Annotated in this window: 107 protein-coding genes (1 of these 107 running past the window's edge); 46 read left to right on the top strand and 61 right to left on the bottom strand. The window is 51.5% G+C overall.

Annotated elements, in window-relative coordinates; all coding sequences use genetic code 11:
* A protein-coding gene (gene asd / locus C3D30_RS17695) for an aspartate-semialdehyde dehydrogenase (protein WP_000799967.1) crosses the window boundary here: on the bottom strand, nucleotides 1-115 show its start. 989 nt of this gene lie to the left of the window's left edge; 115 of the gene's 1,104 nt are visible here — the first part of the coding sequence; it begins with the start codon at nucleotides 113-115; its stop codon lies beyond the left edge, outside the window.
* Nucleotides 116-307: 192 nt separating this feature from the next.
* Between asd and yhgN the strand changes: the two genes are divergently transcribed.
* Nucleotides 308-901, top strand: coding sequence for an NAAT family transporter YhgN (gene yhgN, locus C3D30_RS17690; protein WP_001002547.1), 594 nt, complete (start codon nucleotides 308-310; stop codon nucleotides 899-901).
* A 45-nt stretch (nucleotides 902-946) separates the two neighbouring features.
* Here yhgN and C3D30_RS17685 read toward each other — a convergent pair whose 3' ends face one another.
* From C3D30_RS17685 to C3D30_RS17655, 7 genes are all read right to left on the bottom strand, one after another.
* Complete coding sequence (locus tag C3D30_RS17685) at nucleotides 947-2,242, bottom strand: DNA-processing protein DprA (protein WP_010353673.1); 1,296 nt, start codon at nucleotides 2,240-2,242, stop codon at nucleotides 947-949.
* Entirely contained in the window at nucleotides 2,149-4,245 is a 2,097-nt protein-coding gene (locus tag C3D30_RS17680) for a RecQ family ATP-dependent DNA helicase (protein WP_105287198.1), read from the bottom strand. Before C3D30_RS17680 ends, C3D30_RS17685 begins: the two co-directional genes overlap by 94 nt.
* Before the next feature lie 140 nt (nucleotides 4,246-4,385).
* Nucleotides 4,386-5,726 carry a gluconate transporter gene (gene gntU / locus C3D30_RS17675; protein WP_000105942.1) on the bottom strand — a complete coding sequence of 447 codons (1,341 nt, stop codon included), beginning with the start codon at nucleotides 5,724-5,726 and terminating at the stop codon, nucleotides 4,386-4,388.
* 3 nt (nucleotides 5,727-5,729) lie between these two features.
* A complete protein-coding gene (gene gntK, locus C3D30_RS17670; protein WP_000108328.1) occupies nucleotides 5,730-6,257 on the bottom strand; it encodes a gluconokinase in 528 nt (175 codons plus the stop codon).
* A 138-nt stretch (nucleotides 6,258-6,395) separates the two neighbouring features.
* On the bottom strand, nucleotides 6,396-7,391 hold the full coding sequence (gene gntR / locus C3D30_RS17665) for a gluconate operon transcriptional repressor GntR (protein ID WP_000730250.1): 996 nt from the start codon (nucleotides 7,389-7,391) through the stop codon (nucleotides 6,396-6,398).
* Between the two features lie 93 nt (nucleotides 7,392-7,484).
* Nucleotides 7,485-8,180, bottom strand: coding sequence for a quercetin 2,3-dioxygenase (gene yhhW, locus C3D30_RS17660; RefSeq protein WP_000639809.1), 696 nt, complete (start codon nucleotides 8,178-8,180; stop codon nucleotides 7,485-7,487).
* Between the two features lie 122 nt (nucleotides 8,181-8,302).
* Entirely contained in the window at nucleotides 8,303-9,340 is a 1,038-nt protein-coding gene (locus C3D30_RS17655) for an oxidoreductase (protein ID WP_000996650.1), read from the bottom strand.
* Nucleotides 9,341-9,796: 456 nt separating this feature from the next.
* On the opposite strand from C3D30_RS17655, the gene yhhY reads away from it, so the two are divergent.
* Complete coding sequence (gene yhhY / locus C3D30_RS17645) at nucleotides 9,797-10,285, top strand: N-acetyltransferase (RefSeq protein ID WP_010349190.1); 489 nt, start codon at nucleotides 9,797-9,799, stop codon at nucleotides 10,283-10,285.
* Between the two features lie 60 nt (nucleotides 10,286-10,345).
* On the opposite strand, the gene ggt is transcribed toward yhhY, so the two are convergent.
* Nucleotides 10,346-12,082: a gamma-glutamyltransferase gene (gene ggt / locus C3D30_RS17640; protein ID WP_105287196.1), complete on the bottom strand. Its 1,737-nt coding sequence runs from the start codon at nucleotides 12,080-12,082 to the stop codon at nucleotides 10,346-10,348.
* A 120-nt stretch (nucleotides 12,083-12,202) separates the two neighbouring features.
* Between ggt and C3D30_RS17635 the strand changes: the two genes are divergently transcribed.
* Nucleotides 12,203-12,643: a DUF2756 family protein gene (locus C3D30_RS17635; protein ID WP_000826129.1), complete on the top strand. Its 441-nt coding sequence runs from the start codon at nucleotides 12,203-12,205 to the stop codon at nucleotides 12,641-12,643.
* On the opposite strand, the gene ugpQ is transcribed toward C3D30_RS17635, so the two are convergent.
* The 10 genes from ugpQ to livK form a co-directional block, all read right to left on the bottom strand.
* Nucleotides 12,630-13,373, bottom strand: coding sequence for a glycerophosphodiester phosphodiesterase (gene ugpQ / locus C3D30_RS17630; RefSeq protein ID WP_000073614.1), 744 nt, complete (start codon nucleotides 13,371-13,373; stop codon nucleotides 12,630-12,632). The genes C3D30_RS17635 and ugpQ overlap by 14 nt on opposite strands.
* A complete protein-coding gene (gene ugpC, locus C3D30_RS17625) occupies nucleotides 13,370-14,440 on the bottom strand; it encodes a sn-glycerol 3-phosphate ABC transporter ATP binding protein UgpC (RefSeq protein WP_000907811.1) in 1,071 nt (356 codons plus the stop codon). Before ugpC ends, ugpQ begins: the two co-directional genes overlap by 4 nt.
* 1 nt (nucleotide 14,441) lies before the next feature.
* Nucleotides 14,442-15,287, bottom strand: a complete 846-nt coding sequence (ugpE, locus tag C3D30_RS17620) for a sn-glycerol-3-phosphate ABC transporter permease UgpE (RefSeq protein WP_000572164.1) — start codon at nucleotides 15,285-15,287, stop codon at nucleotides 14,442-14,444.
* Nucleotides 15,284-16,171, bottom strand: coding sequence for a sn-glycerol-3-phosphate ABC transporter permease UgpA (gene ugpA, locus C3D30_RS17615; RefSeq protein WP_061363417.1), 888 nt, complete (start codon nucleotides 16,169-16,171; stop codon nucleotides 15,284-15,286). Before ugpA ends, ugpE begins: the two co-directional genes overlap by 4 nt.
* A gap of 175 nt (nucleotides 16,172-16,346) precedes the next feature.
* On the bottom strand, nucleotides 16,347-17,663 hold the full coding sequence (ugpB, locus tag C3D30_RS17610) for a sn-glycerol-3-phosphate ABC transporter substrate-binding protein UgpB (RefSeq protein ID WP_000803181.1): 1,317 nt from the start codon (nucleotides 17,661-17,663) through the stop codon (nucleotides 16,347-16,349).
* Between the two features lie 398 nt (nucleotides 17,664-18,061).
* The gene (livF, locus tag C3D30_RS17605) at nucleotides 18,062-18,775 is read right to left on the bottom strand and encodes a high-affinity branched-chain amino acid ABC transporter ATP-binding protein LivF (protein ID WP_000416895.1); all 714 of its coding nucleotides are present in this window, start codon (nucleotides 18,773-18,775) and stop codon (nucleotides 18,062-18,064) included.
* A gap of 1 nt (nucleotide 18,776) precedes the next feature.
* Complete coding sequence (gene livG, locus C3D30_RS17600) at nucleotides 18,777-19,544, bottom strand: high-affinity branched-chain amino acid ABC transporter ATP-binding protein LivG (RefSeq protein WP_001075510.1); 768 nt, start codon at nucleotides 19,542-19,544, stop codon at nucleotides 18,777-18,779.
* Nucleotides 19,541-20,818, bottom strand: coding sequence for a branched chain amino acid ABC transporter permease LivM (gene livM / locus C3D30_RS17595; protein ID WP_000803775.1), 1,278 nt, complete (start codon nucleotides 20,816-20,818; stop codon nucleotides 19,541-19,543). The genes livG and livM overlap by 4 nt, the downstream gene beginning before the upstream one ends.
* Nucleotides 20,815-21,741 (bottom strand): high-affinity branched-chain amino acid ABC transporter permease LivH, encoded by a 927-nt coding sequence (gene livH, locus C3D30_RS17590; protein ID WP_104693094.1) that lies wholly within the window; start codon nucleotides 21,739-21,741, stop codon nucleotides 20,815-20,817. The genes livM and livH overlap by 4 nt, the downstream gene beginning before the upstream one ends.
* A gap of 47 nt (nucleotides 21,742-21,788) precedes the next feature.
* On the bottom strand, nucleotides 21,789-22,898 hold the full coding sequence (livK, locus tag C3D30_RS17585; protein WP_105287195.1) for a high-affinity branched-chain amino acid ABC transporter substrate-binding protein LivK: 1,110 nt from the start codon (nucleotides 22,896-22,898) through the stop codon (nucleotides 21,789-21,791).
* Between the two features lie 423 nt (nucleotides 22,899-23,321).
* On the opposite strand from livK, the gene panM reads away from it, so the two are divergent.
* Nucleotides 23,322-23,705, top strand: coding sequence for an aspartate 1-decarboxylase autocleavage activator PanM (gene panM, locus C3D30_RS17580; protein WP_000778812.1), 384 nt, complete (start codon nucleotides 23,322-23,324; stop codon nucleotides 23,703-23,705).
* Here the strand turns inward: panM and C3D30_RS17575 are convergent.
* The 7 genes from C3D30_RS17575 to ftsY form a co-directional block, all read right to left on the bottom strand.
* A complete protein-coding gene (locus C3D30_RS17575; RefSeq protein ID WP_000344015.1) occupies nucleotides 23,702-24,214 on the bottom strand; it encodes a GNAT family N-acetyltransferase in 513 nt (170 codons plus the stop codon). The genes panM and C3D30_RS17575 overlap by 4 nt on opposite strands.
* Nucleotides 24,215-24,220: 6 nt before the next feature.
* Nucleotides 24,221-24,487, bottom strand: a complete 267-nt coding sequence (ataR, locus tag C3D30_RS17570; RefSeq protein ID WP_001277103.1) for a type II toxin-antitoxin system antitoxin AtaR — start codon at nucleotides 24,485-24,487, stop codon at nucleotides 24,221-24,223.
* A gap of 150 nt (nucleotides 24,488-24,637) precedes the next feature.
* Entirely contained in the window at nucleotides 24,638-25,741 is a 1,104-nt protein-coding gene (gene livJ / locus C3D30_RS17565) for a branched chain amino acid ABC transporter substrate-binding protein LivJ (protein ID WP_010350765.1), read from the bottom strand.
* A gap of 269 nt (nucleotides 25,742-26,010) precedes the next feature.
* Complete coding sequence (rpoH, locus tag C3D30_RS17560) at nucleotides 26,011-26,865, bottom strand: RNA polymerase sigma factor RpoH (RefSeq protein ID WP_000130220.1); 855 nt, start codon at nucleotides 26,863-26,865, stop codon at nucleotides 26,011-26,013.
* A gap of 244 nt (nucleotides 26,866-27,109) precedes the next feature.
* A complete protein-coding gene (gene ftsX / locus C3D30_RS17555; RefSeq protein ID WP_001042009.1) occupies nucleotides 27,110-28,168 on the bottom strand; it encodes a permease-like cell division protein FtsX in 1,059 nt (352 codons plus the stop codon).
* Nucleotides 28,161-28,829 (bottom strand): cell division ATP-binding protein FtsE, encoded by a 669-nt coding sequence (gene ftsE / locus C3D30_RS17550; RefSeq protein ID WP_000617723.1) that lies wholly within the window; start codon nucleotides 28,827-28,829, stop codon nucleotides 28,161-28,163. The genes ftsX and ftsE overlap by 8 nt, the downstream gene beginning before the upstream one ends.
* A 2-nt stretch (nucleotides 28,830-28,831) precedes the next feature.
* Entirely contained in the window at nucleotides 28,832-30,370 is a 1,539-nt protein-coding gene (gene ftsY / locus C3D30_RS17545; RefSeq protein WP_105287194.1) for a signal recognition particle-docking protein FtsY, read from the bottom strand.
* A gap of 149 nt (nucleotides 30,371-30,519) precedes the next feature.
* On the opposite strand from ftsY, the gene rsmD reads away from it, so the two are divergent.
* Nucleotides 30,520-31,116, top strand: a complete 597-nt coding sequence (gene rsmD / locus C3D30_RS17540; RefSeq protein ID WP_000743183.1) for a 16S rRNA (guanine(966)-N(2))-methyltransferase — start codon at nucleotides 30,520-30,522, stop codon at nucleotides 31,114-31,116.
* Nucleotides 31,106-31,375, top strand: a complete 270-nt coding sequence (locus tag C3D30_RS17535) for a DUF1145 family protein (RefSeq protein ID WP_105287193.1) — start codon at nucleotides 31,106-31,108, stop codon at nucleotides 31,373-31,375. Before rsmD ends, C3D30_RS17535 begins: the two co-directional genes overlap by 11 nt.
* A gap of 2 nt (nucleotides 31,376-31,377) precedes the next feature.
* Here C3D30_RS17535 and C3D30_RS17530 read toward each other — a convergent pair whose 3' ends face one another.
* Entirely contained in the window at nucleotides 31,378-31,737 is a 360-nt protein-coding gene (locus C3D30_RS17530) for a DUF2500 domain-containing protein (protein ID WP_105287192.1), read from the bottom strand.
* A gap of 141 nt (nucleotides 31,738-31,878) precedes the next feature.
* On the opposite strand from C3D30_RS17530, the gene C3D30_RS17525 reads away from it, so the two are divergent.
* Together C3D30_RS17525 and zntA are read left to right on the top strand one after the other, a co-directional pair.
* On the top strand, nucleotides 31,879-32,505 hold the full coding sequence (locus C3D30_RS17525; protein WP_105285322.1) for a lysoplasmalogenase: 627 nt from the start codon (nucleotides 31,879-31,881) through the stop codon (nucleotides 32,503-32,505).
* A 73-nt stretch (nucleotides 32,506-32,578) separates the two neighbouring features.
* Nucleotides 32,579-34,777 (top strand): Zn(II)/Cd(II)/Pb(II) translocating P-type ATPase ZntA, encoded by a 2,199-nt coding sequence (gene zntA, locus C3D30_RS17520; protein ID WP_105287191.1) that lies wholly within the window; start codon nucleotides 32,579-32,581, stop codon nucleotides 34,775-34,777.
* A gap of 32 nt (nucleotides 34,778-34,809) precedes the next feature.
* Here the strand turns inward: zntA and C3D30_RS17515 are convergent, their stop codons facing one another.
* Both C3D30_RS17515 and tusA read right to left on the bottom strand, forming a co-directional pair.
* Nucleotides 34,810-35,118 (bottom strand): hypothetical protein, encoded by a 309-nt coding sequence (locus C3D30_RS17515; protein WP_000385058.1) that lies wholly within the window; start codon nucleotides 35,116-35,118, stop codon nucleotides 34,810-34,812.
* Nucleotides 35,119-35,287: 169 nt separating this feature from the next.
* Nucleotides 35,288-35,533: a sulfurtransferase TusA gene (gene tusA / locus C3D30_RS17505; RefSeq protein WP_000130621.1), complete on the bottom strand. Its 246-nt coding sequence runs from the start codon at nucleotides 35,531-35,533 to the stop codon at nucleotides 35,288-35,290.
* 221 nt (nucleotides 35,534-35,754) lie between these two features.
* Here tusA and C3D30_RS17500 point away from each other — a divergent pair, with 221 nt between their 5' ends.
* A complete protein-coding gene (locus C3D30_RS17500; protein ID WP_105287189.1) occupies nucleotides 35,755-36,420 on the top strand; it encodes a 7-cyano-7-deazaguanine/7-aminomethyl-7-deazaguanine transporter in 666 nt (221 codons plus the stop codon).
* Between the two features lie 72 nt (nucleotides 36,421-36,492).
* Nucleotides 36,493-37,050 (top strand): phage sensitivity protein DcrB, encoded by a 558-nt coding sequence (dcrB, locus tag C3D30_RS17495; protein WP_001245301.1) that lies wholly within the window; start codon nucleotides 36,493-36,495, stop codon nucleotides 37,048-37,050.
* Nucleotides 37,051-37,053: 3 nt separating this feature from the next.
* Here the strand turns inward: dcrB and C3D30_RS17490 are convergent, their stop codons facing one another.
* Complete coding sequence (locus tag C3D30_RS17490) at nucleotides 37,054-38,292, bottom strand: MFS transporter (RefSeq protein WP_105287188.1); 1,239 nt, start codon at nucleotides 38,290-38,292, stop codon at nucleotides 37,054-37,056.
* 98 nt (nucleotides 38,293-38,390) lie between these two features.
* On the opposite strand from C3D30_RS17490, the gene C3D30_RS17485 reads away from it, so the two are divergent.
* The 8 genes from C3D30_RS17485 (at nucleotide 38,391) to nikR (ending at nucleotide 45,515) form a co-directional block, all read left to right on the top strand.
* A complete protein-coding gene (locus C3D30_RS17485) occupies nucleotides 38,391-39,440 on the top strand; it encodes an AI-2E family transporter (RefSeq protein WP_010350607.1) in 1,050 nt (349 codons plus the stop codon).
* A gap of 54 nt (nucleotides 39,441-39,494) precedes the next feature.
* Nucleotides 39,495-40,082, top strand: a complete 588-nt coding sequence (gene acpT / locus C3D30_RS17480; protein ID WP_016158903.1) for a 4'-phosphopantetheinyl transferase AcpT — start codon at nucleotides 39,495-39,497, stop codon at nucleotides 40,080-40,082.
* Between the two features lie 110 nt (nucleotides 40,083-40,192).
* On the top strand, nucleotides 40,193-41,767 hold the full coding sequence (gene nikA / locus C3D30_RS17475; RefSeq protein ID WP_105287187.1) for a nickel ABC transporter substrate-binding protein: 1,575 nt from the start codon (nucleotides 40,193-40,195) through the stop codon (nucleotides 41,765-41,767).
* Entirely contained in the window at nucleotides 41,767-42,711 is a 945-nt protein-coding gene (nikB, locus tag C3D30_RS17470) for a nickel ABC transporter permease subunit NikB (RefSeq protein ID WP_000947068.1), read from the top strand. Before nikA ends, nikB begins: the two co-directional genes overlap by 1 nt.
* On the top strand, nucleotides 42,708-43,541 hold the full coding sequence (nikC, locus tag C3D30_RS17465; protein ID WP_001008963.1) for a nickel ABC transporter permease subunit NikC: 834 nt from the start codon (nucleotides 42,708-42,710) through the stop codon (nucleotides 43,539-43,541). The genes nikB and nikC overlap by 4 nt, the downstream gene beginning before the upstream one ends.
* Nucleotides 43,541-44,305, top strand: a complete 765-nt coding sequence (gene nikD, locus C3D30_RS17460; protein WP_105287186.1) for a nickel import ATP-binding protein NikD — start codon at nucleotides 43,541-43,543, stop codon at nucleotides 44,303-44,305. The genes nikC and nikD overlap by 1 nt, the downstream gene beginning before the upstream one ends.
* On the top strand, nucleotides 44,302-45,108 hold the full coding sequence (nikE, locus tag C3D30_RS17455) for a nickel import ATP-binding protein NikE (RefSeq protein WP_105287185.1): 807 nt from the start codon (nucleotides 44,302-44,304) through the stop codon (nucleotides 45,106-45,108). Before nikD ends, nikE begins: the two co-directional genes overlap by 4 nt.
* A 5-nt stretch (nucleotides 45,109-45,113) precedes the next feature.
* Nucleotides 45,114-45,515, top strand: a complete 402-nt coding sequence (gene nikR, locus C3D30_RS17450) for a nickel-responsive transcriptional regulator NikR (protein WP_001190062.1) — start codon at nucleotides 45,114-45,116, stop codon at nucleotides 45,513-45,515.
* Between the two features lie 8 nt (nucleotides 45,516-45,523).
* Here nikR and C3D30_RS17445 read toward each other — a convergent pair whose 3' ends face one another.
* From C3D30_RS17445 to C3D30_RS20665, 4 genes are all read right to left on the bottom strand, one after another.
* A complete protein-coding gene (locus tag C3D30_RS17445; RefSeq protein ID WP_010350603.1) occupies nucleotides 45,524-46,648 on the bottom strand; it encodes an ABC transporter permease in 1,125 nt (374 codons plus the stop codon).
* On the bottom strand, nucleotides 46,648-49,383 hold the full coding sequence (gene rbbA, locus C3D30_RS17440) for a ribosome-associated ATPase/putative transporter RbbA (RefSeq protein ID WP_105287184.1): 2,736 nt from the start codon (nucleotides 49,381-49,383) through the stop codon (nucleotides 46,648-46,650). The genes C3D30_RS17445 and rbbA overlap by 1 nt, the downstream gene beginning before the upstream one ends.
* Nucleotides 49,380-50,447 carry an HlyD family secretion protein gene (locus tag C3D30_RS17435; RefSeq protein WP_016158898.1) on the bottom strand — a complete coding sequence of 356 codons (1,068 nt, stop codon included), beginning with the start codon at nucleotides 50,445-50,447 and terminating at the stop codon, nucleotides 49,380-49,382. Before C3D30_RS17435 ends, rbbA begins: the two co-directional genes overlap by 4 nt.
* Before the next feature lie 62 nt (nucleotides 50,448-50,509).
* Nucleotides 50,510-50,623, bottom strand: coding sequence for a hypothetical protein (locus C3D30_RS20665; protein WP_212976463.1), 114 nt, complete (start codon nucleotides 50,621-50,623; stop codon nucleotides 50,510-50,512).
* 495 nt (nucleotides 50,624-51,118) lie between these two features.
* On the opposite strand from C3D30_RS20665, the gene C3D30_RS17430 reads away from it, so the two are divergent.
* The gene (locus C3D30_RS17430; protein ID WP_016231547.1) at nucleotides 51,119-52,171 is read left to right on the top strand and encodes a DUF2776 family protein; all 1,053 of its coding nucleotides are present in this window, start codon (nucleotides 51,119-51,121) and stop codon (nucleotides 52,169-52,171) included.
* A gap of 42 nt (nucleotides 52,172-52,213) precedes the next feature.
* On the opposite strand, the gene C3D30_RS17425 is transcribed toward C3D30_RS17430, so the two are convergent.
* Entirely contained in the window at nucleotides 52,214-52,510 is a 297-nt protein-coding gene (locus C3D30_RS17425) for an ArsR/SmtB family transcription factor (protein WP_000418114.1), read from the bottom strand.
* A 105-nt stretch (nucleotides 52,511-52,615) separates the two neighbouring features.
* On the opposite strand from C3D30_RS17425, the gene C3D30_RS17420 reads away from it, so the two are divergent.
* A complete protein-coding gene (locus C3D30_RS17420; RefSeq protein WP_000464436.1) occupies nucleotides 52,616-53,614 on the top strand; it encodes a permease in 999 nt (332 codons plus the stop codon).
* A 104-nt stretch (nucleotides 53,615-53,718) separates the two neighbouring features.
* Here C3D30_RS17420 and C3D30_RS17415 read toward each other — a convergent pair whose 3' ends face one another.
* From C3D30_RS17415 to C3D30_RS17395, 5 genes are all read right to left on the bottom strand, one after another.
* Complete coding sequence (locus tag C3D30_RS17415; RefSeq protein ID WP_105287183.1) at nucleotides 53,719-54,816, bottom strand: alkene reductase; 1,098 nt, start codon at nucleotides 54,814-54,816, stop codon at nucleotides 53,719-53,721.
* Between the two features lie 18 nt (nucleotides 54,817-54,834).
* Entirely contained in the window at nucleotides 54,835-55,047 is a 213-nt protein-coding gene (locus tag C3D30_RS17410) for a YdgH/BhsA/McbA family protein (protein WP_000848792.1), read from the bottom strand.
* 157 nt (nucleotides 55,048-55,204) lie between these two features.
* Entirely contained in the window at nucleotides 55,205-55,621 is a 417-nt protein-coding gene (locus C3D30_RS17405) for an SRPBCC family protein (RefSeq protein ID WP_001140838.1), read from the bottom strand.
* Between the two features lie 25 nt (nucleotides 55,622-55,646).
* Nucleotides 55,647-56,444: an SDR family NAD(P)-dependent oxidoreductase gene (locus C3D30_RS17400; RefSeq protein WP_123058535.1), complete on the bottom strand. Its 798-nt coding sequence runs from the start codon at nucleotides 56,442-56,444 to the stop codon at nucleotides 55,647-55,649.
* A gap of 19 nt (nucleotides 56,445-56,463) precedes the next feature.
* A complete protein-coding gene (locus tag C3D30_RS17395; RefSeq protein ID WP_000023622.1) occupies nucleotides 56,464-57,474 on the bottom strand; it encodes an aldo/keto reductase in 1,011 nt (336 codons plus the stop codon).
* 132 nt (nucleotides 57,475-57,606) lie between these two features.
* Between C3D30_RS17395 and C3D30_RS17390 the strand changes: the two genes are divergently transcribed.
* Nucleotides 57,607-58,494 carry a LysR substrate-binding domain-containing protein gene (locus C3D30_RS17390; RefSeq protein ID WP_000566329.1) on the top strand — a complete coding sequence of 296 codons (888 nt, stop codon included), beginning with the start codon at nucleotides 57,607-57,609 and terminating at the stop codon, nucleotides 58,492-58,494.
* Between the two features lie 67 nt (nucleotides 58,495-58,561).
* On the opposite strand, the gene C3D30_RS17385 is transcribed toward C3D30_RS17390, so the two are convergent.
* Complete coding sequence (locus C3D30_RS17385; protein ID WP_105287181.1) at nucleotides 58,562-59,761, bottom strand: BaiN/RdsA family NAD(P)/FAD-dependent oxidoreductase; 1,200 nt, start codon at nucleotides 59,759-59,761, stop codon at nucleotides 58,562-58,564.
* Nucleotides 59,762-59,991: 230 nt separating this feature from the next.
* Between C3D30_RS17385 and pitA the strand changes: the two genes are divergently transcribed.
* Nucleotides 59,992-61,491 carry an inorganic phosphate transporter PitA gene (pitA, locus tag C3D30_RS17380; RefSeq protein ID WP_000902772.1) on the top strand — a complete coding sequence of 500 codons (1,500 nt, stop codon included), beginning with the start codon at nucleotides 59,992-59,994 and terminating at the stop codon, nucleotides 61,489-61,491.
* Between the two features lie 67 nt (nucleotides 61,492-61,558).
* Here pitA and uspB read toward each other — a convergent pair whose 3' ends face one another.
* Nucleotides 61,559-61,894 carry a universal stress protein UspB gene (uspB, locus tag C3D30_RS17375; RefSeq protein WP_000626187.1) on the bottom strand — a complete coding sequence of 112 codons (336 nt, stop codon included), beginning with the start codon at nucleotides 61,892-61,894 and terminating at the stop codon, nucleotides 61,559-61,561.
* 390 nt (nucleotides 61,895-62,284) lie between these two features.
* Here uspB and uspA point away from each other — a divergent pair, with 390 nt between their 5' ends.
* Entirely contained in the window at nucleotides 62,285-62,719 is a 435-nt protein-coding gene (gene uspA / locus C3D30_RS17370) for a universal stress protein UspA (RefSeq protein ID WP_000323571.1), read from the top strand.
* Between the two features lie 299 nt (nucleotides 62,720-63,018).
* Complete coding sequence (dtpB, locus tag C3D30_RS17360) at nucleotides 63,019-64,488, top strand: dipeptide/tripeptide permease DtpB (RefSeq protein WP_016158891.1); 1,470 nt, start codon at nucleotides 63,019-63,021, stop codon at nucleotides 64,486-64,488.
* Between the two features lie 46 nt (nucleotides 64,489-64,534).
* Here dtpB and rsmJ read toward each other — a convergent pair whose 3' ends face one another.
* Together rsmJ and prlC are read right to left on the bottom strand one after the other, a co-directional pair.
* Nucleotides 64,535-65,287 (bottom strand): 16S rRNA (guanine(1516)-N(2))-methyltransferase RsmJ, encoded by a 753-nt coding sequence (rsmJ, locus tag C3D30_RS17355; RefSeq protein WP_000686600.1) that lies wholly within the window; start codon nucleotides 65,285-65,287, stop codon nucleotides 64,535-64,537.
* Nucleotides 65,288-65,294: 7 nt separating this feature from the next.
* Nucleotides 65,295-67,337: an oligopeptidase A gene (gene prlC / locus C3D30_RS17350; protein ID WP_000184160.1), complete on the bottom strand. Its 2,043-nt coding sequence runs from the start codon at nucleotides 67,335-67,337 to the stop codon at nucleotides 65,295-65,297.
* A gap of 262 nt (nucleotides 67,338-67,599) precedes the next feature.
* Between prlC and rlmJ the strand changes: the two genes are divergently transcribed.
* Both rlmJ and gorA read left to right on the top strand, forming a co-directional pair.
* Nucleotides 67,600-68,442 (top strand): 23S rRNA (adenine(2030)-N(6))-methyltransferase, encoded by an 843-nt coding sequence (rlmJ, locus tag C3D30_RS17345; protein ID WP_010349921.1) that lies wholly within the window; start codon nucleotides 67,600-67,602, stop codon nucleotides 68,440-68,442.
* Between the two features lie 71 nt (nucleotides 68,443-68,513).
* Complete coding sequence (gorA, locus tag C3D30_RS17340) at nucleotides 68,514-69,866, top strand: glutathione-disulfide reductase (protein ID WP_000160820.1); 1,353 nt, start codon at nucleotides 68,514-68,516, stop codon at nucleotides 69,864-69,866.
* 53 nt (nucleotides 69,867-69,919) lie between these two features.
* Here the strand turns inward: gorA and dinQ are convergent, their stop codons facing one another.
* Nucleotides 69,920-70,003: a damage-inducible type I toxin DinQ gene (gene dinQ / locus C3D30_RS17335; RefSeq protein ID WP_001295215.1), complete on the bottom strand. Its 84-nt coding sequence runs from the start codon at nucleotides 70,001-70,003 to the stop codon at nucleotides 69,920-69,922.
* 741 nt (nucleotides 70,004-70,744) lie between these two features.
* On the opposite strand from dinQ, the gene arsR reads away from it, so the two are divergent.
* From arsR to C3D30_RS17300, 5 genes are all read left to right on the top strand, one after another.
* The gene (gene arsR / locus C3D30_RS17325) at nucleotides 70,745-71,098 is read left to right on the top strand and encodes an As(III)-sensing metalloregulatory transcriptional repressor ArsR (protein WP_032226715.1); all 354 of its coding nucleotides are present in this window, start codon (nucleotides 70,745-70,747) and stop codon (nucleotides 71,096-71,098) included.
* A 54-nt stretch (nucleotides 71,099-71,152) separates the two neighbouring features.
* A complete protein-coding gene (gene arsB / locus C3D30_RS17320; protein ID WP_016231543.1) occupies nucleotides 71,153-72,442 on the top strand; it encodes an arsenite/antimonite:H(+) antiporter ArsB in 1,290 nt (429 codons plus the stop codon).
* 12 nt (nucleotides 72,443-72,454) lie between these two features.
* A complete protein-coding gene (gene arsC / locus C3D30_RS17315) occupies nucleotides 72,455-72,880 on the top strand; it encodes a glutaredoxin-dependent arsenate reductase (protein WP_000065770.1) in 426 nt (141 codons plus the stop codon).
* 385 nt (nucleotides 72,881-73,265) lie between these two features.
* Nucleotides 73,266-73,832, top strand: coding sequence for an outer membrane lipoprotein Slp (gene slp, locus C3D30_RS17310; protein WP_001044202.1), 567 nt, complete (start codon nucleotides 73,266-73,268; stop codon nucleotides 73,830-73,832).
* A 141-nt stretch (nucleotides 73,833-73,973) separates the two neighbouring features.
* Nucleotides 73,974-74,504, top strand: a complete 531-nt coding sequence (locus C3D30_RS17300; protein WP_000478613.1) for a helix-turn-helix domain-containing protein — start codon at nucleotides 73,974-73,976, stop codon at nucleotides 74,502-74,504.
* Between the two features lie 61 nt (nucleotides 74,505-74,565).
* Here C3D30_RS17300 and chuS read toward each other — a convergent pair whose 3' ends face one another.
* Nucleotides 74,566-75,594 carry a hematinate-forming heme oxygenase ChuS gene (chuS, locus tag C3D30_RS17295; protein WP_105287180.1) on the bottom strand — a complete coding sequence of 343 codons (1,029 nt, stop codon included), beginning with the start codon at nucleotides 75,592-75,594 and terminating at the stop codon, nucleotides 74,566-74,568.
* 48 nt (nucleotides 75,595-75,642) lie between these two features.
* Nucleotides 75,643-77,532 (bottom strand): TonB-dependent heme/hemoglobin receptor ChuA/ShuA, encoded by a 1,890-nt coding sequence (gene chuA, locus C3D30_RS17290; RefSeq protein WP_309245441.1) that lies wholly within the window; start codon nucleotides 77,530-77,532, stop codon nucleotides 75,643-75,645.
* A 775-nt stretch (nucleotides 77,533-78,307) separates the two neighbouring features.
* Here chuA and shuT point away from each other — a divergent pair.
* From shuT to C3D30_RS17255, 6 genes are read left to right on the top strand one after another with little or no spacing between them, the layout of a single operon-like run.
* On the top strand, nucleotides 78,308-79,231 hold the full coding sequence (gene shuT, locus C3D30_RS17280) for a heme ABC transporter substrate-binding protein ShuT (RefSeq protein ID WP_123058537.1): 924 nt from the start codon (nucleotides 78,308-78,310) through the stop codon (nucleotides 79,229-79,231).
* A gap of 19 nt (nucleotides 79,232-79,250) precedes the next feature.
* Nucleotides 79,251-80,588, top strand: a complete 1,338-nt coding sequence (gene hutW / locus C3D30_RS17275) for a heme anaerobic degradation radical SAM methyltransferase ChuW/HutW (RefSeq protein WP_001056418.1) — start codon at nucleotides 79,251-79,253, stop codon at nucleotides 80,586-80,588.
* Nucleotides 80,589-80,600: 12 nt separating this feature from the next.
* The gene (hutX, locus tag C3D30_RS17270; RefSeq protein WP_105287177.1) at nucleotides 80,601-81,095 is read left to right on the top strand and encodes a heme utilization cystosolic carrier protein HutX; all 495 of its coding nucleotides are present in this window, start codon (nucleotides 80,601-80,603) and stop codon (nucleotides 81,093-81,095) included.
* Nucleotides 81,095-81,718, top strand: a complete 624-nt coding sequence (gene chuY / locus C3D30_RS17265; protein ID WP_000189340.1) for an anaerobilin reductase — start codon at nucleotides 81,095-81,097, stop codon at nucleotides 81,716-81,718. Before hutX ends, chuY begins: the two co-directional genes overlap by 1 nt.
* A 51-nt stretch (nucleotides 81,719-81,769) precedes the next feature.
* Nucleotides 81,770-82,762 (top strand): heme ABC transporter permease ShuU/ChuU, encoded by a 993-nt coding sequence (gene shuU, locus C3D30_RS17260; RefSeq protein ID WP_000910395.1) that lies wholly within the window; start codon nucleotides 81,770-81,772, stop codon nucleotides 82,760-82,762.
* A complete protein-coding gene (locus C3D30_RS17255; RefSeq protein WP_000622220.1) occupies nucleotides 82,759-83,529 on the top strand; it encodes a heme ABC transporter ATP-binding protein in 771 nt (256 codons plus the stop codon). The genes shuU and C3D30_RS17255 overlap by 4 nt, the downstream gene beginning before the upstream one ends.
* A 52-nt stretch (nucleotides 83,530-83,581) precedes the next feature.
* Here C3D30_RS17255 and C3D30_RS17250 read toward each other — a convergent pair whose 3' ends face one another.
* The 3 genes from C3D30_RS17250 to hdeA all read right to left on the bottom strand — a co-directional run bounded on the left by C3D30_RS17250 (nucleotide 83,582) and on the right by hdeA (nucleotide 85,068).
* Nucleotides 83,582-84,229 carry an MgtC/SapB family protein gene (locus C3D30_RS17250; protein ID WP_016231541.1) on the bottom strand — a complete coding sequence of 216 codons (648 nt, stop codon included), beginning with the start codon at nucleotides 84,227-84,229 and terminating at the stop codon, nucleotides 83,582-83,584.
* A 63-nt stretch (nucleotides 84,230-84,292) separates the two neighbouring features.
* Nucleotides 84,293-84,619 carry an acid-activated periplasmic chaperone HdeB gene (gene hdeB, locus C3D30_RS17245; RefSeq protein WP_016158878.1) on the bottom strand — a complete coding sequence of 109 codons (327 nt, stop codon included), beginning with the start codon at nucleotides 84,617-84,619 and terminating at the stop codon, nucleotides 84,293-84,295.
* A 116-nt stretch (nucleotides 84,620-84,735) separates the two neighbouring features.
* Entirely contained in the window at nucleotides 84,736-85,068 is a 333-nt protein-coding gene (gene hdeA / locus C3D30_RS17240) for an acid-activated periplasmic chaperone HdeA (RefSeq protein WP_000756548.1), read from the bottom strand.
* A gap of 254 nt (nucleotides 85,069-85,322) precedes the next feature.
* On the opposite strand from hdeA, the gene hdeD reads away from it, so the two are divergent.
* From hdeD to mdtF, 4 genes are all read left to right on the top strand, one after another.
* Nucleotides 85,323-85,892, top strand: a complete 570-nt coding sequence (gene hdeD / locus C3D30_RS17235) for an acid-resistance protein HdeD (protein WP_000965661.1) — start codon at nucleotides 85,323-85,325, stop codon at nucleotides 85,890-85,892.
* Nucleotides 85,893-86,624: 732 nt separating this feature from the next.
* On the top strand, nucleotides 86,625-87,152 hold the full coding sequence (gene gadE / locus C3D30_RS17230) for an acid resistance transcriptional activator GadE (RefSeq protein ID WP_000576683.1): 528 nt from the start codon (nucleotides 86,625-86,627) through the stop codon (nucleotides 87,150-87,152).
* A 411-nt stretch (nucleotides 87,153-87,563) separates the two neighbouring features.
* A complete protein-coding gene (gene mdtE / locus C3D30_RS17220; protein WP_309245440.1) occupies nucleotides 87,564-88,673 on the top strand; it encodes a multidrug transporter subunit MdtE in 1,110 nt (369 codons plus the stop codon).
* Between the two features lie 24 nt (nucleotides 88,674-88,697).
* Nucleotides 88,698-91,811: a multidrug efflux pump RND permease MdtF gene (mdtF, locus tag C3D30_RS17215; RefSeq protein WP_000024839.1), complete on the top strand. Its 3,114-nt coding sequence runs from the start codon at nucleotides 88,698-88,700 to the stop codon at nucleotides 91,809-91,811.
* A gap of 353 nt (nucleotides 91,812-92,164) precedes the next feature.
* Here mdtF and gadW read toward each other — a convergent pair whose 3' ends face one another.
* The 4 genes from gadW to ccp form a co-directional block, all read right to left on the bottom strand.
* Nucleotides 92,165-92,893 carry an acid resistance transcriptional activator GadW gene (gene gadW / locus C3D30_RS17205; protein WP_000951546.1) on the bottom strand — a complete coding sequence of 243 codons (729 nt, stop codon included), beginning with the start codon at nucleotides 92,891-92,893 and terminating at the stop codon, nucleotides 92,165-92,167.
* Between the two features lie 382 nt (nucleotides 92,894-93,275).
* A complete protein-coding gene (gadX, locus tag C3D30_RS17200) occupies nucleotides 93,276-94,076 on the bottom strand; it encodes a DNA-binding transcriptional regulator GadX (protein ID WP_105287175.1) in 801 nt (266 codons plus the stop codon).
* A gap of 367 nt (nucleotides 94,077-94,443) precedes the next feature.
* Nucleotides 94,444-95,844, bottom strand: a complete 1,401-nt coding sequence (gad, locus tag C3D30_RS17195; protein ID WP_000372165.1) for a glutamate decarboxylase — start codon at nucleotides 95,842-95,844, stop codon at nucleotides 94,444-94,446.
* A 210-nt stretch (nucleotides 95,845-96,054) separates the two neighbouring features.
* On the bottom strand, nucleotides 96,055-97,452 hold the full coding sequence (ccp, locus tag C3D30_RS17190; RefSeq protein ID WP_000784840.1) for a cytochrome c peroxidase: 1,398 nt from the start codon (nucleotides 97,450-97,452) through the stop codon (nucleotides 96,055-96,057).
* 404 nt (nucleotides 97,453-97,856) lie between these two features.
* Between ccp and C3D30_RS17185 the strand changes: the two genes are divergently transcribed.
* A complete protein-coding gene (locus C3D30_RS17185; RefSeq protein ID WP_105287174.1) occupies nucleotides 97,857-99,506 on the top strand; it encodes an alpha,alpha-trehalase in 1,650 nt (549 codons plus the stop codon).
* Nucleotides 99,507-99,556: 50 nt separating this feature from the next.
* Here C3D30_RS17185 and C3D30_RS17180 read toward each other — a convergent pair whose 3' ends face one another.
* On the bottom strand, nucleotides 99,557-100,159 hold the full coding sequence (locus C3D30_RS17180; protein ID WP_001165766.1) for a helix-turn-helix transcriptional regulator: 603 nt from the start codon (nucleotides 100,157-100,159) through the stop codon (nucleotides 99,557-99,559).
* Between the two features lie 518 nt (nucleotides 100,160-100,677).
* Here C3D30_RS17180 and C3D30_RS17175 point away from each other — a divergent pair.
* From C3D30_RS17175 to C3D30_RS17165, 3 genes are all read left to right on the top strand, one after another.
* Entirely contained in the window at nucleotides 100,678-101,577 is a 900-nt protein-coding gene (locus tag C3D30_RS17175; protein ID WP_105287223.1) for a LysR family transcriptional regulator, read from the top strand.
* A 48-nt stretch (nucleotides 101,578-101,625) separates the two neighbouring features.
* Entirely contained in the window at nucleotides 101,626-102,639 is a 1,014-nt protein-coding gene (yhjD, locus tag C3D30_RS17170) for an inner membrane protein YhjD (RefSeq protein WP_000191243.1), read from the top strand.
* A gap of 373 nt (nucleotides 102,640-103,012) precedes the next feature.
* Nucleotides 103,013-104,335, top strand: coding sequence for an MFS transporter (locus tag C3D30_RS17165; protein ID WP_001149007.1), 1,323 nt, complete (start codon nucleotides 103,013-103,015; stop codon nucleotides 104,333-104,335).
* A 355-nt stretch (nucleotides 104,336-104,690) separates the two neighbouring features.
* Here C3D30_RS17165 and C3D30_RS17160 read toward each other — a convergent pair whose 3' ends face one another.
* Both C3D30_RS17160 and pdeH read right to left on the bottom strand, forming a co-directional pair.
* Nucleotides 104,691-106,751: an AsmA family protein gene (locus tag C3D30_RS17160; RefSeq protein WP_105287173.1), complete on the bottom strand. Its 2,061-nt coding sequence runs from the start codon at nucleotides 106,749-106,751 to the stop codon at nucleotides 104,691-104,693.
* A gap of 69 nt (nucleotides 106,752-106,820) precedes the next feature.
* On the bottom strand, nucleotides 106,821-107,588 hold the full coding sequence (gene pdeH / locus C3D30_RS17155) for a cyclic-guanylate-specific phosphodiesterase (protein ID WP_000621120.1): 768 nt from the start codon (nucleotides 107,586-107,588) through the stop codon (nucleotides 106,821-106,823).
* Between the two features lie 231 nt (nucleotides 107,589-107,819).
* Here pdeH and kdgK point away from each other — a divergent pair, with 231 nt between their 5' ends.
* Nucleotides 107,820-108,749 (top strand): 2-dehydro-3-deoxygluconokinase, encoded by a 930-nt coding sequence (gene kdgK / locus C3D30_RS17145; RefSeq protein ID WP_024212639.1) that lies wholly within the window; start codon nucleotides 107,820-107,822, stop codon nucleotides 108,747-108,749.
* Between the two features lie 95 nt (nucleotides 108,750-108,844).
* Here kdgK and C3D30_RS17140 read toward each other — a convergent pair whose 3' ends face one another.
* The 4 genes from C3D30_RS17140 to bcsC form a co-directional block, all read right to left on the bottom strand.
* Nucleotides 108,845-110,347 (bottom strand): M16 family metallopeptidase, encoded by a 1,503-nt coding sequence (locus C3D30_RS17140; protein ID WP_105287172.1) that lies wholly within the window; start codon nucleotides 110,345-110,347, stop codon nucleotides 108,845-108,847.
* A gap of 219 nt (nucleotides 110,348-110,566) precedes the next feature.
* Nucleotides 110,567-111,853 carry a C4-dicarboxylate transporter DctC gene (gene dctA / locus C3D30_RS17130; protein ID WP_000858209.1) on the bottom strand — a complete coding sequence of 429 codons (1,287 nt, stop codon included), beginning with the start codon at nucleotides 111,851-111,853 and terminating at the stop codon, nucleotides 110,567-110,569.
* 182 nt (nucleotides 111,854-112,035) lie between these two features.
* The gene (gene hmsP, locus C3D30_RS17120; protein WP_001266371.1) at nucleotides 112,036-114,024 is read right to left on the bottom strand and encodes a biofilm formation regulator HmsP; all 1,989 of its coding nucleotides are present in this window, start codon (nucleotides 114,022-114,024) and stop codon (nucleotides 112,036-112,038) included.
* A gap of 81 nt (nucleotides 114,025-114,105) precedes the next feature.
* On the bottom strand, nucleotides 114,106-115,343 hold a 1,238-nt coding region (gene bcsC / locus C3D30_RS17115; RefSeq protein ID WP_105287171.1), incomplete at its 5' end, for a cellulose synthase complex outer membrane protein BcsC.

The following is a 115,343-nucleotide window of genomic DNA, read 5'->3' as shown; positions in this document are numbered from 1 at the left end:
GGGAAGTCGAAAAGAAGACAGGGCGAATGGCGTCGAAGTCGCGCTCTTCAACCATGCGTTGCATGAGAACGGAGCCGACCATACCGCGCCAGCCGATAAAACCAACATTTTTCATAAGCGTTTTTTTCCTGCAAAGATGTGTGCTGTATATATGTGCCGGTGTCCTCGTGGCACATCTTTCACCATACAAAAAGCAGCCAAAGTCGCAAGTGAAATTAATCAATGATAGCGAAGCAATCAGTAATGCGACTTATCCTGCTTTCATAGCACGCAGAAAGTCCAACGCAATTATCAGGGAACTTGAGTTATGAATGAAATCATTTCTGCAGCAGTTTTATTGATCTTGATTATGGATCCGCTCGGAAACCTACCTATTTTTATGTCCGTACTGAAACATACTGAACCGAAAAGACGTCGGGCAATCATGGTGCGAGAGTTGCTTATTGCTCTCCTGGTGATGCTGGTGTTCCTGTTTGCGGGTGAGAAAATTCTGGCATTTCTTAGCCTACGGGCGGAAACCGTCTCCATTTCTGGCGGCATCATTCTGTTTCTGATCGCCATTAAGATGATTTTCCCCAGCGCCTCGGGAAACAGCAGTGGGCTTCCGGCTGGTGAAGAGCCGTTTATCGTGCCATTAGCCATTCCGCTGGTCGCCGGGCCGACGATTCTCGCCACGCTGATGTTGCTGTCTCATCAGTACCCGAATCAGATGGGGCATCTGGTGATTGCCCTGCTGCTGGCCTGGGGTGGCACATTTGTCATCCTGCTACAGTCATCGCTGTTTTTACGTCTGTTGGGCGAGAAAGGGGTGAATGCGCTGGAACGCCTGATGGGATTGATTCTGGTGATGATGGCAACCCAGATGTTCCTCGACGGCGTTCGGATGTGGATGAAGGGGTAAGGTTCAAACAGGTGCTGCACACAACCTGACGCGGCACCTGTTTTATTACCTGAACTGATAATGACCTTCGCCCAATCGGATAACTCTTCCCTCTTCTTCTGCGCGATTCAGCCATACACTAGCTTGTTCGATGGTTAAACCAGTACAAGACGCCAGCCTTTCAATACTTATCGATTCCTTTGCAAGGATCGCCAGTTCCGCTACAAAGAGTTGATAAAAATCGACAGGCGTATGCGCGGGCATTCCTGCGTAATTTGCGTCATCTTCATGTAGTGAAAACAGTTCTGGTTGAGCGTTACGGCGTACTCTGTCATACATCAGCCCAGGAACATCTGGCAGTCTGATCGTCACATTTTCAGCCTGTTCAGCACTCCATGACGCCCCATTTTCTACTAATCGTGAATTGGCTGATTGCTCATCCTGATTTGGTTTAACCAGAACAGGCAGCCACTGATGTTTTAATGCCTCCATCGCCCCAGTTATCGTTCCACCGGTCATTCCCGCACGCACAACCATTGCGCTTTCAGCAAGGCAATAAATATATTTATTCCGCGCCATCGCATTGCCGACGGTGAAACGTACTTCTGGGTAAAACGGCGAAATCAACACCAGATTGCCTGCTATAAGCCCTTCACGCCATTTCACTAACGTGCTCGTTTTTAACAAGCTATCAGCTAATACGCCAACGGCCGTTCCCCCTGCCTCTAGTGCCGACGTCATTGCACATTCATCAATACCTCGCGCACCACCAGAGATAACGCAAATCCTCTGTTGAGCCAGTTTCGCTGCCAGTTGTTGGGTATAGCGCAAATCGGCAGTCGGAGCATCTCGTGAGCCAACAATCGCCATACCTTCCGCTTGCAGTAATGCTTTATTCCCGCAGCCAAATAAAACGGGAGGGGCATCCGTTCGCAATCGGTTTTTCAAGCGAACGGGATAATCGGCATCGCCTCGGGTTAAGATCCATAAACCAGCGCGTTGCCACTTATCTACCGCCAACGCCAGACTATGACCGCGCGCCAGCAAGCCAAGAATACGCTCCTGAGAAATACGCGGATCGCTCCAGCCTGTAAGTTTCTCTTGCGGTTGCGACACCAGAAGATCGGCGGGACTGATACGTTGGTGCTTCAGCCATAATGCAAACTTCCCCCATTCACTATTGCTAAGAGGTTTATGCTCACTCGCCGCCGCGCGAGAAAAATCGCTGGTTAGCAGGAGAGTCGCTTGTGCATTGGCTGAAAGATTCATCAATTTTTTACCGAGGTAGAAGCAAGGGCAAGAGGATAAACCGTCGGGCAACCTGCCTGGCGTAACAGTGCTGTCAGAACTGTCAGCGTCCATGCAGAATCCACGATATCGTCAACCAGCAACGCCGGGCCTGGCATCAAAGGAGGGGTAATCACAAACGCCCCGTCGAGATTTTGACACTGGTGAAAACGGTTTTGCTGCATTTTCTGTGGTGGATTGTCCACGACTTTTCCAATGGCATCAATAAAAGGTAAGCCAAGTTTCGCCGCCAGTCGCCGGGCAAAATCAGGAACCAGGTCGAGGTGCCTTAATGAAGGAACGCAGCATACCCAGGTTGGTTCAGGATGCGGATTCCAGCGTTGGCGAACCATTTCCGCACATGCCTCCACCAGCTCATCACTGAAGCGCCCCATTTTTTTCTCCTGTGCGACCTGCTTTCCCCACCCGGAATCCCCCCAACGAGAAAGGATTCGCCCCGTAGATCCTTGTAAATCCGCAGGTAAGTTCCCTTTAAATCCGTATTGCGTAAAAGCCCCAGATGCCACCTGTTTATTGAGATTTAATGGCAGGTCAGCGTGTTTAATAAATAAATTTGCTGCATGGAGTAAGCCGCTATCAATGTCGGGCGACAACAACGGATGCTGAAGACAACTGCTACATTTACCACAACGTTCGGCACTTGGTTCATCGAGTGCGCGGCGCAGAAATTGCATTTTGCACTCCTTAGTCGTGATATAGCTTTCAACGTCTGCAAGTTCACTTTTTCTCTGATTCATCAAATGGTTAATTCGTTCATGGTCAGGAGAAAAACTGACGATAGTTCTGCGCCATAATTTCTCGGTATACACCACAGGCGATGGATTTTCAGCTACCAATAATTTCAGTGCTTTTTCTATTTGCCCATAACGGAGATTCGTCCGTTGTTCAATGCCTCGTAGAGTAAGACCGTCATTCTCGCTAAGTACGTTGAGTATTTCATGAATTTGTGCCTCCGCAGGAAAGGCGCTTTCACGGAAGAATTGATGAATAGCGCGGTCTTCGCCACCACAAAGCAATATGCCAACTGCGGAATCTATAGCACGCCCGGCACGCCCCACCTGTTGGTAGTAACCAACAATCGACCCTGGCATCTGATAATGAATGACGAAACCTAAATCAGGTTTATCAAACCCCATACCTAATGCCGTCGTCGCGACCAGCACTTTGATTTTATTTGCCAGCAGTGCCTGCTCCAGATATTCCCTGGCAGTATTAGAATCTTTCGCGCCTTCACAAGTCACGCCGCTGTAGTACGCAAATGCACTGATACCATTTTTCCTTAACCACTCGGCGACAAGTTCGGCATCGCGCGTAGTCAAGGTATAAACAATTCCCGATTTGGAAAACTGAGGGATAACCGTCGCTAACCATGCCAGACGGGATGACTGTTCACCTAAGACTAAGGCATCAAGCGCCAAACTTTCGCGAGCCAGCGTTCCACGCTGAATCACAATGTCACCCAATTGCTGACGGATATCCTCAACGACACGGTTATTCGCTGTCGCGGTTGTACCCAGAACAGGGGTATTCGCAGGCAACTGGCGCAAAATATCTAATATACGTCGGTAATCCGGGCGAAAATCGTGGCCCCAATCAGAGATGCAGTGCGCTTCGTCGACCACAAGCAAGCCAATACGATCGGCTATAGGATATAAAACCGTTTCGATAAAGTCCTGGTTTGCCAAACGTTCCGGGGAAACCAGCAAGCAATCGACCTCACCTTGCAGCAAATTATCGCTAATGCGCTGCCATTCTTCCCTGTTTGTAGAATTCAACGTTTCAGCCGTAATACCTAACCGTTCAGCGGCGGCAACCTGGTTACGCATCAGGGCAAGCAAAGGAGAGATGATAATTGTCGGACCAGCGCCGCGATCGCGGAAGATTTTACTGGCGATGAAGTACACGGCGCTTTTCCCCCAGCCAGTGCGCTGTACAACCAGCAGTTTTCGCCGCTGATTAACCACCGCATCTATAGCTTCCCATTGCCCTTCCCTGAAGGTAGCGGTGGTGTTACTTAACATCCGCTGTAACAGCAATTCAGCTCCGTGTTTCTCCATCATCTTCTCCTGCGTCCGTTAACGCAGTGATTAGAACGGATAATGAGCCAGTATTTTTGCGAGAGAGATCAAAAAGATGAAGAGAGGAAAAAAGAGAAATGAATTACTGCGAGCAAGCTCGCAGTAATTTGTCGCGGTAATTAACTCAACAGCTGGAACGCAATCATCCCGACGATAGCACCGACAGTGCCGAGGATGGTTTCCATCATGGTCCAGGTTTTCAGCGTTTCGGCTTCGGTCGCGCCGGTAAATTTACCGAACAACCAGAAACCGGCGTCGTTAACGTGGCTGACAACAATCGAACCACCAGCGATACAAATCGACAGCGCCGCCATTTGCGCACCGGAGTAGTTCAGTTGTTCAATAACCGGCATCACCAGCCCCACTGCCGTTAAGCAGGCAACCGTTGCAGAACCCTGAATGATACGCACCGCTGCTGCCAGCACGAAACAGGTAATCGCAATCGGCAGCCCCATCCCGGTTAACGCTTCGCCCAGTGCCGGACCTACGCCAGAGTCAACCAGCACCTGTTTGAACACGCCACCCGCACCAATTACCAGCAGAATGATCCCCGCCGGTTGCAGCGCGTGACCGCAAATCTCCATCACTTTGTCTTTCGGCATACCCTGACGCATCGCCAGACCATAAATCGCCACCAGACAAGCAACCAGAATCGCGGTAAACGGATGACCGATAAACTCGAACCATTCGTAAGCGGTAGAGCCTTCCGGCACAAAACGCGCGGCAATGGTTTTAAGACCTACCAGCACCAGCGGCAACAAGATTAGCGACAGGCTGAATCCGAAAGATGGCATTTTGCCTTCACCGAGATGCGGTTCGCTGATGTCGTCAGGAATATGCAGTTCCACGTAGCGGCTGATGAAATTACCCCACAGCGGCCCGGCAATAATCATTCCCGGAATTGCCGCACACAGACCGATCAGGATCATCCAGCCAAAGTCGGCGTTCATCTGCGATGCCAGCAGCATTGGCGCTGGCCCCGGCAATAAGAACGCCGCCGCTGCCGCCACGCCGGCGAATAACGGGATAACCAGTTTCACCAGGTTCGTGCCGGTATGGCGCGCCATTGAGAAAGCAACGCTAATCAGCAGAACAATCGCCACTTCAAAGAACAGCGGTAGCGCACAAACCAGCCCCGCAAGGCCAATGGCATAATGCGCGCGGCTGTGACCGAAGGATTTGAGCATTTTGACGGCAATCTGATCGACTGCGCCGGTTTCATGTAAGATCTTGCCAAACATGGCTCCCAGAGCGACAACCACCGCCAGGAAGCCGAGGGTGCCTCCCATCCCTTTTTCCATCGTCGCTGCGATTTTATCGAGCGGCATACCGGAAAAAAGGCCAGCCCCCATAGACACCACCATCAAAGCCAGGAAAGCGTGCATACGCGCTTTCATGACTAAAAACAGCAGCAGTAAAACAGACCCTACTGCTGTTAAAACAAGCGTTAATGTACTCACTACTTATTTGCCTTTTTTAATAACCTCAATGGTGCTTGCCACAACACCTTCCAGCGGTTGATCGATATCCACCACCAGTACATCGGTTTCGTCCGCACCCGGTTCTTGCAGCGTTTCAAACTGCGTCACCAGCATTTGGGTTTTAAAGAAATGGCCTTTACGCGCTTTCAGACGGCTTTCAATTACATCAAAATCGCCTTTCAGGTAGATGAAAGAGAGATTCGGATTACCCGCGCGCAGCAGGTCGCGATAGTGCTTTTTCAGTGCGGAACAGACGATCAGCGACACTTTATTGGTGCGCTGCATAGCAAACGCGGCGTCGTTCAGTGCCTGTAACCACGGTTTGCGATCGTCATCATTCAGCGGTTCACCGGACGCCATTTTTTCGATATTGCGACGCGGATGGAGGAAATCGCCATCAAGAAACGCGGCATGAAGTTGATGCGCCACTTCACTGGCGACCGCAGATTTGCCGCTGCCCGATACGCCCATCAAGACGTAAATGTGGTGATCATGGTTAGTCGTGCTCAAAGTGGTGCCCCCACAATACAAGAATTAAAAATGTTACGGGTAACTGTTATCGGTAACATTGTCCAGCCGGACAAAATCAGAAGCAATATCCATCCGTGCCTTAAGTGTATAAGTGTGAGCTACTTCAAATTTGTGAGCTTAAATAGATCCGCCCGGTGACAAGGTGAAACCTAAATCTAACATTTTCGGTGTCACTGCTTCGCCACGAATACGCGCCAGCAGGCGTTCAGCGCCAATGCTGCCCATCCGCTCACGCGGCGTCAGCACGCTCGCCAGCCGTGGCTCCATCACCTGGCCAATATCATGACCGTGGAAACCGGCAATTGCCATATCGTCAGGGATTTTCAGCCCCAGACGCTGACATTCAAACGCCGCGCCGACAGCCAGGTCATCGTTGGTACAGAATACGCCATCTAACTGCGGATATTCCCGCCGCGCCTGGCGAATCAGTTCGATACCTGAAGAGTAAGAAGAAGATTGTTCAACCATCACGCTATATGGCACCAGGCCGGCATCCAGCATCGCCTGTTCGTATCCCTTCTGTTTGATGATTGTACGTTCGTCGAGACGTGCGCCGAGATAGGCAATGTGCCGATGCCCGCGAGCAATAATGGCGGTGGTCATCTGACGTGCCGCTTCAAAGTTATCAAAGCCGACGGCGATATCGAGGCACGGAGATTTACTGTCCATCAGCTCCACCACTGGAATACCTGCCACTTCAATCATCTTTAAGGTGCGCGGCGTGTGGGTTCGTTCGGTGAGGATCAGCCCGTCAATATTCCATGAAAGCATTGATTCGAGGCGCTCTTGTTCCATTTCCGGTTTATAACCGTAGTGCGCCAGCATAGTCTGATAACCGTGCGCGTCGGTAACGCTTTCGATACCGCGTAATACTTCCGCGAAAACCTGGTTGGTGAGAGAAGGTAACAGGACGCCAATTGCCCGGCTGGTAGCATTTGAGAGGATATCGGGCGCGCGGTTGGGAATATAACCCAGTTCATCAAGAGCGGCGGCAATCTTGCCACGTAAGGCGACGGAGACCTGCTCCGGGTTGCGTAAAAAACGGCTGACCGTCATTTTGGTCACGCCTACACGGTCAGCCACATCCTGAAGTACGGGTCTTTTCTTTTTCATCGTCCTGAAGGGTACAAAAGGGATAGATTCCTTTAGTTTACCACGGACGCATCACAACCTTCCTGATTCCTCAGGAAGGTTTGTGAGATAAATTTAGACTGGCGGCAAATCGAACAGCAGAATTTCACTGTCGCTATCGGCGTGGATGGAGATTGCCTGCTCATCCCAGATTGCCAGACCATCACTGGTCGAGGCTTTTACACCGTTAATGGTGACATTGCCTTTCACTACCTGGATCCAGACGCGGCGTTCAGCGGCAATCTGATGCACCGACTGTTCATCTTTCAGCAGCGCCCAGCGATACAGTTCCATATCCTGATGCACTTTCAACGAACCATCACGCGCATCCGGCGAGAGCACCAGTTGTTTGCCCTGCACGGCATCAAAGCGACGCTGTTCATAACGCGGCGTAATGCCGTTTTCTTCTGGCATGATCCAGATCTGATACAGATGCAGACGCTCGGTGCTGCTGGGGTTGTACTCTGAGTGACGAATACCCGTACCCGCACTCATAATCTGGAACTCGCCCGCCGGAACCTGCTCTTTATTGCCCATGCTGTCCTGATGCTCAACAGTACCTTCCAGCACGTAGGTCAAAATTTCCATATCTTTATGTGGGTGAGTGCCGAAGCCCTGCCCTGCTTCAATCACGTCGTCGTTAATGACACGCAGCGCGGAGAAGCCCATAAAGTTCGGGTCGTAATAGTTGGCAAAAGAGAAAGTGTGCCAGGAGTCCAGCCAGCCATGATTCGCATGACCACGTTCATTTGCTTTGCGTAAGTAGATCATTTGTATTCACCCCCTGAATGTTTTCGATGGGCTTAGTGTGGACCCGATCCGCCTGGGATGATAGAGGGTGAAAATTGACCCCTCTGTTCAAAAAAATTGAACTATTCGAGGAGCCATCAAACTTACTTCGCGAGAGTCACTGTAGAGGGAGAAGCTTGTTCAAAACCGCGTTCAAGGATTTCCAGATTAGTAAGAACTTCAGATTCCTTGACGTAATTTGGAGCACCGGTGGTGATGGTTTGATACAGCGCATCGTAGACGCGTCCGTAGTCGCCCACCTCCAGCTTCATCTCTTCTCTTACCGTCACGCCCTCGTCATTGACATACTCCAGCACACCGACCGAATCATCCGCTGCGAATCCCGGTTCGCCCGGCATAATATTAGCCTTCAGGCTGGTTTCCTGCTGGTCGATACCGTATTTAATAAATGTACCTTTCTTACCGTGAACGATAAATTTCGGATAATCGATTTTCACCAGATGGCTGGTTTTGACGATGGCTTTCAAATCACCATAAAACAGCTGCGCTTCGAAGGTGTCATCCGGGTTGGCTTTATTACGCAGACTGCGAATGTCGTAAGCCACATGATCCGGGCGACCGAACAGCGAGATAATCTGGTCGAGGGTATGCACGCCAAGGCCATAAAATGCGCCATCCTGCGGCAGTCCAGGTTTGGTTTCTGCCACCGGGCGGTAGTAGTCAAAATGGCTTTCCACTTCGACAATCTCTCCCAGCTTGCCGCTTTCAATCGCTTTTTTCGCCGTCAGGAAGCAGGAGTCAAAGCGGCGATTCTGATACGGCGTGACGGTCAGCCCTTTGCTTTTTGCCAGCGCAAACAGCTCTTTCGCCTGCGCAAGCGTCGGGGTGAACGGTTTTTCAACTAGCACATTTTTCCCAGCTTCCAGCGCACGCTTCGCGTACTCGAAGTGGCTGTCAGCGTGAGTGCAGACGACAATCAGCTTAACGTCGGGATCATTTAATACTTCGTCGAGATCGCTGGTGAAATGGATATGCGAGTAGACAGGAGCCTGTTCTTCCGGCTTCGCATGGCGGCGGAAAATATGCGCGACATGCCAGCTATCCTTGCGGTTAAGTACATACGGCAGATGGTAACGGGTGGTGCTTTTGCCGAAGCCAATAAAGGCGCAGTTGATGGCCATGATTTCGTCCTTTTTTAAGGTGGTTAGTTACACCTTAACGCAAAGCGGACGCGGTTCCTATGCCTGTGCTTCAGTACGTCAGATTGTTGGCAAAGTGCACTTTGATCATGCCGGATGCGGCGTGAACGCCTTATCCGACCTACGGTTCAGGACTATTTGTAGGACTGATAAGCGTAGCGCATCAGGCGATTTTGCATTTGTCTCAACACGAGGAACATTCCCCGTGGACAAAATGACAAGCAAAAAAAAGCCAGCACCCGGCTGGCTAAGTAATACTGGAAGCAATGTGAGCAATGTCGTGCTTTCAGGTTCTCCGCGAGGGTCTTCCTGATCGCGAGACAATAATAATCATTCTCATTCGCACTTGTCCAACACTTTTTGCAAAAAAATGCATTTGACTCGCATTTGAAAGTCAATGATGTTGAAAGGGACATTTACCCCAAAGAGGACAGAGGAATGAGTGAGATAGTGATACGCCACGCTGAAACGCGCGATTACGAGGCCATTCGGCAAATTCACGCCCAGCCGGAGGTGTATTACAACACACTACAGGTGCCTCATCCTTCCGATCATCTGTGGCAGGAGCGACTCGCCGATCGTCCCGGCATCAAACAGTTAGTCGCATGTATTGATGGAACCGTCGTGGGTCATCTCACCATTGACGTGCAGCAACGCCCGCGCCGCAGTCATGTTGCCGATTTTGGTATCTGCGTCGACTCCCGCTGGCACAATCGCGGCGTCGCCAGCGCCCTGATGCGAGAGATGATTGAGATGTGCGACAACTGGCTGCGGGTAGATCGCATTGAACTAACCGTATTTGTCGATAACGCCCCAGCAATTAAGGTCTATAAAAAATACGGTTTTGAGATTGAAGGAACTGGTAAAAAGTACGCGTTGCGAAATGGCGAATATGTCGATGCGTATTTTATGGCGCGGGTGAAATAAAGAATTTGCAATCTAAGTTTGTCATTTAAGCCCTCACCTACCGGGAGAGGGCTTAAGATATTAATACCCCGCTGTTAAATCATCCACCGAGCGCGGGTCGGATGCGCCGTATAACTCACCCTCCGGCCCAACCATAATGCTTTGCGTACTGCCCATCGCCTCTTTCAGCGCCACTTTCTGACCTTTTGCTTCCAGCAGCTTGAGCGTATCCGGGCTAAACCCTTTTTCGACGCGCAGCTCGTCCGGCAACCACTGATGATGGAAACGCGGCGCATTGGTCGCTTCGGCGACGTTCATTCCATAATCGATGCTGTTCACTACCATTTGCAGCACGGTGGTGATAATCCGACTCCCGCCTGGGCTACCGGTAACCAGCCAGGTTTTACCGTCTTTCACCACAATCGTTGGTGACATCGACGACAGCGGGCGTTTGTTCGGCCCGACGGCGTTGGCATCGCCGCCTACCAGCCCGTAAACGTTCGGTACACCTGGTTTGGCTGAGAAATCATCCATCTGATTGTTAAGCAGAATACCGCTCTCACCCGCGACAATCCCCGTACCGAAAGTGGTATTCAGCGTATAGGTCACCGCCACCGCGTTACCGTCTTTATCCACCACTGAGTAATGGGTTGTTTGATTACTCTCATAAGGCGCAAGTTTGCCTGGGCGAATTTCGCTGGACGGCTTCGCTTTATTGATATCAATTTGATCGGCAATGGATTTGGCATAGGCTTTATTGGTCAGCGCCTGCCACGGCACTTTGACAAAATCCGGGTCGCCAAGATATTCCGAGCGGTCGGCGTAGGCGTATTTCTCAGCTTCTGCCATGATTTGCATCGCATCGGCGCTGCCAAAGCCATATTTCTTCATATCGAAGTTTTCCAGGATATTCAGAATCTGCACGATATGAATCCCGCCGGAGGATGGCGGTGGCATGGAGTAAACCTGATACCCGCGATAATCGCCGCTAATCGGTGTGCGTTCCACCGCTTTATACGCCGCTAAATCTTCTTTGCTTACCAGGCCGCCGTTTTTCTGCATCTCCTGGGCGATCTGCTCAGCTATCGTGCCTTTGTAGAATTCGTCCGGGCCGTTTTCGGCAATCATCTCCAGGCTCTTTGCCAGGTTCGCCTGCACCAGCTTGTCGCCCTTTTTCAGCGGCTCGCCCTCTTTCCAGAAGATAGCTTTGCTATTTTCGTGATTCGGCAGCACTTCGCTCCCGTAGGTTTTGAGATCGTCAGCCAGCGCGTCGTTAACGATAAAACCATCGCGTGCCAGTTTAAACGCTGGCTGCACCACTTTGTTCAGCGGCATGGTGCCGTACTTCTCCAGCGCCAGCGAGAAGCCTGCGACCGTGCCAGGCGTTCCTGAGGCCAGATGCGAAGTGAGTGATTTTTTGCTGTCCGGGTTGCCCTGATCATCGAGGAACATATCGCGGGTTGCTTTGGCGGGTGCCATCTCACGGAAATCAATAGAAGTCGTATTGCCATCTTTAGTGCGGATCAGCATAAAACCGCCGCCGCCCAGATTCCCCGCCTGCGGATGCGTTACCGCCAGCGCATATCCCACCGCCACGGCGGCATCAACGGCATTACCACCTTCTTTAAGGATATCCACCCCCACCTGAGTGGCAGTAGCATCCACAGACGCCACCATCCCCTGCTTCGCGCGTACCGGATGAAAGACATCTTCCTCCACGCCATACGAGACAGGCGGCGGCGCAGCTGCCGCACTAAAACAACATCCTGAAAGCAAAGCTGTAATCGCCGCCCGGCGTAAAAACGTCGGTTTTATCATCGTTATTCTCCAGTTATGTGTGGGGCAACCCCAGCTAAGCCTGGTATATAACTCTGAATTAATCATCGTTTTGCCGGGAAGCGAGTAAACTTAAAGAATATCTTCAGAGGAGGATACGCGATGAAACGACTTCTGCTTTTGACGGCACTCCTGCCGTTTGTCGGCTTTGCACAGCCCATTAATACTCTGAACAACCCCAACCAGCCGGGATATCAGATCCCCAGCCAGCAGCGGATGCAAACCCAGATGCAGAATCAGCAAATCCAGCAAAAAGGGATGTTGAATCAGCAACTGAAAACTCAGACGCAATTACAGCAGCAGCATTTAGAAAATCAGATTAACAGTAACTCGCAGCGGGTATTGCAGTCGCAGCCGGGGGAGCTAAATCCCGCCCGGCAGCAAATGCTGCCCAACACCAACGGCGGGATGTTAAACGGCAACCGTAATATGGATAGTTCGTTGAATCAGCAGCATATGCTGCAAGAGAGGAGAAACGGCGACATGCTGAATCCGCCCAGCACGCCGCAGCCTGATATTCCATTGAAAACTATTGGGCCGTAAAGTTCGGACCAATCACATCAATCGCATCGGAGCAAATGCAATCCACGCCCCAGCGCAGCAACTCTGCCGCGCGCTGGGGTCTGTTGACGGTATACACCAGAATCCGTAATCCAGCGTCTTTCAACTGCCTCACTCGCGCTTTATCGAGCAACTTATGATTGAGATGAATAGAGACGCAGCCCAGCCGCGTGGTCAGTTCGCGCCAGTCGTCGCGCCATTCATCAAGCAACAAACCGCGCGGCAGTTCCGGTGCCGCCTGTTGCGCAGCTTCTAAAGCATCAATCTCAAACGATGACAGCAGCGGCGGCGTCATACCTGCCCAAAGCTCGCGCGCCGCCAGCGCCACCATTTTGCCCGTTAATGGCCCGGTGCCAGTGGTGGGTTTGATTTCGATATTCGCCATCATCCCGTGTTCACGACAGCGTTCCGCCACCTGCGAAAGCAACGGTAGCGGCTCACCTTTAAACATTTTGCTGTACCAACTGCCCGCATCCACGCGCAGTAAATCCTGCCAGTTCAGTTCACCCGCGACGCCCCAGCCGTTGCTGGTACGTTCGAGATTGTCGTCATGGAGCAGGAAGATCTCGCCATCTTTCGATAACTTCGCGTCAAATTCGATCATCTTATGACCGTATTTTGCCCCGACGTCGATTGCCGCCAGGGTGTTTTCCGGGGCCAGCTTACCGCCGCCACGATGAGCGACGATGCGGGGATAAGGCCAGTTACTCATACTCGTTGTCCTGTTTCACCATCAAAAAGATGTAGCTGATTTTCCGGCAGATGCAGCCACAGCGTGCTACCTGCCGTCGGGCGCTCCTGATGCGCCAGTCTTACCACCAGCTTCTGTTCGCCCCAGCGTCCGTGCGCCAGGTTATCAGCGCCGAGGATCTCCAGCGTGTCCATCACCAGCGGTACGCCGCCTTCTGTTTGTGAGCTTAACGCAATATGTTCCGGGCGAATACCGAGGGTCATTTTACGTCCTGCATACTGACGGCAGCCACCATTTAGCGGTAGCGCGATCCCCCCGTCCAGTTCGAAATGCGAGCCTTCGTTATTCACACGTCCTGTCAGCAGGTTCATCGCCGGGCTGCCGATAAAACTCGCCACAAACAAGCTGGCGGGCTTTTCGTAGACTTCAACCGGTGTGCCAATCTGTTCCGCAACGCCACCGTTCATCACCATCACCCGCTGGGCGAGTGTCATCGCCTCAACCTGATCGTGAGTAACGTAGAGTGAAGTTGTTTTCAGGCGACGGTGCAACTGTTGCAGCTCAAGGCGCATCTGCACGCGCAGCTTGGCATCAAGGTTAGAGAGCGGTTCATCAAACAAAAATACCGCCGGATCGCGCACAATCGCGCGCCCCATCGCCACGCGCTGGCGCTGACCGCCGGAAAGCTCGCGCGGGCGGCGCTTGAGCAGGCCGTCCAGCTCCAGAATACGCGCCGCTTCTTGAACGCGCTCGGCAATTTGCTGCTTGCCCATGCCGCGAATTTTCAGCCCCCACGCCATGTTTTCTTCGACGCTCATATGCGGATAAAGCGCGTAGTTCTGGAACACCATCGCAATCCCGCGATCTTTCGGCTCCATTTCGGTCACACGCTCATTGTTGATCCAGATATCGCCTTCCGTCACCCGCTCCAGCCCGGCAACCATGCGCAGCAGCGTCGATTTCCCGCAGCCAGAAGGCCCGACCATCACGATAAATTCACCATCCGCCACATCAAGGGTCAGCGGTTTAATGACCTGGGTTTTGCCATCCCAGCTTTTGGTTACTGCCTGTAATTTCAGTCCTGCCATCTTATTTCTCACTATCGACCAGGCCGCGCACGAAGGCACGCTGCATCACTAAAACAATCACTACTGGTGGGATCAGGGTTAACAACATCGCCGCCATCACCGAGTTCCATTCCGTTGTGCCTTCGCCAGTAGCGATCATCCCTTTAATCCCTGCCACGGTGGTGCCGAGATCAACGTCGGTAATAATCAACAACGGCCACAGATACTGGTTCCAGCCGTAAATAAAGGTGATCACAAACAGCGCCGCCAGATTGGTTTTCGACAACGGAAAGACAATGTCGCAAAAGAAGCGCATTGGCGACGCGCCGTCGATCCGCGCGGCTTCCACCAGCTCATCCGGCAGCGTCATAAAGAACTGGCGGAACAGGAAGGTGGCGGTCGCCGAGGCCATCAGCGGCAGCGTTAAACCTGCATAGCTGTCGAGCATCTTCAGATTGGCGATCACTTCTACCGTCGGGAAGATACGCACTTCAACCGGCAGCATCAGGGTGATAAAAATCATCCAGAAGAAGAGGTTACGCAGCGGAAAACGAAACCAGACAATGGCAAATGCCGAGAGCATCGAGACGGTAATTTTGCCGAGCGTAATGCTGAACGCCATCACAAAGCTGTTAAGCAACATCCGCCAGAACGGCGCGCTATTCGTGCCTACCCCGTTTACCCAGATGTTGTGGATGTTTTCCAGCAGATGCGTGCCGGGGATGAGCGTCATCGGCGCGGCGTAGACGGCCTGTTTATCCAGCGTCGCCGCGACAAACGCCACGTACAGCGGGAAGAGGATCACCGCGATCCCGAGGATCAGCATGGTATGGCTGAATATCGTCAGCCACGGACGGTTCTCAATCATTGGTAACGCACCTTGCTTTCAACATAGCGGAACTGCACCACCGTCAGCACGATGACGAGGAACATCAACACCACCGACTGCGCGGCAGACGAAGCCAGATCCAGTCCGGTAAAGCCTTCGCGGTAAATTTTATAAATCAGCGTCGTGGTGGCCTGTACTGGCCCACCGGACGTGGCGGCGTCGATTACCGGGAAGGTATCGAAGAAGGCGTAGACCAGGTTCACCACCAGCAGGAAGAAACTCACCGGGGCGATAAGCGGCAGCGCGATCTTAAAGAAGCGGCGAATCGGCCCTGCACCGTCGATGGCTGCGGCTTCAATCAACGAACGGGGAATGGATTGCAGCGCGGCATAGAAGAACAGAAAGTTGTAGCTGATTTGCTTCCACACCGAGGCAAACACCACCAGGAACATCGCCTGACCGCTGTTTTGCGCGTGGTTCCAGTCGTAGCCGAACTCAGCGAGAAAATGAGTGATCAGCCCACGGCCGGGGTTAAACAGGAAGATCCACAATACGGCGGCAACGGCGGGTGCCACAGCGTAAGGCAGCAGCATTAAGGTTTGATAGAAACGGCTGCCGCACACGATGTACTCCACCAGCGCCGCGAAGAACAGCGACACCAGCAAACCGCTGACGGTGACAAAGGTGCTGAATTTTATCGTCGTCCAGAAGGAGTCGAGATAGTAGCTGTCATGAAACAGCGTGACGAAGTTATCCAGGCCGACAAACTGGCTGGAGAAACCAAACGGATCGACGCTTTGCAGCGAGTACCACAACGCTTCGCCCGCAGGCCAGATAAAAAAGATAACGGTGATGATGAGCTGCGGCGCGACCAGCAAATAGGGCAGCCAGCGCGAGCGGAACACCGGACGGGATGATGACATAAATAAACTCTTCGTGTTGTGTTCCCCTCACCCCGGCCCTCTCCCCAGAGGGGCGAGGGAGAAAGGCGGTGCATACTTTTCCACCGAGCAAAGTTGCAAACCGACACGGTACTTTTCCACCACGCCGATCGGTCCCCTCTCCCTTTGGGAGAGGGTTAGGGTGAGGGTAAGAGAATTAAGACTTCGTAGACTGCTCAAAGCGGCGCAGTAACTGATTCCCACGCTCAACGGCGGTATCCAGCGCCTGCTGTGGCGTCTTCTTGCCGGTCCACACGCTCTCCAGCTCTTCATCCACAATCACGCGGATCTGCGGCATGTTGCCCAGACGCAGCCCTTTGGTGAACGGCAACGGCGGCTTGTTCAGCATCTGACGCGTCGCGGTATCCGCCCCAGGGTTTTTCTCGTAAAAGCCCTGCTCACGGGTCAGGTCATACGCCGCTTTGGTGATCGGCAGATAACCGGTTTTCTGATGCCACTCAGCAGCGTTTTCTGGCTTCGCGAGGAAGTCGAGGAACTTCGCCACACCTGTATAAGTTTCTTTATCTTTGCCCTGCATCACCCACAGGCTAGCCCCGCCGATAATGGCGTTTTGTGGCGCATCTTTCGCATCGGCGTCGTAAGGCATCATGCCTACGCCGTAGTTAAATTTGGCGTACTCGCGAATGTTGGCAAGAGAACCGGAAGAAGCGGTCGTCATCGCACAATCACCGTTATAGAACTTCTCGGTGGATTCATCCTTACGCCCGACATAGCTGAAATCGCCCTTCTTGTTCATCTCTTCGAGCATGGCGATGTGTTTCACCTGCTCCGGCTTGTTGAACTCCAGCACCGCATCTGTGCCGTCAAAGCCGTTGTTTTTGCTGGCAAACGGCAGACCGTTCCATGCGCTAAAGTTTTCCAGTTGGATCCAGCCCTGCCAGCCGCTGGCGTAGCCGCACTTCATGCCGGAGGCTTTCAGTTTCGCGGCATAGTCCGCCAGATCCTGCCAGGTTTTTGGCGGCTGTTCCGGGTCTAAACCCGCTTTCTTGAAAGCGTCTTTGTTGTAATAGAGAACGGGAGTCGAGCTGTTGAACGGCTGGGAGAGTAAGTGGCCGGTTTTGCTGTCGGAGTAGTAACCTGAAACCGTCGGCACAAACTGCGACTCATCGAAGTTAATCCCCGCCTCTTTAAACACGTCATATACCGGTTTAATGGCTTTCGACGCCATCATGGTAGCGGTGCCAACTTCATAAACCTGCAAAATAGCCGGCGCGTTGCCGGTACGAAATGCGGCAATCCCCGCGCTTAAATTCTGTTCGTAGTTGCCTTTATAGGTCGGTACAATTTTGTAATCCGGGTTTTCGGCGTTAAAACGTTGAGCCAGAGAATCCACCTCTTTACCCAGTTCCCCTTCCATAGAATGCCAGAACGGAATGGTCGTCACTGCCTGTGCATTCCCCATTAACGCCAGTCCGAGCGCCAGTGCTGAAGCTGTATAATGTAACGGTTTCATCGTTTATCTCTCTTGTTGTACCGAATGTGCGAATTCACGCGTTTTATGCTCGCGGGGTAACATGACATGCTCGAATTACAGAAAAATAACTTTTTTGTTACATTTGTAAGATAGTAAGGTGTCAGAAAGATGACAAGGCAGTGACGGCGCGGGTGAGGGAAAATGGGAGATGGGACACGGATAAGCGGGAAAATATAGAAGGCCTGAATCAAACTCTACAGATTGCTCATCGTTTCATGCCAGATGCAGCGTAAACGCCTTATCAGGCCTACAAGATCGTGCAAATTCAACATATTGCCACTCACCCAGTAGGCCTGATAAGCGCAGCGCATCAGGCAATTTTACATTTGTCACCTGTCTCAAAGGAGTCTTTTGACTCCCTATCAATCAACGTGTTATTACCCGCCTAAATACGCACTTCTCACCGCTTCATTCGCCAGTAGTGCATCACCAGTATCGGAGAGCACCACATGGCCGTTTTCCAGCACGTAGCCGCGATCCGCCAGCTTTAGCGCCTGGTTAGCGTTCTGCTCGACGAGGAAAATAGTCATCCCCTGCTCGCGCAGTTGCTCGATGGTGTCGAAGATTTGCTGGATGATAATCGGTGCCAGTCCGAGCGAGGGTTCATCAAGCAGTAGCAAACGCGGGTTGCTCATTAGCGCACGACCAATCGCCAGCATCTGCTGCTCACCGCCGGACATGGTGCCTGCCCGCTGAACACGGCGCTCATGCAAACGCGGGAACAGCTCATACACCCACTTTATGCGCTCCTGAAACTGGTCGCGTTCGGCAAAAAAGCCACCCATTGCCAGGTTCTCTTCCACCGTCATCCGCGAGAAGACACGACGTCCTTCCGGGACAATCGCTACCGCTTCACGCATGATTTTCGCCGTCTGCCAGTCGGTAATGTCTTTATCATCAAACACAATTCGCCCGCTGGTGGCGCGCGGATCGCCGCATAACGTACCAAGCAAGGTGGTTTTCCCCGCCCCGTTCGCGCCAATGAGGGTGACAATCTCGCCCTGATTGATATGCAGGCTCACCTCATGCAGCGCCTGGATTTTGCCGTAGTGGGCGCTGACTTTGTCAAAAGACAACATGACTTTTTCCATCTTATGCCTCACCTAAATAGGCACGGATCACGTCCGGGTTATTACGGATCTGTTCCGGCGTGCCGTTTGCCAGTGGCGTCCCCTGATTGACCACGTAAATTCTGTCTGAAATACCCATCACCAGCTTCATATCGTGTTCAATCAACAAGATAGTGGTGTTGTGATGGTTACGAAGCTCGGCAATCAGCTCATCCAGCTCTTTGGTCTCTTTCGGGTTAAGACCTGCCGCAGGTTCATCGAGCATTAAAATCTCCGGCTGCGTCACCATGCAGCGGGCGATCTCCAGACGGCGCTGGTCGCCATAAGCCAGGTTGCTCGCCTGACGGTTAGCGTGTTCCAGCAAACCAATGCGTTCCAGCCAGGTTGCGGCTCGGTCGAGCGCCTCACTCTGGGCGCGACGGAAAGAAGGCGTTTTCAACAGGCCGGAGAACAGCCCGGTTTTCAGTTGCTGATGCTGCGCCACCAGCAGGTTTTCAATCACCGTCATTTCACGGAACAGACGCACATGCTGGAAGGTGCGCACCACGCCCATGCGGGCAATTTGCTGACCCGGCAAACCTTCCAGATGCTGATCGCGCAGTAAAATGGTGCCGCCGGTGGGTTTGTAGAATCCGGTCAGGCAGTTAAAGACCGTGGTTTTTCCGGCTCCGTTAGGGCCGATTAACGAGACGATCTCCTGCGGGTACAGTTCGAGATTGACGTTGTTCACCGCCAGCAGGCCGCCGAAGCGCATCATCAGGCCGTTAACAGATAATAAGGGCTGATTCATGCCTGCTCTCCTTTCGCTGCGCCGTTCTTCAGCTTGAGTTGCGGGCGCGTCATGGGCAGCAAGCCCTGCGGACGCCAGATCATCATCAGCACCATCAAGCCACCGAGCATTAACATGCTGTATTCGTTGAAATCACGCATCAACTCGCGCGATACCACCAGCAAAATTGCCGCCAGAATCACCGCGAACTGCGACCCCATGCCACCGAGCACCACTATCGCCAGTACAAAGGCTGATTCGGCAAAGGTGAAGGATTCCGGGCTGACAAAGCCCTGACGCGCCGCAAACAGCGTTCCGGCAAAACCCGCAAACGCGGCGCTGATGGTAAAGGCGGTCAACTTGATACGGCGCGGGCTTAAGCCCAGCGAACGGCAGGCGATCTCGTCTTCACGCAACGCTTCCCACGCACGCCCCAGCGGCATCCGCAGTAAGCGGTTAATGACAAACAGGCTTAACACTACCAGCAGCAACGCCACCAGGTAGAGGAAGATGACGCGATCGGACGGATCGTATTTCAGGCCAAAGAAATTACTGAACGTATCCCAGCCACCTTCGCGGGCGGTACGGCTGAACTCAAGGCCGAAGAAAGTGGGTTTCGGGATCTGACTGATGCCGTTCGGACCGCCGGTAATTTCGGTGTTATTGAGCAGCAATATGCGCACAATTTCGCCGAAACCGAGGGTAACGATCGCCAGATAATCACCACGCAGACGCAGCACCGGAAAACCGAGCAGGAAGCCCGCCGCCGCTGCCATTAACCCGGCAATTGGCAGGCAGGTCCAGAAGCCCAGACCGTAATAGTGATTGAGCAGCGCAAAGGTGTAAGCGCCGATGGCGTAAAAACCGCCGTAACCCAGCACTAGCAGGCCAGACAGCCCCACCACCACGTTTAGCCCGAGGCCGAGGATAATGTAGATCATGGTCAGGGTGGCGATATCCACCGTCCCGCGTGAGACCATAAACGGCCACGCCACCGCAAGCACCAGCAACGCCACGAGGAACAGTTTCTGCTTCACCGTGGAGCCATCAATCGCAGGCAAAATAAACTTCGGCCCGGAAACGCTTTTCAACCCCTTCTGGAAAGCAGGTCGCACAAGCTGGAAGAAAAAGACCACCGCCGTACCGATAAATACCCACTGCCAACGGATATCTGAAGCACTGTCGACCACCAGTTTGGTGCCATCCAGCTCCAGTTGCACGCCCATAAAGACGCCCGCCAGAACAAAGAACATCGCAGCAGAGAGCAGCGCCATTGCAATATGCATCGGTTTCATACTTTCTCTACCTCCGGGCGACCCAGAATACCGGTCGGCATCACCAGCAGAACCAGAATCAGCAGGGCAAATGAGACCACATCTTTATATTCCGTACTCAGATAGGCAGAAGAGAGCGCCTCCGCAATCCCCAGAATCAACCCGCCAATCATCGCCCCCGGAATACTGCCAATCCCACCGAGCACCGCTGCGGTAAAGGCTTTCATCCCGGCCATAAAGCCGATGTAGGGGTTAATCACACCGTAGAACTGACCGAGCAGAACGCCCGCCACCGCCGCCATCGCCGCGCCAATCACAAAGGTCAGCGCAATCACTCGGTCAGTGTTGATGCCAAGCAGGCTCGCCATTTTCAGGTCTTCGGCGCAGGCACGACAGGCGCGCCCCATGCGCGAATAACGGATGAAAATCGTCAGCGCCAGCATGGCGAGGAAGGTGACAATCCAGATCACCGCCTGCATGGTGGTAATAGACGCAGAGAAGTTTTCGCTATTACCCACCACCCACTGACCGTTAAACAGGCTGGGCAGCGCCACATCGCGCGAACCTTCGGTCAGGCTGACGTAGTTTTGCAGGAAGATGGACATGCCGATTGCCGAGATGAGCGCAATCAGGCGCTTAGAGTTACGTACCGGGCGATAGGCCACCCGTTCGATACTCCAGCCGTAGGCGCTGGCAATGACGATTGCGCCGACAAATCCCGCCGCCACCAGCAGCCAGCCGGTATCAATGCCCATCATCATCAGCGCAGCGATGATCATAAAGGAGACGTAGCTGCCAATCATGTAAACCTCGCCATGGGCGAAGTTGATCATGCCGATAATGCCGTAAACCATGGTGTAGCCGATGGCTATCAGCGCGTAAGTACTGCCCAGCGTGACGCCGTTAAACATCTGCTGCAAGAAATACAAAAACTGCTCAGACATAAGGTAACCTTTCTAAACCCGCCCGCATTTCACGGGCGGTGGGATTTTCACTTGGCTGCCGTGGATGAACCGTCGGCGTGCCACTGGAAGACACCAAAATCAAATCCCTTCAGATCGCCTTTTTCATCCCAGTTCAGCGGCCCAATCACGGTGTTTGCACCGTTAGCTTTTAAATCTTTCACCAGCGCCAGCGGCTCATCGCTGCCGGTACGCTCAAGGGCAGTCGCCAGAGATTGCACCGCCGCGTAAGTGATCCAGACATAAGGCCCGGACGGATCTTTCTTGTCTGCTTTCAGCGCATCAACGACGCCCTGGTTTGCCGGATCCTGGTCATAGCGTTTTGGCATAGTGACCAACATACCTTCGGCAGCATCGCCAGCAATATTCGAAAGCGACGCATTACCGACACCTTCCGGCCCCATAAACTGAGTTTTCAGGCCAACGGAACGCGCCTGGCGCAGCATCTGCCCCATTTCCGGGTAGTAACCGCCGTAGTAAACGAAGTCGATGTTTTCTTTTTTCAGGCGGGCAATCAGCGCGGAGAAATCTTTCTCACCAGCGGTAATGCCGTCGAAAAAGACGACGTTAGCGTTAGCCGCTTTCAGCCCGTCCTGCACCGAACGCGCCAGCCCTTCGCCATATTGTTGTTTGTCATGAATGATGGCGATGCGCTGGGGCTTCACCGTCTCAAGAATGTATTTTGCTGCCGTTGGCCCCTGGGAAGAGTCCAGCCCGGCAGTACGCATGATGTGTTGATAACCGCGCTGAGTCAGCTCCGGGTTGGTCGCTCCCGGCGAGATCATCAGGATACCTTCGTCTTCGTAGATATCCGACGCAGGTTGGGTAGAAGAGGAACACAGATGCCCAATAACGTATTTAATGCCGTCGTTAACGATTTTGTTGGCGACCGCAACGGCTTGTTTTGGGTCGCAGGCGTCGTCATATTCCACGCCAACCAGCTTATCGCCTTTAATTCCCCCTTTAGCATTAATGTCTTTAATCGCCTGACGCGCGCCGTTAAATTCCATATCGCCCCACTGGGCAATCGGGCCGGACATCGCGCCGACAACGGCAACTTTAATATCGTCGGCTAAAGCAGTGTGTGAAATTGCCAGTGCAATCATCCCTGCGATGATAGTTTTCGCATTCCGTTTCATAGTCAAAAATCCCCACTCGTAATGTTGTGTTGCTTTGTTTTTTATGTGTTAACAAATCAGACTGTTCTTTTTTATACTGCGCTGTTTTTGCCTGTCCGATTAAGGGTTTAGCGCAGTTTTTTGTGATGATATCGATTAAAATCCCTATTTTTCAGTCGATTAAGAACAGATAATATTCTGAATTAATTGATAGATAAACAGAAAAAAGCGCAGTTGTCAGCATAAAATAACGGTACAAAGGGCGGAATAATTCACTACCATTCAGGGGATTATGCTGGACAATTTTCATTCTATAATGTTTTTAATTTGTAATTATTGCTGAAAAAAAATTAATCACCTGCCAAAAGAAATAAAAAAGAGAAAGCCTCCGATTAAATTATTTCGCTACACTGGTTCCACTTTTGTGATTTGTACGGGTTCCCCATGAAGCTGACCATCATTCGATTAGAAAACTTTAGCGACCAGGATCGGATTGACCTGCAAAAGATCTGGCCGGAGTATTCTCCTTCCTCTTTACAGGTTGACGATTCCCACCGTATTTACGCCGCGCGTTTTAACGAGCGCCTGCTCGCTGCCGTGCGAGTAACCTTAAGCGGCACCGAGGGAGCGATGGATTCCCTGCGAGTGCGGGAAGTCACCCGGCGGCGCGGCGTAGGGCAATATCTGCTGGAAGAGGTGCTGCGTAACAATCCTGGCGTTTCATGCTGGTGGATGGCGGATGCAGGCGTGGAAGATCGCGGTGTGATGACAGCGTTTATGCAAGCACAGGGGTTTACGGCACAGCAGAGCGGCTGGGAGAAGCGTTAATCGCTCTGTGTAAAAAGCAGTTCTATGGATTTGGTTGGGAAAAATAACGCATTTTCGTTTTCTCCGACCAACGGGATAAAGCCCAGCGACTGATAAAACGTATGGGCTTTTTCATTCAGCGCCTCGACAAAAAGACCGTGAATACCTACCGCTAAAGAGGCTGACCAGACGACTTTCATGGCATGAGCAACTAGTGTTGCTCCCCATCCCTGCCCCTGTATTGAACGATCAATTGCCAGACGCCCAAGAGTGACGCTGGGAATATTTTTCTGTTTCGATTTCGAGGGCAATGCGGCTCGTTCAAAACAACTGCCGGATAATGTGTAATATCCCAGTATTTGACGTTCAGGGGTGTTGGTACGAAGAATGTACGCTCGCAGAATTTTATTGCGATGTTGACGAACCAGATGTGTCGTCAGAAAGAGATTTAAGGCTTCCTCGCCGCAGTCGAATCGCAGTAGATCATAATCTGCATCATCAGTCAGAATCTCTATCGTCAGCTCATCCATAAATTATTACATTCCCTGAAGACGTTTTGCCGCACGTTTTAGCTTTTCACCTGGTGACGGCGGATTACTCAGCGCATCCATCACCCGCGTCCAGGACTCCTCATTAAGGATCACTCGCCGATGCTGTTCAATCACTTCTGCAGCCCGCTGCGAGGCACTATTCAACATAAATTGGCTGACGGACTGATTAGATATCGCCGCCGCTTCCTCAATTAGACTTTTGTCATCGTCAGTTAAACGCAGATCGATACGCTGCTTTTTAACAGCAGACATGTAAACTCTCCTGCTACTTATAAATATGTACGGAATTCTACCGTACATTAAGCATATCCTGGATTGTTTAATCTTTCTACAACCATTTCGACAAACACAAAAAAACCCGATGGCGGTTCAGCTCATCGGGCATTTTCATTTATCTATCTGTTACTTCGCATCGGTCGCCGTGCCGTTGGCGTGCCAGTCAAATACGCCGAACTCAAAGCCTTTCAGGTCACCTTTCTCATCCCAGGTCAGCGGTCCCATCACCGTATCAACCGAGTTCGCTTTCAGGTATTTAGCGATCTCCGCCGGATCGTCAGACTGATTCAGCCCCGCCTGCAAAGATTGCAGCGCCGCGTAGGTGGTCCAGACGAACGCGCCGCTTGGATCCTGTTTTTTCGCTTTGATCGCATCAACAATCGGTTTGTTCGCCGGAACCTGATCATAGTTCTTCGGCTTGGTCACCAGCAGTCCTTCCGCTGACTCGCCCGCGATATTAGACAGCGAAACGTTAGCCACACCTTCCGGCCCCATAAACTGAGTTTTCAGCCCCGCCGCGCGCGCCTGACGCAGGATCTGCCCCATTTCCGGGTGATAACCACCGTAGTAAACGAAGTCGATATTCTCTTTCTTCAGACGTGCCACCAGGGTAGAGAAATCTTTTTCCCCGGCGGTGATGCCATCAAAGAACACCACGTTAGCATTGCCTTTCTTCAGGCCGTCCTGCACCGCACGCGCCAGACCTTCGCCGTACTGTTGTTTGTCGTGGACGATAGCAATACGCTGCGGTTTCACTTTCTCAAGAATATATTTTGCCGCCGTCGGCCCCTGGTCGGAGTCCAGACCGGTGGTGCGCATAATCAAGTTATAGCCACGGGCAGTCAGCTCTGGCGCGGTTGCCGCTGGGGTGATCATTAAAATGCCTTCGTCTTCATAAATGTCAGACGCTGGCTGCGTTGATGAAGAACAGAGGTGACCAATGACATATTTAATGCCGTCGTTAACCACTTTGTTTGCCACCGCAACCGCTTGTTTCGGGTCACAGGCATCGTCATATTTTACGATTTGCAGTTTGTTGCCTTTAACGCCGCCTTTGGCGTTGATATCCGCAACCGCCTGTTCTGCGCCAGTAAACTCCTGGTCACCGTACTGAGCCACCGGGCCGGACATTGCGCCCACGACCGCGACTTTAATATCTTCTGCCAAAGCCATATTGCTGAATGCCAGCGCGATACATCCTGCCAGTAACGCTTTACCCTTTATATTCATCCTGAGAATCCCCATTCTTCTGGTTATTACGTGTGTTGTGATGTTGTTGTTCAGCACTTTATTTCGTTTTATGCATAGCCACCCGTGCTTTAGCAGCATACTCTGCTAAAACATACCCCATTTTTATGATATTGGAATAGATATTTTGACAGTTTATTAACAATCTGCGCGTGGGTTGGCTTTTGCCAGAAGGGAAAATTGATTATTGCAGAGGCCAAAAAACAAAAACCCCGGACTCTCATCCAGGGTTCTCTGCTTAACAGCGGAAATTACGCTTCAATAGCAGCGCGAAGTTTTTTCATCGCGTTCTTTTCAAGCTGACGCACACGTTCAGCGGAAACACCGTAACGGTCGGCCAGTTCCTGCAACGTAGATTTGTTGTCTTCGTCCAGCCAGCGCGCGCGGATGATGTCCTGGCTACGTTCGTCCAGACCCTGCATCGCATCGGTCAGTCGGTTTGCCGCCTGCTCTTCCCAGTTATCGTCTTCAATGCCGTCGGCAAAGTTAGATGATTTATCCTGCAAATAGAGCACCGGAGCCATCGGCTGGCTGTCGGAATCGTCGTCGGAAGACATGTCAAAAGTCATGTCCTGTGCCGCCATACGCGATTCCATCTCACGGACGTCTTTGCTGGTTACGCCCAGTTCGCGAGCCACCATTTCGACTTCATCCTGGTTAAACCAGCCCAGACGCTGCTTGGTTTTACGCAGGTTAAAGAACAGCTTGCGCTGCGCTTTGGTGGTCGCAACTTTGACGATACGCCAGTTACGCAAAACGTATTCGTGGATCTCTGCTTTGATCCAGTGAACGGCGAAGGAGACCAGGCGCACACCCACTTCCGGGTTGAAACGGCGCACTGCTTTCATCAGGCCGATGTTACCTTCCTGAATCAAATCCGCCTGTGGCAGGCCATAGCCCGCATAATTACGAGCAATATGAACAACAAACCGCAGGTGAGACAGGATCAGCGTTTTAGCTGCTTCCAGATCGCCATGGTAATGCAGCTTTTCAGCCAGCGCCCGCTCCTCGTCAGCCGACAACATCGGCCACGCGTTAGCTGCCCGGATGTAAGAATCCAGGTTGCCAACAGGGGCTAAAGCTAAACTTTGCATTTTGTCAGTCATTCAAATCCTCTCAATCGATATCTTCTGGCGCTTCAGTGGTAGCAACAACTGTGCCAGAGCTTAAGAGCAACGAGATTATCATTCACAGTTTTATCAGACCGTGATTTTATCCACAAGTTCAATGCTGGCTTGTGAATAAATTACGCACAAAATGTGACATAGAGATGAAATACCGGGAAGAGACAACGGGGTCTCTTTCCCTGCTACGGAACCCATTGCAGGGAAAGAGTATAACACGCTTTTATTATTCCGGCGTAAAGTGCCGTAAATGTTGTACCGTGGCAAGCCATGCTGCCACCCAGCCAATCATCGAACACACCAGCAGCAACAACAAGCATTCATCGAACGATAACCCATTGATATCAAACTTCGTTCCAAATACCTGCGCCACTTCCGCAACTGCCGATGACAAACGCAGCACCAGAATTTCGGACAAAATTAATGACAGCAATGCGCCAGAAAATCCCAGCAGCGCGCCTCCGTACAGGAACGGACGGAGGATGAAACCATCCGTCGCACCAATCAGTTTCTGCACGTTGATGGAGTCACGACGGGCAAATATGCTCAGACGCACGCTGTTGCCGATAACCAGGAACACCGCCGCCACCATCAGCACGCCAATCATCGCCGAAACGCGCCCTACCAGCCCTGTCAGTGCGGTCAGACGGGCAAACCAGCTATCGTCCATTCGTACTTCATCGATGCCGTTAATTTGCGTGATGCGATCACGCAACGTATTCAGCGACTCCGTACCCTGGAAATCGAGTTTTGGGATCACCACCGCCACTGCCGGAAGCGGGTTTTCCTCCAGCATGTCCAGCGCGCCGCCAAAACCAGACCAGTTACGGAACTCGCCCAACGCGTCTTCGCGAGAAAGATAGTTCACTTTCTCCACGCCCTGTTCGGCCTGTAGCTGTGCCACCACGCCCGCAGCGGCGTCATCGTCCAGCGTTTTTTGCAGATAAACGGTGATTTGCGGTGAGGGATAATACTGCGTCGCCGCCTGGTTAACGTTTTTGTACACCATATAGCAGACGCTTGGCAGCGTCAGGGAGATGGCGATGACCATCACCGTTAAAAACGTGGCGAACGGTTTACTTTTGAGATCCTGCAAAGCGCCGTGGAACGCATAACGCACCTGTTCGTTGAAAACGTTGGTTTTGCGATTTACCGGTTTTGGCGAGGATTTCGCGCGTTTCGGCGCATTACGACCACCGTCGCCAGAACCGCCGACCGATTTACGGAAGCGATCCAGACGTCCGCCAAACTGCCGGATATGATTGATTGCATCGCGCTTATTCATGGCCCACGCCTCCATGCAAGTGACCATCGCTCAGGGTGAGCATACGATAGGAACGCCGCGAAATCAGGTTGATGTCGTGCGTTGCCATCAATACCGTTACCCCAACGCGGTTAAACTCTTCAAACAGACGTAAAATTCCTTCCGACAGCGCGTCGTCAAGGTTACCGGTCGGTTCGTCCGCCAGCAGTACCGCAGGTTTGTTAACCACCGCGCGGGCAATGCCAACGCGTTGTTGTTCACCGCCAGAAAGCTGAATCGGAAAGTTCTTCGCTTTGTCCAGTAGCCCGACTTTATCCAGCGCCGCCGATACACGACGACGAATATCGTCACCGCTGGCACCGGCGATAATCAACGGGATCGCCACATTATCGTAGACAGTACGATCCATCAGTAGATGGTGATCCTGGAAAATCATGCCAATCTGGCGGCGCAGAAACGGAACTTCACGGTTTTTCAGACGCGTGATGTCATGGCCGCTAAACCAGATTTTCCCGGCGCTGGGCCGCTCAATCCCACAGATCAGCTTCAGGAGGGTACTTTTCCCTGCACCGGAATGACCGGTCAGAAACGCCATCTCACCCGGCTGCATATGGAACGTAACGCCCTGCAGCGCCTGTCTCCCACCGAGATAAGCCTTGCTGACATGTTCAAAGCGAATCATTGTTAATCCTCTCGGGCAAAAAGTGCCTCTATAAAGTCGTCCGCCTTAAACGGACGCAAATCCTCAATACGCTCGCCGACACCAATATAGCGAATAGGAATACCAAACTGGTCAGCCACCGAGAAAATTACTCCGCCTTTCGCCGTGCCGTCCAGTTTCGTTAACGTGATGCCGGTTAAGCCGACTGCTTCATGGAACAGTTTGGCCTGGCTTACCGCATTCTGCCCGGTGCTGGCATCGATAGTCAGCATAACTTCATGCGGAGCTTCAACGTCGAGTTTCTTCATCACACGGACGATTTTCTTCAGCTCTTCCATCAGGTGCGATTTGTTCTGCAAGCGTCCGGCGGTATCGGCAATCAGGACATCAACATTACGCGCCTTAGCGGCCTGAATGGCGTCGAAGATAACTGAGGCGGAGTCCGCGCCGGTATGCTGGGCAATCACCGGAATATTGTTGCGCTGCCCCCAGACCTGAAGCTGCTCAACTGCTGCCGCACGGAAAGTATCACCTGCCGCCAGCATCACCGATTTACCTTGCTGTTCAAACTGACGCGCCAGCTTACCGATAGTCGTGGTTTTACCCACGCCATTGACGCCTACCATCAGGATTACGAACGGTGTTTTGCCTTCGACGTTCAGCGGTTCATCGACCTTCGCCAGAATATCACCCATCTCTTCTTTCAGCAGACCGTAGAGCGCCTCAGCATCGCGAAGCTGTTTGCGGGTCGCGCCTTCAGTCAGATTGGTGATGATTTTGCGCGTGGTTTCCACGCCCACATCGGCGATGAGCAATTGCTCTTCCAGCTCTTCAAACAGATCATCGTCGATTTTTTTACCACGGAACAGGCTGATAAATCCGGAACCGAGGTTTTCTTTGGTTTTCAGCAGGCTGCGTTTCAGGCGCGCGAAGAAACCTTCTTTGGTTGGTTTTTCCTGCTCCTGGGCTACCTCTTCCACCGGCTGATCTTCTTCTGCCGGAGGAACGACCATCACCGCCTCTTCTGCCGCTTCAGCGGCCAGCGCCTGTGCTTCCAGCTCTTCGTCGGTGATTTCTTCTTTCGCTGCTTGTTCTTCCGCCGCTTCGACAATCTCCACGGTTTCTGCTTCAGCCTGCCACTCTTCTGGCGAAACTTCTTCGACTTTAACGTCTTCCGGCAGCGGCAGCTCTTCACGCTCGATAGCCACTGGCTCTGGCGTAACTTCAGGTTCAACTACCGACGCTGGCGTTTCTTCAACTATCGGTTCCGGTTCTGCAATAACTTCCGGCTCGACAACCGCTTCAGGTTGCGTTTTTTCACTTTCAACAACCTGTTCAGTGACTTCCACAACGTCGGCAGCAAAAGTTTCCGCCTCAGCTTCAGTATGCGCCTTCGGCTGTTCTTCAACGGGTTGTTCAGCAACTTTCTCAGGCTCTTGCGCCTGGGCGGTTTCTTCTACAACCGGTTGTTCGTTTTGGGTTTCTGTCTCTTTTTCCGGGGTCTGCTCTTTTTGACCAAAGCCCAGCCAGGAAAAAAAGCCACGTTTTTTTTCTTTCGCCATCTGCGACTACACTCCTCGCTGTTGCTTCATGGCACAGCGTTAACGCTATGTACATAGCAGCTAAAAAAATGATGAAATAGTCTACCACTTAACTTAATCCACATCACCGCCTGCAAGTATGTGTTATCTGGCGGATTGAGCAATTTACCATGAAAAAACCGAATCATTCCGGCAGCGGTCAAATCCGCATTATTGGCGGGCAGTGGCGAGGCCGTAAACTCCCGGTTCCTGATAGCCCAGGTCTACGCCCTACCACCGATCGCGTGCGCGAAACGCTGTTTAACTGGCTGGCGCCGGTCATTGTTGATGCGCAATGCCTGGATTGCTTCGCAGGTAGCGGTGCGCTGGGGCTGGAAGCCTTGTCACGCTACGCTGCGGAAGCTACGCTGGTTGAGATGGATCGCGCGGTATCTCAGCAGTTAATCAAAAATCTGGCGACGCTGAAAGCGGGCAATGCGCGAGTCGTGAACACCAATGCGATGTCTTTTCTAATGCAAAAAGGAACGCCGCATAATATTGTGTTTGTTGACCCTCCGTTCCGCCGTGGCTTGCTGGAAGAAACCATTAATTTACTGGAAAACAACGGTTGGCTGGCTGATGAAGCCTGGGTATATGTTGAAAGTGAAGTAGAAAATGGCCTGCCCGCCGTTCCTGCCAACTGGTCGTTATATCGCGAAAAAGTGGCTGGTCAGGTCGCTTATCGGCTGTATCAGCGTGAAACACAAGGAGAAAGTGATGCTGATTAATATTGGTCGTTTGTTAATGCTCTGCGTTTGGGGATTTTTAATCCTCAACCTGGTGCATCCCTTCCCACGCCCGCTGAATATTTTCGTTAACGTGGCGCTGATTTTTACCGTGCTGATGCATGGTATGCAGCTGGCGCTGTTGAAATCGACCTTGCCGAAAGATGGCCCGCAGATGACCACTGCCGAAAAGGTGCGAATTTTCCTTTTCGGCGTGTTTGAACTGTTGGTCTGGCAGAAGAAAATTAACCCCAAAAAGTAGCATTATTGTTCGCCAACAAAGCTGACAAAGCGCGTTCCTTTATAGCTCAACGTACCTTTATCACCCACCGTCAGGGCATGGTACTGTTGAGCGTCGAGGCGGAATGTCTGCTCCAGTCCACCGCTTTGCGGTTTGAAACTCGCCTCATAACGCATACTGGTGCCCGCCGGAGTCACTTCCTGCTGGCGCGAACGACGATCGTTAATCGGTTTTTCCCGCTTGCTACTCACCACTACCAGCTTTTGCTGGAGCGGCGCCATATCATTATCAGCTTTTTCCCGTCGTTGTTGCATAAAACGAAACGATGCGGCGACGATGATTAAGCCAATGATAACAATAAAGAAAAGAGGTGGTTTGCTCATCTTTATCCCTCATCGGAAAATGCGGAAATAAGCATACCCTGCCAGTTATGGTGTTGTCATCCGTCCACCGTCGCCACTAAACTGATTAGCAAGACCGTAGGCATTCCGCTTACGAAAAAATAACGAATTCAAGGAACTAAGATGCTTTGGTCGTTTATCGCTGTCTGTCTTTCCGCATGGTTATCTGTGGATGCATCGTATCGTGGGCCAACCTGGCAACGCTGGGTGTTTAAACCGTTAACCCTTCTTCTCCTGCTGTTGCTGGCCTGGCAAGCGCCGATGTTCGACGCCATTAGCTATCTGGTGCTGGCGGGGCTGTGTGCCTCACTGCTGGGCGATGCGCTAACCCTGTTGCCACGTCAACGTCTGATGTACGCCATCGGCGCGTTTTTCCTCTCGCACCTGCTGTACACCATCTATTTCGCCAGCCAGATGACGCTCTCCTTTTTCTGGCCGTTGCCGCTGGTACTGCTGGTTCTGGGCGCGCTATTGCTGGCCATTATCTGGACGCGTCTCGAAGAGTTCCGTTGGCCTGTCTGTACTTTTATCGGTATGACGCTGGTGATGGTGTGGCTGGCAGGTGAACTGTGGTTCTTCCGCCCGACTGCTCCGGCACTCTCTGCCTTTATGGGCGCTGCACTGCTGTTTATCAGTAACTTTGTCTGGCTGGGTAGCCACTATCGCCGACGCTTCCGTGCGGATAACGCCATTGCTGCGGCTTGCTACTTTGCAGGACACTTCCTCATCGTCCGCTCGCTGTATCTCTGATAAAACTTGACTCTGGAGTCGACTCCAGAGTGTATCCTTCGGTTAATGAGAAAAAACTTAACCGGAGGATGCCATGTCGACTCCCGACAATCACGGCAAAAAAGCCCCTCAATTTGCCGCGTTCAAACCGCTAACCACGGCACAGAACGCCAACGACTGTTGCTGCGACGGTGCATGTTCCAGCACGCCAACACTTTCTGAAAACGTCTCCGGCACCCGCTATAGCTGGAAAGTCAGCGGCATGGACTGCGCCGCCTGTGCGCGCAAGGTAGAAAATGCCGTGCGTCAGCTTGCAGGCGTGAATCAGGTACAGGTGTTGTTCGCTACCGAAAAACTGGTGGTGGATGCTGACAATGACATCCGTGCGCAAATTGAATCGGCGGTGCAAAAAGCGGGCTATTCCCTGCGCGATGAGCAGGCCGCTGAAGAACCACAAGCATCACGCCTGAAAGAAAACCTGCCGCTGATTACGCTTATTGTGATGATGGCAATCAGTTGGGGGCTGGAGCAATTTAATCATCCGTTCGGGCAACTGGCGTTTATCGCGACCACGCTGGTTGGGCTGTACCCGATTGCTCGTCAGGCATTACGGCTGATCAAGTCCGGCAGTTATTTTGCCATTGAAACGTTAATGAGCGTGGCCGCTATTGGCGCACTGTTTATTGGCGCAACGGCTGAAGCTGCGATGGTGTTATTGCTGTTTCTGATTGGCGAACGACTGGAAGGATGGGCCGCCAGCCGCGCACGTCAGGGCGTCAGCGCGTTAATGGCGCTGAAACCGGAAACCGCCACGCGCCTGCGTAACGGTGAGCGGGAAGAGGTGGCGATTAACAGCCTACGGCCTGGCGATGTGATTGAAGTTGCGGCGGGTGGACGTTTGCCTGCTGACGGTAAACTGCTCTCGCCGTTTGCCAGTTTTGATGAAAGCGCCCTGACCGGCGAATCCATCCCTGTGGAACGCGCGACGGGCGATAAAGTCCCGGCAGGCGCCACCAGCGTTGACCGTCTGGTTACGCTGGAAGTGTTGTCAGAACCGGGTGCCAGCGCCATTGATCGTATTCTGAAACTGATTGAAGAGGCCGAAGAGCGCCGCGCACCGATTGAGCGTTTTATTGACCGTTTCAGCCGTATCTACACGCCGGCAATTATGGCCGTCGCCCTGCTGGTGACGCTGATGCCACCGCTGCTATTTGCCGCAAGCTGGCAGGAGTGGATTTATAAAGGGCTGACGCTGCTGCTGATTGGTTGCCCGTGTGCGTTAGTTATCTCCACGCCTGCGGCGATTACCTCCGGACTGGCGGCGGCGGCGCGTCGTGGAGCGTTAATTAAAGGCGGCGCGGCGCTGGAACAGCTAGGTCGCGTTACCCAGGTGGCGTTTGATAAAACCGGAACGCTGACCGTCGGGAAACCACGCGTTACCGCGATTCATCCGGCAACAGGTATTAGCGAATCTGAACTGCTGGCGCTGGCGGCAGCAGTAGAACAAGGTGCAACACATCCGCTGGCACGAGCCATCGTTCGTGAAGCGCAGGTTGCTGCACTCGCCATACCTGCCGCAGAGTCGCAGCGGGCGCTGGTCGGCTCTGGCATTGAAGCGCAGGTCAACGGAGAGCGGATGCTGATATGCGCTGCCGGGAAACATCCTGCCGATGCATTTACTGGTTTGATTAATGAACTGGAAAGCGCCGGACAAACGGTAGTGCTGGTAGTCCGTAACGATGAAGTGCTTGGTGTCATTGCGTTGCAGGATACCCTGCGCGCCGATGCCGCCACTGCCATCAGTGAACTGAACACCCTGGGCGTCAAAGGGGTGATCCTCACCGGCGATAATCCGCGTGCAGCGGCAGCCATTGCCGGTGAACTGGGGCTGGAATTTAAAGCAGGATTACTGCCGGAAGATAAAGTCAAAGCGGTGACGGAGCTGAACCAACATGCGCCGCTGGCGATGGTCGGCGACGGCATTAACGACGCACCAGCCATGAAAGCCGCCGCCATCGGGATTGCTATGGGCAGTGGCACAGACGTGGCGCTGGAAACCGCCGACGCAGCATTAACGCATAACCACCTGCGCGGTCTGGTACAAATGATTGAGCTGGCACGCGCGACTCACGCTAATATCCGCCAGAACATCACCATTGCGCTGGGGTTGAAAGGGATCTTCCTCGTCACCACGCTGTTAGGTATGACCGGCCTGTGGCTGGCGGTGCTGGCAGATACAGGTGCGACGGTGCTGGTGACGGCAAATGCGTTAAGGCTGTTGCGCAGGAAGTAACGGTGTTGCCTGATAGCCTCTGGCTATCAGGCTTAGTGCTGAGCCGGGAACGGTGGCATGGTCAGGAAAGCGTAATATAGCGCCAACATCAGAATGATGGAGATAACACTGAATGTAACAACCAGGCGGGATGCTAATGATGGTCTTTTGAACATCATCCACAGTGCATAAGCAAACCCGACACCGTTAAGTAAAGGTAAAAAAATCATTAGCCAGAGCCAACCCCAGCCAAATACCCCCAGCCATCCCACCGCAACGATAAAAACAGGGAGCAGCCAATTGGGAGTGAATATCGCGAGTAATCCCAGCAATGCCAGACAAACTGGAATTAAATAATCCATTTTTGCATTCCATTACGCTTACATGCCGTATACCAGATGCGGCGTAAACGCCTTATCCATTTTACAAACCAATTGCAAGCCTCAAAATTGAGCGCGATCGGTCCCCTCGCCCCTCTGGGGAGAGGGTTAGGGTGAGGGGAAAAGGCGGCATCGAAGCCAATCTGCCCCATCAACCACCTTTACGAATCAAATAGCGATAAGGCAGCCCATCCGTCTCTTTGGCGACCAGTTCGTGTTCCATAAAGGTACAAAACCCAGGAATATCGCGGGTCGTTGCCGGATCATCAGCAATAATCAGCAACGTTTCGCCAGGCTGCATATTGCGCACGGTTTTGCGCACCATCATCACCGGTTCCGGGCAGCGCAGGCCAAGAGCGTCAAGAGTGTGGTCAGGGCTGGAAAAGAGATCGGTCATTTTCTTCTCACCATATAAAAAAACGGCGCTAGTTTACGCTCTGTACGTCCGTTAGCAAACAAGGTTAACGATTGCGTGAAAATTAACCATTGCATTGTCAACATAAAGCAGTATCATGCGGCGGCTCGAAAAAAGGGTAAGCACGTTACTATCTCACTATAAAATAGCGTGTCGTACGTATTGGGTTCCCTCACCCCAATGGCTAATCAAAAAGGTACAATATGAACGCTTTCTCACAAACGCAACGCTATAAAGCGTTGTTCTGGTTATCGTTATTTCATCTTCTGGTGATCACCTCCAGTAACTATCTGGTACAGCTTCCAGTCTCCATTTTTGGTCTTCATACCACCTGGGGCGCGTTTAGCTTTCCGTTTATTTTTCTTGCTACCGACCTGACCGTGCGTATTTTTGGCGCGCCGCTGGCTCGTCGCATCATCTTTGCGGTAATGATCCCCGCGTTGCTGATCTCCTACGTCATCTCATCACTGTTTTATATGGGTTCATGGCAGGGATTCGGCGCTCTCGCCCACTTCAACCTGTTTGTCGCCCGTATCGCTACCGCCAGCTTTATGGCCTACGCGCTGGGGCAGATCCTCGACGTGCATGTCTTTAACCGCTTGCGTCAGAGTCGTCACTGGTGGCTGGCACCGACGGCTTCCACACTGTTTGGTAACGTCAGCGATACCCTGGCCTTCTTCTTCATTGCTTTCTGGCGCAGCCCGGATGCCTTTATGGCTGAGCACTGGATGGAAATCGCGCTGGTTGATTACTGTTTCAAAGTGTTAATCAGCATCGTTTTCTTCCTGCCAATGTATGGCGTATTACTCAATATGCTATTGAAAAGACTGGCAGATAAATCCGAAATCAACGCTTTGCAGGCCAGTTAAAGGTTCGTTATCAGAGTTGTGATAAGATGGACGAATGAGCCGTTATGGCCGTTTATCGAAAGGAAGAAGTCAATGCGCAATCTGGTTAAATATGTCGGAATTGGCCTGCTGGTTATGGGGCTTGCGGCCTGTGATGATAAAGACACTAACGCTACGGCGCAGGGTTCGGTCGCAGAAAGTAACGCTACCGTGAATCCCGTCAACCTGCTTGATGGCAAGTTAAGTTTCTCGCTGCCAGCGGATATGACCGACCAGAGCGGTAAGCTGGGAACGCAGGCCAATAACATGCACGTCTGGTCCGACGCCACCGGGCAGAAAGCAGTCATCGTCATCATGGGCGACGACCCGAAAGAAGATCTGGCTGTGCTGGCGAAACGTCTGGAAGATCAGCAACGTAGCCGCGATCCGCAACTGCAAGTGGTGACCAACAAATCTATTGAGCTGAAAGGTCACAAAATGCAGCAGTTAGACAGCATTATCTCCGCGAAAGGCCAGACGGCGTACTCTTCCGTCATTCTGGGTAACGTGGGTAATCAACTGCTGACCATGCAAATCACGCTGCCTGCTGACGATCAGCAAAAAGCGCAAACCACCGCAGAAAACATCATTAATACGCTGGTTATTCAGTAAGTTTTAAGATGATGAGACGGTCTCCGGTACTTCCACCGGAGGCCGTTTTTTTAATCGCCACGTCAGCAATAACGCGATTGCTACCAGCCCCGCCGCTGCCAGATAAATCACCGGCACTCCAGCCCAGCTCATCACCAGCCCAGCCAGTGGTCCGGTCACGCCCAGCGATAAATCCATAAACACAGTGTATGTTGCCAGCGCCGCCCCCTGATTCTGCTGCGGAACTGCTTTTACGGCCACCACGCCCAGTGCCGGAAACACCAGCGAAAACCCAGCGCCAGCCAGCAAGACGCCGATTTTCGCCATCCACGGTACGGTGGCTACGCCAACCAATAGCAGGCCGATTATCTCAACGCTAAAGCAGATCATCGCCACGTTTAAGCCGCCGATACGATTAATGCCGTTAGGGAATAACAGTCGCGTACCGACAAACGCACAGCTAAACAGCGTCAGCGCGAAAGCCGCACCGTCCCAGCCCTTAGCATCATAAAACAGTGTGATAAAGGTGGCGATGACGCCAAATCCGGCAGAAGCCAGTGCCAGCGCCATGCCGTACAGCCAGACGCGCCCAAGCACCGCGCGAAACGGCAGTGGCTTGCCTTTGCTGGCTTTCACCGACGGACGCGGGAGCGCCAGCAGAATCGCCACCAGCGCCACACCCATAATGATTAATGCCAGCGTCTGCAACCCGCCCCAGTGATAAAACAGCACGCCCAACGGCGCGCCCATCGCCATCGCCCCGTAAGTGACAATGCCGTTCCACGAAATCACCCGCCCGATATGCAGTGAGCCAACCACACCAACGCCCCACAGTGTCGATCCGGTTCCGGCAAAACTTTGCCCAATGCCGAGGATCACGCGCCCCAGGCACAGTAATAACAGGCTGATGACGGGCAGACTGGCGGTTAATCCTGCGGTCAGATAACCCAGCCCGCTCAAAAAACAGCCGCACAAACCGAAGACGACTATCTTTTTTGGCCCCAGCAAATCAGCATAACGCCCGGCATGTGGGCGACTCAGCAAGGTGGCGAAATATTGCAGGCTGATAACCAGCCCCGCCCAGAAGGCACTATATCCCATCACATCATGGACATAGCCCGGCAATACGGCGAGCGGCAACCCGATGGTGAGGTAGCTGGCGAAGTTAAACATGACAATGGAGACAATGCGCAGATTAAGGCGCAATCCATTTAGCGCGGGTTCGGGCATGGGGATCACCACATTTTTACAACAGTGTTTCATTTTTACCACGGGCTGGCGTGGAAATCAGCAGTAAGAATCAGAATATTGCTGGCGTGACTCCCGCTACACTTAATACAAAAAGTCACAAGGAAGCCCCAATGGAAACCCTTCAACCGGATAAAACAGGAATGCATATTCTGCTCAAGTTGGCCTCGCTGGTGGTGATCCTCGCCGGCATTCACGCAGCGGCAGATATCATTGTGCAACTATTACTGGCGCTCTTTTTCGCTATCGTCCTCAATCCGCTGGTCACATGGTTTATTCGTCGGGGAGTACAACGCCCCATAGCCATTACCATTGTGGTGGTGGTGATGCTGATAGCACTTACTGCGCTGGTCGGCGTACTGGCGGCATCGTTTAACGAATTTATCTCTATGCTGCCGAAATTTAATAAGGAACTGACCCGTAAGCTCTTTAAATTACAAGAGATGTTACCGTTTCTTAATCTGCATATGTCGCCGGAACGAATGCTCCAGCGGATGGATTCGGAAAAAGTTGTCGCCTTCACCACTGCGCTAATGACCGGGCTTTCCGGGGCAATGGCGAGCGTGCTTCTGCTGGTGATGACCGTAGTTTTTATGCTGTTTGAAGTACGCCACGTGCCTTACAAAATGCGTTTTGCGCTAAATAACCCACAGATTCACATCGCCGGACTACACCGCGCCTTAAAAGGTGTTTCGCACTATCTTGCATTGAAGACGCTGCTCAGTTTATGGACAGGCGTCATCGTCTGGCTGGGGCTGGCGCTAATGGGCGTACAGTTTGCGCTGATGTGGGCGGTACTGGCATTTTTGCTCAACTACGTTCCCAATATTGGCGCGGTGATCTCCGCCGTGCCGCCAATGATTCAGGTGTTGCTGTTTAATGGCGTTTACGAATGTATTCTGGTTGGCGCACTGTTTTTAGTTGTCCATATGGTCATCGGCAATATTTTAGAGCCACGGATGATGGGGCATCGACTGGGGATGTCCACCATGGTGGTGTTTCTGTCGTTGTTGGTTTGGGGATGGTTACTCGGTCCGGTTGGTATGCTGCTTTCGGTGCCATTAACCAGCGTCTGTAAAATCTGGATGGAAACCACCAAAGGCGGCAGCAAACTAGCGATTTTACTGGGACCGGGACGACCGAAAAGTCGGTTACCGGGATGAGGCGACAAGTGATACGATACGCACTTTCCTTTTCCATTAAACGTTGGCCCTGATATGTATCGGATAGTTCTGGGGAAAGTTTCGACCTTAAGCACAGCTCCACTGCCACCGGCTTTACGCGAGCAAGCACCGCAAGGTCCACGACGCGAACGCTGGCTGGCGGGGCGTGCATTGCTTTCGCACACGCTTTCCCCGCTACCGGAGATCATCTATGGCGAACAAGGCAAACCGGCATTCGCGCCGGAAACGCCGCTATGGTTCAACTTAAGCCATAGCGGTGACGATATCGCCCTGCTGTTGAGCGATGAAGGCGAAGTCGGCTGCGATATCGAAGTGATTCGCCCGCGCGCCAACTGGCGCTGGCTGGCGAACGCCGTGTTCAGCCTCGGGGAACACGCTGAGATGGACGCCGTGCATCCCGATCAGCAACTAGAAATGTTCTGGCGCATCTGGACGCGCAAAGAAGCCATCGTTAAACAACGTGGCGGCAGCGCCTGGCAAATCGTCAGCGTAGACAGCACCTATCACTCCTCGCTGTCAGTCAGCCATTGTCAGCTAGAAAATTTAAGTCTGGCGATCTGCACCCCTACCCCCTTTACGCTCTCCGCCGACAGTGTGCAATGGATCGATTCAGTTAACTGATCCGCCCACCCGACTGCCCATCTATTGATCCAGAACAGGTAATCAGTATGACGAATACTTAAAATCGTCATACTTATTTCCGCCATCTATTTTAATCCATTGGGGTTACCATGCTCTCCACACTCCGCCGCACTCTATTTGCGCTGCTGGCTTGTGCGTCTTTTATCGTCCATGCCGCTGCACCAGATGAAATCACCACCGCCTGGCCGGTGAATGTCGGGCCACTAAACCCGCACCTTTACACGCCTAACCAGATGTTCGCCCAGAGCATGGTTTATGAACCGCTGGTGAAATATCAGGCAGACGGTTCGGTGATCCCGTGGCTGGCAAAAAGCTGGACTCATTCAGAAGATGGTAAAACCTGGACCTTCACCCTGCGTGATGACGTGAAATTCTCCAACGGTGAACCGTTCGATGCCGAGGCGGCGGCAGAAAACTTCCGCGTAGTGCTCGATAACCGTCAACGTCACGCCTGGCTGGAGCTGGCAAACCAGATTGTTGATGTTAAAGCACTTAGTAAAACGGAGCTGCAAATCACCCTGAAAAGCGCCTACTATCCTTTCCTGCAAGAACTGGCCCTGCCCCGTCCTTTCCGCTTTATCGCCCCCTCGCAGTTTAAAAACCATGAAACCATGAACGGAATTAAAGCACCGATTGGCACCGGACCGTGGGTTTTGCAGGAATCGAAACTGAATCAGTACGATGTCTTCGTCCGTAACGAAAACTACTGGGGCGAAAAGCCGGCGATTAAAAAGATCACCTTTAACGTCATCCCGGACCCGACTACCCGCGCGGTGGCGTTTGAAACTGGCGATATCGACCTGCTGTACGGAAACGAAGGGTTATTACCGCTCGATACCTTCGCCCGCTTTAGCCAGAACCCGGCTTACCACACCCAACTGTCACAGCCGATCGAAACCGTGATGCTGGCGCTTAATACTGCCAAAGCCCCCACCAACGAGCTGGCAGTGCGGGAAGCTCTCAATTACGCGGTGAACAAAAAATCTCTGATTGATAATGCGTTGTATGGCACTCAGCAGGTCGCCGACACCCTGTTTGCCCCTTCCGTGCCCTACGCTAATCTCGGCCTGAAGCCGCGCCAGTACGATCCACAGAAAGCGAAAGAATTGCTGGAAAAAGCAGGCTGGACGTTGCCTGCGGGAAAAGACATCCGCGAGAAAAACGGTCAGCCGCTGCGCATTGAACTGTCGTTTATCGGCACCGATGCGTTAAGCAAATCAATGGCGGAAATCATTCAGGCCGATATGCGCCAGATTGGCGCTGATGTCTCGCTGATCGGCGAAGAAGAGAGCAGTATCTATGCTCGTCAACGCGACGGTCGTTTTGGCATGATTTTCCACCGTACCTGGGGAGCGCCTTACGATCCACACGCCTTTCTGAGTTCGATGCGCGTACCGTCGCACGCTGACTTCCAGGCTCAGCAAGGATTAGCCGACAAGCCGCTGATTGATAAAGAGATCGGCGAAGTACTGGCGACCCATGATGAAACGCAACGTCAGGCGCTGTATCGCGACATTCTGACCCGTCTGCATGACGAGGCGGTTTACCTGCCTATCAGCTACATCTCAATGATGGTGGTATCGAAACCGGAACTGGGCAACATCCCCTACGCGCCGATCGCCACCGAAATTCCGTTCGAACAGATTAAACCGGTGAAACCTTAATGTTGCGTTACGTATTACGCCGCTTTCTGCTGCTGATCCCGATGGTGCTCGCCGCCTCGGTGATCATTTTTCTGATGCTGCGCCTCGGCACCGGCGACCCGGCGCTCGACTATTTGCGTTTATCTAACCTGCCGCCGACGCCGGAGATGCTGGCCTCTACCCGCACCATGCTGGGACTGGATCAGCCGCTGTACGTCCAGTACGGCACCTGGTTGTGGAAGGCGCTGCATCTTGACTTTGGTATCTCATTCGCCAGCCAACGCCCGGTACTGGACGATATGCTGAACTTCCTGCCTGCCACGCTGGAGCTTGCAGGTGCGGCGCTGGTATTAATTCTGCTCACTTCCGTACCGCTCGGTATCTGGGCGGCGCGCCATCGCGACCGTCTGCCGGATTTCGCCGTACGTTTCATCGCGTTTCTCGGCGTCTCAATGCCTAACTTCTGGCTAGCGTTTTTGCTGGTAATGGCGTTTTCAGTGTATCTGCAATGGCTGCCCGCGATGGGTTACGGCGGTTGGCAGCACATCATTTTGCCGGCGGTTTCCATCGCCTTTATGTCGCTGGCGATTAACGCGCGGCTGCTGCGCGCCAGTATGCTGGACGTCGCCGGTCAGCGTCACGTCACCTGGGCGCGGCTGCGCGGTTTGAACGACAAACAGACCGAACGCCGTCACATCCTGCGCAATGCCTCGCTGCCGATGATCACCGCCGTGGGGATGCACATCGGCGAACTGATCGGCGGGACGATGATTATCGAAAACATCTTTGCCTGGCCGGGCGTCGGGCGCTATGCGGTATCGGCGATTTTCAACCGTGACTATCCGGTGATTCAATGCTTTACGCTGATGATGGTGGTGGTTTTTGTGGTCTGTAATTTGATTGTCGATTTGCTCAACGCCGCGCTGGATCCGCGCATTCGTCGTCATGAAGGAGCGCACGCGTGAACTTTTTCCTCTCTTCCCGCTGGTCGGTACGCCTGGCGCTGATCATTATCGCCCTGCTGGCGCTGATTGCGCTCACCAGCCAGTGGTGGCTGCCGTATGACCCACAGGCGATTGATCTGCCGTCGCGCCTGCTCTCGCCGGATGCGCAGCACTGGCTGGGCACCGATCACTTAGGGCGTGATATTTTCTCGCGGCTGATGGCGGCGACCCGCGTGTCGCTCGGCTCGGTAATGGCCTGCCTGCTGCTGGTGCTGACATTAGGGCTGGTCATTGGCGGCAGCGCCGGGCTGATTGGCGGGCGTGTTGATCAGGCCACCATGCGCGTCGCCGATATGTTTATGACCTTCCCGACCTCGATTCTGTCGTTCTTTATGGTTGGCGTGCTTGGCACCGGGTTGACCAACGTCATTATCGCCATCGCCCTGTCACACTGGGCGTGGTACGCGCGCATGGTGCGCAGCCTTGTGATTTCGCTGCGCCAGCGCGAGTTTGTGCTGGCATCACGGCTTTCTGGCGCGGGCCATGTGCGGGTGTTTGTTGATCATCTGGCAGGCGCGGTGATCCCCTCGCTGCTGGTGCTGGCGACGCTGGATATCGGCCATATGATGCTGCACGTCGCGGGGATGTCCTTCCTCGGCCTCGGCGTGACCGCTCCGACCGCCGAATGGGGCGTGATGATTAACGACGCGCGTCAGTATATCTGGACTCAGCCGCTGCAAATGTTCTGGCCGGGGCTGGCGCTGTTTATCAGCGTGATGGCCTTTAACCTGGTGGGTGACGCACTGCGCGATCATCTGGATCCTCATCTGGTGACGGAGCACGCACACTAATGCCGCAACAGATTGAACTACGTAATATCGCGCTACAGGCCGCGCAGCCGCTGGTACACGGCGTATCGTTAACTCTGCAACGCGGGCGTGTGCTGGCGTTAGTCGGCGGTAGCGGCAGCGGGAAATCACTGACCTGCGCCGCGACGCTGGGCATTCTGCCCGCTGGCGTTCGCCAGACGGCGGGGGAAATTTTAGCCGATGGCAAGCCGGTTTCGCCTTGTGCGCTACGCGGGATAAAAATTGCCACCATCATGCAGAACCCGCGCAGCGCCTTTAATCCGCTGCACACCATGCACACCCACGCGCGGGAAACCTGCCTGGCGTTAGGGAAACCCGCCGATGACGCCACGCTTACTGCTGCCATAGAAGCGGTGGGGCTGGAAAACGCCGCGCGTGTATTGAAGCTGTACCCGTTCGAGATGAGCGGCGGCATGTTGCAGCGCATGATGATTGCGATGGCGGTGCTGTGTGAATCACCGTTTATCATCGCCGATGAACCGACCACCGACCTCGACGTGGTAGCACAGGCACGCATCCTCGATCTGCTGGAAAGCATTATGCAAAAACAAGCGCCGGGAATGCTGCTGGTCACCCATGATATGGGCGTAGTAGCACGTCTGGCGGACGATGTGGCGGTGATATCACAAGGTAAAATTGTCGAACAGGGCGATGTAGAAACGCTGTTTAACGCCCCCAAACATACGGTGACGCGCAGCCTGGTTTCCGCTCATCTCGCCCTCTACGGTATGGAGCTGGCATCATGACCTTACTTAACGTCTGCGACCTTTCCCATCACTATGCCCACGGTGGATTTAGCGGAAAACATCAACATCAGGCGGTGCTGAATAACGTTTCCCTGACCCTGAAAAGCGGTGAAACCGTCGCCCTGCTGGGACGCAGCGGCTGCGGAAAAAGCACCCTCGCACGGCTATTGGTAGGTTTAGAATCTCCCTCAAAGGGAAATATTAGCTGGCGCGGCGAACCGCTGGCGAAACTTAATCGCGCCCAGCGTAAGGCGTTCCGCCGCGATATTCAGATGGTGTTTCAGGACTCCATCAGCGCCGTTAACCCACGCAAAACCGTGCGCGAGATCCTGCGTGAACCGATGCGCCACCTGCTATCGCTAAAAAAATCCGAACAACTGGCGCGCGCCAGCGAAATGTTGCGCGCGGTCGATCTCGACGACAGCGTGCTCGACAAACGCCCACCGCAGTTAAGCGGTGGCCAGCTCCAGCGCGTCTGCCTGGCGCGCGCACTGGCGGTCGAACCGAAACTGCTGATTCTGGATGAAGCCGTTTCCAATCTTGACCTCGTATTACAAGCGGGCGTCATTCGTCTACTGAAAAAGCTGCAACAACAGTTTGGCACCGCCTGCCTGTTCATCACCCACGACTTACGCCTGGTGGAACGCTTTTGCCAGCGGGTGATGGTGATGGACAACGGGCAAATCGTCGAAACCCAGGTGGTGGGAGATAAATTAACCTTTTCCTCTGACGCCGGACGTGTGCTACAAAACGCGGTATTACCCGCATTCCCCGTGCGCCGTCGCGCCACTGAAAAGGTTTAACGCAAATGCAACGAGTCACCATCACGCTTGATGACGATTTACTGGAGACGCTGGACAGCCTGAGCCAGCGTCGTGGTTATAACAACCGTTCCGAAGCTATCCGCGATATTCTGCGTAGCGCCCTGGCGCAGGAAGCTACCCAGCAGCACGGCACACAAGGTTTCGCGGTGCTGTCGTATGTGTATGAACACGAAAAACGCGACTTAGCCAGCCGTATTGTCTCCACCCAGCATCATCACCACGATCTCTCGGTCGCCACGCTGCATGTGCACATTAATCACGACGACTGTCTGGAAATCGCCGTTCTGAAAGGAGACATGGGCGACGTACAACATTTTGCCGATGACGTTATCGCCCAGCGCGGCGTGCGGCACGGGCATTTACAGTGCCTGCCGAAGGAAGATTAACCCCGTAATCACGCCATTGTCCCAATCGTCTTCCTGAATCGCAGCAGCGCGATGGTGAAAAACGCGCCGCCAATTGCCATCAGCGTAAGGAACTGCGGCCAGACGATTTCGAATCCGGCACCACGGTAGAGAATGGCTTGCGCGAGGCTAACAAAGTGTGTCGTCGGCATGGTCAACATAATGTCCTGCACCATCTGCGGCATACTTTCGCGCGGCGTGGAGCCACCGGAAAGCATTTGTAGCGGTAGCAGCACCAGAATCACCAGCAGCCCCAGTTGCGGCATTGAGCGCGCTATCGTCCCCATAAAAATACCGATTGACGTGGTAGCAAACAGGCTGAGCGCCACGCCCAGCATAAACAGCGGGATCGAGCCTTCAATCGGTACACCCAGTACGCCTTTCACCATCAGCACCAGCGATAATCCCGACACCACCAGCACCACCAGCCCCATCGACCAGACCTTTGCCATCATGATCTCAAACGGCGTTATCGGCATCACCAGTAAGTGTTCCACCGTGCCGTGTTCACGCTCGCGGATCAGCGCCGATCCGGTCAGCACAATCGCCAGCATGGTAATGTTGTTGATGATCGCCATCACCCCGCCAAACCACGCGGGATCGAGATTCGGGTTAAAGCGCATCCGGGTTTCCAACGATACCAACGGTTCGCTGTTATCACGGTAGCGCGCGACAAAGCTGTTCACTTCACTGTTGATAATATTCTGGATATACCCGTTGCCGGTAAATGCCTGGCTCATGCGCGTGGCATCGACGTTCACCTGAATATCCGGCTGGCGTCCGGCGAGGACATCACGCTGAAAATTAGGCGGAATATTTATCGCGAAGGTATAGCGCCCGGCGTCCAGCCCGGCATCCATCTCATCGGCGGTGATCATCTCCGGTGGCAAAAACCACGGGCGATAGAAGCTGTTAACAATCCGGTTCGATAACTGCGATTGATCCATATCGGCAATGGCGATCGGTGCCAGGTTCAACGATCCTGGCGTAACGGTTGCCGACGAGTACACCGACACCGTAAACGAGAAAACAATCAGCGTCAGCATCGCTTTATCACCAAGCAGACTGCGCAACTCTTTGATACCCAGATTAAAAATATTGCGTAAATGGCGCATCATCCCTCCTGTTTTTTCAGCAGCAGGATGCTTAAGCCCATCACCAGCGGTATGGCTATCAGCAACGGGATAAAAAGTTGCCATAAATCAGTCAGATCCAGCGCCTTCGAAAACGTCCCGCGCGCGATAGTCAGAAAATGACTGGTGGGGTAAACCTCGCCGATCCAACGCCCCGGCCCTTCCAGCGATGCCACCGGATCGATCATCCCGGAAAACTGCGTCGCCGGAATCAACGTGATAATCGCCGTACCGAAAATGGCGGCAATCTGGCTTTTCATAAAGGTGGAGATCAGCAGCCCCATTCCGGTGGCGATGATGATATACAGCAGCGCCGCCAGGGTGAGCGTCAGGAAGCTGCCTTTATGCGGTACGCCAAACACAAACACCGACAAGGCGCAGAGCAGGAAAAAGTTCAGCATCCCCAGCGCGATGTACGGCAGCTGTTTGCCAAGCAAAAACTCGCTACGGGTGGTGGGGGTCACGTAAAGGTTGATAATCGACCCTAGCTCTTTTTCCCGCACCACGCTAAGGGCGCTTAGCATTGACGGGATCATCATCAGCAGAAGCGGGATCACCGCCGGAACAATCGCTGGCAGGCTTTTTACGTCCGGGTTATAGCGATAACGCGTCTCAATATTCATCAGCCCGCTTTGGCTGGCGGGCGTGGATTGTCGGCTCGCTACATCCTGTAACCAGCTCTGGTGCATAGCCTGCACGTAGCCTTTTACCGTTTCGGCGCGGCTCGGCATCGCACCATCGATCCAGACACCGAGTTCCACGGGTGTACCACGCGCGATATCGCGCCCGAAATTGGGTGGGATCTCAATTGCCACCGTGATATCGCCCGCACGCATCCGGCGATCCAGCTCGTCATAACTGGTGAGCGGTGGTTGTTCGATAAAGTAACGGGAACCGGAGAGATTGAGCGTCCACGCCTGGCTACTGACGGTCTGGTCGCGATCGAGCACCGCAAAGCGCAGGTTTTCCACATCCATACTGATGCCGTAACCCATTATCAGCATCAGGATCACTGTTCCCATCAGCGCCAGCGTCGAACGCACCGGATCGCGGCGCAATTCCAGTGCTTCGCGGCGGCTGTAGCTAAACAGACGGCGCAGGCTAAATCCCTGACGCGGGGCGTGGGTGGTGTCGTGTATCACGGGCGGCGCTTCGGCTTCGTTGCTCTGCCCTGCCGCCTCCTGCAAACAGGCGATAAATGCCTCTTCCAGACTGGCGGCTCCACGTTCCTCAACCAGCTCCTGTGGCGTGCCGCTGGCGAGCACTTTTCCGGCGTGCATCAGTGAGATACGGTCGCAGCGTTCCGCTTCGTTCATAAAGTGGGTGGAGATGAAAATAGTCACTTTGTCCTGGCGCGAGAGATCGACCATCAACTGCCAGAACATATCCCTCGCCACCGGATCGACGCCAGAAGTAGGCTCATCGAGGATTAACATCTCCGGGCGATGAATCACCGCTACCGCCAGTGAAAGCCGCTGACGAATGCCGAGCGGCAATGACTCAGGCAGCACATCTTCGACGTCGTTGAGCTTAAAACGCTCGCTCATTTCAGCAACTCGCGCGGGAATTTCCGCTTCCGGGATGTGAAACAAACGAGCATGTAACTCAAGGTTTTGCCGCACGGTGAGTTCGTTATAGAGCGAAAACGCCTGCGACATATAGCCAACCCGACGACGGGTATCAATATCTTTTGGATCAACCGGTTGCCCAAACAGCCACGCCTCACCTTCGCTGGCGGGCAGCAGTCCGGTAAGCATTTTCATGGTGGTAGATTTACCGCAGCCGTTCGAACCGAGGAAGCCAAAAATCTCCCCGCGTGGAATGCGGAAATTGACGTGATCAACGGCAACGAAGGAACCAAAACGCATGGTCAGATCGCGCGCTTCGATGGCAATCTCTGCGTTTTCAGGTTGATACGGTGGGATCACTACCGCCTGATGCGCCTGGCGTTGCGCTTGCGGTAACAGATTAATAAATGCTTCTTCCAGCGTGGCGCTTTGTGTTTGCTGACGCAGTTCTTCGGCGCTACCGGTCGCCAGCACTTCTCCGGCATTCATCGCCACCAGCCAGTCGAAGCGTTCGGCCTCTTCCATATAGGCGGTGGCGACCAGCACGCTCATATTGCTCTGCCGCTGGCGAATACTGTCGATGAGATCCCAGAACTGAGCGCGAGAGAGCGGGTCAACCCCCGTCGTTGGCTCATCAAGAATCAACAGTTCCGGGTCGTGGATTAACGCACAGCACAGCCCAAGTTTTTGCTTCATCCCGCCGGAGAGTTTCCCTGCCGGACGATCGCGAAACGGAGCTAACCCGGTGCTGGTCAGCAGCTCATTAATTCGTACTTCCCGCTCCGCTTTGTCGTGACCGAACAGGCGGGCGAAAAAATCGACGTTTTCATACACCGACAAGGTGTGGTAGAGATTTTTTCCCAGCCCCTGCGGCATCCAGGCGATACGCGGGCAGACGTCGCGGCGATGCTTTGGGTCGCGCATATCGCCGCCCAATACCATCACGTTGCCCCGCTCAATGACGCGGGCACCGGAAATCAGCGATAACAAACTCGACTTCCCGACGCCGTCCGGGCCAATCAGCCCGACCATGCAGCGAGCCGGTATATCGAGAGTGATATTGTTCAGCGCAACGGTTTTTCCATAATGCTGGCTCACGCCCGCCAGTTGCGCGACAGGCGGAACGGGAACCAGTTCCAGATGCGTCATTGCGGCAACCTCACCACCAGGTCTTCAGGCCACGGACGTTCTTCGTTCACCCGCACCCACGCCACGCCCGGTAAACCGGTTTTGACATATTCCAGATGTTGCTGGAGTAATTCCGGTGGGATACGCGCTTTGACGCGGAACATCAGTTTCAGCCGTTCATCGCTGGTTTCGACGGTTTTTGGCGTGAACTGGGCGACGCTGGCGACAAAACTGATGGTCGCAGGAATACGCAAATCTGGCGCGGCATCGAGGATCAGCCGTGCTTCGCCGCCAAGTTTCAGCGTGCCCGCCTGTTCGGTTGGCAGGAAGAAGGTCATATAAACGTCGCTCAGATCGACCATATTCAGCACCCGACCGCCTGCCGCCAGCACTTCGCCTGGCTCAGCAACCCGATACTGCACGCGTCCATCGCGCGGGGCTTTTAGTTCACTATCGTCGATATCTGCCGCAATACGCCGTTCAGTGGCTTGCGCAGCTTCTACACGAGTTTGTGCCTGAATGATATTGGTACGTGCCGCTTCAATAGCGGCTTTAGAAGCCGAAACCTGGGCCTTTGCCGACTCCAGCGCAGCACGGGCGCTTTCGGCAGCGGCGCGGTCGTCATCCAGTTGTTGCGCAGAAATAGCCCCACTATGGGCGAGCGAGCGGGAACGCGTATGACGTTTGGCAACGGAGTCCAGTTCAGCTTGCCGTTGATTAACCAGCGACTGTGCGGCACGAGTTTCACTTTGCCGCTGTTCCAGCAAAGCCTGCGCGGCGGCAACGGCACTTTGCGCCTCTTTGATTTGCGCGATGGCTTCCAGTCGCTGCTCCTGCAACACACGAGTGTCCATCTTCGCCAGCACTTCGCCTTCGCGGACAAACTGGCCTTCTTTCACCAGAATGGTGTCGATACGCCCGGCAATTTTACTGGCGATATCCACTTCCGTCGCTTCAATGCGACCATTACTGACGGCAAAACCCTCCGGTACACCTGCCGGACGCAATAACCACCACGCCAGGGCGGCCGCAACCGCCAGTAACCCGACAACCCACCACGCCAGATGGCGCTTAATCTTATCCATAATCGACCCGCCATAATCCCTGTAATTAAACGACGCGTGTTACAGCAGCCGCCGAACGATGTTCAGCGAATTCTTCCATCCGGGATGAGAAGGAAACGGCATATACGACCAGGGCGCCGCAAGATGAGCGCCAACGGGGAAGGCTTAGTGAAAACGGGTAGTAATGTTGTCATCATCAGCATTCCTGGCCGTAAATGAAACACGCATACTCATAATTGAAATCAATTAAATACTAACAGTTATATTCATGTTGTCTATTTGATTACAATCAGCTTGTGATACATCACGATGTTCTACATTTCGATTACGTTTTTAACCCAAAATATCCTTAACAGGAACGGTGACTATCACACAGCGTTATTATTCTCTTGTGTACAAATATCTTAACGAAAGGTAATAGGGTATTTTTGCGAAAAGAGGGTGGATGAGAAAAAGCAGCATTTTAAGCGACGATGAAAAATAAGGAAAAGATATTAATTCAGAATTAGCTGTAGGATAAATATTTATTTGCCAGCATTAACTCGCCTATAAAATTCAATACTCAGAACAATAAATCCGGTTATAGTAAAGTTACTTTTTACAATTAGTGGTATCTCATTGTTATATTTAAGTGACTAAAAATACTACTTACACGCTTTCTGACATTAGCGGAAACGTATATGGAGATTGAGATGAACATATATATCGGATGGTTGTTTAAATTAATCCCTTTGATAATGGGTATAATATGCATCGCGTTAGGTGATTTTGTATTAGCAGGTTCAGGGCAAAGTGAATATTTCGTTGCAGGACATGTTTTAATTTCTCTTTCTGCAATATGCCTGGCGTTGTTCACTACAGCATTTATTATCATCTCTCAGTTAAATCATGGTGTGAATAAATTCTACAACACGCTATTTCCTATTATTGGTTATGCAGGTTCCGTTGCAACGATGATTTGGGGATGGTCTCTGCTGGCAAGCGATAATGTGATGGCGGATGAATTTGTTGCCGGGCACGTTATTTTTGGTGTTGGGATGATTGCCGCCTGCGTATCAACCGTCGCGGCATCTTCCGGGCATTTTCTGCTCATCCCGAAAAACGCGGCAGGGAGTAAAAGCGATGGAACTCCGCTTCAGGCTTATTCTTCGTTTATTGGTAATTGCTTAATTGCCGTGCCACTACTTCTGACTCTCTTTGGTTTCCTCTGGTCAGTTACTCTTTTGCGTAGTGCAGATATTACAGCGCATTATGTTGCAGGCCATGTACTCCTGGGGCTAACGGCAATTTGCGCTTGTCTTATTGGTCTGGTCGCCACCATTGTTCATCAAACGCGGAACACATTCTCAGAGAAAGAACATTGGCTCTGGTGCTATTGGGTTATTTTGCTCGGCTCACTTACCGTTATTCAGGGTATCTACGTATTAATCAGTTCAGATGCAAGCGCCCGTCTGGCACCCGGCATTATTCTCATTTGTCTGGGTATGATCTGCTACAGTATTTTCTCCAAAGTGTGGTTGCTGGCGTTGGTCTGGAGACGCACCTGTTCGTTAACCAACAGAATACCAATGATACCGGTATTTACCTGTCTGTTTTGCCTGTTCCTCGCGGCGTTCCTTGCTGAAATTGCGCAAATCGATATGGCTTACTTTATTCCCTCGCGGGTTCTGGTAGGCTTGGGTGCAGTATGTTTTACGCTGTTTTCAATCGTTTCTATATTAGAAGCGGGTTCTGCGAAAAAATAATGGCTCTCGCCGGGTTGTGGTTATGCTACAGCCCGGCGAATATTAATACTTCCCGTTATTCACGCAGCACTCTTCACGCAGAAAACTAATAATCCCTTCCAGAACATCATATTGCGAGACACACATCAACGTGCGACTTTCGCGGTTTTGCTTAACCAGACCAACGGAGACCAGCGCCGAGATATGGTGGCTTAAGGTCGATGCGGGGATCGCAAGCTCCTTCTGTAACTCGCCTACCGGCATCCCGCGCTCTCCCGCTTTGACCAAATGACGAAAAATAAACAAACGGGTCGGATGACCTAATTCTTTCAGCGCCTTAGCGACATCTTCCAGTTCCATAAGTAGTTTCTCCGGTTAATTGATATTTCGATGATACCAGAAATATCTTGCTCATCGTTCATCATTTCGATAATTTTAGAAATATAGTTTTATAGAGGATATAAAATGTTTGAATGGTTACCAGGGCTGCGCGACGCCGCCGGGATGTTCCTGTTCTTAGCCGTAGAGCTATCGTTACTTTTTCTTCTTATCAGTGCTGGTGTCAGCGTAATCCGTCAGAAAATCCCGGATCATAAGATCCAGAAAATGATGGGTGCGCGTAAAGGGCGCGGTTATTTGCTGGCAGCAATGTTAGGTGCAGTGACTCCGTTTTGCAGTTGCTCAACCATTCCCATGCTTCGCGGTCTTCTTTCTGCAAAAGCGGGATTTGGCCCAACGCTCACCTTTTTGTTTGTTTCACCATTACTCAACCCGATTATCGTCGGGCTAATGTGGGCAACATTTGGCTGGAAGGTAACGTTGCTGTACGCCGTTATTGCGTGCGGCGTTTCACTGACCGCCAGTTTGTTACTGGATTTTGTTGGCTTCGAACGATATGTCATACCGGCGAAGGGGAGCAACGCGAGCTGCTGCAAACCGGTGTCCGATAAACCCGTTATTAACTTGCGCTCCTCGACGTTTACGCCGCAAACCACATCTTGCTGTACCGCAAAACCTGCTGTTAATTGCTGTAGTGCAGCCAAAACGGCTCCCCCCAGCCTGCTGACTCAGGCAATAAAGGATGCATGGCTGCAATTTAAAGAAGTGCTGCCCTACCTGTTAATTGGGGTACTAATTGGCTCATTTATTTACGGCTTTATTCCAGCGCAATGGATTGCAGCACATGCCGGAACGGATAATCCACTGGCCATCCCCTTGAGCGCGGTTATAGGTATCCCGCTCTATATACGTGCAGAGGCCGTAATTCCCCTCGCCTCGGTATTAATGACCAAAGGCATGGGGATGGGAGCTGTAATGGCACTCATCATCGGTAGCGCGGGTGCCAGCTTAACAGAAGTTATTTTGCTGAAATCGATGTTTCGCACGCCGATGATTATTGCCTTTCTGATGGTAATTTTAGGAATGGCAGTGGTCATGGGATATGTAACGCAAACGTTATTCTGAGGCTGTAGCGTTAAAAAAAGTTTCAATATTTGACATGAAAATAATGTCACTAAAAATACAACAAATTGATATGTAACGATATCTACATGTGACAAAAAACAAATTCAGAGAACCGGATAATCCAGATATCCATCTTTACCGCCGCCAAAGAATTTCTCTTTGATGGGCGCATTCAGCGGTAAATCGTTTTCCAGACGATGCGGAAGATCCGGGTTGGCAATAAACGGACGACCAAAACCAATCAGATCAGCCCAGCCGTTAGCCAGCGCCTCTTCGGCGCGCGCTTTGGTGTATTTACCGGAGTAAATCAGCGTGCCGTGGAAAATTATGCGCAGCGCTTCTTTAAAGGCCGCAGGCATCACCGGCGCATCTTCCCAGTCGGCTTCGGCAATATGGATATAGGCAATCCCCAGCTCGTTCAGTACGCTTGCCGCCGCGAGGTAGGTCGCTTCCGGCGTATCGTCTCTGGAGCCCATCAGCGTAGTCAGCGGCGCGAGACGAATTCCTACACGCTCTTTACCAATCGCCGAAGAGACAGCTTCCACCACCTCTTTCATAAAGCGCAGACGATTTTGCAGCGAGCCGCCGTATTCGTCATCACGCAGGTTGGCCTGCGAGTCAATGAACTGGTTAATGAGATAGCCGTTCGCGCCGTGCAACTCAATACCGTCAAAGCCAGCGGTAATCGCATTACGCGCCGCCTGTGCATAGTCATCAACGATTGACGGGATCTCTTCCAGCGTCAGTGCACGTGGCATGTCATGCTGAACCATCTCGCCAACGCCGTTCTCGGGACCACGGCCTTCCACATCGACAAACACTTTTACCCCTTCGGCCTGAATCGCCGAAGAGGACACCGGTGCGGCGCCGTTCGGTTGCAGCACGGTATGAGACACGCGACCGACGTGCCACAGCTGAGCAAAAATTTTACCACCTGCGTGATGTACCGCATCGGTCACTTTTTTCCAGCCAGCAATCTGCGCCTCAGAATAAATACCCGGCGTCCAGGCATAACCCTGCCCCTGCTGGCTGATTTGCGTACCTTCGCTGATGATAAGTCCAGCACTGGCACGCTGCGCGTAATAGTCCGCCATCATGTCAGTCGCAATGTCACCCGCACCGGCGCGGGAACGCGTCATCGGTGGCATTACAATACGGTTTTTTAATGGCAACGCATTCAGCGCATATTTAGCAAATAACATAATGGGTTCCTCGCGCGATTATTTATACAGTTCGGCACTCATGGTGACGGTATTGCCCATGCGAGCGCTGGTAATTTTGTATTCGGAGGCGTTCATCTCTTTCGCTTTCTGCGCAATAACCGCTTCCGCAGAATCCAGTGTTGTACCGGTTGCTGTCACGCTTTGCGCCGATGCGTTAAACGCCGCGACAGAGAAAAGAGAAGCCGTAAAAATTGCGATGATCGTTTTCATGTTTATATTCCAGAGTGTCTTAATTGTTTGGCGTTTATTAACGCGATGGGGAGAGAATACGCCTGCCGTCTGATAACATAAATGATACAAATGACAATAGACTATTCTGTTTTTGTTAATAATCAGACGCCGGACATTCCGACGCCTGTCGATCGCATCAGGCAACAAAGTTGTCCTTCAGCGCCTTGAGACCATCCCGATAGATGCCGGTAAACAGCGCCTCGGCCTCTTCGTTCGTCACATTCACCGGGGTGAATTCACCGAACCATTCCACACGGGAAACCTGGCTGTCGGCGGTTTCATGAACGGTAATGGTGGAGAGGTAATCCACCACCGGGAACGGTGCCTGAATAATGGAATAGGTATAACTGCGTTGACGGTTATCAAACGCTTCCAGACGTTCAACCACAGTGCCGCCGTCAGAGGTTGTCAGCGAACGAACGCGACCACCTTCTGTCACCACGCTTTTCGGGATGAATGGCAGCCAGTCTGGCAGCGCATCAAAGCCGCCCATCAATTGCCATACGGCGTCGGCAGAAGCCGGGATTTCGATCGATACAGTTGTTTTAGCCATGATAATTTTCTCTTAATTTATAGGGTTACATAGTCAGGGTGTCGACGACGCCGCCATCGACGCGCAGGGCTGCCCCTGTGGTTGCCGAGGAAAGTGGTGACGCGAGATAAACCGCCAGATTCGCCACTTCTTCCACATCCGCCGCACGCTGGATGATGGAGCTTGGACGCGAGGTTTTAACAAACTCATCGGCCTGTTCACGCGCACTGCGTCCCGACTGTGCAGCGGCATCCGCCAGCATCTCTTTCAGGCCATCGGTAAAGGTTGGCCCTGGCAGAATGGCGTTGACGGTCACACCGGTTCCCGCCAGTCGTTTCGCCAGACCATGAGAGACCGCCAGATTCGCGGCTTTGGTGACGCCGTAGTTGATCATGTCGCCAGGGATTGCCACGCCGGATTCAGACGAGACAAAGATAATCCGCCCCCAGCCCTGTTCCGTCATGCCTGGCGCATAGTGACGCGCCAGACGAACGCCGGAGAGGACGTTGACGTTATAGAAGTGCATCCACTCATCATCCGGCACGCTAAAGAAATCTTTATCGTTGAAAATACCCAGATTATTGACCAGCACATCAGCCGTTGGGACTGCAGCGATCAGCGCAGCCACGCCGTCTTCGGTGCTGAGATCGGCCACCACGCCGCGCAGTGACGCTGTGGGAGTTTGTGCCGCAATCGCAGCCATGGCGTTATCAACGCCGCTCTGTTTACGGCCGACGACAACCACCGTTGCGCCTGCTTTTGCCAGTCCGGCGGCGATACCCTGCCCAATGCCGGAGGTTGAGCCGCTGACCACCGCGACTTTACCTGTCAGATCCAGTTTCATCGTTTTCTCACCAGGTTGCTTAACGGGTCGGCAGCGGAGCGTTTTCCGCAACCAGATTTTGACGGCGCATTTCTGCCCAGAATTCAGCCGGAACAGGCGCATTCAGTGCAGCCAGATCTTCTGCCATACGGCCAGGACGGCTGGAGCCAGGAATAACCGCCGCAACGGCCGGGTTTGCCAGCGCAAACTGCAGCGCAGCTGCTTTAACGTTCACATTGAAACGTGTGGCAATGGCGTTAATTTGCGCCACTTTCTGCTGGATGGCCGCAGAGGCTTTCTGATATTCAAAGTGCTCGCCGCCTGCCAGTACGCCAGAGCTGTACGGACCGCCCACAACAATATCCACATTCTGTTCCAGTGCTTCTGGCATCAGGCGTTGCAGCGCACGTTCGTGATCAAGCAGGGAATAACGCCCCGCCAGCAGGAACGCATCTGGCTTCGGTTCGTCCAGCGCCAGCGTCAGTTCGCAAGGTTCGACGCGGTTCACACCCAGTCCCCAGGCTTTAATCACACCTTCGTCACGCAAACGTGTCAGCGCACGAAACGCACCGGTACGAGCAATGTTGAACTGCTCCAGCCAGCTGTCACCGTAGAAGTCCTGCGCCGGGTCGTGGATCCAGACAATATCCAGACGGTCTGTTTTCAGGCGTTTCAGGCTGTCTTCAATCGAGCGCAGCGTGGCGTCAGCAGAGTAGTCATTCAGAATTTTGTTTTTCAGGCCGTGTTCGAACAGGCCACCTTTTTCACCGAAATCACGTTTTGCCGGATCTTCCATTTCGTCCAGCATGATGCGGCCGACTTTGCTGCTCAGAACGTATTCATCGCGTGGATACTGAGACAGCGCTTCACCCATGCGGATTTCAGAAAGGCCAGAGCCGTACAGCGGCGCGGTATCGAAGTAACGCACGCCCAGGTTCCAGGCTTCGCTCACGGTGGCGTGGGCCTCTTCTTCCGGAATGGCACGGAACATGTTGCCGAGCGGTGCGCCGCCTAAGCCAATTTTGCCGGGAAGTAAATTTTTGATACTCATAAGATGTCCTCAATTATTCGGTTTGGGTTCGGGCGTTTTTTGCTATCGCCCTGTGACGTGGATCACATTACCTTGCGAGGTTGTGACTTGATAGGACATAATTCGTCTGACTTAAGTCCTTTGAGGTCTAACATGATTGATTTACGCCAACTGAAGTACTTCGTGGTGGTCGCAGAAGAAGAGCACGTGGGACGCGCAGCCGAGCGATTACATATCTCGCAATCACCGCTGAGCCGCCAGATTGCACAACTGGAAGAACGGCTGGGGCTGATGCTGTTTGAGCGTAATCAGCAGCGCATTCGCCTGACCGCTGATGGACAGACATTCCTTGCCGAAACACGTTCGTTGCTGACACACGCCAACCGTCTGGAGTCGTTAGGCAAACGCCTGGGACGGGGGGAAGATGGTGGCTTGTGTATTGGCTATATTGAAAACGCCATGCATTCCGGGGTGCTTTCTACGGCGCTACGTACGTTACGTGTATCGCGTCCGAATGTGCATATCGCACTTTACAGCCAACCACCGGCCACCCAGATTGAAGGCCTGCGCCAGCGCAGTCTCGATTTTTCTCTGGTCGATACGCCGCCCGCCGACAGCGAGCAGGATCTGGAATATATTCAGGTTCTGGATGATCGAATGTTGTTGGCCTTACCGCAAAATCATCCTCTGGCGCAGGAGGAAAACCTTGTCGCGTCACAACTTGGCGATGAGCAGTGGATTGCGGTGATTCATAACGACGATGCGCATTCTCGCGATCATTTTGTCGCCGCCTGTGTTAACGCCGGGTTTAATCCTGATATTCGCCTGGAAGCGGGTGAACCACTCACGGCATTAGGTCTGGTCGCTGCGGGATTAGGTCTGGCCTTAATTCAACATAGTCTGCGTCATAATGCGCCGGAAGGGGTGGTATTACGTGAATTGCCGTGGATGAATTATTCAACGCAATTATGGGCAGCATGGCATAAAGCCAACCAACGTCCGCTGGTTTCCCATTTCCGCCAGATTTTGCGCGGTGAATAAAACGTTAAGCGGGAACCATTAGTTCCCGCTTCCCGGTCTTGATGTTGATAACGGCGCCGAATTTTTATTATTTATTCACAGCCGCCAAATCCTGTGCACAAGCCCATGCGCTCGACCACGCCCACTGGAAGTTATAGCCCCCCAGCCAGCCGGTGACGTCCATCACTTCACCGATGAAGTACAGCCCCGGCTCTTTGCGCGCTTCCATTGTCCGTGAAGAGAGTTCGTTGGTGTCCACACCGCCGAGCGTCACTTCGGCGGTACGATAGCCTTCGGTGCCGTTGGGTTGTACGCGCCAGTCGGTCAATGTGGTAATAAGCGCCTGTTGATCACGCACGTTGAGCTGTTTTAGCGAGACATCCGGGATTTGCCCCAGTTGTTGTAACCGTTCAACCAACCGTTTCGGCAGATGAACCGCCAGGGTGTTCTTCAGGCTCTGGTTTGGATGTACGTTACGCTGCTCATTAAGGAAGGTTTCGAGATCCACATCCGGTAGCAGATTGATGCTGACAAATTCGCCCGGCTGCCAGTAGCTGGAAATCTGTAATACCGCAGGGCCGGATAAGCCACGATGAGTGAAGAGTAAGTTCTCGCGAAATACGGTGCCGTTTTCAGCGGTGATCACCGAAGGCACCGCCACGCCCGCCAGCACCTGTAACTCTTCCAGCAACGGTTTATGCAGGGTGAATGGCACCAGGCCAGCGCGGGTTGGCAACACGTTGAGGCCAAATTGTTCGGCAATTTTATAACCGAACGGCGATGCGCCCAGACCAGGCATCGAGAGGCCTCCGGTGGCAATGACCAGTTTATCGCAGCCGACGGTCATACCGTTCAGTTCAAGCGTAAACCCCGTTTCATCCTTTGCCACACTCAGCACTTCGCTGCGCAATCGGAAGGTCACATTACCCTTTTCACACTCATCCACCAGCATGTCGACAATCTGCTGTGCAGAGTCATCACAGAAGAGTTGTCCTAACGTTTTCTCGTGCCAGGCGATGCCGTGTTTATTGACCAGATCAATGAAATCCCACTGGGTAAAGCGGGCGAGAGCTGACTTACAAAAATGCGGATTCTGGCTCAGATAGGCGCCAGGTTCGACATAAAGGTTGGTAAAGTTGCAGCGCCCACCGCCAGACATGAGGATTTTGCGCCCCGGTTTTTTACCATTATCAATCAGCAAAACTCTGCGTCCCGCCTGACCTGCCAGCGCAGAACAGAACATACCAGCCGCACCAGCGCCTATAATAATGGCATCAAACCTTTCCACGTTGCGCTCCTCTTAGAAAAAACGGGCGTGAATTGTAAAGATTCCTCAGTGGTCGCACCAGCATCAATATTACTTAGGGGAAGTATTTACCTGAATTATATAAGATAATTATTTTTTGGGTAAAAATCATACAGGAGGCAAATCAAAAAAATCTATATTTCACTTTGCCCGCGCCGCGAAAGTCACTGATAATGCGCCGCGTTCATGTCCTCAAAATGGCGTAACGTCCTATGCTACATTTGTTTGCTGGCCTGGATTTGCATACCGGGCTGTTATTATTGCTTGCACTGGCTTTTGTGCTGTTCTACGAAGCCATTAATGGTTTCCATGACACAGCCAACGCTGTGGCAACTGTCATCTATACCCGCGCGATGCGTTCTCAGCTCGCAGTGGTTATGGCGGCAGTGTTCAACTTCCTGGGTGTTTTGCTGGGTGGTCTTAGTGTTGCCTATGCCATTGTGCATATGCTACCGACAGACTTGCTGCTTAATATGGGATCGTCCCATGGTCTCGCCATGGTGTTCTCTATGTTGCTGGCAGCGATTATCTGGAACCTGGGTACCTGGTACTTTGGTTTGCCTGCATCCAGCTCCCATACGCTGATCGGCGCAATCATCGGTATTGGTTTAACCAATGCGTTGATGACCGGTACGTCAGTGGTGGATGCACTCAATATCCCGAAAGTATTAAGTATTTTCGCATCTCTGATCGTTTCCCCTATTGTCGGCCTGGTGTTTGCTGGCGGTCTGATTTTCTTGCTGCGTCGCTACTGGAGCGGCACTAAGAAACGCGCCCGTATCCACCTGACCCCAGCGGAGCGTGAAAAGAAAGACGGCAAGAAAAAGCCGCCGTTCTGGACGCGTATCGCGCTGATCCTTTCCGCTGTCGGCGTGGCGTTTTCTCACGGTGCGAACGATGGTCAGAAAGGCATTGGTCTGGTTATGCTGGTGCTGATTGGCGTCGCACCAGCGGGCTTCGTGGTTAATATGAATGCCTCAGGCTACGAAATCACTCGTACCCGTGATGCAATCAACAACGTGGAAGCTTATTTTGAGCAACACCCTGCACTGCTGAAACAGGCGACCGGTGATGATCAGTTAGTACCGACTCCGGAAGCAGGCGCAACACAACCTGCGGAGTTCCATTGCCATCCGTCGAATACCATTAACGCGCTCAATCGCCTGAAAGGCATGTTGACTGCTGACGTGGAAAGCTACGACAAGCTGTCGCTTGACCAACGTAGCCAGATGCGCCGCATTATGCTGTGCGTTTCTGACACCATCGACAAAGTGGTGAAAATGCCTGGCGTCACAGCAGATGATCAGCGTCTATTGAAGAAACTGAAGTCCGATATGCTGAGTACCATCGAGTACGCTCCGGTGTGGATCATCATGGCGGTCGCGCTGGCGTTAGGTATCGGTACGATGATTGGCTGGCGTCGCGTGGCAACGACTATCGGTGAGAAAATCGGTAAGAAAGGCATGACCTACGCTCAGGGGATGTCTGCCCAGATGACGGCTGCGGTGTCTATCGGCCTGGCGAGTTATACCGGGATGCCGGTTTCCACCACTCACGTACTCTCCTCTTCCGTAGCGGGGACGATGGTTGTTGATGGTGGCGGCTTACAGCGTAAAACAGTAACCAGCATTCTGATGGCGTGGGTGTTTACTCTCCCGGCTGCGATACTGCTCTCCGGCGGGCTGTACTGGATCTCCTTGCAGTTCCTGTAATCGCACGCACCAAAACGAGCGGGTCAGTTTTCTGACCCGCTTTTTTTATGCGTTATTGCTGTGGTACTTAATGCCAGATCATCAATGCAATCAGGCTTACCACGACCAGACCACACAAGGCGCTGGTCAGAATAAACTGCCGACGCACACGCTCGCAGCGACGAATAAATTCATCATCGTGATGATCGCGATACCTCTGAGCATAGATATACCAAACGAGACGCACCTGTTTGTTAGGTTGGCCATGTGAGGTAAAAAAGCCCCCTCCATCTACATATTGATAGAGCAATGGATCGCAATTACGCAGTACCACTAACAACGCGCGTAGTGATGAGAAATAGCGCGCCATGTTAACAATGCAAACGACACATAAAGCCCAAAATAATGCGACGGTGCTTATCATACCTCCTCCCCGGCGACCGGCCCACGGAGTTCCACTCCGGGGCTACCGCTCCCGATACGCTGCCAATCAGTTAACACCAGGTCCTGGAGAAACCGCTTTTGTCGTGACACACATCCGAGCGGCTCTATAGATAGTGTAGGAGATCAGCTTGTTTTTTTTCCATAAGGTTAACCACTATCAATATATTCATCTCGAAAATTTGATTATCTGATTGGTAAGCAAGGCGGATTGACGGATCATCCGGGTCGCTATAAGGTAAGGATGGTCTTAACACTGAATCTTTACGGCTGGGTTAGCCCCGCGCACGTAGTTCGCAGGACGCGGGTGACGTAACGGCACAAGAAACGCTAGCTGGCCAGTCATCGACAACTTTATGGAAGGAGTAACACTATGGCTTATAAACACATTCTCATCGCGGTCGATCTCTCCCCGGAAAGCAAAGTTCTGGTAGAGAAAGCAGTCTCTATGGCTCGCCCCTACAATGCGAAGGTTTCTCTGATCCACGTAGATGTAAACTACTCTGACCTATACACCGGGCTTATTGATGTGAATCTGGGTGATATGCAGAAACGCATCTCCGAAGAGACTCATCACGCGCTGACCGAGCTCTCCACCAACGCAGGTTACCCAATCACTGAAACCCTAAGCGGCAGCGGCGATCTGGGTCAGGTTCTGGTGGATGCAATCAAGAAATACGATATGGATCTGGTTGTTTGTGGTCATCACCAGGACTTCTGGAGCAAACTGATGTCTTCCGCGCGTCAACTGATCAACACCGTTCACGTTGATATGCTGATTGTTCCGCTGCGCGACGAAGAAGAATAATCATCCCCTCCCGACTTGCTCCCGACGCCCGCTTATGCGGGCGTTCTGCTTTTGCGCACTCCTGGTCTGCAGGCTCATAGATACATAGAGCTATCCAAATTTTCAGCACATCAAAAAACAGAATGTAAAACTATCTTACTTCAAACAACCAGCATGATTATCTGGTTATTTTCTATAGAAATAGTGCATATAACTATTTACCACATCAATATTAAAAATCTTAGACATCTGTAAAATCTTTCGCGCGCAATCAATTACGCATTCATACTTTTCAGGATGGTATTGGAAGGTTAATAAATATGAATACAACAACACCCACCGGGATGCTGCAACAACCTCGCCCATTTTTCATGATCTTTTTTGTCGAATTATGGGAGCGATTCGGCTACTACGGCGTGCAAGGCGTGCTGGCGGTTTTCTTCGTTAAACAGCTCGGATTCTCACAAGAGCAGGCCTTTGTCACCTTTGGCGCTTTTGCTGCGCTAGTCTATGGACTTATCTCCATTGGTGGCTATGTCGGCGACCACCTACTTGGGACTAAACGCACCATTGTTCTTGGGGCTATTGTGCTGGCGATTGGTTACTTCATGACCGGAATGTCGCTACTTAAGCCCGATCTGATTTTCATCGCCCTGGGCACTATTGCCGTCGGCAACGGCTTGTTTAAAGCCAACCCGGCAAGCCTGCTTTCTAAATGCTATCCACCGAAAGACCCGCGTCTGGATGGTGCTTTCACTCTGTTTTACATGTCGATCAATATTGGTTCATTGGTGGCGCTGTCGCTGGCACCAGTGATTGCCGATAGATTTGGTTATTCCGTTACCTATAACCTGTGCGGGGTAGGTTTGATTGTCGCGCTACTGGTCTACATCGCCTGTCGCGGGATGGTGCAAAATATTGGTTCAGATCCAGACTTCCGACCACTGAACTTCGGCAAACTGTTGTACGTGTTGATTGGCAGCGTAGTGATGATCTTCGTCTGTGCATGGCTGATGCACAACGTAGAAGTCGCCAATCTGGTACTGATCGTCCTCTCCATCGTTGTCACCATTATCTTCTTCCGCCAGGCATTCAAGCTGGATAAAACCGGGCGCAATAAAATGTTCGTCGCCTTTGTGCTGATGCTCGAAGCGGTGGTGTTTTACATCCTCTACGCCCAGATGCCAACGTCGCTGAACTTCTTTGCCATCAACAACGTGCATCATGAGATTCTCGGTTTTTCCATCAACCCGGTCAGCTTCCAGGCGCTTAACCCGTTCTGGGTGGTACTCGCCAGCCCAATACTGGCGGGCATTTACACTCATCTGGGTAACAAAGGCAAAGACCTCTCGATGCCGATGAAATTTACTCTCGGCATGTTTATGTGCTCGCTGGGTTTTCTGACTGCCGCCGCTGCGGGGATGTGGTTTGCTGATGCGCAGGGGCTGACGTCACCGTGGTTTATCGTGCTGGTTTACTTGTTCCAGAGCCTGGGTGAACTGTTTATTAGCGCCCTGGGGCTGGCAATGGTTGCTGCTCTGGTGCCGCAGCATTTGATGGGTTTTATTCTGGGGATGTGGTTTCTGACGCAGGCTGCCGCGTTCTTGCTCGGCGGCTATGTGGCAACATTTACCGCAGTGCCAGACAATATTACCGATCCGCTTGAGACGTTACCTGTCTACACCAACGTGTTTGGTAAGATTGGTCTGGTCACGCTGGGCGTTGCAGTAGTGATGTTGATGATGGTGCCCTGGCTGAAACGAATGATTGAGACACCGGAAAGCCATTAATTTTTTTGCAGAAAAACGGGTAGCTATAACGCTACCCGTTTTACTTTTACTCCGGCGTACCCGCATAAATATCAAAGCGATGCCCTTTGGTAACAACCGCGTTCGGTGTGGCGACATTCGCCAGCGGCGGCGCATAGTCCGGGCGCTTCACCACCACGCGTTTGGTCGCCAGCAACCGCGCAGGCTCCAGCAACCCATCGGCATCGAGATCCGGCCCCACCAGCGACTGAAACACACGCATCTCTTTCTTCACCAGCGCGCTTTTCTGCTTATGTGGGAACATCGGGTCAAGATAGACCACCTGCGGGCGCGGAGTAATATCGGTCAGCGCCGTCAGACTGGAAGCATGAATCAACTGCAACCGTTCCTGCAACCAGCCGCCGATTTCCGCATCGGCATAGCCACGCGCCAGGCCATCGTCGAGCAATGCGGCAACCACTGGATTACGTTCCAGCATCCGCACGCGGCAGCCGACCGAAGCCAGCACAAAGGCATCGCGCCCCAGCCCTGCGGTGGCGTCGACGACATCCGGCAAATAATCGCCTTTAATGCCCACCGCTTTTGCTACCGCCTCACCGCGACCACCGCCGAATTTGCGTCGGTGCGCCATTGCCCCGCCGACAAAATCAACGAAAATGCCGCCAAGTTTCGGCTCATCACGCTTACGCAGTTCCAGATGCTCCGGCGTTAATACCAGCGCCATCAGGTTGTCTTCATCATGTTCCAGCCCCCAGCGGGTCGCCAGAACAGATAAGGCGCCGTCTCCGGCGCCCGATTCATCAATTAAACAGATTTTCACTGACTAATCAGTCCTTAATACCGTAGTGCTCCAGCATCGCATCCAGTTGCGGTTCACGACCACGGAAGCGTTTGAACAGCTCCATCGGCTCTTCTGAACCGCCACGGCTCAGAATGTTGTCGAGGAAAGACTGTCCAGTATCACGGTTGAAGATCCCCTCTTCCTCAAAGCGCGAAAAGGCATCCGCCGCCAGCACATCGGCCCACAGGTAGCTGTAGTAACCTGCGGCATAACCACCGGCAAAGATATGGCTGAAAGCGTGCGGGAAACGGCCCCAGGATGGAGACGGTACTACGGCAACCAGTTTCTTGATTTCTGCCAGAGTTTCGAGGATTTTCGCTCCCTGATCCGGGCGGAACTCTGCATGGAGGCGGAAATCGAACAGACCGAACTCTAATTGGCGCAGAATAAACAGCGCCGCCTGGTAGTTCTTCGCCGCCAGCATTTTATCCAGCAGCTCTTTCGGCAGCGGTTCGCCGGTTTCATAATGACCGGAGATAAACGCCAGCGCCTCCGGCTCCCAGCACCAGTTTTCCATAAACTGGCTCGGCAGTTCGACCGCATCCCACGGCACCCCGCTGATCCCGGAAACACCGGCAGTTTCGATGCGGGTCAGCATATGATGCAGACCATGACCGAACTCGTGGAACAGGGTAATCACTTCGTCGTGAGTAAACAGTGCCGGTTTACCGTTCACCGGGCGGTTGAAGTTACAGGTCAGATACGCGACCGGTTTTTGCAGCGAACCGTCGGCTTTGCGCATCTGGCCTACGCAGTCATCCATCCACGCCCCGCCGCGCTTGTTCTCACGGGCATACAGGTCGAGGTAGAAGCTGCCGCGCAGTTCGTTGTTCTCATCATACAGTTCGAAGAAACGTACATCCGGGTGCCAGACATCAACATCTTTACGCTCTTTCGCGGTGATGCCGTAAATACGTTTCACAACTTCAAACAGCCCGTTAACCGCTTTGTTTTCCGGGAAGTACGGACGCAGTTGTTCGTCGCTGATGCTGTAGAGGTGCTGTTTCTGTTTTTCGCTGTAGTAAGCGATATCCCACGGCTGCAACTCATCGACGCCAAATTCGGCTTTGGCGAAGGCGCGCAGCTGCGCCAGCTCTTTTTCACCTTGCGGACGCGCGCGTTTTGCCAGATCGGTTAAGAAATCAAGCACCTGCTGCGGGTTTTCTGCCATTTTAGTGGCAAGGGATTTAAAGGCGTAGTTTTCAAAGCCCAGCAGTTGCGCCAGTTCGTGACGCAGGGTGAGGATCTCTTCCATCACCTTGCTGTTGTCCCACTTACCGGCGTTCGGGCCTTGATCGGAGGCGCGGGTGCTGTAAGCGCGATACATCTCTTCGCGCAGAGACTGGTTGTCGCAGTAAGTCATTACCGGCAGGTAGCTTGGGATATCCAGCGTCAGCAGATAGCCTTCCAGTTCTTTCGCTTCGGCCTGGGCTTTTGCTGCAGCCAGCGCGCTTTCTGGCATCCCCGCCAGCTCCGCTTCGTCGGTGACGAGTTTGGTCCAGCCCATCGTCGCATCAAGAACGTTGTTGCTGTACTGGTTGCCCAGCTCAGAAAGACGGGTGGCAATCTCACCGTAGCGTTGCTGTTTCTCTTTCGGCAGACCGATGCCAGAGAGTTCGAAGTCGCGCAGTGCGTTATCAACCGCTTTTTTCTGCGCCGTGTTCAGCGTGGCGTAGTAATCGCCATCGCGCAGATCGCGGTACGCTTTGTACAGCCCTTCGTGTTGCCCGACCCAGGTGCTGTATTCCGACAGCAGCGGCAGCGTTTGTTCGTAGGCTTCGCGCAGCTCCGGGCTATTTTTCACCGAGTTCAGGTGGCTGACCGGGGAGAAAATACGTCCCAGCACATCGTCCACTTCCGCCAGCGGTTGGCAGAGATTTTCCCAGGTGTACGGTGCCCCCTGCGCTACCACGCGCTCCACATTTTCGCGGCAGTCGTTCAGCGCCTTAGTGACAGCAGGAACGACATGTTCCGGGAGAATTTTAGAAAACGGAGGCAATTCAAAGGGTGTCAGTAACGGATTCGTCATAGGTACAGTCCTGGTTAAATAGAGGGAACGAAACGCTCACAGGCGCTTTCGCCGGAGGCGACGCTGACGTCTTATCCGGCCTACGTTAATAGGCCGATGCCATCCGACGCGTAATGGGTAATAGCATGGGGTTAAGTGTAGTGAATTTCAATGAGAAACGTTACGCTTTCGCGGCGACGTCCTCTTTTCGGTATACTGTCCTGATATGCTTTTGTGCGCCCCGAATACGGGCCGATTTTTACTTACCGGAACACCTTTACCCATGCTCAGTTATCGCCACAGCTTTCACGCTGGCAACCACGCCGACGTCCTTAAACACACCGTTCAGAGCCTGATCATCGAGTCGCTGAAAGAGAAAGATAAACCGTTTCTCTATCTCGATACCCATGCGGGTGCCGGGCGTTATCAGTTAAGCAGCGAACATGCCGAGCGTACTGGCGAATATCTCGAAGGCATCGCCCGTATCTGGCAGCAGGACGATTTGCCCGCAGAACTGGAGCCGTACATCAATGTGGTAAAACACTTCAACCGTAGCGGACAGTTGCGTTACTACCCCGGTTCGCCGTTGATTGCCCGTCAGTTACTGCGTGAACAAGACAGCCTGCAACTGACCGAGCTACACCCGAGCGATTACCCGTTGCTGCGTTCTGAATTTCAGAAAGACAGCCGTGCGCGCGTAGAAAAAGCCGACGGTTTCCTGCAACTGAAAGCAAAACTGCCGCCAGTTTCCCGCCGTGGTTTGATACTTATCGACCCACCGTATGAAATGAAAACCGACTATCAGGCGGTGGTCAGCGGAATAGCAGAAGGCTACAAACGTTTCGCTACCGGCACTTACGCATTATGGTATCCGGTGGTGCTGCGCCAGCAGATCAAGCGCATGATCCACGACCTGGAAGCGACCGGCATTCGCAAAATTCTGCAAATTGAACTAGCGGTGCTGCCAGACAGCGACCGCCGTGGTATGACCGCTTCCGGCATGATTGTGATTAATCCACCTTGGAAGCTGGAGCAGCAAATGAACAACGTGCTGCCGTGGCTGCACAGCAAACTGGTTCCGGCAGGCACCGGGCACGCCACCGTAAGCTGGATCGTGCCGGAGTAATTGCAACCATCGCTGGCACCTATTACGTCTCGCGCTACAATCGCGGTAATCAACGATAAGGACAATATGTCATGACTAAACACTATGATTACATCGCCATCGGCGGCGGCAGCGGCGGTATCGCCTCCATCAACCGCGCGGCTATGTACGGTCAGAAATGCGCGCTGATTGAAGCCAAAGAACTGGGCGGCACCTGCGTGAATGTTGGCTGCGTGCCGAAAAAAGTGATGTGGCACGCGGCGCAAATCCGCGAAGCGATCCACATGTACGGCCCGGATTATGGCTTTGATACCACCATAAATAAGTTCAACTGGGAAACGTTGATCGCCAGCCGTACCGCCTATATCGACCGTATTCATACTTCCTATGAAAACGTGCTCGGTAAAAATAACGTTGATGTAATCAAGGGCTTTGCCCGCTTCGTTGATGCCAAAACGCTGGAGGTAAACGGTGAAACCATTACGGCCGATCATATTCTGATCGCCACCGGTGGTCGTCCAAGCCACCCGGATATTCCGGGCGTGGAATATGGCATTGATTCCGATGGTTTCTTTGCCCTACCCGCTTTGCCAGAGCGCGTGGCAGTTGTTGGTGCGGGTTACATCGCCGTTGAACTGGCTGGCGTTATTAACGGCCTCGGCGCGAAGACGCATCTGTTTGTGCGTAAACACGCGCCGCTGCGCAGCTTTGACCCGATGATCACTGAAACACTGGTCGAAGTGATGAACGCTGAAGGCCCGCAGCTGCACACCAATGCAATCCCGAAAGCGGTGGTGAAAAATGCCGATGGCAGCCTGACGTTGGAGCTGGAAGATGGTCGCAGTGAAACGGTGGATTGCCTGATTTGGGCGATTGGACGTGAACCTGCCAATGACAACATCAACCTCGAAGCCGCTGGCGTTAAAACCAACGAAAAAGGCTATATCGTCGTCGATAAATATCAAAATACTAACGTTGAAGGTATTTACGCGGTGGGCGATAACACAGGTGCAGTGGAACTGACGCCGGTCGCGGTGGCGGCGGGTCGCCGTCTCTCTGAACGGCTGTTTAACAACAAGCCGGATGAGCATCTGGATTACAGCAACATTCCGACCGTGGTCTTCAGCCATCCGCCGATTGGTACTGTTGGTTTAACGGAACCGCAGGCGCGTGAGCAGTACGGCGATGATCAGGTGAAAGTGTATAAATCGTCTTTCACCGCGATGTATACCGCCGTCACCACTCACCGCCAGCCGTGCCGCATGAAGCTGGTGTGCGTTGGACCAGAAGAGAAGATTGTCGGTATTCACGGCATTGGTTCTGGCATGGACGAAATGTTGCAGGGCTTCGCGGTGGCGCTGAAGATGGGCGCAACCAAAAAAGACTTCGACAACACTGTCGCTATTCACCCAACGGCAGCAGAAGAGTTCGTGACCATGCGTTAAATATTAAAGGGCTAAGAGTAGTGTGCTCTTAGCCCTTAGCTACGTTTCCGCTATCAGTTCAGAAGCTGAAGCAGAAAGCGGATCAGTTCCAGTAGCGCAATTAACGCCCCAAGAACGATGATTGCTTTATCAATCACCCGTTTTCTCCATGCGATGGAGTGAGAATGCATCCGCTTACTCATCCATTGCCTGTCACGGCGCATGTCCCATTGTTAGATGACGACTATCTCACTCCGGCCAGAGCATCAGTTAACGGCACCACCCGTACAACTGATCAGGACTTTGAAAGCGTTTATGCGCATTGCCAGAGTGAAAATGCCTCAGAGCTAACTGGATAATCATACAGTGTAATGAGATTAAATAACCAGCATAACATTGCAATGTATCCTTTAAGGGAATAGCATTGAAAAGTTAGATGTGGGCATTCTCACTCCAGCCAGAGCCACCAACTCAGGGCTGGAAAGTAAAAAACCGACGCAAAGTCGGTTTTTTACGTCCTGATTCGGACAAGGCTTAATACGGAGGCGATCAAGTGAAAGTATATAAATCCTCTTTCACCGCCATGTATACCAAACTGCCCCTCTGCCAGCGGAAGAAATCGCTAATTCTTGCAATGTTAGCCACTGGCTAATAGTATTGAGCTGTTAGATGATGACTATCTCACTCCAGCCAGAGCCACCAACTCAGGGCTGGAAAGTAAAAAACCGACGCAAAGTCGGTTTTTTTACGTCCTGATTCGGGCCTTTTTTCAAATGAATACCCAACGCTTAATTCACACCCATTACCTTCCTTTGCACCTACGCATCCGTTAAACCATATATGTTTTTGACTTATCCGTTTTGAAGAGAGACACTACCTGCAACAATCAGGAGCGCAATATGTCAATTCTGTTACCCATCCAACTCTTCAAAATTCTTGCCGATGAGACCCGCCTGGGCATCGTATTACTGCTCAGTGAGATGGGGGAGTTATGCGTGTGTGATCTCTGTACTGCCCTGAATCAGTCGCAGCCCAAGATCTCACGCCACCTGGCATTGCTGCGTGAAAGCGGTTTATTGCTGGACCGCAAGCAAGGTAAGTGGGTTCATTACCGCCTATCGCCGCATATTCCAGCATGGGCGGCGAAAATTATTGATGAGGCCTGGCGATGTGAACAGGAAAAGGTTCAGGCGATTGTCCGCAACCTGGCTCGACAAAATTGTTCCGTAGACAGTAAGAACATTTGCAGTTAAAAATTTCAGCTAAACACATATGGATTTTCGTATGTGTTTTATCCTGGAGGCATTATGTTACTGGCAGGCGCTATCTTTGTCCTGACCATCGTATTGGTTATCTGGCAACCGAAAGGTTTAGGCATCGGCTGGAGTGCAACGCTGGGCGCAATGCTGGCGTTAGTTACAGGCGTGGTCCATCCGGGCGATATTCCTGTAGTGTGGAATATCGTCTGGAATGCAACTGCCGCATTTATTGCCGTTATTATCATCAGTTTGCTGCTGGATGAATCCGGCTTTTTCGAATGGGCGGCGCTGCACGTTTCACGCTGGGGCAATGGTCGTGGTCGCCTGCTGTTTACCTGGATTGTCCTGCTCGGCGCCGCCGTTGCAGCTCTGTTTGCCAATGATGGCGCGGCGCTTATTTTGACACCGATTGTCATCGCCATGCTGCTGGCATTAGGGTTCAGTAAAGGCACTACGCTGGCGTTCGTTATGGCGGCGGGGTTCATTGCCGATACCGCCAGCCTGCCGCTTATCGTCTCGAACCTGGTGAATATCGTTTCGGCAGATTTCTTTGGTCTTGGCTTTCGCGAATATGCTTCGGTAATGGTGCCGGTGGATATCGCCGCGATACTGGCCACGCTGGTGATGTTGCATCTCTATTTCCGCAAAGATATTCCGCAGAACTACGATATGGCGCTGCTGAAATCTCCCGCCGAAGCGATTAAAGATCCTGCTACATTCAAAACTGGCTGGGTTGTTTTACTGCTTCTGCTGGTGGGATTTTTCGTCCTGGAACCACTCGGCATTCCGGTAAGCGCCATTGCGGCGGTGGGTGCGCTGATATTATTTGTCGTCGCTAAACGCGGTCATGCTATCAATACGGGTAAAGTGCTGCGCGGTGCACCCTGGCAGATTGTCATCTTCTCGCTCGGTATGTATCTGGTGGTTTATGGCCTGCGCAATGCGGGACTGACAGATTACCTTTCTGGCGTACTCAACGTACTGGCAGATAACGGTCTGTGGGCGGCGACGCTGGGCACCGGATTCCTGACAGCCTTCCTCTCTTCGATCATGAACAATATGCCTACGGTACTGGTTGGTGCGTTGTCTATTGATAGCAGCACGGCGTCTGGTGTGATCAAAGAAGCGATGGTTTACGCCAACGTTATTGGCTGCGATCTGGGGCCGAAAATTACACCTATTGGTAGCCTGGCAACGCTGCTCTGGCTGCACGTACTTTCGCAGAAGAATATGACGATTACCTGGGGATATTACTTCCGCACAGGAATTATCATGACCCTGCCGGTACTGTTTGTAACGCTGGTGGCGCTGGCGCTACGCCTCTCTTTCACTTTGTAATGAGATACTGATATGAGCAACATTACCATTTATCACAACCCGGCCTGCGGCACGTCGCGTAACACGCTGGAGATGATCCGCAACAGCGGTACAGAACCGACCATTATCCACTATCTGGAAACCCCGCCGACTCGTGATGAGCTGGTAAAACTCATTGCTGATATGGGGATTTCTGTTCGCGCTCTGCTGCGTAAAAACGTTGAACCGTATGAGGAACTGGGTCTGGCAGAAGATAAATTTACTGACGATCGGTTAATCGACTTTATGTTGCAACACCCGATTCTGATTAACCGTCCAATCGTGGTAACGCGGCTGGGAACCCGTCTTTGCCGTCCTTCGGAAGTGGTGCTGGAGATCCTGCCAGATGCGCAAAAAGGCGCGTTCAGCAAGGAAGATGGCGAGAAAGTGGTTGATGATTCGGGTAAACGATTAAAATAAACAAAGGGGGGCTGTGCCCCCAATCTCTGACGAACGCGTATCATTTCTTACCGGATGCAGGAAGCGCAATTTCAGTAAATTGCGCTTCCTGCCCTCGCGGATAAATAGTTTCCATTTTAATAAATGGTTATCACCATAATGCTAATAATTAGTAGTCCATGTAACATGAGAGAAAAAATAAACTCATTATAATAATTAAATAAAGAACTAATATTACAAGGAGGCGGATAATAACTTCATATGTCAATGCTGTCCGGGACTAATGTTCAAGGATATAAATATCAGACAGGTTTACGTTACTATCAGGCATATCGCCTAAGAATCGGATGAAAACTATAAAGAAATATCTATTATGGTTTTAACATTTGTTGATAAGGATAGTAACATGAACAAGACAAAAGGTGCACTCATCTTCAGCCTTTCATTTTTTCTTGCCGCATGTAGTTCGATTCCGCAAAATATCAAAGGCAATAACCAACCTGATATTCAAAAAAGTTTTGTTGCTGTTCATAACCAACCAAATTTGTATGTTGGTCAACAGGCACGCTTTGGCGGTAAGGTTATCAACGTTATTAACGGCAAAACAGATACGTTGTTAGAAATCGCCGTATTACCGCTGGATAGCTATGCCAAACCTGAAATTGAAGCCAACTATCAGGGTCGCCTGCTCGCCAGACAAAATGGCTTCCTTGACCCAGTGAACTACCGCAATCACTTTGTTACCGTTCTCGGCACAATTCAGGGCGAACAACCTGGATTTATCAATAAAGTCCCGTATAACTTCGTTGACGTGAATGTACAAGGTATTCAGGTGTGGCATTTGAGAGAAGTGGTCAACACCACCTACAACCTGTGGGATTACGGCTACGGCGCATTCTGGCCTGAACCAGGCTGGGGCGCACCTTACTACACTAATGCGGTTAGCCAGGTAACACCAGAACTGGTGAAATGATTTAGTTTAAAGATGCAGATATTTTTCAAATATCTGCATCTTTAGTATGAATATTTATATATAACTATAATTATAATATCCTCTCTATTTATTACCTTTGGCACCTGATTATAAAGTTAATGTCCGCAACAGGAGTCGGTTATGTTTCTTATAATTACCAGGGATACAATGTTTTTCACCGCCATGAAAAATATTTTAAGTAAGGGTAATGTCGTTCATATACAGAACGAAGAAGAGATCGACTTGACATTGCATCAGAATGCCTTAGTGATTATTGACACGTTAATGAATAATGTCTTTCATTCTTCAATACTCAACAAAATTGAACATCTGAAGCCTGTTCATGTCATTGTTTTCTCACCGTTTAATATTAAACGTTGTCTGGGAAAAGTCCCGGTAACCTTTGTCCAGAGAAATATTACGATTATTGACTTTGTCGCGCTGCTTAATGGCAGTTACTGTTCTGTGCCAGAAGCGGATGTGTCACTCTCATGCAAACAACATCAGGTTCTGACCTGCATTGCTAATCAAATGACGACGGAAGATATTCTGGGGAAATTAAAAATTTCGCTGAAAACATTCTATTGCCATAAACACAATATTATGATGATTCTTAACCTTAAGCGGATCAACGAACTGGTACGTCATCAACATATTGATTATCTGGTCTGAACTCGCCAGCTGATATTTATAAAGAGGCCCGGCGACCGCCAGACCTCCGCACAATTACGCTTTACGCAGTAACACCTTCCTGCGTCAATGCCGCAATCTGTTTACGCCATTGCGCTTGCTCCTGTTCGCCTTCTGTACGTTGACCATAGAGCTGCGCAATCTGCGTACCATCATGGGCAAACAATTCCAGACTGGTCACATAACCGTCACTGGCGGGTTTACGAGTAACCCAGGTTTCAGCAATGCACTCCTCTAAAAGGTGAAGAGTAAACGTTGGGTTGAAAATATTCAGCCAGCCTTTCATCGGCACAACTTTTTCAACCACACCGGTGAAGATCTGTACGCAACCACGGTTGCCAACAAATACCATGATCTCATTAGCGTCTTGCTGGGCGGATTCCAGTATCTGCACCAGCGCACTGTTGGGCACTTTGCAGGCCAAATCGTCTGCCACCAGATTAAACGCCTGCTGACGAGTCAGGTTGTGGCGCTTGAGCAACGTAAAAAACTGATGAACGTCGGTCATCGCCCGCCACTCTTGCTCGACCACACTGGCATCTACGTCGGTTTGTGCGGCAGTCGCATCAGCGGCTTTTAACTCAAGCTGCGTATTCTCTTCGACGATAAAACGCCCCAGAAGCTCGTTCCATGCCGCCATGTCAGTATTGTCGGTGGCATAAACTTTCAGTAACGCATCGCCCTGATGATCAAAGAACTGAATACTCTGGCGTTCTCCGCGAGCCGTGGTTTCTTTTATATGGAAAACACTGTCCCACTGATTGAGAAACAGTCGCAAATCCAGCGCGCGCGGGTTGAGTATTAATCCGGCATGACCGTTCAAATGCTGGTTCGTGAAAGCACCAATCTGCTCATGAACAGCATACTCGTTCCGGCAAATGCATTTGGTTTCGCCAACGCTTTCCAGTACCGCCAGAATTTCACGAATATTGCCACGCATCCGCCACGCATCGTGCGTGACACGGGCAAATGCCAGCTCTGCTTCGCTAATATTCATTAAACCTGCGATGTCACGCGCGTACTTTCCGGGATTTTGTTCTTTTAACTCAAGCCAGCGTGTGTAGTGGTTCATTGTCTCTCTTCCTTCCAGATAAACGCCCCGAAATATCGGGGCAGATGATTACCATTGATAACTCACGAAAATTTTTCCGTTACGACCATCCTGCGGGATACCCTGCGGCGACCAGTACTCTTTATCGAAGGCGTTGCCCAGTACCAGAGTGGTGGTCATGCCTTTGAGCGCCTGCTGTCCTTGATAACTAACGTAGAAATCATTCACGCCGTAGCCCGGTTGTTTACTGTAACTGCTGCTGACATGTGTTGAGCGATCGGCAAACGTACCGACCCAACCGACAGAGAAGCCGCTGTGGGCAATGGGAATATTCAGGGTGCTGGTAACAGTATCCGGGTTAATGCTGGAGATATATTCACCGGTATCGGTGTCTTTGCCACGGGTACGGTTATAGGCCACATCAAGGCTAAACAAATCAGTGGTATATTTCGTCATCACATCCCAACCCCAGATTTTGGCGTTCGGGACGTTATACGACATGGTCGTCGCCGCTGCGAAATCGACGGTAGTGGAGATGTAGTCCTTCGCTTTGGTATCAAAGTAGCTGGCTTTAAATTCCAGGGCATCATTGGACAACATCAGGTCATCAAAACGCAGCCCAAAGCCGTACTCCTGAGTTTCGTTGGTTTCCGGACGCAAATTCGGGTTCGGCACCCAATAGTTGGTATAGAAGCGACCAATCGAGAAGTGCTTAGAATCGTTATACATTTCGCCCATCGTCGGGGCGCGGAATGCCTGCGCATACGAGCCAAATAACATTAGCCAGTTGGTCGGGTTGATAGTCATCCCTGCACGAGACGACCATTTGTCGGCATCCACATCTTTGTAACCGTCGCTGCTACCGCGATAGCTGTCATAGCGGGTTCCGCCAAGCAGGGTAATCGGCAGATCGCGTAAGGTTATCTCATCTTGCAGCCAGCCAGAGCTGAAATCGATTTTCGCTTGCGGGAAGCCCGTCGTCGCACCGCCAGGATGTTGTTCCTGACGATAATACTCACCGCCATATGTCAGCAGATGAGAGGCAAAGCTATCGGCAAACAGAGTGGAACGGTTCTCCAGTTTGGCACCTTTTGTTGTCTGTTCACGATACTCGCCGGAACTCCCCGTGTTCTGCGCATTAATACGAACTTCCGACCAGTAAACTTTTGCATCGGCATTTAACCAGTCGTTGCCCAACGGAGCGAGTTTATAAGCAAGCTGCGCATCACGTTGAATCGTTGAGCGATCAACCATCGGGTTGCTGCTATCAGAAGCCTCAACGGTCTGCGGATTTTTGGGTTCACGCGCGTCGTTATTGTAATAACGCACTAACCCGCTCAGAGACTGGGCAGAATCAATTTGCCAGGTTCCTTTCGCCAGCATGTTGTTGATAGCCTCGTCATTCGGCGCGGTTTCACCATTGCTCTGGCGTAAATCACCACGATCGCGACTGGACCAGGCCACAATACCATCCAGATTTTCAGTTCGCCCAAAAGCACTGGCGCCCAGCCCCAGGCTATGGTCTCCCGTGCCGCCAGTGCCAAAGACACGAAAACCACTGCTTTGTCCTTCCTGCAATAAATCTTTTGCATCGACCGTATCGTAGGAGATAACCCCTCCCAGCGCGCCACTGCCATACAGTAATGCCGAAGGCCCACGGACAATCTCAACACGTTTGATCAGCGCCGGATCGAGAAAAGTACCATTCAGGTGTCCGGTATCAGTTCCCTGACGAACACCATCGACAAGAACCAGCACGCCGCGATGATCATAGCCACGCATATTCACATCCTGACCATTTGTGCGTCCCGTACCATCAAGAGTAATCCCAGGAACATGGCGCAGCAGATCGGTGGCTGAAGTGGCCGTTTGGTTTTCAGGGGCGGAAGTGTCGATAACGCTGACCATCATTGGCGCTTCGAAGGAACTGCGGGCATTCCCCGTTGCAGTAACAGTCATGGTTTCAGTAGCAAAAGCAATCGTCGGCAAGCTGGCGGAAACAGCCAAAGCCAACAAACTCAAGCGCAACGAGGTAAATTGCGGACGTGACATAGCGATTCTCCATGAGGAAAATAAAAAATGCTGGCTGCCTGGGTAAAAACCGGGGTGGCTGGCGAAAATAAATTTATTTACGATTCAAAGCGATAGTATTAGCCAGGTTAGTTAATTGGCGTTTATATCCCGTGAAATTACCTGGTATTTCTGACAATTGCGCAAATACACGCCCTCTTTATCAGGTCTGGTGGTACACCACGTCTGGAGTGAAGAGTGCAGTGCGTTATCCCTTACAAAAGTTATAGTTTCATTATCCATATGATCATGTGTTGTTAAATACCAACTTGATAATGAGAATTATTATCGATCAATTTTTTATGATCAAGCTTTTTTTAACCGCTATTAACACACTAAACAGGGGGTTATAAAATCTGTTTATGTCTCATCAACCACAGCCTCCTTGTCACAATTCGCCCCACCGTGCCGTAACGAATCTTTGTCGTTAACTGCAATAATTTTGCTATCTCTTTGCCCTGCAACCCGCAATATTGCTGGTATTTCGCCTTTTCCCCACCCTCAAATTTAGTCGGTAACAATAACGTTAGCTGACGAATCATCTTGATAAAAATCAAAAATAAATACGCTTGTAACGCCTTGCGTATTGAATCGATGGTGGTATTTCATATATAACTCAAATGATAATCATGATCATTCTCAATTTGATAAGAGTTCTCATATGATGCCAAGGATCACCACCAGGCCGTGTCTTTTTTCCCCACTAACGTTATGTATTTCAGCCGTGGCCTCTGCCGCGAAGACCACGGTAAATCATATCCCCATGAAAAAACTGTTTACGGCAGTACTGGCTCTTAACTGGGCTTTTAGCGCAACGGCGACCGAACGTATCGTGGTTGCTGGAGGGTCACTGACGGAACTGATCTACGCGATGGGTGCTGGCAACCGCGTGGTTGGTGTCGATGAAACGACATCTTATCCACCAGAAACCGCCAAACTGCCGCATATTGGCTACTGGAAGCAACTGAGCAGTGAAGGCATTTTGTCACTTCGCCCGGATAGCGTAATTACCTGGCAGGATGCCGGGCCGCAAATTGTGCTCGACCAGCTACGGGCGCAGAAGGTCAACGTCGTCACCCTACCGCGTGTGCCCGCCACCCTTGAGCAGATGTACGCCAACATTCGCCAACTGGCGAAAACGTTACAGGTTCCTGAACAAGGCGACGCGCTGGTGACACAGATCAACCAACGCCTGGAGCGGGTACAGCAAAGCGTGGCGGCCAAAAAAGCTCCAGTTAAAGCGATGTTTATTCTCTCCGCAGGCGGCAGTGCGCCACAGGTTGCCGGTAAAGGCAGCGTCGCAGACGCCATTCTGTCGCTTGCCGGTGCAGAAAACGTCGCTACCCACCAGCAGTACAAAAGCTACAGCGCGGAATCGCTGATTGCGGCTAACCCTGAAGTGATTGTCGTCACCTCACAAATGGTCGATGGCGATATTAATCGGCTGCGTTCTATTGCCGGAATTACCCACACCGCCGCCTGGAAGAACCAGCGCATTATCACCGTTGATCAAAACCTGATTCTGGGAATGGGCCCGCGTATTGCTGATGTCGTTGAATCTTTACACCAGCAGCTTTGGCCGCAATAAACGGATTTAAATCAGACGTATGAACATGAAAAATACCCTGGATCTCACGCCACATTTTGCTTTAGACGGAGACCAGCCATTTAAAGACAGGCGCGCCATGATGCCGTTTCGTGGGGCCATTCCGGTCGCCAAAGAACAACTGGCACAAACCTGGCAAGAGATGATTGGTCAAACGACTTCACCTCGTAAACGACTGGTTTATCTGCATATTCCTTTTTGCGCGACACACTGCACGTTTTGTGGTTTTTATCAGAATCGTTTTAACGAAGATGCGTGCGCTCGTTACACCGATGCCCTGATTCGAGAAATCGAGCTGGAGGCAGACAGCGTATTGCATCAGTCCGCACCCATCCACGCGGTCTATTTCGGTGGCGGCACACCTTCCGCGCTCTCGGCGCGCGATTTGTCCAGAATCATCACCACACTACGAGAGAAATTACCGCTGGCACCCGATTGTGAAATCACCATTGAAGGCCGGGTACTGAATTTTGATGCTGATCGAATCGATGCTTGCCTTGACGCAGGAGCAAATCGTTTCTCGATTGGTATTCAGTCATTTAACAGCAAAATCCGCAAGAAAATGGCACGCACCTCTGATGGTCCGACCGCCATTGCGTTTATGGAAAGCCTGGTCAAACGCGACCGGGCTGCGGTGGTGTGCGACCTGCTGTTCGGCCTGCCAGGTCAGGATGCGCAAACCTGGGGAGAAGATCTGGCTATTGCCCGCGATATCGGTCTCGATGGTGTCGATCTCTATGCGCTCAATGTCCTGCCCAACACGCCGCTGGGCAAAGCCGTGGAAAACGGGCGCACTACCGTGCCCTCTCCGGCAGAACGTCGCGATCTCTATCTGCAAGGGTGTGACTTCATGGACGATGCCGGTTGGCGCTGCATCAGTAACAGCCACTGGGGTCGCACCACACGCGAACGTAATCTCTATAACCTGCTGATTAAACAGGGTGCCGATTGTCTGGCCTTTGGTTCCGGTGCTGGCGGTTCGGTTAATGGTTACTCCTGGATGAACGAACGTAATCTTCAGACCTGGCATGAATCCGTCGCGGCAGGCAAAAAACCGCTGATGATGATCATGCGTAACGCCGAACGTAACGCGCAGTGGCGTCATACCTTGCAGTCGGGCATTGAAACGGCGCGTGTACCACTGGACGAACTTACGCCACATGCCGAAAAACTCGCGCCGTTACTGGCTCAGTGGCACCAAAAAGGCTTAAGCCGCGATGCTTCAACTTGCCTGCGGCTGACCAATGAAGGTCGTTTCTGGGCAAGCAATATTTTGCAGTCTCTGAATGAACTGATTCAGGTACTTAATGCGCCAGCGATTGCGCTTGGAAAACCATAACAGGAGTGATTTATGAGCTATGTCTCGTTACAGGAATTTTTGAAAACGGAGCCAGACGGTACGCTGGAAGCGATCGCCGAACAATACAACACCACACTGCTGGAGGTAGTGCAAAATCTGCCCTCTCCGACGGTCGTGTCAGGCGATAAATTCGATACTGTCTGGGATACCGTCTGCGAATGGGGCAACGTCACCACGCTGGTGCATACTGCCGATGTGATCCTTGAATTTAGCGGAGAACTGCCTTCGGGTTTCCATCGTCACGGCTATTTCAACCTACGCGGAAAGCACGGCATGTCCGGGCATATCAAAGCAGAAAACTGCACACATATTGCCTTAATCGAACGTAAATTCATGGGCATGGACACCGCCTCTATTCTCTTTTTCAATAAGGAAGGCAGCGCCATGCTGAAAATCTTCCTCGGCAGGGATGACCATCGTCAACTCCTGAGCGAACAAGTCAGCGCCTTCCATGCTCTGGCGGCATCTCTGAAGGAACATGCCTGATGACGCCGTGGCTACTCTTTGGCGCAGGCGGAAAGGGAGTTGGAGCCAGAACGCTTGCACTGGCGCTGGCGGAACAACGTCCGGTCGTTGCTGTCGTTCGCCGTACAGACGCTGCGGCTAAACTGGCACAACAAGGTGTGCAGGTTTTTACAGGCGACGCCTGTGATGCCAGCGTGGTCGCAGCGGCCTGCCGCGCGGCTGGCCCGGATGCGCTTGTAATCTCAACAATGGGTGGCGCACAGGATTATCTGGCGCACAGAACAGTGATTGATGAGGCCGAAAAGGCCGGTATCAAGCGCATGATTCTGGTGACCTCTTTGGGATGCGGAGATAGCTGGCCGTTTTTATCGGATCGCGCCAAAGCCGCGTTTGGTCAGGCGGTACGGGAAAAAACGCTGGCGGAAAGCTGGCTGCAAACCAGCCAACTTGATTACGCCATTCTCCGTCCAGGCGGTCTGCTTGATGGCGCAGCAACGGGTAAAGCGTTACGGATACAAAATCAGGAATGCCATGGTTTTGTCCGCCGTGCCGATGTCGCTGCACATATTGCTGAACTGGCCAGTCAGCCGACACTCAACAAGCAGATCTACAGTCTGATTGAACCAGATCTGAAACCAGCGTAATCCCCTCCCGGCGCGGAATATCCGCGCCGTAATGTCGTAATGGAGTTTTGCGTGCTCAAGGATTCATTTTCTTCCGCCAGTGTCTTTATGGGGCTATCACTATTATTGCTTGCTCTGGTGCTGTTCGGTGCCAGTCAGGGAGCGTTAAAGATCAGTTTTGATGCCCTTTTTGATGAGGAATACCGCGATATCTGGCTGAATATTCGCCTGCCTCGCGTTTTACTGGCAGTGCTGGTAGGCGCAGCGTTGGCAACCGCCGGGGTGATTATGCAGGGGCTTTTTCGCAACCCCATGGCTGACCCTGGATTACTCGGCGTCAGTAGCGGTTCTGCATTAATGGTTGGCGTTGCTATTGTGCTGCCCTTCTCCTTCCCAGTGGTGCTAGTGCTCTATGAGCAAATGGTGTTTGCCATCGCCGGCAGTTTAGTGGTCTGTACCGTCATTTTTCTCATCACACAGCGCCATCGCGATGGCAGCATGATGCAATTGTTACTGGCCGGGATCGCCATCAATGCCCTGTGCGGTGCGGCGATCGGCATACTGAGCTATATCGGCGATGAACAGCAGCTACGACAACTGACATTATGGATGATGGGTAATCTCGGTCAGGCGCAATGGCCGACGTTATTGGTCGCCAGTTCATTCATTCTGCCAGCCATTATGGCAACAACCTGTCTCGCCGGAACGCTAAATTTACTCCAGCTTGGTGATGAAGAAGCCCATTACCTCGGCGTCAACGTAAAGCGTAAACGCCAGCAATTACTGTTGATTAGCTCACTGCTGGTTGGCGCTGCCGTATCGGTAAGCGGCATTATCGGCTTTATTGGCCTGGTGATCCCGCATCTGATTCGCATGACGACCGGGGCAAATCACCGCTGGTTAATCCCTTGCTCTGCCCTCGCCGGCGCCTGTTTATTGCTGATGGCAGACACGCTTGCCCGCACGCTGGTACAGCCAGCAGAAATGCCCGTGGGATTATTAACCAGTCTGCTTGGCGGCCCTTATTTTATGTGGTTGATTCTGCGTAACCGGAGGATCACATGATCAGCGCCAAAAACCTGGTTTATAGCCTTCATGGACGGCGTCTGACTGATAATGTCTCGCTGACTTTTCCCGGCGGAGAAATTGTTGCCATTCTCGGCCCTAATGGCGCGGGAAAATCCACGCTGCTTCGCCAGCTAACCGGCTATCTTCAACCTGATAGCGGCGAATGCCGGTTGTTTAATAAGCCATTAAATGAATGGTCAATCACCGAACTGGCAAAACACCGGGCCGTGATGCGTCAAAATAGCCACATGGCATTTCCATTCAGCGTACAGGAAGTTATCCAGATGGGGCGGCATCCGCATCGTACCGGCAATCAGAGTGGTGAAACGGTGCAGATTATGGCTTTATGCGACTGTCAGGCACTCGCTAACCGCGACTACCGGCAATTATCCGGCGGTGAACAACAGCGTGTGCAATTGGCTCGCCTGCTGGTGCAACTCTGGGAACCTGTCCCCTCACCGAAATGGTTATTTCTTGATGAACCGACGTCGGCGCTGGATATTCACCATCAACAACATCTGTTTCGTTTATTACGCCAGTTAGTTCGCGAACGGCAATTTAACGTCTGCTGCGTATTGCACGATCTTAATCTTGCAGCCCGTTATGCTGACCGTGTTGTTTTGATGCAAAAAGGAAAGGTTGTCGCAAATGGCAAACCGCAGGACGTATTGACACAACAGGCGCTGACAATGCTCTATGGCGCGGATATTACCGTGTTAAAAGATCCTGCCAACCACTCACCACTGATCGTCCTCGATCATTAAAACCAACAGGAGTACCGCTCTGGTACTCCTGCCGAATAAATAACGATACAGATTAGCTAATTGAAACGCCTTTCACCCCTGCCATGCCTTTTAATAATCGCAACAGGTCTTCTATCGACGTCGTGGCATGAAGCTGGATATCAATGGAAACCACGTCATGATCTTCATTTTCCTGCAACGAAACTAAATCTGTTTTTATTTTCTGCTGCTTAAACCAGTCGAGCATTGATACCGTATTACCGTTCACTAACGTCAGCTGTAAATGGTAATTTTTGTTCATCAGGCGGAAGGTTAATTGATGGAAGACTTCCAGCACCAGCAAGGTCATCACGGAACCGTAAATCCCCAGTTCATACATGCCGCTACCAATCACCATACCAATGGCTGCCGTTACCCAAATATCCGCAGCGGTCGTTAAACCGACAATATTTTGATTGCGAACGAGGATGTTCCCCGCACCGATAAATCCGACGCCAGTGACGACCTGAGCGGCAATACGGCTGGGATCAAGCCCGACATGATCCAACGCCAGCACATCAGCAAAACCATATTTCGACACAATCATGAACAGCGCGCTGCCCATGCCAATCAAGACATGAGTACGTAAACCAGCACCCTTGCCGCGTATTTGCCTTTCTATGCCAATAGCACCACAAACAATTGCGGCCAGGATCAAACGAATGATAAATTCGGTAGTCATATAAAAACGCAAAAAGGAGCAGCAAGATGGCTCGGCTTGCTACTCCTTTTTACTTTATTCCTGTTAATTCGGCAGGACATTTGCCAATTTATCTTTAAAGGTATACAAATTTTTCTGCGGATTTTTCTTACAATATTCAATCACTTTAGGGATCTGAGTCAGGTCGGTTTCATTTAAGGTTACAGTATCGCCACCTTTATAAACCGTTTCTTCATGCAGCATCCACCATGCAACAGGTGTCATCGCTTTCGGATTCAGGTCAATAAATTCCTGACAAGTCATATCTTTAGCCGATTCATTAGCTGCCAGTGCAGATTGCGCATTAACCAGTGACAGTGCCGCTACAGCGCCAACGAAAACAATGGCTTTACGTAGAGATGCAATATTCATTTTACAACCCATTCAATAAATAATTGATATATGAACAGGAGGATTACCTGCTTTATAAGCAAGATATTCCGGCCTGTTCAATATTTAAGGAAATACGATGTAACGCATTCCCGTAATTACATATCTTTCTTAATTTTGTCCCATTCGCCTTTAACTTTATCTTTAAAGCTGGCTTTTTTATCCTGGGTACAAGCCTGAACGATCGCAGGGGTTACGGTTGCAATACCCTGAACATCTAAAACCGCATCTTCCGGTTTGTCTTTATTATTCAGAGCTTCAGCAAAACCGACAGCTGTCGGCTGGAAGGATTCGTCTACAGCCAGGAAGTCTTCACAGGTCCAGGAGTTGACAGGTTTTTTATTGTCAGCTGCTTTTTGCGCATCGGCTGCATTGCTCACTACAGGTAGAAGAAGCAGCCCACCAAGAATAACGCCTAATACTTTTTTCATCGTAATATCCTCAACTATAAAGTGAAAGAGCCGTCACGAATCAATTTCGACATTGAGGTTATAACCTGGTTTTCTGGGTATGTCATGTTGAGACAAAATATCAAAATCAGATATTTTTATTCTAATACAACAAGTTACACGGTCATCAAGCACGGTAATTAGGAAATTTTTATTAAATCAACTGCATTCTCAGATGCATTTTTGGCATAGATTGATAGCAGGGGTTTTCCTTCTTAAATTTATAGGGTGGTTCTATGTTATATATAGATAAGGCAACAATTTTGAAGTTTGATCTGGATATGCTTAAGAAGCATCGCAGAGCGATCCAGTTTATTGCAGTACTGCTGTTCATCGTCGGTTTACTGTGTATCAGTTTCCCGTTTGTTTCTGGTGATATTCTAAGCACGGTAGTTGGCGTATTATTAATCTGCTCGGGCATTGCACTTATTGTTGGATTATTCAGCAACCGCAGTCATAATTTCTGGCCTGTATTATCGGGGTTCCTCGTGGCAGTAGCCTATTTATTGATCGGCTATTTCTTTATCCGCGCACCGGAGCTAGGGATTTTCGCCATTGCAGCGTTTATTGCGGGTCTGTTCTGCGTCGCAGGGGTTATTCGCCTGATGAGCTGGTATCGTCAGCGTTCAATGAAAGGTAGCTGGCTACAACTCGTTATTGGTGTGCTGGATATCGTCATTGCCTGGATATTCCTTGGCGCAACACCGATGGTTTCTGTGACATTGGTATCTACCCTGGTAGGGATCGAACTCATATTTAGCGCCGCCAGCCTGTTCAGTTTTGCTAGTTTGTTCGTTAAAAAATAATAACTAGCCGACGTATCTCCGCTCTATTTTTTAGCCTGCCTCATAGTCACGCACAATGATTATGAGGTGGCTAATACCCACACCACCGCATAGCTACTTTGATAAAACACGAACTATCGTTGAAATAAATCGCGCACAGCGATTAAATCAACTATCTGAAATTTTTGTATTTTTTATTTATTTCACGGCGAATTAGCCATTTCAAACATTATCATGGCTGATATTTTTCGTTGTCAGGTTTAATGTTTTAGAAGTGCTGTGAGAAAGTGAACTGAAGGTTCCATAAACATCGATGCTATAGGTAGATAAACAAATATTACAGAGTTTATTTTTTCACTATCAATGCACTAAAAGAAAGCTGGCAATCCAATTGCCAGCTTAAATAGAAACAAGGAGACTCAATATTTAAATCGGATTACGCTTTAACTTTAGTAATATTCTTCAGAGATCACAAATGGATTATTTATAACTTATTCTTGGGTAGAAGTCCGCAGCGTGTTAATGTTTTGTTTATTAATTACAAATCAATAACAACCAGGAATCTTACCTAGGATCAATATATGGACCAGATGATGGCTAAATCTGAAGTTTTGATTAGTGTTAATAGACGTATTAGTTCACGAAGGGCAAGGTTCTTATAGGCGTTTACTATATTGAACACCATATTCGGACATGGATGTAAATAATGAAAAGGACAGCATGTTCGAAACGATAACGGCTAAGGAGCAAGTTATGATTTTTCTCATGACGAAGGATTCTTTTCTTTTACAGGGCTTTTTGCAGTTGAAAGATAATCACGAAATGATAAAAATCAATTCCCTGTCAGAGCTCAAAAGCATAGGCAACAAACCATTCAAGGTGATCATTGATACCTATCATAATCATATCCTTGATGAAGAAGCTATTAAGTTTCTTGAGAAATTAGATGCCGAAAGAATCATTGTTCTGGCACCTTATCACATCAGTAAACTGAAAAGTCAGTCGCCTATTTATTTTATCAGCCGCAAAGAAAGTATTAAAAACCTGATTGATATTACTTATGGAAAACACTTACCCCATAAGAATTCTCAATTATGTTTCTCGCATAATCAATTCAAAATTATGCAACTGATTCTGAAAAACAAAAATGAAAGTAATATCACATCAACACTAAATATTTCGCAGCAAACGTTAAAGATCCAGAAATTCAATATCATGTACAAGCTGAAACTGAGACGTATGAGCGACATCGTGACTCTGGGAATTTCTTCTTATTTTTAATAAGGCGCCGAAGTGACCCAGCGATAATTGTTTGAAATTAATGGCTGGCATGACGAGGGATGCAAATGCTGACTCCATTACTCCCGGTGATAACCCAAGGAGAAGCGAAAACGAACTTATTCCCCTGGTTTGTGTATCCACCAGTAGAAACCTTCGTTGCCCGGATGCAGACAGAGACTGTCGGCAGAACGGCAACATTTTTTTTGCCATTAACATCACGATATTGGTCGCTCTGCCTACATGCTCTCTCACAGGCTTACAAGCTCATGACTTGCATTATGCCGCTGGTCTGTAAATCCCTCATACCTCTCCCCGCACGCAATTCAAAGAACCGTTATTTCTCACGAGTTTTCAGGGACTAAAATGAACAGAAAAAGAATACTGTTAATACCGTTGTTATTCTGCGGCGCGATACTCACCGCCTGCGATGACAAATCGACGGAAAATGCCGCCGCGATGACACCTGAAGTGGGTGTGGTGACACTCTCTCCCGGTTCGGTCAATGTGATGAGCGAACTGCCCGGCAGAACTGTTCCTTATGAAGTTGCCGAGATACGCCCCCAGGTAGGCGGCATTATCATTAAACGCAACTTTATCGAAGGCGATAAAGTTAACCAGGGCGACTCGCTGTATCAGATTGATCCTGCACCTTTACAGGCAGAGCTGAACTCCGCCAAAGGTTCGCTGGCGAAAGCTCTCTCCAACGCCAGCAATGCCCGCATCACCTTTAACCGCCAGGCATCGTTGCTGAGGACCAACTACGTTAGCCGTCAGGATTACGACACCGCGCGCACCCAACTGAATGAAGCAGAAGCCAACGTCACCGTCGCCAAAGCGGCTGTTGAGCAGGCGACGATCAATCTGCAATACGCAAATGTCACCTCGCCGATTACGGGCGTCAGCGGAAAATCGTCGGTGACCGTCGGCGCATTAGTTACCGCTAATCAAGCTGATTCCCTGGTTACCGTGCAGCGTCTTGACCCGATTTATGTCGATCTCACCCAGTCAGTGCAAGATTTTTTGCGCATGAAAGAGGAAGTCGCCAGTGGGCAGATCAAACAGGTTCAGGGCAGTACGCCTGTGCAGCTTAATCTGGAAAATGGCAAACGTTACAGCCAGACCGGCACGCTGAAATTTTCCGACCCGACGGTAGATGAAACCACGGGTTCCGTCACGTTGCGTGCGATTTTCCCCAATCCAAATGGTGACTTACTGCCAGGCATGTACGTCACAGCATTAGTGGATGAAGGTAGCCGCCAGAATGTGTTACTGGTGCCGCAGGAAGGTGTTACCCACAACGCTCAGGGTAAAGCGACGGCGCTCATTCTGGATAAAGACGATGTCGTGCAGTTACGCGAAATTGACGCGACCAAAGCTATCGGAAACCAGTGGGTTGTTACCTCTGGTTTGCAGGCTGGCGATCGGGTGATCGTTTCCGGTTTGCAACGCATACATCCGGGTATCAAGGCACGCGCAATTTCCTCCAGCCAGGAAAACGCCAGCACCGAATCGAAACAATAACGTTGCAGGCTTAAGGGGACTTTCATGGCTAACTATTTTATTGATCGCCCGGTTTTTGCCTGGGTACTTGCCATTATTTTGATGCTCGCAGGCGGTCTGGCGATCATGAACTTACCGGTTGCGCAGTATCCGCAGATTGCGCCGCCGACCATCACCGTCAGCGCCACCTATCCGGGCGCTGATGCGCAAACGGTAGAAGACTCAGTCACTCAGGTGATTGAGCAAAATATGAATGGGCTTGATGGCCTGATGTATATGTCATCAACCAGCGATGCAGCAGGTAATGCATCCATTACCCTGACCTTTGAGACGGGAACATCGCCCGATATCGCGCAGGTTCAGGTACAAAATAAACTGCAACTCGCCATGCCATCGCTCCCCGAAGCGGTACAGCAACAAGGAATTAGCGTCAATAAATCGAGCAGCAATATCCTGATGGTGGCGGCGTTTATCTCTGATAACGGCAGCCTCAACCAGTACGACATCGCGGACTATGTGGCTTCTAATATTAAAGATCCACTCAGCCGTACTGCAGGTGTCGGTAGCGTACAGCTCTTTGGTTCAGAGTACGCCATGCGTATCTGGCTGGACCCGCAAAAACTCAATAAATACAATCTCGTTCCTTCTGATGTTATTTCCCAAATCAAAGTACAAAACAACCAGATTTCCGGCGGTCAACTGGGGGGGATGCCACAGGCGGCAGACCAGCAACTGAATGCCTCAATCATTGTGCAGACGCGCCTACAAACGCCGGAAGAATTTGGCAAAATCCTGCTGAAAGTTCAGCAAGATGGTTCGCAAGTATTGCTGCGCGACGTTGCTCGCGTCGAGCTGGGGGCGGAAGATTATTCCACCGTGGCGCGGTATAACGGCAAACCTGCCGCCGGTATCGCCATCAAACTGGCTACCGGGGCAAACGCGCTCGATACCTCGCGGGCAGTAAAAGCAGAACTCAACCGCTTATCAGCCTATTTCCCCGCCAGCCTGAAGACAGTTTATCCTTACGACACTACGCCGTTTATCCAAATTTCAATTCAGGAAGTTTTCAAAACGCTGGTTGAGGCGATCATCCTCGTCTTCCTGGTCATGTATCTGTTTTTACAGAACATTCGCGCTACGATTATCCCGACTATCGCCGTGCCGGTGGTTATTCTCGGTACGTTCGCGATTTTGTCGGCGGTCGGTTTTACCATCAACACCCTCACCATGTTCGGGATGGTGTTAGCTATAGGGCTTCTGGTGGATGACGCCATCGTGGTGGTGGAAAACGTCGAGCGCGTGATAGCGGAAGATAAACTGCCGCCGCAGGAAGCGACGCATAAATCGATGGGGCAAATCCAGCGTGCGTTGGTCGGGATTGCCGTTGTTCTGTCCGCCGTGTTTATGCCAATGGCCTTTATGAGCGGCGCGACCGGGGAAATTTATCGCCAGTTCTCCATTACGCTGATTTCCTCCATGTTGCTTTCGGTGTTTGTGGCGATGAGCCTGACCCCGGCACTTTGCGCCACCATTCTGAAAGCCGCACCGGAAGGTGGTCACAAACCGAACGCCTTGTTCGAACGCTTCAACCATCTGTTTGAAAAATCGACTCAGCACTATACCGACAGCACCCGCTCACTGCTGCGTTGCACTGGTCGTTACATGGTGGTTTACCTGCTGATTTGTGCCGGGATGGCGGTGCTGTTCCTGCGTACACCGACCTCTTTCTTACCGGAAGAGGATCAGGGGGTCTTTATGACCACCGCGCAGCTACCGTCAGGTTCCACCATGGTTAACACCACGAAAGTGCTGCAACAGGTGACTGATTACTATCTGACCAAAGAGAAAAATAATGTCCAGTCGGTGTTTACCGTTGGTGGCTTTGGCTTCAGTGGTCAGGGGCAAAACAACGGTCTGGCGTTTATCAGCCTCAAGCCGTGGTCTGAACGCGTCGGCGAGGAAAACTCGGTGACCGCAATCATTCAGCGGGCAATGGTGGCTCTGAGCAGTATCAATAAAGCGATGATTTTCCCGTTCAACTTACCTGCGGTAGCGGAGCTGGGTACAGCATCAGGTTTTGATATGGAACTACTGGACAACGGCAACCTGGGGCACGAAAAGCTGACCCAGGCGAGAAACGAGTTGTTGTCGCTGGCAGCACAATCACCTGATCAGGTAACAGCGGTTCGCCCGAACGGCCTGGAAGATACGCCGATGTTCAAAGTGAACGTCAACGCCGCGAAAGCCGAAGCGATGGGCGTGGAACTGTCTGATATCAACCAGACCCTCTCTACCGCCTTCGGCAGTAGCTACGTCAACGACTTCCTCAATCAGGGGCGTGTGAAAAAAGTGTATGTCCAGGCTGGAACGCCCTTCCGTATGCTGCCAGACAACATCAACCAATGGTATGTACGCAACGCCTCTGGCACGATGGCTCCGCTTTCTGCCTATTCTTCAACAGAATGGACCTACGGTTCGCCGCGACTGGAACGTTACAACGGCATTCCGTCGATGGAGATTTTAGGGGAGGCTGCTGCCGGGAAAAGTACCGGTGACGCGATGAAATTTATGGCGGATCTGGTCGCTAAACTTCCGGCGGGCGTCGGCTACTCCTGGACCGGGCTGTCATATCAGGAAGCGTTATCATCCAACCAGGCTCCCGCACTGTATGCCATTTCACTGGTCGTGGTGTTCCTCGCCCTCGCCGCGCTGTATGAAAGCTGGTCAATTCCGTTCTCGGTGATGTTAGTTGTACCGTTGGGTGTCATTGGTGCATTACTGGCAACTGACCTGCGCGGCTTAAGCAATGACGTCTACTTCCAGGTCGGGTTGCTGACCACCATCGGGCTTTCCGCCAAGAACGCCATCCTGATCGTCGAATTTGCGGTTGAGATGATGCAGAAAGAAGGGAAGACGCCGGTAGAAGCGATTATCGAAGCGGCGCGGATGCGTTTACGCCCAATCCTCATGACCTCTCTGGCCTTTATTCTTGGCGTACTGCCGCTGGTTATCAGTCATGGCGCAGGTTCCGGCGCACAAAACGCGGTAGGTACAGGCGTTATGGGGGGGATGTTTGCAGCAACTGTGCTGGCAATTTACTTCGTTCCCGTCTTTTTCGTCGTTGTGGAACATCTCTTTGCCCGCTTTAAAAAAGCGTAACGTATGAATGAGAGTAAGGTTGAACATGAGCGTTCGGCCTTACTCTTTCCTCGCAACCACTCACTACTCAACAACCAGCTAATCGTGAGGAATACCAGACTTAACAAACAGCAGTGAAAGTAGAAACCACTCCAGCCATTGGTCATCAATTTGAACAGCACAATACAGACCAGCATTCCCGTAATTATATGAATTGTTAGCTTAATAATCCCAAACATGCTGCGTCTTTTCCTCCTGAAAATACTAATACCCGTTTGCGAACTGCCAAAGAGAACTTGCCGTTGGTTCCGGCAGAGATAATCAGGAAAGAGTTTTACATGCAGCGAGTGTGAGATCCTGACCAATACCCAAAATCAGGAGAAGGTTCCCGGCGAATGCTGTGCAAACTGATGTGGTGTGATGCCATAATATTGTCGAAATGTATTTATAAAGTACGACGTACTGCTATACCCACATTTTTCAGCAATGGTATGTAGAGGAACTTGCCGTAACTCAAGTAGTCTTCTGGCCATCGACATCCTCGAGGCGAGTAATATTTTACTGAAGCAAGTATTTTCTTCCTGCAACTTTTTTTTGATTAAGCTCTCACTGGTATACATTGTTTCTGCGATATCACGCAGATACCAACGCCTGGCTATATCAAAGCTAATAATACGTTCAACTTTCCCCGAGACAGTGCTGATACTGTTAAAAAGTAAGGGTATAAGCTCTTTCTTATGAGAAAACATTGATAAGCAGGAAAGATAGAGCATATTGCTCAATATCGGAGAATTTACAGCGGATTTAGCAAAACTATCAAAAATCGCTATCACCAGAGGCATGGGCGGCTCTGGGTTAATTAATAAACGATTTTTGTTATGTAGCCCCAAATTATGTGGTGCCTGACGAATATTTTGTAAGTAATGACAAACCGTCAGCTCATCGATATCCAGACGTCGCGTATCATGTGAACAAAACGAAAAATCGTCTGCCAAATTTTTCTCGAGTAGTAGAATACTCTCTTTGTTCAACGATATTTTTTGCTGTTCATGATAAATATCGAACGAACGGCAGGCGAGGATCACCGAGCAAACATGAGCCATGACTATCCCTTATATTCCATTACTGCGATTATTTCAATTTCAGTATACTGATGAAATGATGCCTGACTGTTCCTCAGGGCTAAAACTGCCATATTTAGTAGGATCATAATTTACCTATTACGCAAATTTGCATAACAGTTAATTGGAAGTAAGTAAATACAATAAAATTATATTTTTAAAAATCGTATAGCCTATGTTTATAAAAATTTGGCTGATCTTATCTCCAGCAAACGTTATATTTAACTTACTGAGAGCACAAAAGTTTCCCGTGCCAACAGGGAGTGTTATAACGGTTTATTAGTCTGGAGACGGCAGACTATCCTCTTCCCGGTCCCCTATGCCGGGTTTTTTTTATGTTCGGGCAGACTTTGTAATCTTATTCTTACAGCCGAACTATAAAATTTTCCTCTGTAACAAGCCTTGTCATTGAGTCGCCATTGAACCTTCCTTGTGCTATTTGTTCCTGATACTCTGTGGGTGTCATCCCATAATAATTTCGAAAAACGTAAATAAAATATGACATGCTGTTATAGCCACAGGACATTGCTACACGTTTTATTGGAATACCAGGCATTACAACAAGTTGTAATGCACGCTGCATTCTACATTCGGTGAGCAGTTGTGAATAAGACGTATCTTCTTCACGCAATTTTTTCTTTAACAGACTCTGACTCATCAGTAACTCGTTGGCGATCTGTGATAATGTCCATTGATGAGCGATATTATTGTTGATAACTGTACAAACTCGCGTGCGCATATTGGGATGTAATATGTTCACAAGTAGCGGTATAAACTGCTCATCCTCAAGAAAAACTGACAATAATGCAAATATTAATGCTCTTTTGCGCAATACCTCACCATAGCGGAGATTATGTTGCTGCGAGAGTTGTGCAACTTCCTGAAAAACTGGAATTTCTTTGGCGCAGTGGTGAATAATTAACGAAGGTGCTTTTTTATGAGCATGGAAAATGAATGCCTCCTCCTTGAGCATCTGGAGAAATAATGAAAGCGTTTCCTTCGTGACAAATACTAAATTTTCTAAGGAGTTAGAAACTAAAACCTGACTTGCATCCGCGCAGACCAAATCACCGCCATTCAAATAGCGATATTCACCATTAGCCACGGTGAGAATATATTTATGTGTTGCGTACGCAATGAGACAAGTGCCATGTTGTGATTGCATAGTTGACTTAATATAACATAAACATATTACTGTTTATTAATGTAGCACGCATTATATCTAAGTCAAATTTACTGGCGTATAAATTTAAACGAAGCGGTAAGAAAAAGGATAATGAGTGGAATAAATTGCGCAGTATTATGGTATTTATAATACAAAAATGCATAGATAAAAATGCAAGATAATGAATACCAGGCGAATAATACCTTAAGGTGATATTTCACTTATACCATTATAATTTATAAACATTCATACTTTATAAAACTTAATAACAATATGAATATAAACCAATATTTCCGGGTTATATTCTGACCGAACTCTCAGCCCCGGCTTGCCAGCCGGGGCTGAGGTCCCTTATAGCATCCTGTTATCAGGTATGTTTAAAGCTATTTTGATGAGCAATACCCTGCAATTTCGGGTGATCGCTGAGATATTTCAGGGAGGCTTTGTAGTCTTCCAGCAACAGTTCAGCGAAGTCCATTTCGAAGCCACGGCGGCACATAATACGCATCACCACAATGTCGGTGGCTTCACCGCCGAGGGTGAAGGCCGGAACCTGCCAGCCGCGCAGGCGCAGACGTTCAGAGAGGTCATACAGGGTGTATCCCGGATCTTCGCCGTCTTTCAGTTTGAAACAAACCGCCGGAATACCTTCGTCCGGGCGACCGGTGCAGATGAATTCATACGGTCCCAGTTTAGCGATTTCATCCGCCAGGTAAGTGGCGACCTGGTAAGAGGCGTTCTGTACTTTGGTGTAGCCCTCGCGACCAAGGCGCAGGAATTCATAGTATTGCGCAATTACCTGACCGGCGGGGCGAGAGAAGTTGATGGCGAAAGTCCCGATTTGACCGCCGAGATAGTCAACGTTGAACACCAGTTCTTTCGGCAGTGCTTCTTCATCACGCCAGATAACCCAGCCGCAGCCCAGCGGAGCCAGACCAAATTTATGACCTGAAGCACTGATCGATTTCACGCGCGGCAGGCGGAAGTCCCAGACAATATCAGGAGCCACGAACGGCGCCAGGAAGCCACCGCTGGCGGCGTCGATGTGCATGTCGATGTCGATACCGGTGTCGGCCTGGAATTTATCCAGCGCATCGTGCAGCGGTTGCGGGAACTCATAGTTACCGGTGTAGGTCACACCAAAAGTCGGCACCACGCCGATGGTGTTTTCGTCGCAGGCTTCAATCATGCGTTTCGGGTCCATGAACAACTGACCGGGGCGCATAGGGATCTCGCGCAGTTCCACATCCCAGTAGCGGGCAAATTTATGCCAGCAGATTTGCACCGGCCCGCACACGAGGTTGGGTTTATCGGTCGGTTTACCTGCGGCTTCCATACGTTTGCGCCAACGCCATTTCATTGCCATCCCACCGAGCATACAGGCCTCGGAAGAACCAATGGTGTTGGTGCCAACGGCCTGACCGTTTTTCGGCGCAGGCGCGTGCCACAGGTCGGCAACCATGTTTACACAACGCAGGTCGATAGCTGCGGACTGCGGATATTCTTCTTTATCGATCCAGTTTTTGTTGATCGACAGATCCATCAGCTTATGAACATTTTCGTCGTCCCAGGTCTGGCAGAAAGTCGCCAGGTTCTGACGGGCGTTACCGTCGAGAAATAATTCATCATTGATAATCTGGAATGCGATGTCATCGCGCATTTCGTGCAGCGGAAAACGTTTAGATTCCGCGATAGTGGAAATTGCCTTTGCGCCAAAACGCGAGTCGAGTAGTTCTGAGCGGAAATCCGTTAACAGCTTCTGGTCCATTTCGAACTCCTTAAATTTATTTGAAGGCAATAAAAAAGTAGGATTTATCTGGAATGGACGCAAGGCGTTGCGGGTGTAATTTAAATAACAAAATCCTAAACAGAAAAACGACTTTTTATAATATAAACATTTAACATGATAATATAAAAAACAGACTTTATTATCGTAATAAAAATCGCCCGAGCATTGCTGGTCGGGCGATCGAATTAATTATTGTTTATCCTGCATATACGGAGTGTAAACTCCGTTCAGACTGTGCAGGAAAGCCACGATATCATCCACATCCTCCTGCGGCAGTTCTTTACCGACCTGATAGCGCAGCATCAGTTTCACCGCCCCGTCCAGCGTCGGCACATCACCGCGATGGAAGTACGGCGCCGTTAGCGCAACGTTACGTAAACCGGGTACTTTCTGACGCAGTTTATCGCGTTCTTCTTTAGTAACATTCATACGACCAATATCCGCCGCCGTAATTTCACCAAAGTTAAAGTCTTTTTTCAGACCCAGCGGTTCGAAAGAACGTCCACCGAGAATAATACCGCCATGACACGTTGCACATTTATTATCTTTAAATAATTGATAACCTTTTTTCTGCTGCGCAGTTAGCGCATTTTCATCACCACGCAACCATTTATCAAACGGTGAATCCGGCGTAATTAATGTTTTCTCAAATTCAGCAATTGCGTCAGTAATATTTTCACCACTGAAACCTTGCGGATAAACTTTGAGGAACTGCGCTTTCAGCACAGGATCTTTTTCCAACTTCGCAATGATTTCGTCCCAGGATTTTGACGCCATTTCAATCGGATTCAGCGGCGGCCCACCCGCCTGATCCTGCAATGTTGCCGCACGACCATCCCAGAATTGCTCAACGTTAAACACCGAGTTAAACACCGTCGGCGCATTAATCGGCCCGACCGCACCACCGACGCCAATCGACGTTTTTCTGCCATCAACACCTCCCGCATTCAGCGCATGACAATGAGCACAAGAAATGGTGCTATCAGCCGATAAACGGGGATCGTGATACAGGGCAAACCCCAACGCCACTTTTTGCGCATCGGTAGGCAGTTTTTGCGGGATGGGCTGCACCGGTTCATTACGGTGCTCCGGCGCGGTGTCATTGCTGGCGTAATATTCCGCGCGCTGTTTTGCAATCCAGGCGAGTATTTCCGCCCGCTCTTCATCACTCACCTTACCCGCCCAGTGCAGTGCGGTATAACGCGTTGGCGGCATAGTTTCATACTGCATCACCCATTCAATCTTGTTCAGATCGCTTTGCGAAACGGGTTTATCTGCCAGCAGAGCCGCACGCACTGCCTCGAGGTTAAAAGATTTATATCCGAGCCTAATGTCGTAATCCATCAACTGTTTCGCGCCAGGAATATAATAATAGGCGGGTAATTCTGCGGAAGGCGTATGGCAATAGTCGCATCCTTTTTCGCGGAGAAAACCTAAAACCTTATTATTTTCACTGACAGCAGATGCCTGAACATCAGCCTGTTTACTGCGTTTATTATCGTGGTACCACACATAACCAGATAATCCTAAATAGCAAATCGCGACGCCAGCCAGGCCGATCGCGGTAATACGTGAGACCATTTTCATTATTCTTCCCTCACGGTAGTGAGTTATTGTGACCCAGAAAATTTTCCAGAATGCTGCAAACGTCTCTGCGAGACTAAACCATCATAAAAAACAGGGGAATTAGCTTTTTGATAGGAATCAATCAATTACATGAATATAAACTATCAATAAGATAGCCTATACCTATTACTCAGATCAGGAATGGCATATCATGATTACGGGGAGACCATGATTGAATGTTCCGAAAATGAAAAACAACATGGAATTCTTATTTTTATAAATTCCATTGATATTAGTGCGTTATATTTTTTTCCCCATTAATAAACGTGATCCACCGCACGCTTTGTCGCCCATCGACCGGAGCGAATGACTACGCTTAAAGGAAAGCCCGATAATTAGAGACGAATTTCGGAGGTCGGATCCTTATGCTCAATCAGAAAATTCAAAACCCTAATCCAGACGAACTGATGGTCGAGGTCGATCTCTGTTATGAACTGGATCCGTATGAATTAAAACTGGATGAGATGCTCGAGGCAGAGCCAGAACCCGAAATGATTGAAGGGCTGCCAGCCTCTGACGCGCTAACACCTGCTGACCGCTATCTCGAACTTTTCGAACATGTCCAGTCGGCAAAAATTTTCCCCGATAGTAAAACGTTTCCTGACTGCGCCCCCAAAATGGACCCGCTGGATATCTTAATCCGCTATCGTAAAGTGCGCCGTCATCGTGATTTCGATTTGCGCAAGTTTGTTGAAAATCACTTCTGGTTACCGGAAGTCTACTCCAGCGAGTATGTATCAGACCCGCAAAACTCCCTGAAAGAGCATATCGACCAGCTATGGCCGGTATTAACCCGCGAGCCGCAGGATCACATTCCGTGGTCTTCTCTGCTGGCGCTGCCGCAGTCGTATATTGTCCCTGGCGGTCGTTTTAGCGAAACCTACTATTGGGATTCCTATTTCACCATGCTGGGTCTGGCGGAAAGCGGGCGTGAAGATTTGCTGAAATGCATGGCCGATAACTTCGCCTGGATGATCGAAAACTACGGGCACATCCCCAACGGCAACCGCACCTACTATTTGAGCCGCTCGCAGCCACCGGTTTTTGCGCTGATGGTGGAGTTGTTTGAAGAAGATGGTGTACGCGGAGCGCGCCGCTATCTCGACCATCTGAAAATGGAATATGCCTTCTGGATGGACGGAGCAGAATCGCTGATCCCTAATCAGGCCTATCGCCATGTAGTGCGGATGCCGGATGGTTCGCTGCTTAACCGCTACTGGGACGACCGCGACACGCCGCGTGACGAATCCTGGCTGGAGGATGTGGAAACCGCGAAGCACTCTGGTCGTCCGCCGAACGAGGTGTACCGCGATTTACGCGCGGGCGCAGCTTCTGGCTGGGATTACTCCTCCCGCTGGCTACGCGACGCCGGTCGCCTGGCGAGTATTCGGACCACTCAGTTCATCCCCATCGATCTGAATGCTTTCCTGTTTAAACTGGAGAGCGCCATCGCCAACATCTCGGCGCTGAAAGGCGACAAGGAAACGGAAACTCTGTTCCGCCAGAAAGCCAATGCCCGCCGCGATGCGGTAAACCATTATCTCTGGGATGATGAAAATGGTCTCTACCGCGATTACGACTGGCGGCGCGAACAACAGGCTCTCTTTTCCGCTGCTGCCATTGTGCCGTTATATGTGGGCATGGCGAGCCATGAACAGGCCGACCGTCTGGCAAATGCCGTGCGCAGCCGGTTACTGACGCCGGGCGGGATTCTGGCAAGTGAGTATGAAACCGGTGAACAGTGGGATAAACCCAACGGCTGGGCGCCATTACAATGGATGGCGATTCAGGGATTTAAAATGTACGGTGATGACCATCTGGGTGATGAGATCGCGCGTAGCTGGCTGAAGACGGTGAATCAGTTCTACCTGGAACAGCACAAACTGATCGAGAAATACCATATTGCCGATGGTGTCCCCCGCGAGGGCGGCGGGGGCGAATATCCGTTGCAGGATGGGTTTGGCTGGACCAACGGTGTGGTACGTCGTTTAATTGGTCTATACGGCGAACCATAATATTTTTACAGCCAACCGCTAACTTCCTGCTAGCTGTAAAATTATCCTCTTCAGGAGGATATATTTAACATCATCGCTGCCTGGGTACGGTTTTTCACTTCCAGACGGCGATAGAGCGATTCCAGGTGCGCTTTTACCGTTCCGGTGCTGATATTTAATGCCCGACCAATCTCTTTATTCGATTCGCCCGCCGCCAGCATGGTTAAAATTTCCCGCTGGCGGGCGCTTAACGATTTGAGATCTTTCGTATCCTTTTCCGGCGTGGTTCGCCAGTCACCGGGCAGAAACATCATTCCCATCGCCGCACTATTGACCGCCAACACGAACGTATCGATCGAAGAATCACGCGGTACAATCGCCATCACATTGAAATGAATAACCTCCTGCAACCATCGTTTGTTGCAATCCGAAGCCGTGATTAACACCTTAACCTCAGGAAATTGCACCACGGTTTTTTGCAGTAACCAGTAGCAAAACTCACCATCCTGATCGCCATCGAGCATAACTAAGGCTTCAGGGTAGCTTTCCAGCTTTTGCCATAACTCGTCTGCCTGACCGACGCCCTGAATACCTACTCCTGGAATACGTTGCTGTAAACTGACTTTCATTCCATGAATAAATATTGACTGCCTGTCAAACATGATTATTTGCATTACTGAATCTCCACCTGAATACGTTAAAAAGGCTTAAGTAGTGGAAGGGTATTACCCGAGAGACAAAATAAGAATTCGCCATTTGGCAGAGGCCATTCTACAGAGATGAAAGACAGAAAATAGTTACCGATATAAATAGTTACAGCTAAACGCCTGAAATTACATGTCGAGGGCACTATTTAAAAAAATCTTAAGGAATTCCTTATATTTTCGCGCCACGTTCCGGTTAACCAGGCCAATTCAGCGCACGCTTTAATAGCATCCACAGTTTAAGAAAGTGACTGGATTACGCACAAATACACAATGTCGTGTGTGAGCATTTTATAAAACGAATCAAAATTTTGGCTTTCTGTTGGTTATTTCTCTATTCAGAGACGCGAATCCGCCTTTTATTCTCTAAAATCACCTCACTTTCAACGTTGCATCGTTGTGAAACCATGCATTAGATGTTAGAAAAAACAATAAACAATGCGATATACGCGTTACTGTTTCGCTGTGAACAACAATCGGTCAAAGAAATGGATAAAATTCACGCAATGCAGTTGTTCATCAAAGTCGCAGAGCTGGAGAGTTTTTCCCGCGCGGCGGATTTCTTTGCTTTGCCAAAGGGAAGTGTTTCGCGCCAGATACAGGCACTGGAACATCAACTTGGCACCCAGCTTCTCCAGCGCACCACGCGACGGGTCAAACTCACGCCTGATGGCATGACCTATTACCAACGGGCAAAAGATGTGTTGAGTAATCTCAACGAACTGGACGGTTTATTTCAGCAGGAGGCCACCAGCATCAGCGGTAAATTACGCATCGATATCCCATCCGGGATGGCAAAAACCCTGCTACTGCCGCGCCTGCCCGAATTTCTTCATCAATATCCGGGAATTGAACTGGAATTAAGCAGCAATGACCGTCCGGTAGATATTCTTCATGATGGCTTTGATTGCGTAGTACGCACGGGAACGTTGCCCGACGATGGACTCATCACCCGTCCCCTCGGCAAACTGACGATGGTCAACTGCGCCAGTCCGCACTATCTGACGCGCTTTGGTTATCCGCAAAGTCCCGACGACCTGACTTCGCACGCGGTAGTGCATTACACGCCACATCTGGGCGCGCATCCGTTGGGTTTTGAGGTTGCCAGTGTTAATGGCGTCCAGTGGTTTAAGTCCGGCGGCATGTTGACGGTAAACAGTAGAGAAAACTATCTTGCCGCCGGTCTGGCGGGACTGGGGATTATTCAGATCCCCCGCGTCACCGTACGCGAAGCCCTACGCGCCAGACAGCTTATCGAAGTGTTACCCAACTACCGCGCCGAACCACGCTCCATTTCTCTGGTTTACCCACAGCGTCGGGAGCTTTCCCGCCGTGTAAACCTGTTTATGCAGTGGCTGGCTGGCGTGATGAAAGAGTACCTGGACTGACCGACTATACTTTTTAAGAAAGACAACGACAGAAGGACTAAAGAGCGGATGACGCAGGAAAACGAGATCAAACGTCCCACCCAGGATCTGGAGCACGAGCCAATTAAGCATCTGGATAATAGCGATAAAGGCGGCAAAGTCAGTCAGGCACTGGAAACCGTCACCACCACCGCCGAAAAAATCCAACGCCAACCGATCATCGCGCACCTTATTCGCGCGACAGAACGCTTTAACGATCGGCTTGGTAATCAGTTTGGCGCGGCCATCACCTATTTCTCGTTTTTGTCGATGATCCCGATTTTAATGGTGTCGTTTGCCGCAGGGGGTTTTGTGCTGGCTTCGCATCCGATGCTGTTGCAGGATATCTTCGACAAGATTCTGCAAAACATCAGCGATCCGACGCTTGCCGCCACGTTGAAAAACACCATCAACACTGCCGTTCAGCAGCGTACTACCGTAGGACTTGTTGGGTTAGCCGTGGCGCTATACTCCGGCATCAACTGGATGGGGAATTTACGTGAAGCAATTCGCGCCCAATCGCGCGATGTCTGGGAACGTTCGCCGCAAGATCAGGAGAAGTTCTGGGTAAAATATCTGCGTGACTTTATTTCGCTGATTGGTTTGTTGATTGCGCTGATTGTGACGCTCTCAATCACTTCCGTTGCCGGTTCTGCGCAACAAATGATTATTAGCGCGCTGCACCTTAATAGCATTGAGTGGCTGAAACCGACGTGGCGGTTGATTGGTCTGGCGATTTCTATCTTTGCCAACTATCTGCTTTTCTTCTGGATCTTCTGGCGCCTGCCGCGCCACCGTCCGCGTAGAAAGGCGCTGATTCGCGGGACGTTCCTCGCAGCGATTGGTTTTGAAGTGATTAAAATTGTGATGACGTATACCCTGCCGTCGTTGATGAAATCCCCATCTGGCGCAGCATTTGGTTCCGTGCTGGGGCTGATGGCATTTTTCTACTTCTTCGCTCGTCTGACGCTGTTTTGCGCGGCGTGGATTGCCACCGCCGAGTATAAAGATGACCCGCGAATGCCGGGGAAAACACAGCCTTAAAATATGCCGGATGCGGCGTAAACGCCTTATCCGGCCTGACTCCCCGTAGGCCGGATAAGATGCGCCAGCATCGCATCCGGCTATAATGTGCGCATAACCACCTGAAACGACATCTCTTCAGGAGCGAACAATTTCACGCCAACTCATTAGCCCAGCATATAAATCCAGTCGGTAACTTTTATTTAACCTGAAACCAGTTTTATTGACTATTTATGAAATTGTGTGAAGCATTTCATAGAAGAAAAATCATTAGCCTAAACATTATCCCCTTTTTGCTTGGTTTTTGACCATTTTCGCGATTTGTTACACATTGAAATATCACTTTTGCTGTGCGTAATATGGCTATTCGTTAGCCAAAAAATAAGAAAAGATTATGCAAGCAACAGCCACAACACTCGACCACGAGCAAGAATACACGCCGATCAACTCGCGTAATAAAGTCCTTGTCGCCTCTCTCATTGGCACGGCCATTGAGTTCTTCGACTTTTACATTTACGCCACTGCGGCCGTTATTGTGTTTCCGCATATCTTCTTCCCGCAGGGCGATCCTACGGCAGCAACGCTACAGTCGCTCGCCACCTTCGCCATCGCCTTCGTCGCGCGCCCCATTGGCTCTGCCGTATTTGGTCATTTTGGCGATCGCGTTGGGCGTAAAGCGACGCTGGTCGCCTCGTTGCTAACGATGGGGATTTCGACCGTGGTGATTGGTCTGCTGCCGGGCTATGCCACGATTGGTATTTTCGCCCCGCTGCTGCTGGCGCTGGCTCGATTTGGTCAGGGTCTGGGCTTAGGCGGTGAATGGGGCGGCGCGGCGCTGCTGGCGACTGAAAACGCCCCACCGCGCAAACGTGCACTGTATGGCTCCTTCCCACAGCTGGGCGCACCGATTGGCTTCTTCTTTGCCAACGGCACTTTCTTGCTGCTTTCCTGGCTACTGACCGACGAGCAGTTTATGAGCTGGGGCTGGCGTGTGCCATTTATCTTCTCGGCGGTGCTGGTCATTATCGGCCTGTATGTTCGCGTGTCGCTGCATGAGTCGCCGGTGTTTGAGAAAGTCGCTAAAGCGAAAAAACAGGTGAAGATCCCGCTGGGTACGCTGCTGACCAAACATGTTCGCGTAACCGTACTGGGTACGTTCATTATGCTGGCAACCTATACGCTGTTTTACATCATGACGGTCTACTCTATGACCTTTAGTACCGCCGCCGCGCCTGTCGGGCTTGGCCTGCCGCGTAACGAAGTGCTGTGGATGCTGATGATGGCAGTAATTGGTTTTGGTGTGATGGTGCCAGTCGCCGGATTGCTGGCAGATGCCTTTGGGCGTCGTAAAAGCATGGTAATCATCACGACGCTGATCATCCTGTTCGCGCTGTTCGCCTTTAACCCACTGCTCGGTTCTGGTAACCCAATTCTGGTTTTTGCCTTCCTGCTGTTGGGGTTAAGTCTGATGGGACTGACCTTCGGGCCGATGGGCGCGCTGTTGCCAGAGCTGTTCCCGACGGAAGTGCGTTACACCGGGGCATCGTTCTCTTACAACGTATCGTCGATTCTTGGGGCTTCCGTTGCGCCATATATCGCAGCCTGGTTGCAGACTAACTACGGGTTAGGTGCAGTGGGGTTATATCTGGCGGCAATGGCTGGCTTGACGTTAATTGCCCTGCTGCTGACGCATGAGACGCGACATCAGTCTTTGTAAGTATCGTGCGGGCTGCCACCCTCACCCCAGCCCTCTCCCTGAAAGGGAGAGGGAGAAAAGCGGAGCGAGATGTTACATCGCGAACATAACAGCCCTCCCCCCCAGAAAGTGAACGGAAAAGCGGTACTCGTTATTTCAACACGCACAAAACAGTCCCCTCGCCAGAAAGTGAACGGAAAAGCGGCTCTCGCTGTTTCAACACGCACGAAACAGTTCCCTCGCCAGAAAGTGAACGGAAAAGCGGTACTCGTTGTTTCAACACACACAAAACAGTCCCCTCGCCCCTTTGGGGAGAGGGTTAGGGTGAGGGGAACACGCTGTTTCCGAACTCACCAGCAAACACAATCCCCCCTCATCACTTCTTCATCTGCGACAAAATCATCCGGCACTGATTAGCTTCACCTTCTGAAGGCGAAATCAGCGCCAGTAACGCCGCCGCAGGCGTCACCAGCGTTGCCAGCGCCGCCGCAACAGCACCACGAGCAATCAACGGCCCGGCTTTCACGCCAGCCTGCGGGTTCTTAAACGTCCCACGCACATACAGCGGCGAACGCAGCGTGATAATACGAATCCCTTTGCTCTCCGGATCAATAGTCAAATCCAGTTGCTCCGAAGCAAAACTTGCCGTGCCGGTAACGTTAATCAACGCGTTCTCAGTATCGAAAGCAAAAATCTGCGGGCGTGCCACACCGTTAGCGATATCCAGATTCGCCGCCGCGCAGTTCACCCGCACCTCATCGTCACCAAATATCGCACCGACAATGTAGTTGCCGACATTCAGCCCAACAATCTCCATCAGGTTACGGCTCACCAGCCCGTCATTCATCAACAGTTTCAGGTTGCCGTTACTGTTGCCTAAAAGCGCCGCCACCGAGTTACCGCTACCGCGCAGTTCAGCATCGCCGTTCATTTCTCCCAGCGTTTTCTGCATCAGTTCTACATCCGGCATCAGCTCCTTCAGCTTCAGTCGACGAGCCTGTATATCCGCCCGCCCCTGCATCGGTTTTTTGTCCCCCTCCAGATGAATATTCGCCGCAATGCTGCCGCCCGCCATGCCAAATTTCAGCGGTTGCAGACGCAGGTCAGCGTTTTTGAGGATGATATGGGTTGAAAGATCGCTAATCGGCAAACTGCTGCCATGCTCGATACGTCGGCCTTTGAAGCGAACATCGGCATCCATAACGTCCCATTTATCGGTTTCGAAGCGGTCATAAGGCAGCACTTTGCCCGCAGGCTGAACGCTTTTCTCGCCCTTCTTCTGTTCAGACCGTTTCGACTTTTCTGCCCCTTTCCCGGAATCAATGCCAATCAACGGCCCCAAATCAGCCAGCCGTAACTTCCGCGACTCAACGTCACCTTCCAGCTTTGGTCGCGGCTTGCCGGTGGTGTAGACCAGAGAACCGTGGATATCGCTATCGCCAATTCGCCCATTAAAACCGCGATAATCAAAGACTGATGATTTTTCAGTGTCGATTTTCGCTACCAGCCGACCATTGGTTTCAAACGGCGGGGTATCGGGCAGTAGAACGCCCGTCAGTTCATAGAGATCACCCAGCGAATCGCCGGAAAATTTAAGCCGTAAATCGACGCCGCCCATCTTCATTGGGTCATTCACGACGCCATCAAAAGCAACACGGGTGTTACCAGAGCGAAAATCAGCCTGTACCGGAAACGGTGTTCCTTCGCCACGCAGCGCCAGCATACCGCCTATTTTTCCCGTACCCGTGAGCGGTTCACCGTTATAACGTCCCTGCGCCTTCAGGCCAAAAACGTAATCGCCCACCTTTTCTTTGTCCGCTTTACCTTTCGATCCGGTAAATTCGCTGAACGGCAGCGGCTTGCCTAACGGATCGACAAAAATTTCCAGATCCGCTTTGCTTACTTTGTCATCAATAGCGATCCGCCCTTGATCAAACAGAATATTATCCAGGCGGAACGACCACGCCGACGGCTTCGCATTCGCGTCTTTGTTGTCATCGTTGGCGAGATTAAACGTCCAGTTGTTGTTCTTTTCCGAGAGGCGAATCAGGCGCGCGTCGGGCTTTTCCAGCTTGATCCACGGCAGCCAGACCGTTTTAGTCAGCAACGCCAGCGGAGCCAGCGTCGCTTCTACGCGCGGTAAATGTACCATCGTCACTTCGGGAATATCCGGCGGGTTGCCGAGAATGATGTCTTGTGCGTGTACATGAGGCCACGGCACCCAGCTACGCCAGCCGGTTTCCTGCTTTTGCCGTTCCCACACCACACCCAGATCGCCACGGATGGCGAAGGGGCGATTCAGTTCCGCAGAGACTTTCTGGTTGATGGTCGGTTTGAGACGGTTCCAGTCAAACGTTGCAATCAAAATGATCGCCACGACGATCAACAACAAGAAAGCCCCTGAAATCGCAGCGGTTATTTTGCCTGCTTTGCTCATAGTTCGCTTCCTCACATTCTTCCTGTGCCAGTCCTAAAGATAGTCCAGCCAGGCAGAAAATGAGGGGGCTTACAGAGCCAGCGCCACTGAGTCCAGCGTTTCTATTGGTGCCGGACGTGAAAGAAACCAGCCTTGTGCGGCGAATGCGGGAGAATTTTGCACATCGCCCCATTCTTCCTCAGTCTCGATACCTTCGACGATCACCCCACGGCAGTAGCGGTTCATCAAATGCAAAAGCTGGGAAAAGAGCGTGCGACCTTCTGGCGACTGGCGCAACATCACAAACAGTTCGCGAGCGATTTTGATGTAGTCGTAACGCACTTCACTTAGCGCAGAGAAATTTGCCATCCCGGTGCCAAAATCATCCAGCCACAGTGGGCCAAATTCGCACATCGAAGCAAACGTTGAATCTTTCGGTAGACGGATGTGTTCCACCAGTTCGAAACGCAGCCAGGGAAGACGGTCAATCTGACGCAAAATTTCCGGCTGCTGACGTAGGGCGAGAAGCGTAGGTCCATCAATATTAACCGATGCCAGCAGGCCGTGCTCAACGAAGAACGCAGCTTTTTTCGCCAGTAAATCAATCTGTTCTTTCACCACATCCATACGATGCCTGACGGTGATTTCGGCAAAATAACGATCTGGCGGCAGCCGTTGCGAGGGATTATCAGGATGCGTAACAATGGTTAAAAGCTCCACGGCCATCAATCGTCCGGAAGTCTGGTAAATCGGCTGCCAGGTATAAACGCGCTCACACTGCAACCAAAAACGCCGTTCCTGCAAGCTCTCGATGCTTGTTTCAGGGTTGCTTATTCGCTGGATAACCTGCCTTATCATCGAAGATGTCCTGTGTTTAAAAGTGATGCTGCCCGGACTCGACAAATATTATCGGCGCGCCACGGCAGAACTTTACCGCCAGAGAGAAGTTAATTTGCCCACACAACGACGGAATCTTCCAGGAATACGTTCTGGCTCAAAAAAATAATGGAACAGCGTTTTAATATAGTTGACCAGCAAACCACCACAGCGCAAACTAACGCTAATTTTTTACAGATCAGGTTCACGACTATGTCCAAAAAGATTGCCGTGATTGGCGAATGCATGATTGAGCTTTCCGAGAAAGGCGCAGACGTTAAGCGCGGTTTCGGCGGCGATACCCTGAATACTTCCGTCTACATCGCTCGTCAGGTCGATCCTGCGGCATTAACCGTTCACTACGTAACGGCGCTGGGGACGGACAGTTTTAGTCAGCAGATGCTGGACGCCTGGCACGGCGAGAACGTCGATACTTCCCTGACCCAACGGATGGAAAACCGCCTGCCGGGTCTTTACTACATTGAAACCGATAGCACTGGCGAACGCACTTTCTACTACTGGCGTAACGAAGCCGCAGCTAAATTCTGGCTGGAGAGCGAGCAGTCAGCAGCGATTTGTGAAGAGCTGGCGAATTTCGATTACCTTTACCTTAGCGGGATTAGCCTGGCGATCTTAAGCCCGACCAGCCGCGAGAAGCTGCTTTCTCTGCTACGCGAATGCCGCGCCAACGGCGGGAAGGTCATTTTCGACAATAACTACCGTCCGCGCCTGTGGGCGAGCAAAGAAGAGACGCAGCAGGTGTACCAGCAAATGCTGGAATGCACAGATATCGCCTTCCTGACGCTGGACGATGAAGACGCGCTGTGGGGTCAACAGCCGGTGGAAGACGTTATTGCGCGTACCCATAAAGCGGGCGTGAAAGAAGTGGTAGTAAAACGCGGGGCGGATTCTTGCCTGGTTTCTATTGCTGGCGAAGGGTTAGTGGATGTTCCAGCGGTGAAACTGCCGAAAGAAAAAGTGATCGACACCACCGCTGCGGGTGACTCTTTCAGCGCCGGTTATCTGGCGGTACGCCTGACCGGGGGAAGTGCAGAAGAAGCGGCAAAACGCGGACATTTGACTGCAAGTACGGTTATCCAGTATCGCGGCGCGATTATCCCGCGTGAGGCGATGCCAGCGTAAAAGCAGCATATTCAAAAGGCTGGATAAAGTGTTACCCCTCTATCCAGCTCATCCATAAATACCTGATGGTTGTGCTAACTCATCACCATCAGGCATTACTGTGCAGGTGGAATATCCGTCACTTCAGGATGCACATCATCCGTGGCGACAGACGTCGCCGCAGCCGCAGCCGTGGCCGATGGCGCCATGATTTGATCCCAGGCAGCCTGCAACGATTTCATGTTAAATTCCGGCTCGCCTTTCGGCTGCAGCAGAATTAACGCCATGTCGTTCGACAACTGCTGACGCAGATCCTGATTTAACATCTCTACCGTCAGGCTGTTAAGGAAATCCTGACGCAGTTTCTGATATTGCTCCGGTGCGATATCGACAACCTGATTTTGCAGTGAACGCATCCGCTGACCCATCAGAATATCGGTATCAGCTCGTGCATAGGCGGCAAACAGTTTCTGCAGCTCCAGTTTCTTTTGCGCGACCAGGGCGTTGAACTCTTCTTCCGGCAGACCTTTGTCGCGGACTTTCGCCAGCTCACGCGCCACCAGATTAAGGTTGCTGTTCAGCTTGTCGTTTGGTGACTCGATGTTGATGGCACATTGCGCACGCAGATACAGCACACGGCAATCGAATCCAAGGCCGATGTCTTTGCTGTTATTGGCGCTTAATGCTTGCTGAACATGCCAGAACAGCGCCTCACGAGCCAGATCCGCGCGCCAGTAGCGCAGCAGTGCGGCAGATTCACGAATTGGCTGCCACGGCGTGTCCCACATGATAGATAACCGATCCTGGCGCACCGCGTCGGTCATAATGCTCACCGCTTCCGCACGCAGCGGAGAAAGCGTCGGCACCGGAGCCGGTGTTTCACGTTTGCCTTTCAGTTCGCCAAACGTTTTGTTGATCTGGTCTACAACCGAGCGCGCATCAACGTTTCCCACCACCAGCAGCGTCATTGCATCTGGGGTGTACCATTTCTGGTAGAAATCTTTAATCTTTTCCGCTTCAACGGGATTTTTCAGCGGATCGGCAGGATCGTGACCTAACAAGGTTGATCCTTTCAGACGATAGCGCCACCAGCCTTCTTTAGTGTCGGCAGGCCAGGTTGCCACCATATCCTGGCTTTGCAGCGCATGGTTAACCGTTTCTGGTGTGATGGTCAGCTTGCCGGTCGCATTCGCCAGATAAGAGAGCGCCTCTTTCAGTAGATCGTTACGATTATTTGGCAAACTCAGATTAAACAGCGTGGTGTCGTAAGAGACGATCACCGGCGGCATCGGGCGCTTAGGGTCGATCCCCTGCTGCCACAATGAACGTGCCTGTGCCGCTTCCAGACCACCGCTTTGCGTCAGCGCAATACGAGGAATGGCATGACTGTAACCGCTCTGTTGGGTGCTTTCGGCGAGCGAACCGGTATTAACCAGCAGGCGAATTTCAACACGATCGCTGGGACGCTGGGGCGTGGTCAGCACTTGCCACTGTAAACCGTTGGCGAGCGTCCCCTGTTGCCATGCTGGATCAGGCTGGAGCGCATCTGCCTGCACATAGCCAGCAGTGGCCATCACCAGCAAACCGCCCGCTAAAAGTCGAATTTTTGTGCCCTGCATGTGAACCCCTGATCAACTATCCTGGTAATAAAAGACTGCCCGCTATCGGTCAGCCTAAATGACGTTAAAAACACTTCGTGTTAGACCGCAAGAACATGAAAATGTCACGGAGGAAGTGAAATAAACCCGAACTCACCCAGGTGGTAAGTTCGGGCACAGGGGGCAATTATGCGCAAACACCCGCACTCGGGGAAGGGAGTGCGGGCATAAGTGGTGAGATTAAGAGGATAATTCGTGCGTTTTGCCATCCGGCGCACGATTATTCAGCACATCATCCAGTTTTTTGTGGTCCAGCTCTTTAACCCACTTAGCAACTACGATGGTCGCTACGCCGTTACCGACCAGGTTAGTCAGCGCACGGGCTTCTGACATGAAGCGGTCGATACCGAGGATCAGCGCCAGACCCGCCACCGGCAAATGGCCCACCGCAGAGAGTGTCGCCGCCAGCACGATAAAGCCACTGCCCGTTACCCCAGCCGCCCCTTTGGAAGAGAGCAGCAACACAATTAACAGCGTAATTTGGTGGACGATATCCATCTCACTGTTAGTGGCCTGGGCGATAAATACCGCCGCCATCGTCAGGTATATCGATGTTCCATCAAGGTTAAACGAGTAGCCTGTCGGGATAACCAGCCCCACCACCGACTTCCGGCAGCCGAGTTTTTCCATCTTGTCGAGCATACGCGGCAGCGCCGACTCGGAAGATGATGTTCCCAGCACAATCAGCAGTTCTTCACGGATGTAGCGGATAAATTTGAAGATACTGAAACCGGTCGCTTTAGCGATTGAACCCAGTACCAGCACTACAAACAGGATACAGGTGATGTAGAAGCAGATAATGAGCTGCCCCAGTTGCACCAATGTGCCGACGCCGTATTTACCGATGGTAAACGCCATCGCCCCAAACGCACCGATGGGTGCCAGACGCATGATCATATTGATGATGCCGAAGATGACCTGCGAGAAACTTTCGATGACGTTAAAAATCAGTTGGCCTTTGCTGCCCAGACGGTGGAGCGCAAAACCAAACAGTACGGCAAACAGCAGCACCTGCAGGATGTTACCGCTGGCAAATGCCCCAATGACGCTAGCCGGGATGACATCCATAATAAAGGCGACAATGCCCTGGTCTTTTGCCTGATCGGCGTAAACTGCTACCGCTTTCGCATCAAGCGTTGCCGGATCGACGTTCATTCCGGCGCCAGGCTGCACGACGTTAACAATAATAAGACCAATAATCAGCGCGATGGTACTGACAATTTCAAAGTAAAGCAGTGCGACTGCGCCGGTACGACCGACCGCCTTCATGCTTTCCATGCCCGCAATGCCCGTTACGACGGTACAAAAGATGACAGGAGCGATGATCATCTTAATGAGCTTAACGAACCCGTCGCCAAGCGGTTTCATTTGCTCGCCTATCTCAGGGTAGAAATGGCCAAGGAGAATACCAATGGCTATCGCTGTCAGGACCTGAAAGTAAAGGCTTTTAAACAGAGAGGTTTTCATAGGGTGTCCTTTAGTAAAACCACAGGTCTTGTAAGGTTATGGGGTACCTGCGGCCTTAAAATAACACCCAGACAACATCACAGAAATGTACCTGGATCATAATTGAAACAAAAAGGTTAAAAAGTTTGAGCTGGCTCGCACAAACCAGCACTTTTTAAAGTTTTGTAATCAGTTTGGGGTAGCTACTTTTCTTCCAGGTAACTCTCTTCGAAGATTTCGATGGGGAGTGGACGGGCAAAAAGGAAGCCCTGGGCAATACCAACGCCTGCTTTTGCCAGCCAGTCGCGTTGCGCTTCCGTTTCTACGCCTTCAGCAATCATTTGCAGATTCAGGCTTTGTGCCAGCATGATAATTGCAGCAATCATGCTGCTATCTTCCGGTAAGCCCTCAACAAACATTTTGTCGATTTTCAGCACGTCTATTGGCAACGATTTCATATGCTGCAACTGACGCAGCCCTGCGTAACCCATGCCGAAATCATCCAGCGCCACCTGTACGCCGGCGTTGCGCAGCGGACGGAGGATCGCCACCGCCGCGTGAGGGTCATCAATGCGTCGGCTTTCCGTGACCTCCAGGATCAACGTTCCAGGCTGAATACGATAACGAGTTAATAACCCCAGCATATCCGGCACCATATTTGGGTGCATCAACTGTAGCGCCGAGAGATTCACCGATAATGGCAACATAATGCCGCGCTCTTGCCAGGCAGCAAGCAGTCGACAGGATTCCTCCAGCACCCAATGACCAACGGTAACCATCAGCCCACAGGACTCAATACGATCGATTAAGCCATCCGGCAGTTCCCAGGTGCCATCCGCTTGCTGGATGCGCAGCAACGCTTCCGCGCTGACGAGTTTGCCGCTGGTCATCTCCACCTGTGGCTGTAGCCAAATAGCAAACTTATGATTTTCCAGTGCATTAAGGATATCGCTCTCTTCCGTCAACCGTTGTTGAGCTTCTTCCATCTGCTGTGGATCATAGAACTGAATCTGATTCTTCCCTTTATGACGAGCGGTAAATGCCGCCGAAATAGCACGACCATAAAGTTGTTCGGCAGTGAGATCGCCATAGAACATCGCCACACCGATGCTACAGTGCGGACGTAGCTGAATACGTTCAATCGGCAAGCGTTCACTCATGATAGTGAGCACTTGCTGACCTAATGTGATAGCGTGCCACGGTTCCTGTACACCATTAGCGATCACAGCGAAGTCATAGCCACTGACCTGTGCGAGGATCATGCGTGGCGACAGCACCGATTTAATTTTCTCCACCAGCGTCAGTAGCAGGATTTCCCGCTGCGCCTCTTTCAGTACGCCAGCAGTATCACGTAGCGTTTCACAAGTGATGATCATCAGTGCGGTGGTTTGTTTACGTGCGACCACCTGTTCCAGCATCTCCATCAGCAAGGCTTTGTTTGGCAAATCCGACACCGGGAAACGCATCGCGTTTTCGCACTGTTCTTCATAATGCCGCTGCAACAGTTGCTGATTGAGGTTGTAACTGCGCACCAGCATACCGATTTCGTCGTCCTGGTGCAGACGCGGCAAGGCCAGTTGATGGCCAACAATCTCTTGCGGTGGAATGGCGTTTAGCTCACGAGCGATATTGCGTAAAGGATGTAATATCAGTCGATTAATGCACCAACTAATCGCCACCGTCAGGATCAGCGACAAAAGTAAGTAAATGGTCACTAACGTAGAGACAGTGCTCATCACGAACTTGTACATGCGGAAGGAATCTGCCTGTAACACCAGATAGGCAATCGGCTGCGGGGTAGCAGGACGTTCCAGCGAGTAGACGCCCAGCGAGATTTGTACCGGTAACTCAAACAGTCGGGTGAACGTCACCGGCACCGGTCGCTCTGGAATAAAACTTTTACGCAGTGCCTGGAACTGATTAGGCAGCACTACGTCGGCGCGACTGACCACGCCCGCTGGTTTGATGCTGGCAAGAATAGCTTCCGCCTGAGGAATATCACCTTTCAAGATGGCGGAAGATAAGGGTTCGCGGACAGAGCGAGCAATGCTTTCCAGTTGCGTAGCCGTGTTATAGCGATTCTGCTGTACCAGATGAAACAGCAAAACAGTGCAAAAAACAAAAACGAACACCATGACAACGGCCGCCACCATTGCCATCTGCTTAATTGTTAACGAGCGACTAACGCGCAAATTGTCTCCCCCCGGAAATCCCAGATTGCCGCCCGAGTATACCCGATCGCAGCGGCATTAAGAGAGGCGCTATCTGAAAACTTACCAGTCGGCGTAAGGTATCAGCGGCTGCGGCGGTAAATCCATGTCGCCCTGCCATCCGGCGGCGGAATACCGCACGTAGAGCAGGAAATGGCTTGGCGCATAATCTTTCGCCTGCTGGATATCAATCGCCGTGCCGACAAACCAGTTGGACGTGACGCGACGCTCAAGTAACGCCCGCGCCGTGTAGCCAAAGCCCTGACTGCTGCCGCCGTCGTTGGTCTGGCTGGCGGCATCCTCTTTCCAGTCCGTCGGGATCAGGTTCATCAGCGGATAACGCGGCATGGTTTTGGTGCGCGAATGCGACCACGAGCCAGACGCGCCCAGCTCCCACGACCAGTTTTCCGTCCGCTCACGCCACATCACCGGTATGGCAAACGACAGGTATTCCTGCGGGCTGTAGTAACCGCCCTGACCGAGTGAGTACCCACTCAGGTCTTTGTCGTAATGCCAGATCATATTGTTCAGGCCAATGGTCACACGGCGATTATTCTGGTTGATGACCTTATAGTAATAGCCCGTCATCCAGCGCACGCGCCAGTTATCTTCGACATTTTTACCGGTTAACTGGTCGCCGCTAAGCGATGCCCAGACGCCGTTCGCTTCACCTTTATCGTAGCTCAGACTTAGCCCCACGCCATCGGCACGCACACCGCCCCATTTTTTCCCGGTATTACCCGGGGAGTCTTTTTGCCCGCCAAAGGCCAGCAAGGAACTGGAAATGGGCCGACGGTGGGCGTTAACGGTGTAACCAAGCGGCCCGATATCGTCGCTGTAACTGATGCCACCGACCACATCCACCACGTTGAAGCCCATCGGCGTGGTGCCGATATCCCAGCTCCAGACGTCATTTCGCCAGCCGACCGCCACGCTGGCACCTGAATCTGACTGGCTGCGGTTGCCGCTACAGTCCTGCAACGTACAGGTGCCCCAGTTGTTATCCCATTTACCCTCAGCGTCGGCGGAAAAACTGCCGACGTTCATATTGACGAAATCACTGCGAAAGAACATCCGTCCGTCAGAATACGGTGCATCCACCTGCAACATGGTGGTGTGCGCTTTCAGGTCGGAGTAACCACCGGTGCCGCTCGATCCCCAGTAGTCGTGCTCAAGGGTGACGTTAAGATCCTGCTGGCGATAGAGATCTGCCGCATCGCTGCGCACGCCGCGCTTCAGCCAGTCATCTTTCTCGTCGTTACGGGTCAGACGGGTAAAGGTGTCGTTATCCTGCGGACGCG

The sequence above is a fragment of the Escherichia sp. MOD1-EC5433 genome (assembly GCF_002966005.1).
GTDB lineage: Bacteria > Pseudomonadota > Gammaproteobacteria > Enterobacterales > Enterobacteriaceae > Escherichia > Escherichia ruysiae.
This window is presented reverse-complemented; position numbering and strand designations above follow the sequence as displayed.

What these genes read in the sequence shown, in the direction of transcription:
- C3D30_RS17175 (WP_105287223.1), top strand. Translation starts at nt 100,678, where the DNA reads ATGGATAAAATTCACGCAATGCAGTTGTTCATCAAAGTCGCAGAGCTG.
- livH (WP_104693094.1), bottom strand. Translation starts at nt 21,741, where the DNA reads ATGTCTGAGCAGTTTTTGTATTTCTTGCAGCAGATGTTTAACGGCGTC.
- C3D30_RS17300 (WP_000478613.1), top strand. Translation starts at nt 73,974, where the DNA reads ATGTTTCTTATAATTACCAGGGATACAATGTTTTTCACCGCCATGAAA.
- C3D30_RS17425 (WP_000418114.1), bottom strand. Translation starts at nt 52,510, where the DNA reads ATGGAACTGGAAGATGTCGCTAAGGCGCTGAAAGAATTAGGTCATCCG.
- C3D30_RS17655 (WP_000996650.1), bottom strand. Translation starts at nt 9,340, where the DNA reads ATGGCCATCAACTGCGCCTTTATTGGCTTCGGCAAAAGCACCACCCGT.
- dtpB (WP_016158891.1), top strand. Translation starts at nt 63,019, where the DNA reads ATGAATACAACAACACCCACCGGGATGCTGCAACAACCTCGCCCATTT.
- nikA (WP_105287187.1), top strand. Translation starts at nt 40,193, where the DNA reads ATGCTCTCCACACTCCGCCGCACTCTATTTGCGCTGCTGGCTTGTGCG.
- chuS (WP_105287180.1), bottom strand. Translation starts at nt 75,594, where the DNA reads ATGAACCACTACACACGCTGGCTTGAGTTAAAAGAACAAAATCCCGGA.
- prlC (WP_000184160.1), bottom strand. Translation starts at nt 67,337, where the DNA reads ATGACGAATCCGTTACTGACACCCTTTGAATTGCCTCCGTTTTCTAAA.
- ccp (WP_000784840.1), bottom strand. Translation starts at nt 97,452, where the DNA reads ATGAAAATGGTCTCACGTATTACCGCGATCGGCCTGGCTGGCGTCGCG.
- C3D30_RS17535 (WP_105287193.1), top strand. Translation starts at nt 31,106, where the DNA reads ATGCTGATTAATATTGGTCGTTTGTTAATGCTCTGCGTTTGGGGATTT.
- chuA (WP_309245441.1), bottom strand. Translation starts at nt 77,532, where the DNA reads ATGACTGTTACTGCAACGGGGAATGCCCGCAGTTCCTTCGAAGCGCCA.
- ugpQ (WP_000073614.1), bottom strand. Translation starts at nt 13,373, where the DNA reads ATGAGTAACTGGCCTTATCCCCGCATCGTCGCTCATCGTGGCGGCGGT.
- uspA (WP_000323571.1), top strand. Translation starts at nt 62,285, where the DNA reads ATGGCTTATAAACACATTCTCATCGCGGTCGATCTCTCCCCGGAAAGC.
- C3D30_RS17680 (WP_105287198.1), bottom strand. Translation starts at nt 4,245, where the DNA reads ATGGAGAAACACGGAGCTGAATTGCTGTTACAGCGGATGTTAAGTAAC.
- tusA (WP_000130621.1), bottom strand. Translation starts at nt 35,533, where the DNA reads ATGACCGATCTCTTTTCCAGCCCTGACCACACTCTTGACGCTCTTGGC.
- C3D30_RS17635 (WP_000826129.1), top strand. Translation starts at nt 12,203, where the DNA reads ATGAAACGACTTCTGCTTTTGACGGCACTCCTGCCGTTTGTCGGCTTT.
- gadW (WP_000951546.1), bottom strand. Translation starts at nt 92,893, where the DNA reads ATGGCTCATGTTTGCTCGGTGATCCTCGCCTGCCGTTCGTTCGATATT.
- C3D30_RS17165 (WP_001149007.1), top strand. Translation starts at nt 103,013, where the DNA reads ATGCAAGCAACAGCCACAACACTCGACCACGAGCAAGAATACACGCCG.
- C3D30_RS17490 (WP_105287188.1), bottom strand. Translation starts at nt 38,292, where the DNA reads ATGAAACACTGTTGTAAAAATGTGGTGATCCCCATGCCCGAACCCGCG.
- dcrB (WP_001245301.1), top strand. Translation starts at nt 36,493, where the DNA reads ATGCGCAATCTGGTTAAATATGTCGGAATTGGCCTGCTGGTTATGGGG.
- hdeD (WP_000965661.1), top strand. Translation starts at nt 85,323, where the DNA reads ATGTTATATATAGATAAGGCAACAATTTTGAAGTTTGATCTGGATATG.
- yhgN (WP_001002547.1), top strand. Translation starts at nt 308, where the DNA reads ATGAATGAAATCATTTCTGCAGCAGTTTTATTGATCTTGATTATGGAT.
- slp (WP_001044202.1), top strand. Translation starts at nt 73,266, where the DNA reads ATGAACAAGACAAAAGGTGCACTCATCTTCAGCCTTTCATTTTTTCTT.
- C3D30_RS17250 (WP_016231541.1), bottom strand. Translation starts at nt 84,229, where the DNA reads ATGACTACCGAATTTATCATTCGTTTGATCCTGGCCGCAATTGTTTGT.
- C3D30_RS17685 (WP_010353673.1), bottom strand. Translation starts at nt 2,242, where the DNA reads ATGGACGCTGACAGTTCTGACAGCACTGTTACGCCAGGCAGGTTGCCC.
- nikB (WP_000947068.1), top strand. Translation starts at nt 41,767, where the DNA reads ATGTTGCGTTACGTATTACGCCGCTTTCTGCTGCTGATCCCGATGGTG.
- pitA (WP_000902772.1), top strand. Translation starts at nt 59,992, where the DNA reads ATGCTACATTTGTTTGCTGGCCTGGATTTGCATACCGGGCTGTTATTA.
- shuT (WP_123058537.1), top strand. Translation starts at nt 78,308, where the DNA reads ATGCCAAGGATCACCACCAGGCCGTGTCTTTTTTCCCCACTAACGTTA.
- ftsE (WP_000617723.1), bottom strand. Translation starts at nt 28,829, where the DNA reads ATGATTCGCTTTGAACATGTCAGCAAGGCTTATCTCGGTGGGAGACAG.
- gadE (WP_000576683.1), top strand. Translation starts at nt 86,625, where the DNA reads ATGATTTTTCTCATGACGAAGGATTCTTTTCTTTTACAGGGCTTTTTG.
- C3D30_RS17395 (WP_000023622.1), bottom strand. Translation starts at nt 57,474, where the DNA reads ATGAGTATCAAAAATTTACTTCCCGGCAAAATTGGCTTAGGCGGCGCA.
- ugpB (WP_000803181.1), bottom strand. Translation starts at nt 17,663, where the DNA reads ATGAAACCGTTACATTATACAGCTTCAGCACTGGCGCTCGGACTGGCG.
- arsB (WP_016231543.1), top strand. Translation starts at nt 71,153, where the DNA reads ATGTTACTGGCAGGCGCTATCTTTGTCCTGACCATCGTATTGGTTATC.
- hdeA (WP_000756548.1), bottom strand. Translation starts at nt 85,068, where the DNA reads ATGAAAAAAGTATTAGGCGTTATTCTTGGTGGGCTGCTTCTTCTACCT.
- dctA (WP_000858209.1), bottom strand. Translation starts at nt 111,853, where the DNA reads ATGAAAACCTCTCTGTTTAAAAGCCTTTACTTTCAGGTCCTGACAGCG.
- rsmD (WP_000743183.1), top strand. Translation starts at nt 30,520, where the DNA reads ATGAAAAAACCGAATCATTCCGGCAGCGGTCAAATCCGCATTATTGGC.
- C3D30_RS17185 (WP_105287174.1), top strand. Translation starts at nt 97,857, where the DNA reads ATGCTCAATCAGAAAATTCAAAACCCTAATCCAGACGAACTGATGGTC.
- acpT (WP_016158903.1), top strand. Translation starts at nt 39,495, where the DNA reads ATGTATCGGATAGTTCTGGGGAAAGTTTCGACCTTAAGCACAGCTCCA.
- arsC (WP_000065770.1), top strand. Translation starts at nt 72,455, where the DNA reads ATGAGCAACATTACCATTTATCACAACCCGGCCTGCGGCACGTCGCGT.
- livM (WP_000803775.1), bottom strand. Translation starts at nt 20,818, where the DNA reads ATGAAACCGATGCATATTGCAATGGCGCTGCTCTCTGCTGCGATGTTC.
- hutW (WP_001056418.1), top strand. Translation starts at nt 79,251, where the DNA reads ATGAACATGAAAAATACCCTGGATCTCACGCCACATTTTGCTTTAGAC.
- mdtF (WP_000024839.1), top strand. Translation starts at nt 88,698, where the DNA reads ATGGCTAACTATTTTATTGATCGCCCGGTTTTTGCCTGGGTACTTGCC.
- zntA (WP_105287191.1), top strand. Translation starts at nt 32,579, where the DNA reads ATGTCGACTCCCGACAATCACGGCAAAAAAGCCCCTCAATTTGCCGCG.
- C3D30_RS17575 (WP_000344015.1), bottom strand. Translation starts at nt 24,214, where the DNA reads ATGGATGAGCTGACGATAGAGATTCTGACTGATGATGCAGATTATGAT.
- C3D30_RS17415 (WP_105287183.1), bottom strand. Translation starts at nt 54,816, where the DNA reads ATGTTATTTGCTAAATATGCGCTGAATGCGTTGCCATTAAAAAACCGT.
- nikE (WP_105287185.1), top strand. Translation starts at nt 44,302, where the DNA reads ATGACCTTACTTAACGTCTGCGACCTTTCCCATCACTATGCCCACGGT.
- C3D30_RS17390 (WP_000566329.1), top strand. Translation starts at nt 57,607, where the DNA reads ATGATTGATTTACGCCAACTGAAGTACTTCGTGGTGGTCGCAGAAGAA.
- ugpA (WP_061363417.1), bottom strand. Translation starts at nt 16,171, where the DNA reads ATGTCATCATCCCGTCCGGTGTTCCGCTCGCGCTGGCTGCCCTATTTG.
- C3D30_RS17435 (WP_016158898.1), bottom strand. Translation starts at nt 50,447, where the DNA reads ATGGATAAGATTAAGCGCCATCTGGCGTGGTGGGTTGTCGGGTTACTG.
- kdgK (WP_024212639.1), top strand. Translation starts at nt 107,820, where the DNA reads ATGTCCAAAAAGATTGCCGTGATTGGCGAATGCATGATTGAGCTTTCC.
- yhjD (WP_000191243.1), top strand. Translation starts at nt 101,626, where the DNA reads ATGACGCAGGAAAACGAGATCAAACGTCCCACCCAGGATCTGGAGCAC.
- gadX (WP_105287175.1), bottom strand. Translation starts at nt 94,076, where the DNA reads ATGCAATCACAACATGGCACTTGTCTCATTGCGTACGCAACACATAAA.
- rbbA (WP_105287184.1), bottom strand. Translation starts at nt 49,383, where the DNA reads ATGACGCATCTGGAACTGGTTCCCGTTCCGCCTGTCGCGCAACTGGCG.
- gad (WP_000372165.1), bottom strand. Translation starts at nt 95,844, where the DNA reads ATGGACCAGAAGCTGTTAACGGATTTCCGCTCAGAACTACTCGACTCG.
- C3D30_RS17525 (WP_105285322.1), top strand. Translation starts at nt 31,879, where the DNA reads ATGCTTTGGTCGTTTATCGCTGTCTGTCTTTCCGCATGGTTATCTGTG.
- C3D30_RS17255 (WP_000622220.1), top strand. Translation starts at nt 82,759, where the DNA reads ATGATCAGCGCCAAAAACCTGGTTTATAGCCTTCATGGACGGCGTCTG.
- C3D30_RS17420 (WP_000464436.1), top strand. Translation starts at nt 52,616, where the DNA reads ATGTTTGAATGGTTACCAGGGCTGCGCGACGCCGCCGGGATGTTCCTG.
- gntR (WP_000730250.1), bottom strand. Translation starts at nt 7,391, where the DNA reads ATGAAAAAGAAAAGACCCGTACTTCAGGATGTGGCTGACCGTGTAGGC.
- hdeB (WP_016158878.1), bottom strand. Translation starts at nt 84,619, where the DNA reads ATGAATATTGCATCTCTACGTAAAGCCATTGTTTTCGTTGGCGCTGTA.
- pdeH (WP_000621120.1), bottom strand. Translation starts at nt 107,588, where the DNA reads ATGATAAGGCAGGTTATCCAGCGAATAAGCAACCCTGAAACAAGCATC.
- ugpE (WP_000572164.1), bottom strand. Translation starts at nt 15,287, where the DNA reads ATGATTGAGAACCGTCCGTGGCTGACGATATTCAGCCATACCATGCTG.
- ftsY (WP_105287194.1), bottom strand. Translation starts at nt 30,370, where the DNA reads ATGGCGAAAGAAAAAAAACGTGGCTTTTTTTCCTGGCTGGGCTTTGGT.
- rlmJ (WP_010349921.1), top strand. Translation starts at nt 67,600, where the DNA reads ATGCTCAGTTATCGCCACAGCTTTCACGCTGGCAACCACGCCGACGTC.
- C3D30_RS17410 (WP_000848792.1), bottom strand. Translation starts at nt 55,047, where the DNA reads ATGAAAACGATCATCGCAATTTTTACGGCTTCTCTTTTCTCTGTCGCG.
- ataR (WP_001277103.1), bottom strand. Translation starts at nt 24,487, where the DNA reads ATGTCTGCTGTTAAAAAGCAGCGTATCGATCTGCGTTTAACTGACGAT.
- chuY (WP_000189340.1), top strand. Translation starts at nt 81,095, where the DNA reads ATGACGCCGTGGCTACTCTTTGGCGCAGGCGGAAAGGGAGTTGGAGCC.
- C3D30_RS17405 (WP_001140838.1), bottom strand. Translation starts at nt 55,621, where the DNA reads ATGGCTAAAACAACTGTATCGATCGAAATCCCGGCTTCTGCCGACGCC.
- nikD (WP_105287186.1), top strand. Translation starts at nt 43,541, where the DNA reads ATGCCGCAACAGATTGAACTACGTAATATCGCGCTACAGGCCGCGCAG.
- livG (WP_001075510.1), bottom strand. Translation starts at nt 19,544, where the DNA reads ATGAATCAGCCCTTATTATCTGTTAACGGCCTGATGATGCGCTTCGGC.
- panM (WP_000778812.1), top strand. Translation starts at nt 23,322, where the DNA reads ATGAAGCTGACCATCATTCGATTAGAAAACTTTAGCGACCAGGATCGG.
- nikR (WP_001190062.1), top strand. Translation starts at nt 45,114, where the DNA reads ATGCAACGAGTCACCATCACGCTTGATGACGATTTACTGGAGACGCTG.
- C3D30_RS20665 (WP_212976463.1), bottom strand. Translation starts at nt 50,623, where the DNA reads ATGATGACAACATTACTACCCGTTTTCACTAAGCCTTCCCCGTTGGCG.
- livJ (WP_010350765.1), bottom strand. Translation starts at nt 25,741, where the DNA reads ATGAATATAAAGGGTAAAGCGTTACTGGCAGGATGTATCGCGCTGGCA.
- hutX (WP_105287177.1), top strand. Translation starts at nt 80,601, where the DNA reads ATGAGCTATGTCTCGTTACAGGAATTTTTGAAAACGGAGCCAGACGGT.
- C3D30_RS17160 (WP_105287173.1), bottom strand. Translation starts at nt 106,751, where the DNA reads ATGAGCAAAGCAGGCAAAATAACCGCTGCGATTTCAGGGGCTTTCTTG.
- C3D30_RS17530 (WP_105287192.1), bottom strand. Translation starts at nt 31,737, where the DNA reads ATGAGCAAACCACCTCTTTTCTTTATTGTTATCATTGGCTTAATCATC.
- C3D30_RS17180 (WP_001165766.1), bottom strand. Translation starts at nt 100,159, where the DNA reads ATGCAAATAATCATGTTTGACAGGCAGTCAATATTTATTCATGGAATG.
- rpoH (WP_000130220.1), bottom strand. Translation starts at nt 26,865, where the DNA reads ATGACTGACAAAATGCAAAGTTTAGCTTTAGCCCCTGTTGGCAACCTG.
- C3D30_RS17500 (WP_105287189.1), top strand. Translation starts at nt 35,755, where the DNA reads ATGAACGCTTTCTCACAAACGCAACGCTATAAAGCGTTGTTCTGGTTA.
- yhhW (WP_000639809.1), bottom strand. Translation starts at nt 8,180, where the DNA reads ATGATCTACTTACGCAAAGCAAATGAACGTGGTCATGCGAATCATGGC.
- ugpC (WP_000907811.1), bottom strand. Translation starts at nt 14,440, where the DNA reads ATGGCAGGACTGAAATTACAGGCAGTAACCAAAAGCTGGGATGGCAAA.
- yhhY (WP_010349190.1), top strand. Translation starts at nt 9,797, where the DNA reads ATGAGTGAGATAGTGATACGCCACGCTGAAACGCGCGATTACGAGGCC.
- C3D30_RS17445 (WP_010350603.1), bottom strand. Translation starts at nt 46,648, where the DNA reads ATGCGCCATTTACGCAATATTTTTAATCTGGGTATCAAAGAGTTGCGC.
- C3D30_RS17515 (WP_000385058.1), bottom strand. Translation starts at nt 35,118, where the DNA reads ATGGATTATTTAATTCCAGTTTGTCTGGCATTGCTGGGATTACTCGCG.
- C3D30_RS17485 (WP_010350607.1), top strand. Translation starts at nt 38,391, where the DNA reads ATGGAAACCCTTCAACCGGATAAAACAGGAATGCATATTCTGCTCAAG.
- C3D30_RS17400 (WP_123058535.1), bottom strand. Translation starts at nt 56,444, where the DNA reads ATGAAACTGGATCTGACAGGTAAAGTCGCGGTGGTCAGCGGCTCAACC.
- arsR (WP_032226715.1), top strand. Translation starts at nt 70,745, where the DNA reads ATGTCAATTCTGTTACCCATCCAACTCTTCAAAATTCTTGCCGATGAG.
- C3D30_RS17140 (WP_105287172.1), bottom strand. Translation starts at nt 110,347, where the DNA reads ATGCAGGGCACAAAAATTCGACTTTTAGCGGGCGGTTTGCTGGTGATG.
- gorA (WP_000160820.1), top strand. Translation starts at nt 68,514, where the DNA reads ATGACTAAACACTATGATTACATCGCCATCGGCGGCGGCAGCGGCGGT.
- livF (WP_000416895.1), bottom strand. Translation starts at nt 18,775, where the DNA reads ATGGAAAAAGTCATGTTGTCTTTTGACAAAGTCAGCGCCCACTACGGC.
- C3D30_RS17430 (WP_016231547.1), top strand. Translation starts at nt 51,119, where the DNA reads ATGAACATATATATCGGATGGTTGTTTAAATTAATCCCTTTGATAATG.
- ggt (WP_105287196.1), bottom strand. Translation starts at nt 12,082, where the DNA reads ATGATAAAACCGACGTTTTTACGCCGGGCGGCGATTACAGCTTTGCTT.
- ftsX (WP_001042009.1), bottom strand. Translation starts at nt 28,168, where the DNA reads ATGAATAAGCGCGATGCAATCAATCATATCCGGCAGTTTGGCGGACGT.
- uspB (WP_000626187.1), bottom strand. Translation starts at nt 61,894, where the DNA reads ATGATAAGCACCGTCGCATTATTTTGGGCTTTATGTGTCGTTTGCATT.
- livK (WP_105287195.1), bottom strand. Translation starts at nt 22,898, where the DNA reads ATGAAACGGAATGCGAAAACTATCATCGCAGGGATGATTGCACTGGCA.